This window comes from Lactobacillus sp. UMNPBX12 (assembly GCF_002553955.1).
GTDB classification, from domain to species: domain Bacteria; phylum Bacillota; class Bacilli; order Lactobacillales; family Lactobacillaceae; genus Lactobacillus; species Lactobacillus crispatus.
Map to the genome: position 1 here is coordinate 57,672 of NZ_PCYY01000001.1, position 115,343 is coordinate 173,014.

117 protein-coding genes, 2 tRNA genes, 4 pseudogenes and 1 riboswitch (1 of these 124 only partly in view) are annotated in these 115,343 nt (G+C 37.6%); of the genes and pseudogenes, 46 read left to right on the forward strand and 77 right to left on the reverse strand.

The window, feature by feature from the left end; genetic code table 11:
* The 4 genes from CP363_RS00270 to pcp all read left to right on the forward strand — a co-directional run.
* Positions 1 to 647, forward strand: partial view of a DUF6612 family protein gene (locus tag CP363_RS00270; protein ID WP_013085736.1) — the 3' portion only. It extends 109 nt beyond the left edge of the window; 647 of the gene's 756 nt are visible here — the last part of the coding sequence; its start codon lies off the left edge, out of view; the stop codon is at positions 645 to 647.
* A gap of 84 nt (positions 648 to 731) precedes the next feature.
* The gene (locus CP363_RS00275) at positions 732 to 1,538 is read left to right on the forward strand and encodes a hypothetical protein (RefSeq protein ID WP_013085735.1); all 807 of its coding nucleotides are present in this window, start codon (positions 732 to 734) and stop codon (positions 1,536 to 1,538) included.
* A 7-nt stretch (positions 1,539 to 1,545) separates the two neighbouring features.
* Positions 1,546 to 2,511 (forward strand): Gfo/Idh/MocA family protein, encoded by a 966-nt coding sequence (locus CP363_RS00280; protein ID WP_013085734.1) that lies wholly within the window; start codon positions 1,546 to 1,548, stop codon positions 2,509 to 2,511.
* Between the two features lie 33 nt (positions 2,512 to 2,544).
* The gene (pcp, locus tag CP363_RS00285) at positions 2,545 to 3,192 is read left to right on the forward strand and encodes a pyroglutamyl-peptidase I (RefSeq protein WP_065989873.1); all 648 of its coding nucleotides are present in this window, start codon (positions 2,545 to 2,547) and stop codon (positions 3,190 to 3,192) included.
* 44 nt (positions 3,193 to 3,236) lie between these two features.
* Here the strand turns inward: pcp and CP363_RS00290 are convergent, their stop codons facing one another.
* From CP363_RS00290 to CP363_RS00300, 3 genes are all read right to left on the reverse strand, one after another.
* Positions 3,237 to 5,075: a monovalent cation:proton antiporter family protein gene (locus tag CP363_RS00290; protein WP_065989875.1), complete on the reverse strand. Its 1,839-nt coding sequence runs from the start codon at positions 5,073 to 5,075 to the stop codon at positions 3,237 to 3,239.
* An 88-nt stretch (positions 5,076 to 5,163) separates the two neighbouring features.
* Complete coding sequence (locus tag CP363_RS00295; RefSeq protein WP_013085731.1) at positions 5,164 to 6,252, reverse strand: SLAP domain-containing protein; 1,089 nt, start codon at positions 6,250 to 6,252, stop codon at positions 5,164 to 5,166.
* 19 nt (positions 6,253 to 6,271) lie between these two features.
* Complete coding sequence (locus CP363_RS00300) at positions 6,272 to 7,498, reverse strand: glucosaminidase domain-containing protein (RefSeq protein ID WP_098035676.1); 1,227 nt, start codon at positions 7,496 to 7,498, stop codon at positions 6,272 to 6,274.
* 173 nt (positions 7,499 to 7,671) lie between these two features.
* Between CP363_RS00300 and CP363_RS10695 the strand changes: the two genes are divergently transcribed.
* The gene (locus CP363_RS10695; RefSeq protein ID WP_158227353.1) at positions 7,672 to 7,830 is read left to right on the forward strand and encodes a hypothetical protein; all 159 of its coding nucleotides are present in this window, start codon (positions 7,672 to 7,674) and stop codon (positions 7,828 to 7,830) included.
* A 187-nt stretch (positions 7,831 to 8,017) separates the two neighbouring features.
* Here CP363_RS10695 and CP363_RS10870 read toward each other — a convergent pair.
* The 7 genes and pseudogenes from CP363_RS10870 to CP363_RS00335 all read right to left on the reverse strand — a co-directional run.
* A pseudogene (locus CP363_RS10870) lies at positions 8,018 to 8,296 on the reverse strand (IS3 family transposase); the annotation flags it as partial.
* Positions 8,297 to 8,360: 64 nt separating this feature from the next.
* Positions 8,361 to 8,981, reverse strand: coding sequence for a CadD family cadmium resistance transporter (locus CP363_RS00310; RefSeq protein ID WP_098035677.1), 621 nt, complete (start codon positions 8,979 to 8,981; stop codon positions 8,361 to 8,363).
* A 542-nt stretch (positions 8,982 to 9,523) separates the two neighbouring features.
* Positions 9,524 to 9,655, reverse strand: coding sequence for a hypothetical protein (locus CP363_RS11105; protein ID WP_255404458.1), 132 nt, complete (start codon positions 9,653 to 9,655; stop codon positions 9,524 to 9,526).
* A gap of 183 nt (positions 9,656 to 9,838) precedes the next feature.
* Complete coding sequence (locus CP363_RS00320; RefSeq protein ID WP_081776575.1) at positions 9,839 to 10,015, reverse strand: DUF2933 domain-containing protein; 177 nt, start codon at positions 10,013 to 10,015, stop codon at positions 9,839 to 9,841.
* A 52-nt stretch (positions 10,016 to 10,067) separates the two neighbouring features.
* Positions 10,068 to 12,221 carry a heavy metal translocating P-type ATPase gene (locus CP363_RS00325; protein ID WP_089147960.1) on the reverse strand — a complete coding sequence of 718 codons (2,154 nt, stop codon included), beginning with the start codon at positions 12,219 to 12,221 and terminating at the stop codon, positions 10,068 to 10,070.
* Positions 12,222 to 12,354: 133 nt separating this feature from the next.
* On the reverse strand, positions 12,355 to 12,786 hold the full coding sequence (locus CP363_RS00330) for a CopY/TcrY family copper transport repressor (protein WP_009559259.1): 432 nt from the start codon (positions 12,784 to 12,786) through the stop codon (positions 12,355 to 12,357).
* A 363-nt stretch (positions 12,787 to 13,149) separates the two neighbouring features.
* Positions 13,150 to 13,431: a hypothetical protein gene (locus CP363_RS00335; RefSeq protein WP_098035678.1), complete on the reverse strand. Its 282-nt coding sequence runs from the start codon at positions 13,429 to 13,431 to the stop codon at positions 13,150 to 13,152.
* Between the two features lie 33 nt (positions 13,432 to 13,464).
* Between CP363_RS00335 and CP363_RS00340 the strand changes: the two are divergent.
* A pseudogene (locus tag CP363_RS00340) lies at positions 13,465 to 13,647 on the forward strand (ISLre2 family transposase); the annotation flags it as partial.
* Between the two features lie 690 nt (positions 13,648 to 14,337).
* On the opposite strand, the pseudogene CP363_RS00345 reads toward CP363_RS00340, so the two are convergent.
* A pseudogene (locus CP363_RS00345) lies at positions 14,338 to 14,673 on the reverse strand (RNA-guided endonuclease InsQ/TnpB family protein); the annotation flags it as partial.
* A 283-nt stretch (positions 14,674 to 14,956) separates the two neighbouring features.
* Here CP363_RS00345 and CP363_RS00350 point away from each other — a divergent pair.
* Positions 14,957 to 16,339: an SLAP domain-containing protein gene (locus tag CP363_RS00350; RefSeq protein ID WP_089151211.1), complete on the forward strand. Its 1,383-nt coding sequence runs from the start codon at positions 14,957 to 14,959 to the stop codon at positions 16,337 to 16,339.
* Positions 16,340 to 16,524: 185 nt separating this feature from the next.
* Positions 16,525 to 18,018, forward strand: coding sequence for an ATP-binding protein (locus tag CP363_RS00355; protein WP_098035680.1), 1,494 nt, complete (start codon positions 16,525 to 16,527; stop codon positions 18,016 to 18,018).
* 156 nt (positions 18,019 to 18,174) lie between these two features.
* Here the strand turns inward: CP363_RS00355 and CP363_RS00360 are convergent, their stop codons facing one another.
* Entirely contained in the window at positions 18,175 to 18,582 is a 408-nt protein-coding gene (locus CP363_RS00360; protein ID WP_233187119.1) for a hypothetical protein, read from the reverse strand.
* Between the two features lie 187 nt (positions 18,583 to 18,769).
* Between CP363_RS00360 and CP363_RS10705 the strand changes: the two genes are divergently transcribed.
* Entirely contained in the window at positions 18,770 to 18,934 is a 165-nt protein-coding gene (locus CP363_RS10705) for a hypothetical protein (RefSeq protein WP_155515509.1), read from the forward strand.
* Positions 18,935 to 19,123: 189 nt separating this feature from the next.
* On the opposite strand, the gene CP363_RS00365 is transcribed toward CP363_RS10705, so the two are convergent.
* Positions 19,124 to 19,615 carry a sigma-70 family RNA polymerase sigma factor gene (locus CP363_RS00365; protein ID WP_098035681.1) on the reverse strand — a complete coding sequence of 164 codons (492 nt, stop codon included), beginning with the start codon at positions 19,613 to 19,615 and terminating at the stop codon, positions 19,124 to 19,126.
* A gap of 212 nt (positions 19,616 to 19,827) precedes the next feature.
* Positions 19,828 to 20,697, reverse strand: coding sequence for a hypothetical protein (locus CP363_RS00370; RefSeq protein ID WP_089142953.1), 870 nt, complete (start codon positions 20,695 to 20,697; stop codon positions 19,828 to 19,830).
* Between the two features lie 192 nt (positions 20,698 to 20,889).
* Here CP363_RS00370 and CP363_RS00375 point away from each other — a divergent pair, with 192 nt between their 5' ends.
* Positions 20,890 to 21,783, forward strand: coding sequence for an Rpn family recombination-promoting nuclease/putative transposase (locus tag CP363_RS00375; protein WP_098035682.1), 894 nt, complete (start codon positions 20,890 to 20,892; stop codon positions 21,781 to 21,783).
* Between the two features lie 837 nt (positions 21,784 to 22,620).
* On the opposite strand, the gene CP363_RS00380 is transcribed toward CP363_RS00375, so the two are convergent.
* The 3 genes from CP363_RS00380 to CP363_RS00390 form a co-directional block, all read right to left on the reverse strand.
* The gene (locus CP363_RS00380; protein ID WP_098035683.1) at positions 22,621 to 23,970 is read right to left on the reverse strand and encodes an SLAP domain-containing protein; all 1,350 of its coding nucleotides are present in this window, start codon (positions 23,968 to 23,970) and stop codon (positions 22,621 to 22,623) included.
* Between the two features lie 526 nt (positions 23,971 to 24,496).
* Complete coding sequence (locus CP363_RS00385; protein ID WP_005724048.1) at positions 24,497 to 24,769, reverse strand: DUF2922 domain-containing protein; 273 nt, start codon at positions 24,767 to 24,769, stop codon at positions 24,497 to 24,499.
* 34 nt (positions 24,770 to 24,803) lie between these two features.
* Positions 24,804 to 25,019 (reverse strand): hypothetical protein, encoded by a 216-nt coding sequence (locus CP363_RS00390; protein ID WP_005718397.1) that lies wholly within the window; start codon positions 25,017 to 25,019, stop codon positions 24,804 to 24,806.
* A gap of 150 nt (positions 25,020 to 25,169) precedes the next feature.
* On the opposite strand from CP363_RS00390, the gene CP363_RS00395 reads away from it, so the two are divergent.
* The 3 genes from CP363_RS00395 (at position 25,170) to CP363_RS00405 (ending at position 26,327) form a co-directional block, all read left to right on the forward strand.
* The gene (locus CP363_RS00395) at positions 25,170 to 25,586 is read left to right on the forward strand and encodes a hypothetical protein (RefSeq protein ID WP_089142948.1); all 417 of its coding nucleotides are present in this window, start codon (positions 25,170 to 25,172) and stop codon (positions 25,584 to 25,586) included.
* A gap of 104 nt (positions 25,587 to 25,690) precedes the next feature.
* The gene (locus CP363_RS00400) at positions 25,691 to 25,966 is read left to right on the forward strand and encodes a hypothetical protein (protein WP_013085715.1); all 276 of its coding nucleotides are present in this window, start codon (positions 25,691 to 25,693) and stop codon (positions 25,964 to 25,966) included.
* Positions 25,953 to 26,327 carry a type II toxin-antitoxin system PemK/MazF family toxin gene (locus tag CP363_RS00405; protein WP_023488853.1) on the forward strand — a complete coding sequence of 125 codons (375 nt, stop codon included), beginning with the start codon at positions 25,953 to 25,955 and terminating at the stop codon, positions 26,325 to 26,327. Before CP363_RS00400 ends, CP363_RS00405 begins: the two co-directional genes overlap by 14 nt.
* Before the next feature lie 144 nt (positions 26,328 to 26,471).
* On the opposite strand, the gene CP363_RS00410 is transcribed toward CP363_RS00405, so the two are convergent.
* Together CP363_RS00410 and CP363_RS00415 are read right to left on the reverse strand one after the other, a co-directional pair.
* Positions 26,472 to 26,678: a hypothetical protein gene (locus CP363_RS00410; protein ID WP_013085713.1), complete on the reverse strand. Its 207-nt coding sequence runs from the start codon at positions 26,676 to 26,678 to the stop codon at positions 26,472 to 26,474.
* 67 nt (positions 26,679 to 26,745) lie between these two features.
* A complete protein-coding gene (locus CP363_RS00415) occupies positions 26,746 to 27,825 on the reverse strand; it encodes an NB-ARC domain-containing protein (RefSeq protein ID WP_005721691.1) in 1,080 nt (359 codons plus the stop codon).
* 191 nt (positions 27,826 to 28,016) lie between these two features.
* Here CP363_RS00415 and CP363_RS00420 point away from each other — a divergent pair, with 191 nt between their 5' ends.
* Together CP363_RS00420 and CP363_RS00425 are read left to right on the forward strand one after the other, a co-directional pair.
* The gene (locus CP363_RS00420; RefSeq protein WP_089150198.1) at positions 28,017 to 28,451 is read left to right on the forward strand and encodes a hypothetical protein; all 435 of its coding nucleotides are present in this window, start codon (positions 28,017 to 28,019) and stop codon (positions 28,449 to 28,451) included.
* A gap of 221 nt (positions 28,452 to 28,672) precedes the next feature.
* Positions 28,673 to 30,694, forward strand: coding sequence for a KUP/HAK/KT family potassium transporter (locus CP363_RS00425; RefSeq protein WP_057726953.1), 2,022 nt, complete (start codon positions 28,673 to 28,675; stop codon positions 30,692 to 30,694).
* A 168-nt stretch (positions 30,695 to 30,862) separates the two neighbouring features.
* Here the strand turns inward: CP363_RS00425 and CP363_RS00430 are convergent, their stop codons facing one another.
* The 10 genes from CP363_RS00430 to CP363_RS00475 form a co-directional block, all read right to left on the reverse strand.
* Positions 30,863 to 32,809 (reverse strand): M13 family metallopeptidase, encoded by a 1,947-nt coding sequence (locus CP363_RS00430; RefSeq protein WP_054832988.1) that lies wholly within the window; start codon positions 32,807 to 32,809, stop codon positions 30,863 to 30,865.
* An 80-nt stretch (positions 32,810 to 32,889) separates the two neighbouring features.
* Complete coding sequence (locus CP363_RS00435) at positions 32,890 to 34,107, reverse strand: MFS transporter (RefSeq protein ID WP_013085707.1); 1,218 nt, start codon at positions 34,105 to 34,107, stop codon at positions 32,890 to 32,892.
* 116 nt (positions 34,108 to 34,223) lie between these two features.
* Positions 34,224 to 35,420, reverse strand: coding sequence for a DUF438 domain-containing protein (locus CP363_RS00440; RefSeq protein WP_005718386.1), 1,197 nt, complete (start codon positions 35,418 to 35,420; stop codon positions 34,224 to 34,226).
* Positions 35,413 to 35,991: an iron-sulfur cluster assembly protein gene (locus CP363_RS00445; RefSeq protein ID WP_005721695.1), complete on the reverse strand. Its 579-nt coding sequence runs from the start codon at positions 35,989 to 35,991 to the stop codon at positions 35,413 to 35,415. Before CP363_RS00445 ends, CP363_RS00440 begins: the two co-directional genes overlap by 8 nt.
* Before the next feature lie 51 nt (positions 35,992 to 36,042).
* The gene (gene nrdG, locus CP363_RS00450) at positions 36,043 to 36,756 is read right to left on the reverse strand and encodes an anaerobic ribonucleoside-triphosphate reductase activating protein (RefSeq protein WP_005718384.1); all 714 of its coding nucleotides are present in this window, start codon (positions 36,754 to 36,756) and stop codon (positions 36,043 to 36,045) included.
* Entirely contained in the window at positions 36,756 to 38,963 is a 2,208-nt protein-coding gene (gene nrdD / locus CP363_RS00455; RefSeq protein WP_005718383.1) for an anaerobic ribonucleoside-triphosphate reductase, read from the reverse strand. The genes nrdG and nrdD overlap by 1 nt, the downstream gene beginning before the upstream one ends.
* A 174-nt stretch (positions 38,964 to 39,137) precedes the next feature.
* Positions 39,138 to 40,421: a hypothetical protein gene (locus CP363_RS00460; protein WP_005718381.1), complete on the reverse strand. Its 1,284-nt coding sequence runs from the start codon at positions 40,419 to 40,421 to the stop codon at positions 39,138 to 39,140.
* 21 nt (positions 40,422 to 40,442) lie between these two features.
* Complete coding sequence (asnB, locus tag CP363_RS00465; RefSeq protein ID WP_098035684.1) at positions 40,443 to 42,392, reverse strand: asparagine synthase (glutamine-hydrolyzing); 1,950 nt, start codon at positions 42,390 to 42,392, stop codon at positions 40,443 to 40,445.
* A 127-nt stretch (positions 42,393 to 42,519) separates the two neighbouring features.
* Positions 42,520 to 43,917 (reverse strand): metallophosphoesterase, encoded by a 1,398-nt coding sequence (locus tag CP363_RS00470; RefSeq protein ID WP_098035685.1) that lies wholly within the window; start codon positions 43,915 to 43,917, stop codon positions 42,520 to 42,522.
* 56 nt (positions 43,918 to 43,973) lie between these two features.
* A complete protein-coding gene (locus CP363_RS00475) occupies positions 43,974 to 44,459 on the reverse strand; it encodes a hypothetical protein (RefSeq protein WP_089142945.1) in 486 nt (161 codons plus the stop codon).
* A 158-nt stretch (positions 44,460 to 44,617) separates the two neighbouring features.
* Between CP363_RS00475 and CP363_RS00480 the strand changes: the two genes are divergently transcribed.
* Positions 44,618 to 45,187: a DNA-3-methyladenine glycosylase I gene (locus tag CP363_RS00480; protein WP_005727464.1), complete on the forward strand. Its 570-nt coding sequence runs from the start codon at positions 44,618 to 44,620 to the stop codon at positions 45,185 to 45,187.
* Positions 45,188 to 45,241: 54 nt separating this feature from the next.
* Here the strand turns inward: CP363_RS00480 and phnE (CP363_RS00485) are convergent, their stop codons facing one another.
* From phnE (CP363_RS00485) to CP363_RS00510, 6 genes are all read right to left on the reverse strand, one after another.
* Entirely contained in the window at positions 45,242 to 46,054 is an 813-nt protein-coding gene (gene phnE, locus CP363_RS00485) for a phosphonate ABC transporter, permease protein PhnE (RefSeq protein ID WP_013085700.1), read from the reverse strand.
* Complete coding sequence (gene phnE, locus CP363_RS00490; protein WP_023487961.1) at positions 46,054 to 46,851, reverse strand: phosphonate ABC transporter, permease protein PhnE; 798 nt, start codon at positions 46,849 to 46,851, stop codon at positions 46,054 to 46,056. The genes phnE (CP363_RS00485) and phnE (CP363_RS00490) overlap by 1 nt, the downstream gene beginning before the upstream one ends.
* Positions 46,851 to 47,624 carry a phosphonate ABC transporter ATP-binding protein gene (gene phnC, locus CP363_RS00495; RefSeq protein ID WP_005727467.1) on the reverse strand — a complete coding sequence of 258 codons (774 nt, stop codon included), beginning with the start codon at positions 47,622 to 47,624 and terminating at the stop codon, positions 46,851 to 46,853. Before phnC ends, phnE (CP363_RS00490) begins: the two co-directional genes overlap by 1 nt.
* Before the next feature lie 28 nt (positions 47,625 to 47,652).
* Positions 47,653 to 48,582: a phosphate/phosphite/phosphonate ABC transporter substrate-binding protein gene (locus CP363_RS00500; protein ID WP_098035686.1), complete on the reverse strand. Its 930-nt coding sequence runs from the start codon at positions 48,580 to 48,582 to the stop codon at positions 47,653 to 47,655.
* Between the two features lie 87 nt (positions 48,583 to 48,669).
* Positions 48,670 to 48,810, reverse strand: coding sequence for a hypothetical protein (locus tag CP363_RS10765; protein WP_089145672.1), 141 nt, complete (start codon positions 48,808 to 48,810; stop codon positions 48,670 to 48,672).
* A 121-nt stretch (positions 48,811 to 48,931) separates the two neighbouring features.
* A complete protein-coding gene (locus tag CP363_RS00510) occupies positions 48,932 to 49,426 on the reverse strand; it encodes a universal stress protein (RefSeq protein WP_005727469.1) in 495 nt (164 codons plus the stop codon).
* Positions 49,427 to 49,575: 149 nt separating this feature from the next.
* On the opposite strand from CP363_RS00510, the gene CP363_RS00515 reads away from it, so the two are divergent.
* The gene (locus CP363_RS00515; protein ID WP_057726812.1) at positions 49,576 to 50,379 is read left to right on the forward strand and encodes a tyrosine-protein phosphatase; all 804 of its coding nucleotides are present in this window, start codon (positions 49,576 to 49,578) and stop codon (positions 50,377 to 50,379) included.
* 17 nt (positions 50,380 to 50,396) lie between these two features.
* Here the strand turns inward: CP363_RS00515 and CP363_RS00520 are convergent, their stop codons facing one another.
* A complete protein-coding gene (locus tag CP363_RS00520; protein WP_089146816.1) occupies positions 50,397 to 50,894 on the reverse strand; it encodes a PTS sugar transporter subunit IIA in 498 nt (165 codons plus the stop codon).
* Between the two features lie 114 nt (positions 50,895 to 51,008).
* Here CP363_RS00520 and CP363_RS00525 point away from each other — a divergent pair, with 114 nt between their 5' ends.
* Positions 51,009 to 51,485 (forward strand): nucleoside 2-deoxyribosyltransferase, encoded by a 477-nt coding sequence (locus tag CP363_RS00525; protein ID WP_005721703.1) that lies wholly within the window; start codon positions 51,009 to 51,011, stop codon positions 51,483 to 51,485.
* A 130-nt stretch (positions 51,486 to 51,615) separates the two neighbouring features.
* On the opposite strand, the gene CP363_RS00530 is transcribed toward CP363_RS00525, so the two are convergent.
* The 4 genes from CP363_RS00530 to CP363_RS00545 form a co-directional block, all read right to left on the reverse strand.
* Positions 51,616 to 51,807 carry a hypothetical protein gene (locus CP363_RS00530; protein ID WP_098035687.1) on the reverse strand — a complete coding sequence of 64 codons (192 nt, stop codon included), beginning with the start codon at positions 51,805 to 51,807 and terminating at the stop codon, positions 51,616 to 51,618.
* Between the two features lie 48 nt (positions 51,808 to 51,855).
* A complete protein-coding gene (locus tag CP363_RS00535; RefSeq protein WP_098035688.1) occupies positions 51,856 to 53,253 on the reverse strand; it encodes an ATP-binding protein in 1,398 nt (465 codons plus the stop codon).
* A gap of 171 nt (positions 53,254 to 53,424) precedes the next feature.
* Positions 53,425 to 53,778 carry a type II toxin-antitoxin system YafQ family toxin gene (locus CP363_RS00540; RefSeq protein WP_013085691.1) on the reverse strand — a complete coding sequence of 118 codons (354 nt, stop codon included), beginning with the start codon at positions 53,776 to 53,778 and terminating at the stop codon, positions 53,425 to 53,427.
* Position 53,779: 1 nt separating this feature from the next.
* The gene (locus tag CP363_RS00545) at positions 53,780 to 54,076 is read right to left on the reverse strand and encodes a type II toxin-antitoxin system RelB/DinJ family antitoxin (protein ID WP_013085690.1); all 297 of its coding nucleotides are present in this window, start codon (positions 54,074 to 54,076) and stop codon (positions 53,780 to 53,782) included.
* A gap of 634 nt (positions 54,077 to 54,710) precedes the next feature.
* On the opposite strand from CP363_RS00545, the gene CP363_RS10770 reads away from it, so the two are divergent.
* Entirely contained in the window at positions 54,711 to 54,878 is a 168-nt protein-coding gene (locus tag CP363_RS10770; RefSeq protein ID WP_179210800.1) for a hypothetical protein, read from the forward strand.
* A 956-nt stretch (positions 54,879 to 55,834) separates the two neighbouring features.
* On the opposite strand, the gene nagA is transcribed toward CP363_RS10770, so the two are convergent.
* Positions 55,835 to 56,989 carry an N-acetylglucosamine-6-phosphate deacetylase gene (nagA, locus tag CP363_RS00550; protein ID WP_098035689.1) on the reverse strand — a complete coding sequence of 385 codons (1,155 nt, stop codon included), beginning with the start codon at positions 56,987 to 56,989 and terminating at the stop codon, positions 55,835 to 55,837.
* Positions 56,990 to 57,142: 153 nt separating this feature from the next.
* On the opposite strand from nagA, the gene CP363_RS00555 reads away from it, so the two are divergent.
* Positions 57,143 to 60,151, forward strand: coding sequence for a TIM-barrel domain-containing protein (locus tag CP363_RS00555; RefSeq protein WP_065990530.1), 3,009 nt, complete (start codon positions 57,143 to 57,145; stop codon positions 60,149 to 60,151).
* Between the two features lie 353 nt (positions 60,152 to 60,504).
* On the opposite strand, the gene CP363_RS00560 is transcribed toward CP363_RS00555, so the two are convergent.
* The 6 genes from CP363_RS00560 to CP363_RS00585 form a co-directional block, all read right to left on the reverse strand.
* Complete coding sequence (locus CP363_RS00560) at positions 60,505 to 60,756, reverse strand: tRNA-modifying protein (protein ID WP_233187120.1); 252 nt, start codon at positions 60,754 to 60,756, stop codon at positions 60,505 to 60,507.
* Complete coding sequence (locus tag CP363_RS00565) at positions 60,746 to 61,579, reverse strand: alpha/beta hydrolase (RefSeq protein WP_089142978.1); 834 nt, start codon at positions 61,577 to 61,579, stop codon at positions 60,746 to 60,748. Before CP363_RS00565 ends, CP363_RS00560 begins: the two co-directional genes overlap by 11 nt.
* Entirely contained in the window at positions 61,551 to 62,336 is a 786-nt protein-coding gene (locus CP363_RS00570; protein ID WP_057726930.1) for a YibE/F family protein, read from the reverse strand. Before CP363_RS00570 ends, CP363_RS00565 begins: the two co-directional genes overlap by 29 nt.
* A complete protein-coding gene (locus CP363_RS00575) occupies positions 62,333 to 63,466 on the reverse strand; it encodes a YibE/F family protein (RefSeq protein ID WP_098035691.1) in 1,134 nt (377 codons plus the stop codon). Before CP363_RS00575 ends, CP363_RS00570 begins: the two co-directional genes overlap by 4 nt.
* Positions 63,467 to 63,556: 90 nt before the next feature.
* Positions 63,557 to 64,300: a MerR family transcriptional regulator gene (locus tag CP363_RS00580; RefSeq protein ID WP_089142977.1), complete on the reverse strand. Its 744-nt coding sequence runs from the start codon at positions 64,298 to 64,300 to the stop codon at positions 63,557 to 63,559.
* A gap of 26 nt (positions 64,301 to 64,326) precedes the next feature.
* On the reverse strand, positions 64,327 to 65,409 hold the full coding sequence (locus CP363_RS00585; protein WP_089142976.1) for a D-alanine--D-alanine ligase family protein: 1,083 nt from the start codon (positions 65,407 to 65,409) through the stop codon (positions 64,327 to 64,329).
* Positions 65,410 to 65,561: 152 nt separating this feature from the next.
* On the opposite strand from CP363_RS00585, the gene CP363_RS00590 reads away from it, so the two are divergent.
* Positions 65,562 to 66,812, forward strand: a complete 1,251-nt coding sequence (locus tag CP363_RS00590) for a CAP domain-containing protein (protein ID WP_023487950.1) — start codon at positions 65,562 to 65,564, stop codon at positions 66,810 to 66,812.
* A 35-nt stretch (positions 66,813 to 66,847) separates the two neighbouring features.
* Here CP363_RS00590 and CP363_RS00595 read toward each other — a convergent pair whose 3' ends face one another.
* From CP363_RS00595 to CP363_RS00630, 8 genes are all read right to left on the reverse strand, one after another.
* A complete protein-coding gene (locus CP363_RS00595) occupies positions 66,848 to 67,585 on the reverse strand; it encodes an amino acid ABC transporter ATP-binding protein (RefSeq protein WP_005725595.1) in 738 nt (245 codons plus the stop codon).
* Complete coding sequence (locus tag CP363_RS00600) at positions 67,578 to 69,062, reverse strand: ABC transporter substrate-binding protein/permease (protein ID WP_005718334.1); 1,485 nt, start codon at positions 69,060 to 69,062, stop codon at positions 67,578 to 67,580. The genes CP363_RS00595 and CP363_RS00600 overlap by 8 nt, the downstream gene beginning before the upstream one ends.
* Positions 69,063 to 69,188: 126 nt before the next feature.
* The gene (locus CP363_RS00605) at positions 69,189 to 70,013 is read right to left on the reverse strand and encodes a hypothetical protein (RefSeq protein WP_005718333.1); all 825 of its coding nucleotides are present in this window, start codon (positions 70,011 to 70,013) and stop codon (positions 69,189 to 69,191) included.
* Positions 70,014 to 70,025: 12 nt separating this feature from the next.
* Positions 70,026 to 70,709 carry a TetR/AcrR family transcriptional regulator gene (locus CP363_RS00610; RefSeq protein ID WP_065990542.1) on the reverse strand — a complete coding sequence of 228 codons (684 nt, stop codon included), beginning with the start codon at positions 70,707 to 70,709 and terminating at the stop codon, positions 70,026 to 70,028.
* 164 nt (positions 70,710 to 70,873) lie between these two features.
* Positions 70,874 to 71,860 (reverse strand): ribose-phosphate pyrophosphokinase, encoded by a 987-nt coding sequence (locus tag CP363_RS00615; RefSeq protein ID WP_089145627.1) that lies wholly within the window; start codon positions 71,858 to 71,860, stop codon positions 70,874 to 70,876.
* A gap of 96 nt (positions 71,861 to 71,956) precedes the next feature.
* Positions 71,957 to 72,370 (reverse strand): hypothetical protein, encoded by a 414-nt coding sequence (locus tag CP363_RS00620; RefSeq protein WP_023487948.1) that lies wholly within the window; start codon positions 72,368 to 72,370, stop codon positions 71,957 to 71,959.
* Between the two features lies 1 nt (position 72,371).
* A complete protein-coding gene (locus CP363_RS00625; protein ID WP_023487947.1) occupies positions 72,372 to 73,028 on the reverse strand; it encodes an alpha/beta fold hydrolase in 657 nt (218 codons plus the stop codon).
* 8 nt (positions 73,029 to 73,036) lie between these two features.
* Positions 73,037 to 73,849 (reverse strand): glycosyltransferase family A protein, encoded by an 813-nt coding sequence (locus CP363_RS00630; RefSeq protein ID WP_005724029.1) that lies wholly within the window; start codon positions 73,847 to 73,849, stop codon positions 73,037 to 73,039.
* Positions 73,850 to 74,009: 160 nt separating this feature from the next.
* On the opposite strand from CP363_RS00630, the gene CP363_RS00635 reads away from it, so the two are divergent.
* Positions 74,010 to 74,963 (forward strand): DUF1002 domain-containing protein, encoded by a 954-nt coding sequence (locus CP363_RS00635; RefSeq protein WP_005718327.1) that lies wholly within the window; start codon positions 74,010 to 74,012, stop codon positions 74,961 to 74,963.
* Positions 74,964 to 74,990: 27 nt separating this feature from the next.
* On the opposite strand, the gene CP363_RS00640 is transcribed toward CP363_RS00635, so the two are convergent.
* Positions 74,991 to 75,761, reverse strand: coding sequence for a ribonuclease H family protein (locus CP363_RS00640; protein ID WP_005721709.1), 771 nt, complete (start codon positions 75,759 to 75,761; stop codon positions 74,991 to 74,993).
* A 95-nt stretch (positions 75,762 to 75,856) separates the two neighbouring features.
* On the opposite strand from CP363_RS00640, the gene CP363_RS00645 reads away from it, so the two are divergent.
* Both CP363_RS00645 and cls read left to right on the forward strand, forming a co-directional pair.
* Positions 75,857 to 76,783, forward strand: coding sequence for an alpha/beta hydrolase (locus tag CP363_RS00645; RefSeq protein ID WP_098035692.1), 927 nt, complete (start codon positions 75,857 to 75,859; stop codon positions 76,781 to 76,783).
* Positions 76,784 to 76,802: 19 nt separating this feature from the next.
* Positions 76,803 to 78,260, forward strand: coding sequence for a cardiolipin synthase (cls, locus tag CP363_RS00650; protein ID WP_005726568.1), 1,458 nt, complete (start codon positions 76,803 to 76,805; stop codon positions 78,258 to 78,260).
* On the opposite strand, the gene CP363_RS00655 is transcribed toward cls, so the two are convergent.
* On the reverse strand, positions 78,261 to 78,746 hold the full coding sequence (locus CP363_RS00655) for a hypothetical protein (protein WP_005726566.1): 486 nt from the start codon (positions 78,744 to 78,746) through the stop codon (positions 78,261 to 78,263).
* A gap of 89 nt (positions 78,747 to 78,835) precedes the next feature.
* Here CP363_RS00655 and CP363_RS00660 point away from each other — a divergent pair, with 89 nt between their 5' ends.
* Genes CP363_RS00660 through CP363_RS00670 form a run of 3 tightly spaced genes read left to right on the forward strand, consistent with a single transcriptional unit; the run spans position 78,836 to position 80,880 of the window.
* Positions 78,836 to 79,534 carry an NAD-dependent protein deacylase gene (locus CP363_RS00660; protein ID WP_013085665.1) on the forward strand — a complete coding sequence of 233 codons (699 nt, stop codon included), beginning with the start codon at positions 78,836 to 78,838 and terminating at the stop codon, positions 79,532 to 79,534.
* A gap of 52 nt (positions 79,535 to 79,586) precedes the next feature.
* On the forward strand, positions 79,587 to 80,105 hold the full coding sequence (locus CP363_RS00665; protein ID WP_013085664.1) for a methylated-DNA--[protein]-cysteine S-methyltransferase: 519 nt from the start codon (positions 79,587 to 79,589) through the stop codon (positions 80,103 to 80,105).
* Positions 80,092 to 80,880 (forward strand): TerC family protein, encoded by a 789-nt coding sequence (locus tag CP363_RS00670; RefSeq protein WP_013085663.1) that lies wholly within the window; start codon positions 80,092 to 80,094, stop codon positions 80,878 to 80,880. Before CP363_RS00665 ends, CP363_RS00670 begins: the two co-directional genes overlap by 14 nt.
* Here the strand turns inward: CP363_RS00670 and CP363_RS00675 are convergent.
* Positions 80,877 to 81,242 (reverse strand): DUF488 domain-containing protein, encoded by a 366-nt coding sequence (locus CP363_RS00675; RefSeq protein ID WP_013085662.1) that lies wholly within the window; start codon positions 81,240 to 81,242, stop codon positions 80,877 to 80,879. The two genes, CP363_RS00670 and CP363_RS00675, sit on opposite strands and share 4 nt — an antisense overlap.
* A 32-nt stretch (positions 81,243 to 81,274) precedes the next feature.
* Between CP363_RS00675 and CP363_RS00680 the strand changes: the two genes are divergently transcribed.
* The 4 genes from CP363_RS00680 (at position 81,275) to CP363_RS00695 (ending at position 85,160) form a co-directional block, all read left to right on the forward strand.
* Complete coding sequence (locus CP363_RS00680; protein ID WP_098035693.1) at positions 81,275 to 81,907, forward strand: DNA-3-methyladenine glycosylase; 633 nt, start codon at positions 81,275 to 81,277, stop codon at positions 81,905 to 81,907.
* Positions 81,908 to 81,955: 48 nt separating this feature from the next.
* A riboswitch (Lysine riboswitch) is annotated at positions 81,956 to 82,129 on the forward strand.
* A gap of 110 nt (positions 82,130 to 82,239) precedes the next feature.
* A complete protein-coding gene (locus CP363_RS00685) occupies positions 82,240 to 83,853 on the forward strand; it encodes an ABC transporter substrate-binding protein/permease (RefSeq protein WP_005720493.1) in 1,614 nt (537 codons plus the stop codon).
* A complete protein-coding gene (locus CP363_RS00690; RefSeq protein ID WP_089142969.1) occupies positions 83,853 to 84,608 on the forward strand; it encodes an amino acid ABC transporter ATP-binding protein in 756 nt (251 codons plus the stop codon). The genes CP363_RS00685 and CP363_RS00690 overlap by 1 nt, the downstream gene beginning before the upstream one ends.
* A gap of 81 nt (positions 84,609 to 84,689) precedes the next feature.
* Positions 84,690 to 85,160, forward strand: coding sequence for a DUF805 domain-containing protein (locus tag CP363_RS00695; protein WP_158227354.1), 471 nt, complete (start codon positions 84,690 to 84,692; stop codon positions 85,158 to 85,160).
* A 69-nt stretch (positions 85,161 to 85,229) separates the two neighbouring features.
* On the opposite strand, the gene CP363_RS00700 is transcribed toward CP363_RS00695, so the two are convergent.
* The 9 genes and pseudogenes from CP363_RS00700 to CP363_RS00745 form a co-directional block, all read right to left on the reverse strand.
* A complete protein-coding gene (locus CP363_RS00700) occupies positions 85,230 to 86,144 on the reverse strand; it encodes an HNH endonuclease (protein ID WP_098035694.1) in 915 nt (304 codons plus the stop codon).
* Positions 86,145 to 86,789, reverse strand: coding sequence for a YfbR-like 5'-deoxynucleotidase (locus CP363_RS00705; protein ID WP_013085657.1), 645 nt, complete (start codon positions 86,787 to 86,789; stop codon positions 86,145 to 86,147). It lies immediately after the preceding gene.
* Positions 86,790 to 86,874: 85 nt separating this feature from the next.
* Positions 86,875 to 87,977: pseudogene (locus CP363_RS00710) on the reverse strand (glycosyl hydrolase family 8).
* 8 nt (positions 87,978 to 87,985) lie between these two features.
* Entirely contained in the window at positions 87,986 to 89,293 is a 1,308-nt protein-coding gene (locus tag CP363_RS00715; RefSeq protein ID WP_089146805.1) for a glycosyltransferase, read from the reverse strand.
* A gap of 134 nt (positions 89,294 to 89,427) precedes the next feature.
* Positions 89,428 to 89,820 (reverse strand): hypothetical protein, encoded by a 393-nt coding sequence (locus CP363_RS00725; protein WP_089145357.1) that lies wholly within the window; start codon positions 89,818 to 89,820, stop codon positions 89,428 to 89,430.
* Positions 89,789 to 90,301, reverse strand: a complete 513-nt coding sequence (locus CP363_RS00730) for a hypothetical protein (RefSeq protein WP_098035695.1) — start codon at positions 90,299 to 90,301, stop codon at positions 89,789 to 89,791. Before CP363_RS00730 ends, CP363_RS00725 begins: the two co-directional genes overlap by 32 nt.
* Positions 90,302 to 90,459: 158 nt before the next feature.
* Positions 90,460 to 90,600 carry a hypothetical protein gene (locus CP363_RS00735; RefSeq protein WP_003548644.1) on the reverse strand — a complete coding sequence of 47 codons (141 nt, stop codon included), beginning with the start codon at positions 90,598 to 90,600 and terminating at the stop codon, positions 90,460 to 90,462.
* Positions 90,601 to 90,671: 71 nt separating this feature from the next.
* The gene (locus CP363_RS00740) at positions 90,672 to 92,450 is read right to left on the reverse strand and encodes a glycerophosphoryl diester phosphodiesterase membrane domain-containing protein (protein WP_098035696.1); all 1,779 of its coding nucleotides are present in this window, start codon (positions 92,448 to 92,450) and stop codon (positions 90,672 to 90,674) included.
* Between the two features lie 92 nt (positions 92,451 to 92,542).
* Positions 92,543 to 92,947 carry an iron-sulfur cluster biosynthesis family protein gene (locus tag CP363_RS00745; RefSeq protein WP_098035697.1) on the reverse strand — a complete coding sequence of 135 codons (405 nt, stop codon included), beginning with the start codon at positions 92,945 to 92,947 and terminating at the stop codon, positions 92,543 to 92,545.
* A 199-nt stretch (positions 92,948 to 93,146) separates the two neighbouring features.
* On the opposite strand from CP363_RS00745, the gene CP363_RS00750 reads away from it, so the two are divergent.
* The 3 genes from CP363_RS00750 (at position 93,147) to htpX (ending at position 95,825) form a co-directional block, all read left to right on the forward strand.
* Positions 93,147 to 94,253 carry an SLC13 family permease gene (locus tag CP363_RS00750; RefSeq protein WP_013085650.1) on the forward strand — a complete coding sequence of 369 codons (1,107 nt, stop codon included), beginning with the start codon at positions 93,147 to 93,149 and terminating at the stop codon, positions 94,251 to 94,253.
* Between the two features lie 96 nt (positions 94,254 to 94,349).
* Complete coding sequence (locus CP363_RS00755; protein ID WP_013085649.1) at positions 94,350 to 94,910, forward strand: LemA family protein; 561 nt, start codon at positions 94,350 to 94,352, stop codon at positions 94,908 to 94,910.
* Positions 94,911 to 94,928: 18 nt separating this feature from the next.
* A complete protein-coding gene (gene htpX / locus CP363_RS00760) occupies positions 94,929 to 95,825 on the forward strand; it encodes a zinc metalloprotease HtpX (protein ID WP_023487933.1) in 897 nt (298 codons plus the stop codon).
* A 34-nt stretch (positions 95,826 to 95,859) separates the two neighbouring features.
* Here htpX and CP363_RS00765 read toward each other — a convergent pair whose 3' ends face one another.
* Complete coding sequence (locus CP363_RS00765) at positions 95,860 to 96,801, reverse strand: AraC family transcriptional regulator (protein WP_005721723.1); 942 nt, start codon at positions 96,799 to 96,801, stop codon at positions 95,860 to 95,862.
* 156 nt (positions 96,802 to 96,957) lie between these two features.
* On the opposite strand from CP363_RS00765, the gene CP363_RS00770 reads away from it, so the two are divergent.
* From CP363_RS00770 to CP363_RS00780, 3 genes are read left to right on the forward strand one after another with little or no spacing between them, the layout of a single operon-like run.
* Entirely contained in the window at positions 96,958 to 98,310 is a 1,353-nt protein-coding gene (locus CP363_RS00770; protein WP_098035698.1) for an ATP-binding cassette domain-containing protein, read from the forward strand.
* Between the two features lie 4 nt (positions 98,311 to 98,314).
* A complete protein-coding gene (locus CP363_RS00775; RefSeq protein WP_098035699.1) occupies positions 98,315 to 98,968 on the forward strand; it encodes an energy-coupling factor transporter transmembrane protein EcfT in 654 nt (217 codons plus the stop codon).
* An 8-nt stretch (positions 98,969 to 98,976) separates the two neighbouring features.
* On the forward strand, positions 98,977 to 99,858 hold the full coding sequence (locus CP363_RS00780; RefSeq protein ID WP_089146801.1) for a prolyl aminopeptidase: 882 nt from the start codon (positions 98,977 to 98,979) through the stop codon (positions 99,856 to 99,858).
* A 23-nt stretch (positions 99,859 to 99,881) separates the two neighbouring features.
* On the opposite strand, the gene CP363_RS10875 is transcribed toward CP363_RS00780, so the two are convergent.
* The 8 genes from CP363_RS10875 to yycF all read right to left on the reverse strand — a co-directional run bounded on the left by CP363_RS10875 (position 99,882) and on the right by yycF (position 108,876).
* The gene (locus CP363_RS10875) at positions 99,882 to 100,418 is read right to left on the reverse strand and encodes a C39 family peptidase (RefSeq protein WP_233186925.1); all 537 of its coding nucleotides are present in this window, start codon (positions 100,416 to 100,418) and stop codon (positions 99,882 to 99,884) included.
* A gap of 499 nt (positions 100,419 to 100,917) precedes the next feature.
* Entirely contained in the window at positions 100,918 to 101,397 is a 480-nt protein-coding gene (rlmH, locus tag CP363_RS00790; protein WP_005720466.1) for a 23S rRNA (pseudouridine(1915)-N(3))-methyltransferase RlmH, read from the reverse strand.
* Between the two features lie 517 nt (positions 101,398 to 101,914).
* Complete coding sequence (locus CP363_RS00795; protein WP_098035700.1) at positions 101,915 to 103,177, reverse strand: S1C family serine protease; 1,263 nt, start codon at positions 103,175 to 103,177, stop codon at positions 101,915 to 101,917.
* 79 nt (positions 103,178 to 103,256) lie between these two features.
* On the reverse strand, positions 103,257 to 104,054 hold the full coding sequence (locus CP363_RS00800) for an MBL fold metallo-hydrolase (protein ID WP_089150907.1): 798 nt from the start codon (positions 104,052 to 104,054) through the stop codon (positions 103,257 to 103,259).
* 12 nt (positions 104,055 to 104,066) lie between these two features.
* Positions 104,067 to 104,891 carry a two-component system regulatory protein YycI gene (locus CP363_RS00805; protein ID WP_005720462.1) on the reverse strand — a complete coding sequence of 275 codons (825 nt, stop codon included), beginning with the start codon at positions 104,889 to 104,891 and terminating at the stop codon, positions 104,067 to 104,069.
* Between the two features lie 2 nt (positions 104,892 to 104,893).
* The gene (locus tag CP363_RS00810; protein WP_089142959.1) at positions 104,894 to 106,255 is read right to left on the reverse strand and encodes a YycH family regulatory protein; all 1,362 of its coding nucleotides are present in this window, start codon (positions 106,253 to 106,255) and stop codon (positions 104,894 to 104,896) included.
* Complete coding sequence (gene walK / locus CP363_RS00815) at positions 106,236 to 108,089, reverse strand: cell wall metabolism sensor histidine kinase WalK (RefSeq protein WP_005720460.1); 1,854 nt, start codon at positions 108,087 to 108,089, stop codon at positions 106,236 to 106,238. Before walK ends, CP363_RS00810 begins: the two co-directional genes overlap by 20 nt.
* A gap of 70 nt (positions 108,090 to 108,159) precedes the next feature.
* Positions 108,160 to 108,876: a response regulator YycF gene (gene yycF, locus CP363_RS00820; RefSeq protein ID WP_005720459.1), complete on the reverse strand. Its 717-nt coding sequence runs from the start codon at positions 108,874 to 108,876 to the stop codon at positions 108,160 to 108,162.
* A 137-nt stretch (positions 108,877 to 109,013) separates the two neighbouring features.
* On the opposite strand from yycF, the gene CP363_RS00825 reads away from it, so the two are divergent.
* The 9 genes from CP363_RS00825 (at position 109,014) to CP363_RS00865 (ending at position 114,537) form a co-directional block, all read left to right on the forward strand.
* Positions 109,014 to 109,086 (forward strand) — tRNA-Lys (locus CP363_RS00825).
* A gap of 118 nt (positions 109,087 to 109,204) precedes the next feature.
* The gene (locus CP363_RS00830) at positions 109,205 to 109,426 is read left to right on the forward strand and encodes a hypothetical protein (RefSeq protein ID WP_005720458.1); all 222 of its coding nucleotides are present in this window, start codon (positions 109,205 to 109,207) and stop codon (positions 109,424 to 109,426) included.
* A gap of 132 nt (positions 109,427 to 109,558) precedes the next feature.
* A tRNA-Lys gene (locus tag CP363_RS00835) sits at positions 109,559 to 109,631 on the forward strand.
* 179 nt (positions 109,632 to 109,810) lie between these two features.
* Complete coding sequence (locus CP363_RS00840; protein ID WP_013085640.1) at positions 109,811 to 110,572, forward strand: 1-acyl-sn-glycerol-3-phosphate acyltransferase; 762 nt, start codon at positions 109,811 to 109,813, stop codon at positions 110,570 to 110,572.
* 16 nt (positions 110,573 to 110,588) lie between these two features.
* Positions 110,589 to 111,425, forward strand: a complete 837-nt coding sequence (locus tag CP363_RS00845; protein ID WP_065991057.1) for a glycosyltransferase — start codon at positions 110,589 to 110,591, stop codon at positions 111,423 to 111,425.
* A gap of 17 nt (positions 111,426 to 111,442) precedes the next feature.
* Positions 111,443 to 112,396, forward strand: coding sequence for a glycosyltransferase family 8 protein (locus tag CP363_RS00850; protein WP_089145364.1), 954 nt, complete (start codon positions 111,443 to 111,445; stop codon positions 112,394 to 112,396).
* Positions 112,397 to 112,409: 13 nt separating this feature from the next.
* Positions 112,410 to 113,357, forward strand: a complete 948-nt coding sequence (locus CP363_RS00855) for a glycosyltransferase family 8 protein (protein ID WP_089145365.1) — start codon at positions 112,410 to 112,412, stop codon at positions 113,355 to 113,357.
* Positions 113,354 to 114,223 carry a lysophospholipid acyltransferase family protein gene (locus CP363_RS00860; RefSeq protein WP_013085637.1) on the forward strand — a complete coding sequence of 290 codons (870 nt, stop codon included), beginning with the start codon at positions 113,354 to 113,356 and terminating at the stop codon, positions 114,221 to 114,223. Before CP363_RS00855 ends, CP363_RS00860 begins: the two co-directional genes overlap by 4 nt.
* A gap of 92 nt (positions 114,224 to 114,315) precedes the next feature.
* On the forward strand, positions 114,316 to 114,537 hold the full coding sequence (locus CP363_RS00865) for a cytochrome b5 domain-containing protein (protein ID WP_005726080.1): 222 nt from the start codon (positions 114,316 to 114,318) through the stop codon (positions 114,535 to 114,537).
* Positions 114,538 to 114,755: 218 nt separating this feature from the next.
* Here CP363_RS00865 and CP363_RS00870 read toward each other — a convergent pair whose 3' ends face one another.
* On the reverse strand, positions 114,756 to 115,190 hold the full coding sequence (locus tag CP363_RS00870; RefSeq protein ID WP_005723985.1) for a GNAT family N-acetyltransferase: 435 nt from the start codon (positions 115,188 to 115,190) through the stop codon (positions 114,756 to 114,758).
* Positions 115,191 to 115,343 lie beyond the last annotated feature (153 nt).

Here is a 115,343-nt window from a genome sequence, read left to right on the forward strand (position 1 = left end):
AAACTATTTTAACCAAGGCAGAAAAAGATAATTTTAATTCAATGCACGCTTCTTGGAATGAATCAGCTAATCAAAAAACGCAACAAAAAGCTGAAGCACAATACACTAAAAAGCCAACTGTCATTTATGCCAATGTTTCTAGCAATTCTAACCACTATCAAATGTGGATTGAAGGCAAAAACAATTACATCAAAATGAAGGGTACCAACTCACAACACTGGTTCAAGACTAAATTATCTAAAACTAGTGCTTACGGCGCCATCACCGATAGCTTAAACGGCAGCTTGCTCATGCCTTTTATCCCTACTGCTAAATCCTTTAAGGTAAAGCAAAACGGCAAAGATTACCTGCTCATTTATAAAGGAAACAACAAGAAAATTTGGAATGCCATTATTTCTGACTCGGCTTTCACTGCTTTAATCGGGATTGATCTTGATAATGTGAAGCCGATCAAAAATGACATCCAAATTAACGTTGATCAAAACTATCATATCAAAAAGGTTAATATTGACTCGACCTACAAAGACGACGGTCAAAAGAAGAACTTCACCATGCAAATTGATCAAATTAACCAAGTTAAAAAGTTAACTGTACCCGCTTCAGTTAAGAAGTCAGCCGTTGATTTAGGCAAGCTTAATACAAAATAAAATTAAAGAATAATCTGCTTCGTCAATAAGAAGCAGATTTTTTAGTTATAATAGAATTAATTGAAACATACAGGAGAAATGCAAATGAAATTAAAGAAAACAATTATCGGCTTATCCTTCGCCGCCCTCTTTTTATTAGGGGGCTGTAGTAAACAAGAAAAGAAAGCTGCGCCAGCTTTAACCAAGACTCAAGTGGTGCAAAAGATGAAGAAAGGCTTTCAATCTGGACAAGTTATTCAATCAGTTACCTTGGGAACAGATACTTCAAGTCAAGTAGCTTTAGCCAATACTACCTTTGGTGGGAAAAACACGGTTTACCATATCACTAACCAAACAACCAATAAAGGTAAAACCAGTTCCAATGAAGAATGGGTTAACCTCAATAATGTTTACATCAATGGGCAAAGCACTTGGTATAAGGCTGATCTTGAAAAACTTACTGGCCACAATTACGCTGAATTAACTGATGCAATTATGAATAATCACATGATTACCAACCCAAGTGATCAGTTAGTTTCAGCTTATAAGATGAAGAAAAGCAAAAAAGATGGTGTTTATACTTACACTTTAACTGCTAAAAGTACTGATCAAGCTTTAATGAAAAAGGCGGCAGCACCAATTTTTAACACTACTGCACAAAGCACCAATCAAGCTAAGGTTTTCAAGCAAATTCAAAAATTGGGCAAATACCAATCAATGAATGTAAAGGCTGTTGTTAAGGATGATAAACTATCCACCTTTAATGTCTTTGTTAACTTAAAACTAGGCAAATTAATGCACGTTAAGGTTGGTCAAAGTTACGGCAACTTCGGCAGCCACGACTTCTTGAAAGTCCCAACTTCCGCAACCAACGCCAAAGATTTGCCAACTACTAATACTAAAAAGAAGTAGGTCAAAAATGAAATTAGGAATTATCGGCAGCGGCATGATCGTCCACGATTTTTTAACAACCGCTGACCAAATAAAAAACATGACGATTACGGCCATTTCATCAACTAAACGTAGTGAAAAAATTGCGCAAGATTTAGCCCAGCAATATCACATTGCCCGCACTTACACCGACAATGATGAATTGCTAGCCGACCCTGGAGTTGACACAGTTTATGTGGCTGTACCCAACTTTCTTCATTACGAAGTTGCTAAAGCTGCGCTTGAACATGGCAAAAATGTCATCTGTGAAAAACCTTTTGTCCAAAGCACTGCCGAAGCTGAAGAACTAAAAAAGCTCGCTGACGAAAAAGACTTAATCATTGCTGAAGCCATTACTAACCTTTATTTAGAGAACTTCAAACAGATTAAAGCAGAAATCGCTAAGATCGCCCCAATCCACATCATTAATCTGAATTATACGCAATATTCCAGCCGTTATGATGCCTTCTTGACTGGTAAAATTGCCCCAGTTTTTGACCCTAAAAAAGATGGTGGCGCCTTGATGGATTTGAATATCTACAATATTCACTTAGTAGCTGCGTTGTTTGGCTTGCCTGATCAAGTTCAATATTATGCAAATATGCAAAAAGGCGTTGATACTTCTGGGATTCTTCATCTTTCTTACCCTGATAAGCAAGCATCCCTCACTGCGGCCAAAGATAGCTACGTAACACCACGTTCCTTTATTGAAGGTGAAAAAGGCAGCATCTACTTTGACGGTTCAACGGGAACGCTCGATAATTTCACAGTTGAGATGCGCAATGAAAAGCCTAAGCGTTACAGCTTAAACAAATATCCTCACCGTATGGCGGCTGAGTTTAATGCCTTTGCTCAAATGATCAACCAACATGATACCCAAAAAGCTGACTTAGCTTTCGTGAATACTTTAGAGACAATGCAAATTTTGACCAAAGCAAGAAATTCAATGATTTAACTATTCTCAAAATTTTCTAAATGGAGACAAACAATGAAAATTCTAGTAACTGGTTTTGATCCTTTTGGCAGCGATAAGATTAATCCTGCCATTGAGGCAGTCAAAAAATTGCCTGATACCATCAAGGGAGCAAAAATTATTAAATTAGAAATCCCTACAGTTTTTAATAAATCAGCCCAAGTCGTGCATCAAGCAATCGTAAAAGAGCAACCTGACTACGTACTCAATGTTGGTCAAGCTGGCGGTCGGTCCGCCCTAACTCCTGAGCGTGTAGCCATCAACATTAACGATGGCCGCATCCCTGATAATGATGGCTATCAACCACTAGATGAACCGATTCAACCAGATGGGGACACCGCCTACTTCACACAACTGCCGATCAAGGCCATGGCCAAGGCAATTCGGGCGGCAGGTTTACCAGCAATAGTTTCTAACACAGCTGGCACCTATGTCTGCAACCATATTTTTTACCAAGTGCAGTACATGCGCACAAAAGAATTTCCTAAGCTTAAAGCTGGCTTCATTCATATTCCATTTTTGCCAGAACAGGTTATCACCAGGCCAAATCAGCCTTCGATGGCACTAGCTGATATTGTTAAAGGCCTAACCGCAGCAATTGGCGCAATTGTTGAGCGTGATGGTCAAAGTGATATAAAAGCCGTAGAAGGACAAAATCATTAAGATAGTAAAAAACTAGCTGCAAAATTTGCAACTAGTTTTTTTGGTTAATTTTGATGACTCAATAATTTCTTTACTTGATCCGCATCCTTAAAGGCCCCGGAAAAGATCAAAATATCATTTGGTTCAATTACAGTCCAACCATGCGGAATCAACCATTCATTGCCACGGCGAATTCGACTAACCGTGATCTTGTCAACAAATTCCAAATCACTAAGTGGTCGCCCAGTATAACGCGTATTCTTCACCTTTACTGAGTACAAAACGTTATTGGTATCAGTCATAATCTTGTAGACCGTTGGTGATTCAATCAAGGCCCGCATTAAAGCTGAACGCACATTAGTAAAGTTAAATACTTCCACGCCTGCTTCTTGACAGTGCGATAAAGTATCACTGTCTACTTCATTCATCCGCGCAATTGCCCGTTTAACACCTAAGTCTTTGGCATATTCTGCCATGCGTGCATTTTCTTGATCATGATGCCCTGCTGCGACAAAAATATCACAATCAAAGGCGCTGCTATGTTCTAGACTTTGATTATCCAAATTATTGAGCAAAGTTAAGCCTTTAACTCGGCTATCATAAGTCTCGTATTGGTCCTTTTGATCAGTAAACATCTTGATTGAGTACCAATTATCATGTAAATCATGAGCAACTGGTACCGTAAAGGCATTGGCACCCACGATAGTAACTGTTTCTTTGATCCGATCTTCTGGTGATAAAACAAAGTTAGAATTAAAGACAATTGGACTAACAATGCAGACAATTACTGCTGCTAAGATAAAGACGTCAGATTGAGTCGAAGTAATTGCATGCAATTTACGCGCAACTTGCAAGGTTGGCAAAACAATCGTAATCGTCGTTGCCGTTAAAAAACCACCAGCAAAAGCATTCTTTTTCTCAAAATAACGCATATAGATTAAGACTACTGGAGCTTTAGCCAAGAACAAGAAGATAACCAAAACTGGCAACAGCATCAATGATGATGGATGAGCAAATAATGACTTTAAGTTCAAGCCCACCCCAGTCATAATGAAGAAAATTGGAATAAAGAAACCATAACCAATGGAAGTTAACTTATCTTTAGTAGCTTCACTAGGCTCTAACAACTTCATAACCATTCCGGCTAAGAATGCACCTAAGATGTTTTCGGCACCAACTCGTTCGGCTACTGTAACTAAAGCAAAAATTAAGAAGAAGGCCAAGCGAATATCCAATTGGGTCGTAGCCTTGGTTACTTTGCTAAACCAAAGATATGGCTGCTTGAAACGACGCAAAAGAAAGATTGCCGCTACAAAAAGTAGGATAATCAGCCATAATTGCTCTGCGTTGCCCCCATTAACTGAAGCATAAATCGTTAACAAAAGCAGCGGAATTACTTCACCTAACACGGCAGTCAGTAAGACCGTCTGTCCGATCGGCCGCCCAAGGATATCTTTTTCTTTCAAGGTAGCAATAACAACCCCTAAAGCAACAGTCATAAAAATAATCGCTGCTAAAACAATATTGCTAAATAAGCTAATTAGCTTCAAAACATAAGCTAAAATAAAGGCCATAATCACAATGCCGGCAAAAGCAGTTAAAGCAGTAGGCAAAGGATCAACTGTTTTTCCTGCTTGTGACTTAGCTTTCGGATTATTTTTCCGTTGCAAGAGATCGAAGTTAATTTCCATCCCTGATAAAAACATCAGCAAAGTTACGCCGAGGTTCGATAAAAACGTCAAATCATGTGTCGAAACCACAATGTTAAAGCCGCTCGAACCGACAATAATTCCCACAATAATTTCCGCAATTGCGGTTGGCACGGTACTAATTTTAAAACGCGCCATAAAAATTGGAATCACGAGCGCCAATAAGACGACTAAAAATAGTGATAATTGCGCCATATACTCTCCCCTTTTCACATTCAACACAAGAATTATACAAAAAATACGCCTTAATTCCCATTAATTGTGGTTTAAGACGTATCTTTTTCTATCTAATATCGCTTGCTAATACATATTGCGTAGCATTCAAAGCATAATACTTTTGATTGTTAATGGTGATCTTACTACCGTAAGTCATCACTCGGCTGCCTTTTCTGACCAAATTATCTTTTTGAATTCGGCCTAAGCGTGTCCGCAAGTAAGTATTCTTCTTTGCAGTTCTAACTGTCGCGTCAATATTAGTAGCTACTACATATTGATTCTTACCAATCTGGTAGTATTTCTTATTATTGATCAACTTGTAACCTAAAACAGTTACTGGACTACCAGCTAACTTCAAGGTCTTGGTCTTCTTGCCGTTCTTGTCGTAAACATAAGCATCATGGCCTAAAGTTACTGCGCCTTGAACTTCTGCTGATACTTCGTCCTTAATCTTGTTTGGATCTTTACTGTTAGTATTTTCATTCTTCTTTTGTAAGTCGTAGTAATACTTTATTAAAGAATAAAATTGATCCATATCATAACCCCATTTGGCAAAGTAACCATCAGGGTCAACGTGATCAGTCCCACCTAAAAAGGTGCTAACTGCCTTGTGCGACCAAATTGTACCATCACCATCATCGCAAGCATTATCTGGCTTTAGATCATAGCGGTGCAACAACTTAGCAATATAAATTGCATCATTATTAACTGACTTAGCAAAGGCATCACGACTGCTTTCTTCACATAGTTCTATTTGAATAAAGCGGTTATTAGCTTGTTGCCCTGCACCCCAAGTACCAACGTTAGGAGAACACATTTGGATAATTTGCTTGCTATCAACAAAAGCATTTACGTAAGCATTAATCTTATTCCATTCACGGTTAAAGTAAATTGCTTCATCGTGAGCAGTCGCACCAGGATCATCAGTTTCATGAACTACAATCCCTTCTGGTTTGCCATTTTGATACTCAACACCAGGGAATTCATTGTACTTTATCCCCTCTAGTTTGAGCATCTTGTATAAATAAGTAACCCCACTATATTGGTACTTCTTAGCCAAACTGTTAATTGAAGCGGCGTCGACTTGGTTAGTTGACATTACACCAATTACGCCGAAAAATGCAATTAAGGCAATCAAAAATTTGCGTACTTTCACAATGAAATTCTTTCCTTAACTACATGAAGTTTGATTTCTTAATGTATTGACGAATACCTACTCGATAGTATTTCTTACCATTAATTGTTACTGCACTACCATAAGTGGCAATTTGGCTATTCTTCTTGTGCTTCAAATTGTTATCGCGATTGCCATATTGATTGTAAACATAAGCATTCTTCTTCAAGAATCTGAGGCTACCATCAATATTACCAGCTGCAATGTATTCATTTTCACCGACACGGTAGTAGGTCTTACCCTTGATGGTCTTGGTACCATAAGTATTGATCCACTTACCACCGTTTTCATCACTGGTCTTGTACATCTTGCCCTTTAGCTTCTTACCGTTTTGGTCATAAACATAGGCATTATGCATCAAGTTCTTAGAAACGGGCTTCACATTCTTAGGTGCTTGAGTTACAGGTTCCTTAGTTGCGGAACTGCTCTTATCCAAAACTGAGCCATTAACCCAACCACGACCATCAATGTACATTCTGCTTGAACCATCGTGGAAAGTAATGGTCTTAGTAACAACAACCTTTTCGCCGGCCTTAACCGAACCAATTGCCTTAGCAACAGATGGAGCAGTTGGCCAATTATAAGTTGAACTATCCTTACCAGCAGTATAAGTTCTCGTAGTATTAATAGTTACAGGATCATATTTGGTCAAATTCAAACTAGTAATATGACTATTCAAAGCCCTATCATACTTAGAATCGGTAGCGTAAGTCCCAGTCAAAGCCTTGGTAGCTGATGCATAAGTTGAAGCATTCTCAATCCAAGTACCCTTGTAACGCAATGGATCCCAAGAAACACCATTTCTCAACTTGCTTCCATTATCTTCAAATGATTGTTCAAAAGATGGATACTTTCTAAATGCGGCAGTAATATAGTAACTCTTACCGTTCTTGTCTTCTTCTCTAGTCTTGGTAGTATAAGTTTCACCAGTCCAAGAACTATCAGCCTTCATCCCAAAAAGGTTGTTGGCATTCACGGCTAACCCTGATTTACCCCAGCCTGACTCAGTTATTGCTTGGGCAATCATCACTGATGGCAAAGTTCCATATTTTTTGGCTGCTTTAACTGCTTGCTTAGCAGCTTTATTTAAAAATGCAGTTTGATCAGCGGTAGCGGCAGAAACTCGTTGGCTTGAGGCCTGATTCATCATCGTAGTGTTTACTGCTGGCACAGCTACAGAAGTAAGCATAGCGGCAGCAGCAAAACTGGTCAAAAGTCTCTTCTTCATAAAACGTGTCCTCCTTAATGTAACACCTCCATTGTATCCAGCAAATCAGGTCTAGACAAGCGTTTCAACAGATTTATTGTAAAAAAGTAACATTTGTAATATTTTACAGATAAGCTTCAAATATTCCAAAAGAGTCTACTTTACAACGTTCTGTTTACAATGATGTAGTTGGAATGCTCTTTAGTACAGTTGAACTTCGTCATGCCCAAATCATGTTGACTTATAACTCTATTGATCACCCAGAAACTACTTACTTTGGTTTTTCAGTTTCATGGCAAGAACGTAACAAGGATGATCGCCAAGAACACTCTGATCACTTTATTGCTTACTAATGAGTAAAAGATATTAAAAAATCTAGTTAGTTTTTTGCTAACTAGATTTTTTGTGTTTCTGTGACCTTATTTGATTAATTATTAATAGCTTTAATAAACTTGTTCTTAGAATTGCAATCTCAGCATCCCTATATTAGATATTTACGATTTATGCGAGTTAAAGTACAAATTTTATAATTTCTATAAAAAGACGGGCTGTTTTTGCAAGTCCTAAGTCTAGAGAAACCTGTCTAAGTGCTTCACCGCCTAGCAGAACTCTATCAATGGCAGCAAGCTTGAAATCAGCAGTATATTTCTGTTGAGGGCGATCCAGAATATCTTCACCATGTTTTTGAATCAAGCCCACCAAATACTGGATTCCTCCACGCCCCATCCCATATTTCCGGCTAAGGTAGGTGCCTCTTCTGTAATCATTTACCCATTCGTGGTAGATAGCAAGTTTGATTTCTTTAGTGTATTTAGTCATGAAAATAACCCCCGAAATTAGAACACTAATTTCGGGGGTCATATCATTTAAGGGGCTTTTTTATCTATAAAATAAAGTTTAGAAAAGTCTCTATCGTGCCACTTTCATACATGATGTATAGTCCAAGTGGAATGAATACTAAGGGCACAATGATTCGCGTGTATTTTTCAATTGTTTCGGATATTAACGGAATAGAGGATAGCACCTGACTAAGCTTGCAAAAGATAATTACGCCGATTGCAAACACAAGCAACGCCACGAGGGTCTGTGCCCAATCTAACGAAGCAAAATAAGGTATATAGATACTTAAATTATCTCCGCCAGACGCAATTGTCAGCAATGTAACTGTCCAAAACAGTTGATTTGCCTTACTTTGTTCTAATCTTTCAATAATTTCTTCCTCTTCTTCTTCCTCACCTTCTCCAACAATTGCAAAGCGAATCCCTAAATAGATAGGGATTAAACCAAGCAATCCAACCATCCATGCTTCAGGCACGAAATTGACGACATAAGCAGCAACTAAACTCACCCCTACAAGTAAGCCCGTGCCTAGATATTGCCCAGCATAAATATGCCATTTCTGTTTATTCTGTGATAGCTGTGCAAATAAAATAATCAAAACAATTAAATAATCTATACTGGTGGAAATATAAACACCAATAGCAGATATGATTGTCTGTCCCATAAAAACCTCCTGTATTAGTCAGTAATAAATCAGCAGATTTTAGGGGAGCACAGACACATTAATTTAGCTATCGCTAGTGGGTAATGCCGGACGTAAGAACGCATTTTATCCTCCTCAAAACGTAGTTACAAAATAGTTTCTAACTGGAATTCGGTGATTACTTCCAAGTAAGTATAACTAACTATACTTTACAAGTAAAAGTGTGGGCTCTACGAGGTAGTAGCGTTCTCCCTTCCTACTGGGAGAACTGCTATTTTTCTGCGCCTATTATCCGGCTAGAAAAACCTCCGACGGGCTATTGCATAGCGAGCGCATCTCATGCAGAACTCTACCCGAGCGGGGCAGGCTAGTGTTAGCTTAACCACAAGAAAATGAATTAACTATTTAGAATGCATTTTTTTCAAGAGAAAAAAGACCAAACTACCAGCTGGTCTTTCTCCTCTATTTTTTTGAAATACACTTTATTAAAACAGTCATATGTGTCGTAAATATGGAGAAGCCAGCATATATAAAAAAGAGTGCCATGTGACACTCTTTTTGAGCTATTTAATATCAACAACACCGACAAATTCAACATCATCAATTGCAGTTAAGTAAAAACTATCAATTGGTCCAAGTATTGCAAGTTGACCATTTTTGATTGTACATTCTTGATCTGGTGTGGTCAGTTTCACCGTCCCTTTTAAGGGAATGAGAACTATATTTCCAGGTACAGGGTGAAATTCTCCGTTGTTTGTCACTGTATTTTTCTTTAGTATACGATGACCAACCCGTCTTTGACCATTTTCGTAAAGGTGTTCATGGACCTCATCACCGCGACTACCAGTTAATATTTTTATATAATATATACCCCCAAGTTAATTGACTTTTTTACGTGGCTTTTCAGTATTATTGGAATTTTGTTGAGTGTTGTTTCCACAGCAGCCCATACTACCAGAGCCACCGTGCATACCCTTGTGCATACCCTTGTGCATAAATAGCATCATGAGTGGGTGTGCTAGAAGAAAAAGGGCTATCAGAATCCATTGTGACATAGTTTCACTTCCTTTTGCTTTGTTTCTATAATAAGTTTTTGTCATCACTTAATTACACGTTTTTAATCTTTTTACCAGTCAATCCCATCGCATTAATTGCCACGATAATTGACGACATCGCCATGGCCACAGCACCAACGGCTGGGTCTAGAGTGATTCCCATAAATGACAACACACCGGCAGCGAGTGGAATTGCGACAATATTGTAGCCTGCTCCCCACCAGAGATTTTGAACCATTTTCCGATTTGTGATTTTAGCCAAATCAAGAAAATGTAAAATATCGCTGGGTTCTGATTTAACCAACACAACATCAGCGGAATCAATGGCAACATCGGTTCCGGCACCAATTGCAATTCCAATATCGGCCGCGGAAAGACTTGGTGCATCATTTACGCCGTCACCAACCATGATGACGTGATTGCCCTTTGCTTGATAATCAGCAATAATCTTTTGCTTATCATCTGGTAATAGGCCTGCATGGAATTCAGTCAATCCTAGTAAGTTAGCAACGTGTTCCGCGGCTTTTGGATTATCGCCAGTGAGCATTACGGGGGTAATTCCTCGCCTCTGAAGACCACTAATTAATTCCATAGCACTCGCTTTGATGGTGTCGCCTTCAGCAACCATTCCTTGAACTTGGGTGCCCTGCAATAGGAAGCTGACGGAATTACCCTTAGCAGCCCATTTATCAGCAGCGGCTTTGTCAAACCTGATCCCTTGCTTCGTTAAATAGTTACCATTAACAATCATATAGTCAGTGCCATCAATATTACCGGAAATACCAACACCCGGAATATTTTGAGACTTTTCAGCCGCAACGACTTCAATGTCCTTCGCTTGGGCTTCAGCAATGATTGCTTGGGCCAGCGGATGAGTCGAATTATTTTCAAGGGCGGCCAGTCGGCTTAATAACGTTGTTTCGTCAATCCCATTATTTGGAATCAATGCATTCACCGTAAATTTACCTTCTGTTAACGTGCCAGTTTTATCCAAGAGAACGTGGCTAACATGTTGACTTGCTTCAATGGCTTGACGATTTCGAACTAATAGCCCATTTTGAGCGCCAATCGTAGTAGAACGAGAAACCACTAATGGAATCGCTAATCCTAATGCATGTGGGCAAGCAATCACGAAGACGGTCACCATGATCGTCATTGCAGTCGCCAATCCCTGGGGTAACCAGGCAAAGAAAGCAATAATCCCAACACTAAGTGCCGCGTAAAATAGATACTTGGCAACTAAATCAGCTTTATCTTCTGCTTTAGATTTAGCTTGCTGGGCATTTCGAACCATTTTCATTACTTGAGAAAGATAGCCGGAGTCACCAGTACCACTAATTTTAACCGTTAGCGTCCCGTTATTGTTGATTGTACCACCAATGACCTTATCGCCAACGTTCTTGGTAACGGCAGCAGATTCACCGGTTACCAGTGCTTCATTCACGGTCGACTCCCCAGCCGTAATAACACCATCGGCTGGAATACTCTCACCTGAACGCACTTGGAAAGCTTGACCAACTTTTAAATCAGATACTGGCACTTCTTTTGTTTCACCATTATCTGTAACTAGATGAGCCGTCTTAGGCAACAGAGCCGCCATCTTTTGTAATGCATTCCCAGCCCCCATCAATGCATTCATTTCAATCCAGTGTCCTAGAAGCATAATTAAAATCAGGGTTGCAAGTTCGAACGAAAAATCCATTACAGGATTTGCCGGGTTCAAGAAGTTGTTGGCAATAAATGCGTACAAACTGTAGAAATACGAAACGGAAATTCCAAGGGTTACTAGCGTCATCATTTCAGGAGATTTATTCTGAATTTCCGCTTTAGCCCCCTTTAAAAAGGGCATTCCGCCATAAAAGTAAAGTGCCGTATCAAACAAAACGATGATAATGCCAACAATTAGCGGTGAACTGAAACTAAGGATGGAAACGTTTAAACCCATGATTGGTGCTAACAATAAAACTGGAATCGCTAAGACAACGGAGACCCAAAATTTAACTTTCAAATTCCCCATATGCATCATTGAGCCACCGTGCATCATCATGTCGGTCCCAGCCATATCCATATCACCGTGATTCATGTTCATTTGGCTGTGATCCGTTTCGGTCATATCGTGATCCATATGACTCATATTTGATTCATTATTTTCCATATTCTTAGCACTCATGTTTTTCATGTTCATATGTTCCTCTTTATTTTCCATGATTATCGACCCTCCTAAAAATAAGTGTGCGTAGCAAAGCGGTTAGAAGCCTAAATATAAGTTCCTTGTGTGGAAATCCCCGGGCTCGGGATTTTTGTGCAGCAATCCTAAAAGTAAACAGAACACCACAGTCTTAACACGTTTGATCACCTGGCAAGCAGTTACACTGAACTTCCTCGGGCGCTGTTTTGGCCTTTTCAGCTAGAATCGCCTGTAAGTTCGCAATATCCGCCCGTGAGAGTTCCCTTGACTGAATAACGCCGGCAATTGTTGAACCAGCCCGCATCGCACACATATGGTCAAACAAATCATCTGCCGCTGCCGCCATTGATTCCTTCTCGCCAACAACCGGCTTATACGTGAATGGTCGACTGCCGCCATGCTGCGCAACCGCCTGTTTTTGAATCAACCTGTGAAGTAGCGTTTTGGTTGTTGAAGCTGACCAGCCTTCTAATTCGTTCATAGCATCAATTAGTTCACGACTAGTCGCATGTCCCATTGTCCAAATTACTTTCATAACCATCCATTCAGAATCGGTGATGGTTACATTCTTTGCATCCTTCAATTGGCTTCCTCCATTAATTGAATTCTAAGTTTACGTTTGTAACCTCCTAACACTTATTAGTTTACAATTGTAGTCACAATAATGCAACCTTTCTGCCAGAAAATACTAGGAATTTTTCACTATAATGAATACTTGCTAGAAAATAGTTCTTTATATCAAGAACTTAAAAGATATTACCGTGGGAAAGATTAACATATTTTGTATTCAAGAGTTGAAAGTAGTAACCCGCCTTAGAAATGCTGATCTTTCAAGTTATGAGCCAATTATCCTCGCAAGCTTTATAGATACTAACACATTTTATAGCATCTAAATCAACACAAAACAATAAAAAAGTTACTAATAAATGTAACTTTTTCATTGTGCTTATGCAATTTTTTCAACATTATTCATAATTTCAACACATAATGCTTGTATCAGCATTTCAACTTCAAAGCTACGTTTAGCAAGCTCAGTAGCAAAATAAGTATGTACGTTTTTAGCTAATAACAGTAACTTGACTACGGTTAAAGCAAGTTTATCATCAATACTTTCAGCATCAAGTTCTGTTTGAGTAGCATAATAATGTGCATCTGCTACACTTTTCTGTAGTTCTTCATTGTTTTCATCCAGTATTCTTACAAGGAAGTAGCTAATAGCTTCGTGCATTTCAAAAAGTGCTGTCACAGCTTAGAGCAATGACTCAATAGTGACTTTGAGACAGGTAAGTTGATCAGCAAGAAATTACAGGCAGCAGCTAGAGATAGCTTAAAGCGGCGTCATGAAACGCACATTGGAATTCAACATGGAGCGTTAACAACAGAAGTTGCTGGCGGAAGTTATTTAAGTAAATTCAATCGAATGTTAAACCACATAAATTATTAAGGAATTAAGGTCAGACTAATGGTTTTTAGGCTACCGCAAAAACATTTACACTTACACCAAATTTTAATTGATTGCAGTTTTTGGTTTTATTTCATATAATAATAAAAGAAAAGGAGCTAGCAAGTGCAAGTTGCTAACCCCAATCGTAACTCAGGTGACGGTTCGTGCTAACCCTTGTGGTTAGCTTTTTTTATTATCGCATAAGCTTTTGCTAGATTGATGACAAATTTGCCAACTGCGCCTAGCGTTATACTTATTGCAATAGACCAAGCTATCACGCGGCTTTCGCACTCTCCAGTCTTATCCAATTTGGCATGACTCATCACCTCCGTAACATCAGGATTTGTGAGGGGTGTGGAGTCAGCACTAAGTTACTAAGCTTTCGCGGTAGCTAACCGTTGCTGAAAGCCTGCTTTAATTCTACTGAATAATTCATGAATATGTCAATTTTACTATGATAGTAGTACAAGTAATAATACATGCATTTTTATCTGTACATGTATCAATAGTCAACTACCCTAGACTGAAGTCTTGGGCTTGGTGGCTTGTTAGCTTGCACCAACCAGAACACCAACTTGCTTAGATACGGATTTGACTTACCAGCAATAATCTTTTGACTATTGCCGATAGAGGTCGTCTAATTACCAAAGCCTTTTGAGTCCGCGAGTTGCTAGCGGACTGCAGCCTAGCTTAGGCTGCTTTTTTTATTTTAGGATTTTGCCACTTGCCTAATCCTTTTTCTAAGATGTTCACGGCGGCATTCCAATCACGAATATGGTGCGTTCGACAGATTGGGCAAGTCCACTCTCGATCCTTAAGGGTTAATTTCTTATAACCGTTTTGGCCCATAATACTGCCACATTGATGGCATCTTTGGGTGGTGTACTTAGGATCAATTGTTAGAAATTCTTTGCCATATAGATCTGCCTTATAAGCCAGCATGTTCAGGAAACTACGCCAGCCAACATCTGAAATAGCTTGAGATAAGGCATGATTCTTTAACAGGTTTCTGCTTCTTAGTTCTTTTTTCATCCCAAAAATCACGCAGCGGACAAAACCCACCCACCTACCCCTAGCAAATAAGAGGACAAAAACCACCCTTTCATCGCTTGGCAAAAATCGAGTACACAATATACGTACTTCAGGCGTGTCGCCTGTACGCATGCTGATCCTTCAGCAATGACTACTACCTCATGAGAGTTATAAACTCATGGATCTTGCTTTGAAGAATTTTGTACATTATAGGCTCCCTACATGCTGAACCTATGGCCTATTACATTTTTTTATATTTCAAGGAGGAAAAGACCACATGAAGAAAAATTTAAGAATTGTTAGCGCTGCTGCTGCTGCTTTATTAGCTGTTGCTCCAGTTGCTGCTTCAGCTGTTTCTGTTAATGCTGCTGACTCTACTGCAACTACTACTGCTAACACTTCAGCAACTACTAACAGCAATGTATCACTTAACTTGAACGGTGCAGGTAACACTGCTACTAACGCTCAAAATACTGTAAATGTATCATCATCATTCAGCTTAAACGCACCAGTTAAGGAAGGTAATACCGTAACTGCTAATGCTACTTTTGGTGGTGAATTAACTGCTAACCTTAATGGTACTAGCGTATCATTAAACGTAGCTAATGCTGCTAAGCAAGCTACTATCGTTGGTTCAGATAACAAGGTTGTTTACAGCTGGGATGCAACTAATAACAAGGCTCAAAACGACTTAAACACTGTAACCGCTAGTCAAACATACACTTTAACTCTTAAGGGTGTTGGCTTTAGCTTTGGTAACAGTATGGCCGGCAAGACTGTAAGCTTCAACCTTCCTAAGGGTGCAACTCTTAAGCAAGGTGATAAGACTGTAACTGAATTGAAGTTAGACCAATTTGGTAATGCAACTGATTTGACTTACACTCAATCACTTACTGCTTATGACCAATCAAATACTAACGCTGTATTCTTCATTAACAAGAACAGTGGTACTACTGAAACCAAAGGCTTGTACATGGATCTTGCACAAAACGGTAAGATGAATGTAACTAACCTTCTTAATAAATTGGAAGACCAATACAACGCTGTTCAATACAGTGACAAGAAGTTCAATCCAGTAAATATTACTACTGATGCAGAAGCTGTTAAGGCTGAACTTAAGAAGCAAAACATTACTGTTGACAATGCTGGTAACTTTGAAGCACCTGATACCTTCACTGTAACTTTGAATGCTAAGTCAAATGTTAACGGCAAGACTGCTTCATTACCTGTAACTGTTTCAGTTCCAAACGGTAAGAAGACTACTGTTGCTAGCCAAAGCAAGATGATTATGCACAACGCTTACTACTACAAGGAAGATGGTACTACCCGTGCTAACAACGACAAGGCTAAGCGTTACGAATCAGTAACTGTTGCTATGTCAACTAAGAAGATTGGCGACAAGAACTTCTACGAAGTAATTAAGGACGGCAAGGCTACTGGTATGTACATCAACGCCGACAACATCGACGGTACTAAGCGTACTTTGAAGCACAACGCATACGTTTACGCAACTTCAAAGAAGCGTGCTAACAAGGTTGTTCTTAAGAAGGGTGAAGAAGTAACTACTTACGGTGGTACTTACACATTCAAGAACGGCAAGCAATACTACAAGATCGGCAACGATACTAAGAAGACTTACGTAAAGGCTTCAAACTTTTAATTAAGTCTATGTAGTAGATAAAGATAAAACGAGGCATTCGCCTCGTTTTTCTTTTGCTCTAGTTTTCATTATTCTTACACTTCATTTGTAGTCACACATATTAGTTAAGGCGAACAGTAAGTAGCTAATCTACTGTATTTTCCATGATATAATTAAGCAAGTATATAATACGAGGAAGTGTATTAATGAAACTAGATGACATTAAAAATATGGAAGCTACTTATCTTGATTACAAGGAATCATTAGAAACTACTAAACCTGTAAGCTGGCTTAAATCTGTTGTAGCTTTTGCAAATACAAAAGGCGGACACATTATCTTTGGCGTGACTGATGAAGAGCATAAGTTTATCGGAATAGATAATTTACAACAAACTTCTTCTAAAATCTCTGAACTTATTTCTACCCGAGTTTCACCTTGGCCTAGATTTACATTAGCTCCTATTGATAGTGAATATTCAGATAAGAAATGCATTGATCTAGAAGTCGCTCCTGGTCCAGATTATCCATATTATTATATCAATACGCAAGAACATGCTATTTTTATGCGGCATGGAGATCGTTCAGAAAAAGCAACACCGATAGAGCAAAATAATTTACTGCTAAAAGGAATGAACAAAACATTTGATGCACTTCCGACTAGCTATAAATTACCAGATGTAAGTTTCACCTTATTAGCTGCTACCTTTAAGAAAGAAACTGGTGAAGACTTTGATATTTCACGCGATTTAATTTCGATGGGATTTGTAACACAAGATAATATCGTGACTAACGCAGGGCTATTACTGTGTGATCAAGGTTATTTACGCCAGTCTAAGATTGTCTGTACTCGGTGGAAAGGAATCGAAAAAGGCAGTGTTGATGGAGATGCCTTAGATGATGAAGAATTTACAGATGCAAGTTTGATTACTCTGCTATCTAATGCAGAAGCATTTATTAGAACCAATTCTAAGAATCCTTGGACAATTCGTGGAATGCGACGAGAAGAAAATAGCGACTATCCATTCAAGGCTGTTCGAGAAGTTTTAGTTAATGCATTAATTCACCGTGATTATCAGATTCAGGGTTCTGAAGTACATGTTGATATGTTTGATGATCGGATGGAAATTGTGTCGCCTGGTGGCATGATTAATGGGAGTAGAATTCAGGATCTTAATCTAAAGCATGTTCCTTCTATGAGAAGAAATGAAATTATCTCTGACATTTTTGGTAGATTACATTACATGGATCGCCGTGGTAGTGGTATCCAACGAATTTTGAGTGCATATACCGATTTTGTAGAGCAGCCTATCTTCTATTCAGATGATACAGTATTTTTAGCAACTTTGCCCAACAGAGGAATTGCTACGCCAAAGAGTCCACTTCAGAGTGAGAAGAGTCCACTTCAGAGTGAGAAGAGTCCACTTCAGAGTGAGAAGAGTCCACTTCAGAATAAAGAAAGCAATATAATAAAAAAATGGAATGAAAAAGGTATAAATAAAATCTTTAGAGGACAAACCACTAAAAAATTATTAGAATTTTATATGAGATATAGCTCTAAGTATTCGTTTAATCGAAATTTACTTGCTAATTTTTTAGAGATAGCACCAAATTCTGCATCGAAAATTATTCAAAAATGTAGAGAGATTGGAATTATGCGAATGGAAAAACGCGGAGTTTACTTCTTTACTGATTTAGGTTGATAAATGCAAAATAATGTTAAAGATATCAAATAAATCACTATAATTATATTTTCAAAACGATACATCAAAACAAATAGAGTATCGTTTTTTCTTTTGCTCTAAAAAAGGCGTCGCTGTTGCGACACCTTGGAAGATAATTCTGCTGTGAACTATTGATTATTGTTTACTATAAACTTCATGTACTAGTTTGATAATTTTATCGTGGCTAAGCATATCGCCATAATTATTTGTGAGTTCTTGTAGGACTGTATCTTTAGTTCCATCCATTCGCTTAATAGTTAGGACTAGCTTTTTAGCATCTTCTACTTTTGCTTTTTTAGCAACCTCATTCATTTCGTATTCTAGCTTGTCCATGTCTTCGACCCACTTTCCGCTGTTCACGTAATGGTCGACATCCTTTTGCAAGCTGGCGATATAGCCTTCCGGATGGTTGATGATTCCGTTCATGTAATCTAGGAAATCAACCATCTTTTGGTTTAGATCATGATTATTGCCCTTGGAATTGAAAACCTTAACGTGCGTACCAGTCTTGAATTCTCGGATATCGACTTTTAGTTTAAACATATTTTACTTCATTTGATTCCATTACAGCACGTAATTTATCTAAAAGTTCCGTGATATCGTGAAAAATAGTAACTTTTCTTTCTTAATTGTTATATAAAGTTGCATATTACTTTTATTTTGATTTTGTTATAATTTTATTCGGTGCTTGTACCTCCTAATGTCCAGTCCATTAAAGGAGGTGAGTATAATGCGGGACATTCTTAATATAACTATTACGGCTGTAATTGCGCCGATTGTGGTGAGCGTTTCCGTTCATGCACTTAACGAAGCCTATGACGATTGGCTAGAGAGTCATCGCTGCAAGAAGCGAAAGCATAAGCGCAATAAAAGAAGACAGCACAGGCACCGATAGTTAGCTATGAGAAGGCTTTTGTAGTGCTTTCAATAATTTAGCGAAAATAAAAACCATTGCTCAACCGGAATTCGAGTAATGGTTTTTGTTTGCACTTTTTTGAATATAATGCAGTTTTCTTAATATAACCTACACCTAGTATAACATAATTTTTTTCTCTGTATAGTCTAGCACCTGGTTCATTGTTTACTATTGTTCCATTACAGCACGTAATTTACCTAATAACTGCTTCTTTAATCGTTTCAACGTAATGCGTGGCACGCCACATTCTTCGACTAATTGCGTGATCGTCTTCTTCTTAAGCAAATGTTCAAACAGAATTACTTGTTCAAGCTGACTAAGCTTCTTAGCTTCATTCTTTAATGCAACAAGGTTGTTCCAAGCTGCAGCTTCACCAAGGTTATAGACTTCGTCGATGGTCGTATTGTGCTCGCACACTCGTTGCTCGCGGCGTAAGGCATCGACTGTTTGCCAGAGTACTTTCTTGAAACTTAATTTATCAATCTCGGTGCGCGGCTTTTGTCCATCTAGCTTGCGCAACATCTCGGCATACAAAATTACACCTTCTTGCAACAGATCTTCATAGAGATGATAGTCCGGTCGAACATGTGCCGCCTTTAAGGCACCACCAACTAACTTACGATTTTTCCATGCTTCTTCGAAATATTTTTGACTTGTCATTGTGACACTCTCCTAAATGATGTCACAAGCGCTTGTGCACTATTAGATTAGCAAGATTGAATCCGCAGAAAAACTTAGTGGTGAGATGCTCTAATCCCAAGTGTCGCATGTGTTTGTTAATTTCTACGATAAGCAAAGCCAAGTCAGATAGTACCTGACGAAGAACAGATGATAGTCAAAAAAGTGCAAAAAAATACAGCTCATGAGAGCTGTTAACGATTATATCTGATCTTAATAATCTGCTTAGTAAAAAAGCGGTGTTCACGGTGCAAATAATCTAATGGCTTAAATTCTTTCACAATTGTAAGTAGATGCAAGTTTAAAACATGATTATAGAATTTGTCAGCTAGCTTTTTGAAACTATCAACAGCATACAAGTCCAGTTGCACATAATAGTTGGAATTATGCAGGATTGAGTCAGAATTAATGACTGTTACACGAAGATTATTTTCTTGTAGCATGTGTTCATAATACAAGCTAGAATAGTAGTGATTATGAAACAAATATTGACCGATGATCTTTGAGAGGTTCGGCTTAGGTGAATCAAAGGCAAAATTATAGACCAAGCCGTTTTCATCAAGTGCAATACTGTTGAAAATAGCTTGATCATGGCGTTTGACGTGGAAGTCTTTAATCCAGTGCAAGCAAATCCAGTCCGTGAAGAAGTTTCCACTAAATGCATGCATTGAAAAATAAAGCACATTGTACATGACAATCCCTTGATAGATATCAACTCCAGCCTCGCGAGCTAGCATTCTCTGCCAAATCATATCGCAATGTACGGCATGCCGCATCAATCCTTGCATCATGGCATGTGTTGACTTCTGACTAAGCACAATTCCACGATTCAGGTCGAAGGCTACTGCCTTATATTTGCCTAAGATAGGATTTTGCTTGAACTCATAGACTGCCAATGTGTTCTTATTGAGTCGATATTTATTGTCATACGTAATGTACTGCGCTAGTTGCGCGTCATTCTCAATTCTCCATTTGGTAAGATCTTTGGACCAATTACGATATTTTATGTCAGTGGGCAAGCTAATAATCCCCAAGTTACGTTGCTTGTAGGCTGACACATCCATCACACTCCCTATGTTTGAATATATCTATATTGTTTTAAATATTGAATAGTATTATACAGGATGAAGCATTGATTGTATAGCTAGAAATTATTATGCTGAAAAAACAATTTTATAAAAAATTTTGCCGATTTTTTGCGTAATAAACAATAGAGGGTAAATTTTATCCTACTGTTTTTTAGAAAGAGGTGCGCAATGAAAAATACGCACAATAACAGGCAATGGTTTGGTTTTTCAGAAGACAAAGTTTTTGGTGAAATCATGTCCAATCCAGCTTTTTGCAGACATGTTTTGCAAGGAATTCTGCCGGAGATCCCAATTAAGAAGATCTTTCCGCCTAAGAAGCAAGAAGTAATCATCGATCCTGAGCATCGCGATCAAAAAGATGTCCGACTCGATATTTTTGTTGAGGATATTAACGGCAACCTTTACAATATTGAGATGCAGCGGTCAGACGATGACGATATTGCTCGTCGCATGCGCTATTATGCTTCGAAAAACGATCAAAGGTATACTCTCCACCAGGGCTATACTTACAATGATTTGAAAAATGTCTTCATTATTTTTCTTTGCACGTTCAAAACTAAGCAAAAAGTTGCAATCAAGTCTACATACCAAACTATTAATGTAGACAATCATGCAGATATATTGCAGGATGGCTTGACTAAAATTATAATTAACTCAAACGGAGTTCCTGATGGAACCGAGACTGAAACATTACTTAATTTAGTCAAACTCATGAAAGATTTACCGGTACATGGCGATAAACTCTTTGATAAGGCACAAAAACGCATCGAATCAATGAATGCCGATCCAGAATGGAGGGATACTATTATGGACTTTGAAACTAGAATGCTTGAACGCGAGCAAGTTGGTGAAAAGAAAGGCCGTATGGAAGGCGAGAAGAAAGGCAGAAAAGAAGGCGAAAAGAAAGGCCTGCAGCAAGGTCTTAAAACGGGTGCACTTACCTTAGTCGCTTCTTTGAAAGATGTTGGCTGCACTAGCCCACAAATCCTGCAGCAATTAAAGCAAAAGTATGGCAACGTATTCTCTGATAAGCAGTTAGAAGAATTTCTGAAACAGAGCTAAGTTGTAACAACAATATTTTCCAAGATGTCACATAAGCGGCATCTTTTTTGAGCCAATACATTAATTTAAACGTAAATACTGCAAACAAACCATGAATATAGAAAAATATAGAAAAATATGCTAACATGTTCATATAAAGATGAAACAACTTGCATGTGCGAGAATTAAGACACAAAAAAATCGCTACTCTAATCGGACAAATGAGTAACGATTTTTTGTTTCACCAAATTTTATAGCATTAAAACTAAATGTATTGGCTGAGGGTATCGCAACAGCGGTGCCCTTTTTTAGAGCCAAAAAGCGGTATTTATATGATTGATTGCTAATCAAGGCAATTAGAAAAAACTGATGATCATTGAGATCATCAGTAAAAGGTGCAGATTAGGTGAGAAAAAAAGGAAAATTAATTAGATTTACTTTTACTGAACATCTTTCGTATAAGATTGGGCATTGCTTCAGCTTGAGCTATTAATCCGATATACCATATAAAATAATAGCTTTCCTTTGAAAAAGACTGTTAAGCTACACAATACACAGCCTAACAGTCCAACAAAATTATAAAAGTCACAATAAGAGGACGGACAGGACCATATCGCCTGTCAAGACTAACGATCAGATATAAAGCCTCTGTCGGGCACCATAGCGCCTCACAACTATAGCGAAAAAACACAGCATTATATCAGCCTGATTTGATTTTTTCTATGAAAAATTATAACAATATTATACCTAAATTCAATTATTTTTATTCAAACGTTAGTCAAAATCGTACTTATTTTTTTAGAGTAAAAGAAAAACGAGGCAATTGCCTCGTTTTCCTTATCTACTACATCGACTTAATTAAAAGTTTGCAACCTTTACGTAAGTCTTGTCAGTATTGTTACCGATCTTGTAGTATTGCTTGCCGTTCTTGAAGGTGTAAGCACCACCGTAGGTAACTACTTCAGTACCCTTCTTAAGAACAACCTTGTTAGCACGCTTCTTTGAAGACTTGTAAACGTATGCGTTATGCTTCAAAGTACGCTTAGTACCATCAATGTTGGCAGCGTTGATGAACTTACCAGTAGCCTTACCGTTTTCGATTACTTCGTAGTAAGCCTTGCCGTTGATAGTAGTAGTATTCATAGCAACAGTTGCTGAGTTGTAACGAGTTACCTTGTCAGAACCAACACGCTTGCCGTTCTTGTCATAGAAGAATGCGTTGTGCATAACAGTCTTGCTTTGGCTTGGTACAGTCATGTCCTTACCGTTTGGTACGTTAACAGTTACAGCTAAAGTACTTGCGGCGTCATTCTTGTTTACCATAGCCTTGTAGTTAACTGTGAATGACTTAGGAGCAACGAACCAGCCTTGACCATCAACATCAATACCTTCAGCCTTCAATTGACTTGCAACTTCTGAAGCAGTAGTGTAGCTGAAGCGTTGTTGAGCAGTGTTATCCATTGAACGAGCCTTGTAGCTTTGGCTAATCTTTTCTACAACTTGAGCAACGTTCATCTTACCAGCATCTGAGCCTGAGTAAAGAGTAACATTACCGTTTGATACAGTCTTACCATTGTCAGTGCTGTACCATTCAACAACAGCTGGGTTAGCAAAGTTCTTAGCAGTTACAGACATAACTACTGTCTTCAAGGTAATAGTACCGTTCTTGTCTAACTTAACTCTGTGTGATTGTGCCATAGCGTTAGTATCTTTGCTATCAGCTAATTGAGATGCATCAGCAACGTTAAACATATCACCAGCAGGTGTCTTTAGAGTTACTTCCTTGTTAGCATTTTGTGAACCAAAGTTCAAACCAACATTAGTCATGTGAACTTGGTATTGTGTACCAGCATCGCTGGCAATAACTTGGTTCAAGTTAGTAACCTTAGTTAATTGGTTCTTTTCATCTTTCCAAAGTTCAACAGTTGAAGCATTTGGAGTGAAGTTAGAGGTAGCAGTAGTACCGTCAACAGTAGCAGTAAATGATACTGAGATAGCTGCATTAACATCGTTACCTACAGCAGTGTTTAATGAAATATTAGGTTTAATATTTACAACAGCATTATCACTAAGGGTAACTTGGCCGATGCTAGTAACAGTTGAGATGTTGCTTGTAGCAGCGTTAACAGAAACAGCTGAAGCAGCAACTGGAGCAACAGCTAATAAAGCAGCAGCAGCAGCGCTAACAATTCTTAAATTTTTCTTCATGTGGTCTTTTCCTCCTTGAAATATAAAAAAATGTAATAGGCCATAGGTTCAGCATGTAGGGAGCCTATAATGTACAAAATTCTTCAAAGCAAGATCCATGAGTTTATAACTCTCATGAGGTAGTAGTCATTGCTGAAGGATCAGCATGCGTACAGGCGACACGCCTGAAGCACGTCCTATTACTTACCACGATTCATATTGTACTAACCTCACCAAAAAATAGCAAGTTAAATTGACTAGATTCTTGCTTTTGTAATAATTCACCTATTCCCTATCCCAATACCATTCACACAAATCTAAAATAACAAAATGCCGTAATCCTAGACACAACAAGAAAAAGCGAGCATGCGCCCGCTTTACTGTTTCTTTACTTTTTCTTAAATTTTACAACGATGTAACAAAATCAATTGAAAAAGTAATATTACTATACGATTTCTGTTAAAGGTCTAAGTGTGAACTCTACATCTTGCGATATTTTCTCCTGAGCCTTTTGACCAAGCTAATTAGTTGGTCAAGCAAGTCCAGATTAGTCTTGCTTAGCTGCAGGCTCAACTGCAGATTCTGCTGAATCATTAAAGATATCAGTAACAGTGCGTTCAATGTATGCAGCTGATTGAGGAGTGTGATAATATGCAACACCGTCTTTCTCGAATGCATCGGCTTCCGCAATCGTGTTCATCGCACCGCGTACTTGATCCGCAGTTAGATTATCGACTGCATCCCCCAATGTAATACTAATTTTCTTCTTTTCTCCGTTCAAGAAAGTTAACTTCATAGTCTTAGTAGTTTTAGCCATCATTTTTTCTCCTTATTTCCTAAATATGTTCGTTAATTTATTCAGCTGCTGGTACAAGACGTGACTTCTGCACTAAGTATGCTTCATCAAGTGAGTCTTCTTGCAAACTAGCAATTGCTTGACCCACCTTTTGCAACTCATCTGCCTTAGCGCCAGTCTTCACGTTCTTCAAATTGCGGGTCTTTTGACCATTCTTGTACTTCTTATTGCCAAATACATATTGGATTGATTGTTCAGTTAATTCGTAATTCATGTTCTTCCTACCTCTTAATAATTAGTTAAAATTGAGTATTTTGTAATCAACCTGCCGGCCAGATGTCTTACACTATAACTAACGATTCAAAGTCACCAATTGGCTCAAATTCGTTAATATTTTTTCTAAGATAAGGGAGAGTTTATTATTATGAAGAAATTAGTCTTTTGGGGTGTTATTGCTGCAATGTTCATCTTAGGTGGAGGTGGCGCCGGTGCTTACATTAGCCATGCCAACACTCAAACGCACAATAATACTTCCTATAATAATTCCAATAAAAAGAACGCTGATCCTGACCAGCAAAAATCTAATAATTCTGATGCAGATTCTAACAAAGATAATTCTAGTCAGGATGATTCTGCAAAATCCTCATCTGATAAGGATAAAGAGCAGTCCAAGAAGTCCAGCTCATCAAACAAGAAGTCAGATGATCAATCAAGTTCTTCATCTTCTTCAAGCGATCACCAGCAGGAACAATCATCCAGCAGCCAATCCAGCGCAGCTTCCTCAAGCAGCAGTCAATCATCTGCCGCAAGTTCCAGCTCTGCTGCTGATGATAACAAGTAAGCAAACGAAAAAGGAGCCAATTTGTGGCTCCTTTTGTTTGTGCTCACTGTATTCACAGTATATACTTAAATAATAAAATATTTTTAGCATAAGGAAGGCTTATTATGATAGTCAAGGCTAGAAAACAAGGAAATTCAATAGTGCTTACCATTCCAAGTACTATCAAAGTTCCACTTAATACAGAATTCTCTGTTGATGTAAATAAAAACGGTGATATTGTATACAAAAGAATTGCTAAAAACAATTATGATTTATGGTCAGACCCCGCTTATGACGATTATGATTATGATACTGAAATAAAGCGAGAATACCAAGAATTAGGATACAATCCTAGAGAAGTCAAACCTGTCGGAAAGGAACTAGCAAATGAGAAGGATTGATGTCCATCAAGGTGACATAATAATGATCGATGCTGAACCACATGCTGGTCACGAAATGGGTGGACATGATCCTGAAAAAGGAAATATTCGTAGACGCTATTTAGTAGTGAGCAGACATGCTTACACTAAAAAGTCTGGATTAGTAATAGGACTAGCAATTACTCATAACCATATTACAGATGATCCATTTAGATTCTATGTGCTAGATTATGCTAGTCACACAAATGGAGATGCATTATTATTTCAAATGCTATCGTATGATTTCATTGCCCGTCATGGAAAAATAATCGGCCACATAAAAGAATCAACAGAATTCGATAATTTACTCCAACAAGTAAGAAATATTTTTTCAAAAGAATAATTACTTAAATTATCATCCATCAACCAATCCAGCGCGGCTTCCTCAAGCAACGATCAATCATCTGCCGCAAGTTCTAGCTCCGCTGATGACGAGAAGTAAAAAATAGCCGTTACTCACATTGAGTAGCGGCTATTTTCATTAGACCTAGGCTTCTTTCATCATTTGTTCAATTTGATCCCGGGAAACAGAATCATGGTAGTCTTCTGTCAGATCCTCCAAAGTTTTGGAATCTGATACACCATAGCTTCGGTTACGACGAATGATCTTCTTAATTGCATTCACTGTTGCACTTAAAATTCCTTTTTCTTCACCGTATTCACGCTCTTCAGCTAGCTTAGTCTCATAGTCCATAATAGTATCCCTCCAAATTGGATCTGCGTTCATTTCTGTGATTTTCTGTCGAATTTTTTCAATAATTCTAGCCCCAATTAAGTTCATCATACTTTGCTTGAATGAAATCTCTAAACAAAGGTAAGGTAAAACCGACCTTTCCCCTAATTATTGGCTTAATTAGATCATATTTAATTAATTTTGCACGATAGCTATTAACATACTGCTTACTTTTTTGCATAGTCCTAATAATTGAACTAATACTATTATCTTGCGCCATAGCGTACAAAAATTGAAAATCCACATCCGTTAATTCATGAGCAATTACATCATACGCTTGGTTGAAAAGTACATCACGGAATCTAAGTTTAGTATATTCCAAAGCTTTTTCAAACGTCATCTTTTGACTCAAATTTTCATACATCAAATCTCCGATCAATTGAAATGCATAAGCATAGCCTTTTGACATATCTGCCAAAATTTCTGCTTGCTTAGCTGTTATGTCTAATACATCCATGTAAGTTCTGGCAATTGACGACGCAAATAGTTTAGAGACGTGAAACCTATCCGCCCGAACCAAGAAGGTTAAATTATGTGTGCCTGATAGTTCCGCCACTTCACTTAATAGTCCGGTCATAATCACTGAAACTTGATAGTTATTTAGGCTCCAGTCGTTGAATTCCTCAGCCAATTTTTGAATTGTGGGTGTATTTGACACTTCATCAATACAAAATGCAACACGAATCCCCACTTTGTTCAAAGCTTTAAGAATCTTGTTAATTTCTACTTTATAATATATTTCATCATGCTTTTCATTTGCTTCAGTGAAATCTACTGATACAAAAGGAACTTTAATAGAAATTGATGGCGTCCATTTTTTGATTTTATCTAGCATAGGCACTAGCTTGATATACATCATTCGAAAAAGATCATCAGAATTGTGCAAAGTGACTACCATAGTATCTTTATATTTTTTTAGTTCTTTACCCACTTTGTTCATAAAAACTGTTTTTCCTGAACCTCGTACCCCTGTAATAAAGAGAGAATAAGTTGGATGTTTCTTGAGACGATGGGCTCTTTGAGCAAATTTAACTGCATCATCATTAAAATCAAGATATAGCTCTGGGATCCCGCCAAATTCAGCATCAAAAGGATTTTCATTATACATATTTTCCCTCATTTTACTTCATTTTACTTTTTACATTTATATTTTACTTCATTTTACTCCATTTTACTAATCAAAACTGACTTCTATACTTTTGCATCTCTCAACCACTTCTATTTGCTTTTATTTGTAGAAGTCTGTAAAATTATTATTGACTTTGTATCTATTTATTTATAAATAAAGGGGTAACAACTTTGACTGAAGAAGAAAAGAACGCTCAAGCTCAAGCTAATAAAGAAAATGAAGAAAACGACGACCTTAAAGTCGTAATGCCAGAAGCTAACAGGACTACTATGCCACAGGAAGAATTCAAAGAACAACCTGATTACTTAAAGGTCTTCGCTAACTTCTACATCGCTGAATTCGATGAAGACGATCTTGAAGTTATCAACCTTTACGATGAAAATCACAACATGGTTGATATCAATCGCTATGTTTTAAACAACATCCACTTCCCACGCAAGAAGTTGGTTGATCATGTGTTACAATACCACGACTACAACTTTAAGGACTTGCTTAAGACCATGGAAGAAAAGACTGGTGTTAAGCCAGAAGAAATGCTTACTTATGAAGCATGGGAAAAATGGGACGAAGACCAACGTACTAAGATTCCTTCATCACTTTCATAATTTATATCAAAAAGGCTCCCTGTATGGGAGCTTTTTTACTGCATATTTTTTATTATAATGCACTAACTTTATCATCACCAAATTCTAGATTCAATTTCTGACAAATCTCACTTGCATTGTCCAGCGAAATAGACGAAAATAGGTACAACAAGGGAAAATGTCATCGTGGCATTTTCTTTTTTTATTAAAACTACAATTTTGTTGTGGGAGATAACGAGATGATGAATAATAAAGCTAAACGCATGAGCGCGGCTGGCTTACTGATCGCCATCGGTATTGTTTACGGCGATATCGGTACTAGTCCGCTTTATGTTATGAAATCAATTGTCGAAGGCAATGGCGGCATTGGTAATGTAAATCGTGACTTTATCATTGGATCAATTTCATTGGTTCTTTGGACTGTAACGCTACTAACTACCTTACAAACCGTAATTATTGCCCTCAAGGCAACTAACCACGGAGAAGGTGGGATTTTTGCCTTATACACATTGGTTAGAAAACGAGCTAAATGGCTGGTTCTACCAGCGCTAATTGGTGGAGCCGCTATTTTGGCCGATGGTACTTTAACTCCAGCAGTTACAGTTACAACTGCGATTGAAGGACTGAAAGGACTGAACTTTGGCGGCAATGTACCCGTTTCTACTCAAAACATGGTTATTGCCATCACTGTAGTCATTCTGCTAGTTCTGTTTTCTATCCAAAAAATGGGAACTAGTATCATTGGTAAAGCCTTCGGCCCAATCATGTTCCTTTGGTTCACTTTTTTGGGCGTAATGGGTGTAATGAACATGGCTGGTGACTGGTCAATCTTGCAAGCAATCAATCCCATCTACGCTATTAGGTTATTAGTTAGTCCATATAACAAGGCAGGTCTCTTTATTTTAGGATCAATCTTCCTGGCTACTACTGGTGCTGAGGCCCTATATTCAGATGTTGGTCACGTTGGTAAAAGCAATATTATTGGTTCTTGGCCATTTGTTTTTGTTTGCTTGTCACTCAACTACTTTGGTCAAGGCGTTTGGATTTTGAACAACCCAACTTACCGTCCTGCAGACGGCGGTGTGCTCAATCCATTCTTTGAAATGATCCCAGCTAACATCAGATTGTTTGCCATCATTTTGGCTACTATTGCTGCTGTTATTGCTTCTCAGGCCCTAATTACTGGTTCATTCACTTTAGTTGCAGAAGCTTCAGGCTTGAAGTTCTTGCCAAGAATGAACATCAACTACCCATCTAACGAAAAAGGACAAATTTATATTCCTTCCATTAACAAGGGTATCTGTGTTGCTACTATCGCAATCGTCTTATACTTCCAAACTTCAGCTCACATGGAAGCAGCTTATGGTCTGTCCATTACAATTTCAATGTTAATGACTACCATCCTGCTTTATGAATGGTTAGTAATGAAGAAAGTCAACACTGTTTGGAACTGGATCTTCTTGATCTTCTTCGGTGTCCTTGACATCATGTTTATGATTTCAAGTTTGACTAAATTTACTCATGGTGGTTACGTTTCACTCTTCATCGCTGGTGCTATCGGCTTCGTAATGTATGTTTGGTATTACGGCAACAAGGTTCGTGACAAGCGTGAAGCTCGCAATGCTTACGTTCGCTTAGATGAATATACCGACATGTTAACGAACTTAAGTCACGATGAAAATTACCCAACTTATGCTACCAACTTGGTTTACATGGCCAACGTTAAGTACAACAAGTTTATCAAACGTGAAATCCTGTACTCAATTTTGGATAAAAGACCTAAACGAGCAAAGGCTTACTGGTTTGTCACTGTCAATGTTACTAACGAGCCATTTACCGCTGAATATGCTGTTAACACTTACGGTACTAAGAACGTGATTAACATTCAGCTTTATCTTGGATTCAAGAAGCAGACCAGTGTGAACGTCTACATTCGTCAGATTGTTCACGACTTGATTGCTGACGGAACGATCGAGGCACAACCACAGGAATACACCACTACCCCAGGACGGGACGTTGGTGACTTTGCCTTCGTAATTGTTCAAGACGTAATTAGTCCGCAAACGCAATTAGTAGGATATGAAAAATGGTTAGTCGAAGCTCGTGTTCGTTTGCAGAACCTTTCTTCCAATCCTGCTTCCTGGTTCGGATTGGAATACGCTGACACAATCATCGAGCGGATTCCATTAATCCTTGGTCGACCAAATCCATCCTATATTAAACGGATTAAACCAAAAGATTATTCCAACGCTAAAACAAAATAACCATCAAAAAAAGACTCCGAACAGGAGCCTTTTTTAGTGCAAAAAATTTATTAATGGGTAATAAGTTATAAAGGGCTGCAGTGTAGTAGCAGCACTGTAGTCATTCTTATTATAGAAGCTTATATGTAATTTAGCTAATTTTTCATACTCGATATTAAGAAAAGTTACTTACCAAATTACTACTCTCTTTTCAGGAGCAAGCCACATACCATCATTTTCAGTCACATCAAAAGCCTTATAGAATTCTTCTTGGCATTGTGATTGAACGTTGGCACGCTCTGGACCGGGTGCATGAACATCAATAGATACTTGTGTCTTGATTGACTCTGGCAATTGTTTAGTTGCCCAAACGCGAGCAAAGTTTTCAAACAACTCTTGCATTGCCTTCTTATCAGCACCTTCACCCTTATTAGCTTCAACAGCAGCAGTTAAACCACCTTGGTCGGCAATATTTTCAGACACGATTTGCTTACCGTTCAAGGTTACAGGGCCATATTCAATACCATCAAACAAGTCGATTTCAGCTTGCGTTCTCTTCTTGAATTCAGCAAAATCTTCATCAGTCCACCAATTCTTCATGTTACCAAACTCATCGAATTGAGCACCGTTATTGTCAAAGGCATGAGAAACTTCGTGTGCAATAACAACGCCGATTCCACCATAATTAGTAGCACGACTTTGTTTCAAGTCATAGAATGGTTTTTGCAAAATTGCAGCTGGGAAAGTTAAATCATTTCTTTGTGGGTCGTAACATGCATTAACCATATCACCTGGCATCAACCATACCGTACGGTCAACATCTTGGTACAATTTCTCAAGATTGTACTTAATTTGTTCCCGACCAAATTGCACTTCATTTTCATAAAGGCTAGCAGTTGGATCAACTTGTAAACGGTCATAGATTTCTTCAATCTTGTCTGGATAACCGATCTTTAAGATCAAAGCGCGCAACTTAACGATTGCCTTATCCTTAGTTGCTTGAGAAAGCCATGAATTTTCACGAATTCTCTTTTCATAAACATCAAGCATCTTGTGAATCATATCAGTCACGTCTGCTTTAGCTTCTGCGCCAAAGTAAGTTTGACCATAGTAGACACCTACTACTTCGCCGAAGTCACCATTAGTAATATGATATGCCTGCTTAACGCCACTTGAAAGCTCAGGTTGGCCTGACAAAGCTTGACTAAATGGAAAGGCAGCTTCACGGAAATCTTGTGACAAGCTGTAAGCTACGCCATTAATAAACTTAACCAGCATCCAAGCCTTAATTTCAGCAAAGTTTTCTTCATTCAACAATTCTTCCGCGTGATCTAAGTAACGTGGTTCAGTTGAAATTACCCGTTCTGGCTTCTTGGTAAATAATCCGCCCAAGAAGTAATCCATCTTGAAGGAATCGAATTTTGCTTCAAAGTCAGTCAATGAAACTGGATTATAAGTTGCTGGATAATCAGCCCATTCTTCAGTTGACTTAACTACCTTAGCAATCTTAGCGTCATACTTAATTGCCAAGCCAGCGTAATCTTCTGCGTCCTTTTCATCAAGTCCGGCCATTGTTAACAACTTAATAGATTGCTTTTTCAAAACATCCAATAACTTCTCAGCAGCTGGAGTCTTGTAAGTAGTCGTATCTGGCAAGAAAGTACTTGGACCACCAAAATTCAATGAGTGAATCTTAGTATTCTTCATATCTGCTTCAACACTGAAAGCAAATGGAACGGCAAAACCATTCTTGTAAAAATCTGCTGCCTTCAAGTTAAAGTCAGCGAAGTTGCGCAAGTCTAAAATTTCGTGCAAATCTGCCTGAATAGGTGCGGCACCATCCGCATTTCGCTTGTCAAAGTTTTTAGCAACCTTGTAAAGCTCAACTGCCTTCTTGAAGTTAGGCACAGTAGGCAGTTCCTTCTTACCAGCAGCAAAATCTGCAAAATCTTGCATCAAGTTCTTTTCAATATTAAGATCGATCCCATCAAATGAACTGGTTCTTGAACGATCAGATGGAATTTTAGCCTTTTCCAACCATTCTGAGTTAACAGCCAAATATAAATTATCTTGTAGACGCGCTGAAGTATTAGCCTTAGTAATGTCACCAGCACCGCCGCGTACGTTAAAATACATTAAATTACCTCCCTAGTGGAAAAATTTTTCATATAAAGACATGATAGCATTATAAAAAAATTAACGCTATCATGTTGTTTTTATTTTACAAATAATTTTAGTTTTTTCTGTAGTTTCGCATGCATTGGAATAAGCATGACTAAAAGCAAAAAGATACCAATTGCAGCAACAGCAAAGAATTGAATATAGCCGAAATCTTCAATGATTAAACCACCAAATAACGGCCCTAGAGCTCGACCAATTGACGATGCAGACAAGGTTAAGCCTTGATACTTGCCCTTGCTAGAATCGGGCGACAGATCATTTACATAAGTTGGTATCGACGGCATTGCGGTTGCTTCACCTAAAGTTAAGATAACCATGGATAAGGCGAAATGTGCAAAATCTTTGGCAAAAATCAAAGTAACAAAAGAAATTGCAAACATCAAAGTGCCAAATAAAATTTGTCTAAATAAGCTCTTAAAGATAGTAAAACGACTTAAGATAGCTTGCACGATGACAATAATTCCGGCATTGATGGTCCATAACAAACTATACAGATGAAAAGGAATGCCCAAAGAAACCATGTATACAGACAAGTTTGATTCCCAGTTCATGTACATCAACCAAATTACAGCGATCGTAACAAAAAAGCCAATTGACATAATCAGATTGTATTTAGGCATCGGCTCAAAGGCCTGCTTCTTTGATTCGCCCTTGTTAGCCAAACGCTCCTTGTGGAACTGAATCATTGGCCGATAATTAATAATTGCGTTAACGCAAACGCCAACGAATAAAAGACCAGCAATGACAAATAATAAAGTCACTGAATAATCATAAAGATAACCTACTGCTAATGTCCCACAAACGACCCCAACATTTTGAGCAAAATAGATCATATTGAAGACATAACGACCTGGCTTAGATTTAATACTAGTAGCAATCGAGTTAATCAATGCTCCATTCCAGCCGCCCAAAAAGCCAGTTAAAGTCATCCAGAGCCAATATAACGGCCAACTATGATTCAAAGCCATGCCAAATAAGACAGCCGCATCTAAAGCAGCCCCCACAATCAGCAAGACATATGGATCCATATGGTCATAGCACCAGCCTGAAATAAATGACCCAATCATATTTGCAACACAGTTGAACAGCAAAACGACACCCACTAAAGCTAGTGAAACGCCAAGATGGTCGTGCAGGTAAACTGAAGTCAATGGCCAAATGAAGCTGGAACCCAGCCACGTTAGTAATTGGCCTAGAAGAAGCCAATGCAATTTGATTTCATCAGCTGGTTGTTTTCCATGTGCTGTGCGCATTTTCTCTCTTCCCTTCTTTTTAATCATTCTCTCAATCTAGTCTAGCAAGAATTGTGATTTTTTGCACGAGGGCAAAAGAAAAAGCTGCATCCCTTACTAGAACACAGCCCAACAAGTTAAATTTTTTTCTTTTCTTCAGTCCAGCTTCTAATTTCCGTCACATCTTGTGCTACCTCAAGACAACCCAGATACTTTCCATTTTTATCACGTACTGCATAATAGCGTAGGTATAAGCAGCGCTTCATCTTGTGTGGAGTAAAGTGAAACTCATACTTGTCAACTTCACCTGAATGAAATTGCGCAAAAATCTTTTTAATTAACGGTCTACTTTTAGCAGTATGACACGAGAATACGTCATTGCCAATAGCATTGCGCGAGTGCGGATAAATCTCAGCACCGCCGCCAAAATAAGCTACCTTATCGTGTTCATCAATAAAGGTCAATGCAAATGGCAACATATCCAAAATTGCATTTAACTGCTCTAAATTTAACCTTCCTTCTTCAAAATTAATGAGGAAGGATGAAAGATTGCTAACAGAAATAGGCCCTGCTTCTTTTTTGGCTTCCTTTGGCTTCCAATTCATTGGCTTGCGAATCAGGGTATAGCCAATCTGACTCTCTTCGCGTTTAACGTTGTACCAATCATCTTGATCAGCTACCTCGTCTATCATCGGAATCATAATGCTCTCCTCTTTAAAGATCATCTCAAGCACTTCATGACTCGCCTTTTTAATTGCCTCAGCCAACTGATCTTTATCTGGATGCTCCTCACCAGCAATCTTGCTTGCATCCCCAATTAAATCGCGAATATCATCATCAACGCCCCACATCACTTCGGGCGGAGCTGTAATGCCATATTTATTCATTAATGGAAAAAGCGAGGTCTCCTTACGTCGGTAATGCTTATCGATTGTTGCCAAATCACTCAATTCTTTTCTGATTTTATCCAGTGTATCTTGACCTGCTTGATACTTTTTCAAATCTGGCAAGAGTGCGTCATTAACCAATGATTTCAGTACCATATTTTCCAGCTTAATCGTATGCACCGGGTGCCCCGGAGTAGCAAAATCAGGATTTACCGCATTCTCCTTGATATTACCCTTAAAGACATCGGCATGCACATTACACAGGTATTGAATCTCTGCTGGGTTTAACCCCTGCTTGATTAATTCGCGCTCTGCCGCTGTGATTTCGGCCACATCAACCTGATCGAATTCTTCTTGAAACATCTTCTTTGCGGTCGCAAAATCGCCGCCGTTTTGAATATAATGCAAAATTTTCAGGATTGCGTCCTGTCTTTTTTTATCAGTCATTGATTACCTTGTATCCTTTATCTTCAAATGCTTTTTTCACTTTAGCCAAATCAAGTTTCATTGCCTGGGCTCCCAATGGAATGGTCATCACACGCCCCACCGTTTTAAGCAATCCAGGAATTTTAATTCTAGTAAAACCACAATCGTACATAATTTGAACAAAGTCAGGGTATTCATCTGCCATTTTCTTGATCGGTACTGAAAAGTCGATAATCTTCTCTTTGGTGGCTTTCTCCTGCTTAATTTGATCATCATGGTTAGTTACACCTAATTGCTTTTTAGCTGCACTAGAAAGACGCTCTGTCGTCCAGACGGGATACCAGACCAACTTAATGTCACAAGACTTAATTCCAGCAACTGAAAGAACAGCTTTTTGAATATGTTGTTCCAAATAATCAGATAAAGGGCAACCCATAATTGTCAAAGTCATCTTAATGGTTGCCTTATCTCCTTCGATATCGATGCCATAAATCAGACCAAGATTTACTACATCAACTTGTAATTCTGGATCAATCACTTGGGTCAAGGCCGTCATGATTTGATCAACTTGTTTAATATTTTTTTCTTCCATTTTTTCACCTAGCAAAAAAGTCCAGAAAATCATTCCGGACTTTAGTTTATCTTATTTTTGCAATTTATCCCAGATGACAACCTTGCCTGCCTTCATCGACTTTGGCACATCAATAATTCGTTGGTTACTAGAACCTCTGAATTGCAGGGTTAAATCCTTTAAATCATTCATAAAGCGGCCATCAACTAGAATATCTATCTTAGACAACATTTCCTTTTTATCAGGTGTTTCTTTTTGCAATTCATCCCAAGTATATCCAGACCAGGACCAGATGTCCTTACTGTGGCCAAATTCTTTTCGAATTCGGTTAATAATTCTTAAACAAACCCAAGTATTCAAGAATGGCTCTCCACCTAGTAAGGTTAATCCCTGCACGTATGGCTGGCCCAAGTCTTTAATAATGCGGTCTTCCAATTCTTGCGTATATGGAAAACCATAATTAAAGTTTTGGGCTGCTAAATTATAGCAACCAGGGCAATCGAACAAACAGCCTGAAACATAAAGACTACATCTAACGCCTTCACCATCAACAAAGTTAAATGGCTTATAATCCGCAATTTTATGTTTAGAATAATCCTCAGTCTTCCACTCTTGTGGTTTTGGATTTTTCGGCTTGCGGTGCATTCTTTTTAACTCACGTTGGTGATCTAACTGTGGCTTATATTGGTCAGGATCCACAAACATGGTATCCCCACCCATATTAACCTTGATCAAATTACTCCGGATATCTGGTCCTTCTTGAGTGTTTTTATCTTTTTCAGGCATTAGTACTCACCGTTTTTTACTTCTTCTTCGGTAGCTAAACTATCTTCCATGCCAAAGTCCATATGCTTAACCCGGTGCACGATTTCTTCATGACGACCGTGAACCATTGGCCGCTTCAATGGGTTGCCCAAGTAGCCACAAGTTCGCTTGACACAATCACAAGTAGCAGGATCATGATTACCACACTTAGGACATTCAAAACCCTTGGCAGTAGACTTGAATTCACCAGCAAAACCGCACTTATAACATTTATCAATTGGCGTATTAGTTCCTAGATAGCCTACCTTGTCATAAGCCCAATCCCAAACTGCCTCAAGGGCTGCTGGATTTTGCTTCAAGTTAGGGTACTCACAATAATGGATAAAACCACCTGCAGCATAATATGGATATGGTGCTTCAAAAGTCAACTTTTCAAATGGGGTTGGGTGCTTACGAACATCATAGTGGAACGAATTAGTGTAGTATTCCTTATCAGTGATGTCCTTCACCTTGCCAAACTTTGCCGTATCGAGCCGGCAGAAGCGATCAGTTAGACTTTCACTAGGAGTTGAGTACAAACTGTAATGCCAATGATATGGGTCCTCTTTTTCCCACTTAGCACACAAGTCATGCATTTTCTTCACGATCTCAATTGTAAAATCATGTGCTTCTTCATTGTGTTCCCAATCAGGACCATAAAAGACTGTCCCTACTTCGTACAAACCGATGTAGCCTAACGAAATCGTAGCTCGACCATTTTTGAAAAGCTCGTTAACATCATCACCTGGCTTAAGTCGTTTACCAAAGACGCCATATTGATACATAATTGGCGCATTTTCGGGCTTAGCTTGAATTGCACGTCTACCCTTAAAGGCTAAAGCTTGGTGGCAAGTCCGCATTCTAGTATTGAAGATTTCCCAGAATAACTTCTTATCGCCATGACTCTCCATGGCAATTCTTGGCAAGTTAACAGTTACAACACCCAAGTTCATTCTGCCCGAGTTAACTTCCTTACCATTTTCATCCTTCCAGCCTTGTAAGAATGAACGACAGCCCATTGGAGCCTTGAAAGAACCTGTAATTTTCTTGATCGTATCATACATTAAAACGTCTGGATACATCCGCTTAGTTGAACATTGAATAGCCAGTTGTTTAACATCGTAGTTAGGGTCCCCTGGATGTAAGTTCAAGCCCTTCTTAATGGTGAAAACTAATTTAGGGAAAATTGCGGTTCTGCGTTCTCTACCCAATCCTTTAATTCTGATACGCAAGATATCTTTTTGAATTTCTTTTTCAATCCAAGAAGTACCTAAACCAAAACCTAAAGTAGTAAATGGCGTTTGCCCTTGGCTAGAGAACATGGTATTAATCTCATATTCCAAGCCTTGCATGGCATCGTAAATGTCCTTCTTAGTTTGACTCTTAGCATATTCTTCCAGCTTTTCAGGATCATCAATGAACTTGCCAGCATCCTTTAAATGCTTTTGGTAGTTTTTCTCTGCAAAAGGAGCCAACACTTCATCAGCTCGATCAAAAGAACAGCCACCATATTGACTAGAAGCTACATTAGTAATAATTTGCGTAACTTGATGTGTAGCCACATTGATTGAGTTAGGACTAGTCATATAGGCATTTCCAATCTTGAAGCCATTAGTTAGCATATCCTTAAAGTCAATCAAACAGCAGTTAGTCATTGGTGAAAGTGGTGTGTAATCCAAGTCATGCCAGTGAATATCACCGCGCAAGTGGGCTTTAGCAATGTGCTCAGGCATCATGGTCAAACCAACTGTTTTACCAACGGTCCCGGCAGTTAAATCACGTTGAGTACTGAAGACCTCACTATCTTTGTTGGCATTCTCGTTAACAATCGTTGGGTCACCATTAACCATTCGCTTTAACCGTGCACGAGTATCGGTTTGTTTAATCCATTCCTCTTCATCGTGCTTGCGGTATTGCACATAAGCTTTAGCTTCATCCAAATAACCCAACTCATTTAGGCTATCTCTAAAAGCAACTGCTACATCTTGTGCATTTACTTCATCAGCAGCATCTAGTTTAGCCACAATTTTTTCAATTACAGCAGGTGCTACATTATCTAAATCTAGGTTATGCAAAACCATGTTGAGTTTAAAAATTGCGAACGGATACTTTGACCCATCACGTTTAACGAAAGTTTTAGGCGTATTAAATTTTGTTACATTTTGTTGGTTAAATTCTTCTTTTAGCATTTCAATCACTCCAAATATCGTGTCTTTATCATAGCGCAAAACACAACATCTTGTATTATGTTCAAATATAGATGAATATATCTTGTATTAACCAAAAGACCATTAAATTAGGAAATGATTCAGCTAAAATTTTTTTAGAAAAAAAGAGAGGCATTTTTTACCTCTCAATTTAAACTATTTGTTTAATTTTTTATTTTCTTCGTCAAAGATCTTACCCTTATTAACTTCATAGTAAGTCTTGTAACGTTTGAAGTAGTTATGGAACATGTACTTCATCAATAACCAGCGCTTGAAGTTTCTATCCTTGTCATAAAAGACAGTAGTACCATAGCGGCCCTCACGAATAAGTTCGTCAGCAGTCGTCTTATAGTCGTTGTCATAAGCATAATTATTGAAGATCTTCTTAGGCACGCCTAACCAAAGCTTGTATTTAGATTCAAGCTTATTACCATAAACTGTTTCCTTATCTTTCAAGGCATCTTCAACATAGTCATCAATGTACCATTTAGCCAAGTTGTAACCATTCAAAGTTACGTAGAAGCTAGAACGTCCCTGACGTAAGTTGATTTCGAAGAACTTGAATTCACCATCACGTGGATCATATTTGATATCAAAGTTGGCCATACCAGTGTAGTTCAACTTTTCAAGGAATTGTTGTACTTCTTCGTACAATTTTTCATTGTACTCAGGCAAAATCGCCATGTAATTACCAATTGATTGTGGAGTTGGGTCTTCCAATAATGGGTGCCCTAAACACATCATTTTTACTTGGTGGTTCTTATCAACATAAGCATTCAAGGTCCGCATGTTAGAATCATCACCAGGAATAAAGTCTTGCAAAATAAGGTCAGCGTTGTAGCCATGAGTATAAATCTTAGTTACGATATCCTTAAATTCAGCCTTATCTTGAATGGCAAAAGTCTTCTTCCGACCTTCAAATTGACACTTCAACCATGAAACTGGATCTTCCGGCTTTAATTCCACTGGGAAATCAAATGGGACATCCTCGTACTTACCTGACTTGTAGTCATCCATCGTAATGATCTTAGTCTTAGGGTAAGGCAAGCCATATTCTTCCGCAATTTCATAAAAGCCTTCCTTAGAGATTAATTTTTCAAGTAAGTCATATTTTATGTAAGGAACGATAAAGACCTTTTTCAATTCATCTTGGTGCTTAGAAAGCAACTCAGCATAGCCATCACCACAAGCAATCAAGATAACTGGCTCCTCGTGATTCTTGTATTCTTCCATCTTTTTGTGCATCACGTCCATAAAAGTAGGATCACTACTAAAGCCATGATGCAATTCAACGTCCACAATGCTTGAATAACGAGTAGCAGCAAGTTGAACGTCAGCTAAGGCCTTCACTTTAATGCCATATGCTTCATTAAATGAACGTGCCATACCATACACGTTGATATCACTACCGAGTAAGATCGGCGTAAATTTTTTACTCATCCTCAAAAAATCTCCCTAGAATTATAGTAATTTACCCTGTGAAATTAGCTTAGCAACTTCAGGTTGCACGTGTTGATATTTCTTAACTGTGTTTTCGTAATCAACAAAGAACAACTTGTACCAAACAAGGAAGGTGTAGATAGTCCAGATTTGACGTCTATGTGAGCCATCACCTTCATAGTTGTCGTCAAGTAACTTGATAATCTTCTTTTGGTCAAAAATATCGTTGACAAATTCTTCTTCAAAAAGAGCATGAACTTGTTTGTAAAAACGTGGTTCCTTCAACCATTGCTTAATTGGAGTTGGGAAGCCAAGCTTAGGTCTCTTAGCCCACTCATCAGGCAATACCTTCTCTGAAGCCTTACGAAGTGCGTACTTGGTATCATGACGGTTAACCAAGTACTTGGTTGGGATTGAGTTAGCTAATTCTGCGATCTTCTTATCAAGATATGGAACACGAACTTCAAGTGAGTGAGCCATTGAAATCTTATCGGCCTTTTGTTCAATATCGTTAATCATGAAGTGGTGCAAATCGATGTATTGCATTTGCTTAACGTTATCGATGCCCTTAACCTTCTTGAAGTCCTTTTGGTAAATGCCGTTAACAGTCAACTTATTGCGGTAAGTTGGTTGCAAAATGCTGTTGGCATCCTTTGAGGTAAAGATAGTTGGGTAATCCATATCGTAAATTACTGATTGACCAACGTAGAATTCACTTGGTTCAGCCAAGTTGGTGTACATGTGAACTTTACCTGGGAAATTAGGCATCTTCTTAATCTTGTGGGCCAACTTAATTTGCTTCTTCTTAGGAAGTTTCTTAAGTTCGCTAGTGAAGATCTTAATGATATCGTTATGAGTGTGCATCCCGTAGTTAACGTAGCCAGCAAACAATTCGTCGGCACCTTCACCAGAAAGTGCAACAGTAACGTGCTTACGAGCTAACTTACACAAGTACCAAAGTGGGATGATTGATGGGTTGGCATCTGGTTCATCCATGTGGTATTGCATTTCTGGAAAATCACGCATAGCTTCGTCGGCATCAACCTTGTCACTGTAGAACTTCCAGTGGTTGATGTCAGCTAATGCCTTAGCCTTTGAAGCTTCATCGTAAGTTGAGTCATCAAAACTTACTGAGAAAACATCGTCTGGGTTAAGCAAAGTAGTCAAGTATGAAGAGTCAATACCTTCTGACAAGAATGCACCCACCTTAACATCAGCGTTTCTATACAAATCAACCGTTTCTTTCAAATCTTCGTTGATCTTTTGCAAAGTTTCTTCAAAGGAAAGGCTATTTTCTTTATATTCAGCATCCCAGTATTGGTGGGTCTTCATCTCGCCATCTTTATATTCGAACCAATGACCGGCTGGAAAACGGTAAACGCCCTTAAAGAAGGTTTCTTCTAGGTCATTGTATTGGTTCATCAAATATGGCTTAACTGCTTCAACGTTTAATTCGCGCTTAAACTTTGGAAATTCCAAGAAACTCTTAAGTTCTGAACCAACAAGCAAGTGTCCATTTTGGTTACTGTAGTACATTGGCTTAATCCCAAAGAAGTCACGGGCACCATAAAGGGTCTTATTGTTGTCATCCCAAATAAGGAAGGCAAACATCCCGCGAACACGTTTAAGTAAGCCATCCATGCCCCATTCTTCATAGCCGTGCAATAATACTTCAGTATCGGCCTTAGTAGAAAAGACGTGACCTGCCTTAATTAATTCTTCTCTTAATGGTTTAAAGTTATAAATTTCCCCATTAAAAATAATTGCTCGAGTTTTATCTTCGTTATAAATAGGTTGACTGCCCCCACGAAGGTCAATAATTGACAATCTTCTAAAGCCAAGGGCAACTTCATCGTTAGTATAATAACCGTCAGAATTAGGTCCACGGTGTTTAATTGCAGCCATCATTTTACCAATGACAGCTTGTTTTTCATTTATCTTTGGATCATAAAACGCGACAATTCCGCACATAATTTAAATTCCCCTAAGTCAATTCTCTAAATCTTAATATTTGCTATAATATTCACTATTTTTTACTTTAACTTTTTTATTATAAGCTAAACACTTGTAATAGCCAAATACCTTTACTATTCCTTAACTAAATGAAATACACCCGGCGTCTAGAAGCTGCACCATAGCCAAAGGATTGAATGCGGTGTCGTTTTAAATCGACGTTCACAATATAACCCGCAAATTCATTATTTTGATCAATTCTTCGGTCTAAGTTTTTGTTGTATTTAGTTGTTAGCGAATGATTTGGCCCCATCAAGGCAGAACAGTTAAACAAAATATATTGAATCCCGTTGATCCGATACTGGTCTTCACGATGCCGATGTCCGCAGAAGTAGGCAATAATTCTCGCATTCTTGATATTGGTAAAATCAAAATCATTTGATAAACGAAATTCTGTTGGAACACCATTGCTAGCGTGCATTCGACCTTTTTCACGTTGATTAAAGGCAACTAGCAGTTCGTGCAAAGAGCGGCCATTATACTTAAGTGCATTAGACCCCTTTCGATTAATCGGGTTGGCATGGGACATGAAGATGATCTTTTTGTTGGAAGAATTAGCCAAAATTTCGATAATTTCCTCAATTTGATCTTCACGCACAGCCAATACAATCTTATTGTCATAGCGCTTTTGCCCGCGGTTATTTAATTCATATGGAACATCTGACGTATTAACTGAAATCACCCGCACGTCATCTAAATCAAAGTATGCTACCCCGTGCTGGCGCGAAACATAATGAATTCCTCGTTGCCGGTACATATCGGGCCACATAATATTTTCGAATTCATTTTCTGGAAATGAGGCTTTTAAATCATGATGTTCATCAAACTTATCATTTTCATCATGATTACCCTTGATACTCAAGTATGGCACCTGATCCGACTTAAAAGACTTGTTCAGCTTGACCAATTCACTTTCACTGACCAGACCAGCATCGGAGCCATCGATCCAGTCACCTAAGTGGACTTTTAAATCTAGCAAGCCAGATTGATCTAAATAAGAAAATTCTTGCACATGTTGCAGCCCATTAAAGCCATAAAAATCGCTGCTATCTTTATCTTTAAAGTGAGTATCTGTAATTACACCGATATTGACCGAATTAGTGCCTGGGCGAATATGCTTTTTCACTTCCGTAGTGAAATTATCCAAGTAATTTTCCACCCAATAACGGCGCCCTGTCTTCTTATTATGAAAGGCACGAAAATGACCTAGTTTCGCATTATACTTGCGTAAATATTCCGGTGCTAATTTCGTTGTACTCTCTGGACTAAGTGCTTGTCGCAACACGCCGTCTTCGTCTTGATAAACGGTTAAAACATAGTCCTTACCATGCGGCGTACCATCAACGGCACCAACATGATATTCTCCAACAGTAGTATATTTTTGCATCGGATCAAGCAATTCACTATCTTTATCCATTGCAGAGCGTTTTTTGGCGCCAACGATTCGATCAACTATTCCCTTTATGTGTTTAAACAAATTCATCTTTTCGCCTCAAAAAAGCAAAAAAAGCCGGCCGCTTACCAGCCGACTCAAATAATTTATGCGTTGTGTGCTAAAGAATATGCGGCAAGTCCAATTGATAATACAGCATCTTTAGACAATACTTCTTGCAAGTCCTTAGCTGCAATTGCTTGAACCGCACCAATAACTTTCAAGCTGTAAACAATTTCACGATAATCAGTAGTTGGATCGTATAAATCATCTTCATATGGATTCTCATGATTGTAGGTCAAGTTGATCTCGTCCTTATCAACAAAACCATCAACATGGTTAGTTAAAATGCGATCATGCAAATCAGTCAACTTACTGTCCATCTTGATCAAAGTTAGTTTGTGATCGCTTTCAGCTTCATAATATTGTTCTTCAGTCATGTCGAAGTAATCCTTGATTGGGTTATTTAAAACGCCCAAGTTATCGATTACTTTGTAAACAGCTTCAGCGCCAAAGTCTTGTTCGCCATTTAAAATTTTATCTTGTGATAAGGCTAAATCATCAGCCAACATCATGGTATCTAATTTTTCCATAGGATCCTCCTCGAAATTCACACCTAATTATAGCAAAAAAAGCTGTTAAAACCCTTATTTCGCACATAAAAATATAATTTCTCAAAAAATAATCGCATTTTTTTGCGTAATAAATAATAGAGGGGTAAAACATTACTTACATAGAAAGAGAGAAAAATATGAATCAAGAAATTATTCGCTGTCCATGGGGCGATACAAAAGACGAAGCAGTACAGGAGTATCACGATCATGAATGGTGCAAACTTAATCTAGATGAGTCACATTTGTATGAAATGCTTGTGCTCGAACTTTTCCAATCAGGTTTAAGCTGGTCCACAGTTTTGCATAAACGCGACAATTTTAAAGCTGCATTCAAAAATTGGCAGATCTCTGAAGTCGCAAAGATGACCGATAAAGATATCGAGTCATTAATGCAAAACAAGGGCATTATCCGTAATCGAATGAAAATTAATGCTGCTGTTAAAAATGCTCGGGCATTTTTGGCAATTGAACAAAAATATTGTTCAGTCGCCAAATATTTACAAAATTTTGTACCTACTCCAATTGTGCATGATATTGCCAGCTTTGATGACGTTCCCGCTTCTAATGACCTATCGCAGAAGATATCCAAACAAATGAAAAAAGATGGTTTTTCCTTTGTGGGACCTGTAGTCATTTATTCCTACTTGCAGGGAATCGGATTAATTAATGATCATCTTAATCAATGCCAATTTAAATTTCACGGCTAACAAAAAAGCGAGGACTTTTCGTCTTCGCTTTCTTTAATATTCAAATTTTGGGAATTAGACTAACTTCTTTCTGATCCAACCAGAAATCCAGTCGATGATCACCACCATAATGATGATCCCTAGCAAAATGATACCAACACGGTCCCATTGACGATATTGCAAAGCAATAATCAATGGATAACCGATACCACCGGCACCTACCAAACCAAGGATAGATGCAGAACGAATGGAAACATCAAAACGATAAAGCGTATTTGAAATAAGTGCTGGCATCAAGTTAGGCAAAGTTGAGAACATGACCACATGAAACTTAGAACCACCGGCTGCAACAACAGCTTCATTTGGTCCGTCATCCAAGTTTTCAATTGCCTCTGAAAACAGCTTGGCAAGCATCCCCACCGAGTGGAAACCCAATGCCAAAACACCGGCTGCAGAGCCTGGACCCACAGCTTTAATGAACATCAAGGCTAAAACAATTTCTGGGAAAGAACGGATAATTGCCAAAACAATTTTACCAATTCTTGAAGTGTACCAGTGCTTATGCTTAGTGTGTGCTGCCCAAAAGGCAAATGGCAATGAAATAATTGCAGAAATAAATGTACCTAAGAATGCGATACAAATAGTTTGCCATAATTGCGAGATCAGATCTTCACCAGAGCCATTGTAAACGTATTTCCAATCCGGATGGAAAATCCCTGAGAAAATCGCTCCTGCAATCTGGCCAGCAGTTGCCTTGATCCCACCAAAGTTAATGCCAGTGAATGACCAAACAATAATGATGATTGTCACGATCGCAATCAGCCAATGCACTACTTGCTTCTTACGGTCAACGGGTTTAGCAGGTAATTTTTTCATAGTAGTATCCATTATCTCATTAACGCCTCCCGTGACTTAGATGAAACATAGTCGATTAAGACAACAACTACGATAATAACGATGATGATCGTACCAGTTTGAGCATAGTTGAAGACCTGCAAAGTCTGTTGCAAGTTCAAACCAATACCACCGGCACCGATATAACCAAGGACTGTTGATGCTCTGACATTGATTTCGAATGCATATAAAACATATGAAATGAAGTAAGTCATGATTTGTGGCAAAACTGCTTGGTGAATAATTTGTAATTTATTAGCACCTACTGCAGTTAAAGCTTCAATTGGACCTGGATCAATAGTTTCAATTGCTTCGTAGAACAGCTTAACAACCACACCAAAGGTGAAAACTGCCAAAGCCATGACACCGGCAACAGGACCGATACCAACAATAGCTACGAAAATCGCACCCAAAAGCAAGTCAGGAATAGTTCTGATGATGTTCATGATAAAACGAAGCACACCAGTCACTGCCTTGTTTTTAACAATATTACGTGCAATTAATAATGAATAAATAAATGCGATTACTGACCCAATGACGGTTCCCAAAACAGCCATTTTAATCGTTTCAATCAACTTAGGCCAAATAACACTCATATAGCCCCAATCTGGGTGAGACATTTGCACAAAAATATCCGCAAATTGATCCCAGTTTTGGAATAAAACAGAAATGTGCGTATTGGTTACATCAATTGAAATGAACAAGCCAGCGACCATGATGATGGTCCAAACCAAATTCATAATCTTGAATTTACGCTTAGGCAAATTCATTGCATCTTTTGTTTTAGGCATTATTCTGCCTCCTCGCTGCCGTCGCCACCATTATAAATATCAGTGAAGACAGACTTAGGAGTATCCTTCATCTTACCATCATAAACAACTTGACCAGCGCGAATACCAATTACACGTTCACCAAATTGTTGAGCCAATTCGATACTGTGCAAGTTGGCAACAACAGTCATGCCGTATTTTTCGTTCAACATCTTTAAGTCATTCATGACTCTGACTGATGTTTGTGGGTCAAGTGATGCAGTTGGTTCATCGGCCAAAATAATTTTAGGATTTTGCATCAAAACACGAGCAATCGCAACACGTTGTTGTTGACCACCAGATAACTCATCGGCACGAGCATAAACCTTGTCAGCCAAGTCAACTTTTTGCAAAGCCTCATAGGCCTTTTGTTTATCTTCTTTGCTAAATAAATTAAACGTGGTCTTCCAAGTTGGGTAATAAGCAACGCGGCCAACTAATACATTACGTAAAACGCTGGAACGCTTAACTAAGTTAAAGCTCTGGAAAATCATTCCGATATCACGGCGCAAGTTACGCAAGTTCTTACCTTTTGCCTGAGTAATTGACTTGCCGTCAATCAAAATATCGCCCGAACTGATATTGTGTAAACGATTGATGGAGCGAAGCAGAGTTGATTTACCTGCACCTGATAGACCAACTACTACAACGAATTCGCCCTTATTAATTGTTAAATTGATGTCCTTTAAACCGACAGTCCCATTGTCATAGATCTTAGAAACATCTTTTAATTGGATCATTGGCTTATCTGCCATTTAATCGCAGCTCCCTTAATTTGAATTATTATTTCTTAGTGGATTCAACCATCTTGTCATACTTACGAACAATGTTGAAGTCACTGTCCTTAGCGTAATCATAGCCTTCGTGGCTGTAGACACTTTCAATAACCTTACGGCCTTCCTTAGACTTACCAACAGCGATAAATGCCTTAGCAAGCTTCTTGCGGAATGACTTAGACATGCTTGGAATTACTGAAATAGTATCGTTTGGAATTGGCTTAGTGAAGTAAATTGGAACAACTTGACTCATAATCTTTGGGTTGTCCTTCAAAACAGTGTTACGTGCATCTTCAAAGACAAATGCTGCATCGGTGTCACCGTTCAATACGTTCAAAACAGCTTGGTCATGACCAGTTACAGTAACTAACTTAGAGTCCTTGGTTACATCCAAGCCCTTTTCCTTAAGTTCAGCAACTGGGAAAACGTAACCTGCAGATGAAGTTGGGTTTTGAACTGAGATTGACTTACCCTTCAAGTCCTTCCATGACTTAATCTTTGAACCCTTCTTAACAAGGATTTCGGCACGATAGTTCTTAACTAAATCCTTAGTTGCCTTACCGCCTGGTTGTTTAACGCCCCAACGTTCAGCTTGCAAAAGCAAATCAGCAGCGCCTTGCTTGTGAGCCAATACATAACCATCTGGTGGAAGGAAACCAACATCAACCTTCTTTGACTTCATAGCTTCTACAACAGTGTTGTAGTCAGTTGACATTGAAACGTGAACAGGAATACCTAATCTCTTTGAAAGCATCTTTTCAAGAGGCTTAGCACGAGCTTGCAACTTAGTTGCAGCTTGACTTGGTACAAATTGAATAGTTAATGACTTAGGAGTGTAGTTTTCCTTTGAACTACTGCTCTTACTTGAACATGCAGTTGCAACAACTGCAACAAGCATTGCCACAACGGCTACCAAGATTTTACGAAATCTTTTCATTGATTCCTCCATAAAACACAAAATAAACAAAAACAAACTTGACGCTAAAAAAGGCTTAATTACGAGTCGCTCAAAGACGACCAATAATTAAGCCTTTTTAAGAACGTTATTATTAAATAAACGAACAGAAAAAACATCTTCACGGGAGGAAGACTTTGCCACAGTAAGAAAAACGTTTTCAATTCTTTTAGCTTGTGCAAGCAATTTATCCCACTCTCCTTCAGTCATTCCACGTTCATTTTATAAAATGATACCAAAAGCATTCGTATTCTATCAAGCTTTTTGACTAATTTTTATAAAAAAAACGTTAAATGAGTATATTCACATCTAACGTCCATTCTTATAGGAATTAGTTCTTCTTCATTGTTGGTTTAACTGGGTTGTTAGCCATATCTGTCTTAACAATCAAAACATCAGCCAACGCATGTTGGTTAACATATTCAGTAACTGAACCCATAAGCATTCTTTCAACGGCATTCAAACCAGTTGCACCCATTACGATCAAATTGTTATGGTGGTCCTTAATGAAGTCGTAAGAAATAATCCGCTTAGGACTGCCATAACGAATGTGATAATCAACATCGTCAAAACCGAAGTTATCGTGAGCCCATTTCTTCAAACTCTTCAAGTATTCTTCAGAATCTTGAGTCATTTGGTAAATGGTATCTCCTGAAATCAAAGTGTCTTGCATTTCACCCATAAATTGACGCGTATCGATTACGTTCAATACATCAACATGAGCACCATCACGCAAACCAACTTTTACAGCCTTGTCAAAGGCTCTTTCAGCTGATTCTGAGCCATCAACTGGAACTAAAATGCTTTCTTTTCTTTTATCTGTCACGTTAATTCATCTCCTATAAATTGCACTAGTACTTACTCTTTATTTTAGCATAATTTTGAAAGCCGTTACTTTTTAATTGATTGTTTGCTTGAAGATTTGTTGCTAAAATAATATTCATGACATTCATTAACAGAAAGGGGAGAATTTTTTTGACTAAAAAATTAACTAATCAATTAATCGGCGTAACTAGTGGACGCAACTTCCGTGAACTTGGAGGTTATGAAACTTTATCCGGTAAAAAAATCAAGATGCACAAGTTGCTCAGAACCGGTAACTTAGCTGATCTTTCACCATTTGATAAGCAGTTTTTAACTGATTACGGCGTTAAATATGACGTGGACTTCAGAAGTAAAGAAGAAGTTGATAATCAACCCGATCGCGTGCCAGATGGTGTTGAATATATCTATGATCCCGTCTTCAGTGAGGACTTAACCAATTCATCCAAGAGTATCACTGACTTAGATACACAAGCACACGACGACGCTGATTTTGGCTTCAATCACATGCATTATGCTTACGAAGACATGATCGAAAGTGAACCTGCACAAAAGGCATATCGCAAGTTCTTCGATGTCTTGCTTGAAAATACGGTGGATAGCGAAAGTGTTATTTTCCACTGTACTGCAGGCAAGGATAGAACCGGCTTCGGTGCATTACTTGCATTATCTGCTCTTGGCGTACCACTAAATACGATTAAGAAAGACTATCTTTTAACCAACATCACTACCAAGGATTTCGTCGACAGTATGGTTGAACATGCCCGTCAAAATGGTAAAAATGAAAATGTGCTGCAATCGATTCGTGACATTCAGAGTGTCCGCAGTGAATACCTTGACCATGCTGTTAAAGTACTAAACGATGAATATGGCGGTATTAATAACTACCTACGCGATGTAATGAAGCTCTCAAGTGCAGACATCATGAAGTTGCGTAATATTTATCTTGAAGATTAGAAAAAGAAGGCTAAAAACTAGTCTTCTTTTTTCTTGCTAAATTTTTGCTCTAAAAAGGCATAAATCGCGCTAGGATCAGTAAAATTAAAAACTTCGCGCAATTCGTTGGCTGGCGTATTAGCCAAAAAATCCATCACTTGAGCTAATAATGTAGCTTGCCCATCTGGGTCATTATCTAAAAGCATGAATAAAAATTTAACTTCAATTGCTTGGCTAGGATTAATCATATTATGAAAAGTGACTGGCGTTTTCAGCGCAACCGGAGCAATCAGTCTCGTGTTAACAAACTCGCCCTCGGTGTGCGGAATCGCAATATTAGGAATATTTTTACCTAGTGTTGCAGTATCCAATCCCGTTGGAAAATTATGCTCTCTTTCGACAATATGGTTTAAAAAGTTTCCCTTAACATAGCCACTTTCGCGTAAATGCTCGTAAACTTCTTTAAAAACCAAATCTTGCTTAGTTTGATTAGAAATAAATACTGCATCAGGTGCAAAAAGATTTTGATTAGTCATTGGATTTTTCCTTCCTAATGTGGAATTAACATTTTCACCATAAGTTAACAAGACGTTTTTTTCAACCCAAAAGATGGTAAAGTTAAGGTAAATCATTTTTAAAGGGAGAAAAATATGGCAAAGACAAAAACTTTATACTTTGGTGCCGGTTGGTTCAACGAAAAGCAAAATAAGGCTTACAAAGAAGCAATGGAAGCTCTAAAGCAAAATCCTACCGTTGACTTAGAAAACAGCTATGTACCACTTGATAATCAATATAAGGGTATCCGCGTTGATGAACATCCTGAATACTTGCACGACATTGAATGGGCATCAGCTACCTACCATAACGACTTAGTAGGGATTAAGTCCAGCGACATCATGCTTGGCGTTTACTTGCCTGAAGAAGAAGATGTTGGTCTGGGAATGGAACTTGGCTATGCCCTTTCAAAAGGCAAGTATATCTTGTTGGTAATTCCTGATGAAGATTACGGTAAGCCAATCAACTTAATGAGCTGGGGTGTTTGCGATAACGCAATTAAGATCAGTGAATTAAAAGACTTCGACTTCAACCGCCCTCGTTACAACTTCTACGACGGCGCAGTTTATTAAAAAAATTAAGCAGACATACTAATATAGCTAAGCATAACTAAAACGACATCGCTAATTATCTAGCGGTGCCGTTTCTTTTTTCAGATTACCTAAATTCATCAAAAAAGATTCCAAGAACCTTTTCTAACTTTTAATCCTCAATTCTTTCTCTACCTTTTGGTCTTTGTTCTAATGGATCATATCCCAAATCTTCAATCTGCAATCTTTTTTCTTTAGCAGACATTTTTGATACTTCGTCCCAAAAATTAGTTTTTTCTTTTTTCATTTCAAGATTGCCATTAGGCTTTAGAATTAACACCACATTATCGCCTTTTTTAAACACCAGTACTTACTCCGATCACAACAGATAAAAATAATAGGAAAAATGATATTACATTTCATCAAAACTAATCAACTTGCACCCCACTTGTTCTGCCAGCTCCGTACATGAATCCGTAAAGCCTGACTTTGAAAACAAATAGTAATGCCTTTTAGCCACGCTAATCAAATTACTCAAATTAATTAATTTTTCCAAGACACTTCTAGGTATAGGCTCGTTTTTCCACTTACATTCACCGAAATATCCAACTAGATTATCTGCAGTCAGCCCCACTACATCTAATTCGACTTGCTTTTTCTCTTGCGGATCATTGCCCCACCAATTACCTAGATAAATAAACGGCATAGGGATAACTTCATCATCCTCATCATGATCCCACATGTAATTTTGAGCCAATTTTTCGAATTCCGGTCCCATGAAATTGTGTAAATCTTGTTTGATTACTTTCATTACCAATGAAGTTTGTCCTCGATCAATGGAACTCATATATTTACCCAAATATGTATACCAGAATCTAAACAAGCCATCTGCAATTTGATAGATTGTTTTACGTGATTTAGGCTTAGCCTGATCAGTTACCGGCACTTTGCGCTCAATAATGCCTAACTCAATTAAATTAGTAACGTTGCTAGTAACCAACGGCGTCGATAAATGAGCCTTAGTTGCAATATCATTAATCCTAGATGCCCCGCCTGCAATTGCATTAATAATTGAATTATAATTGGCTGGATCACGCAATTCTTGCTTCAATAAATTATTAGGTTCTTGAAAAAGTGGCGCGTTTACGTCCATAAAGTTTTCTTCAATATTTTCCCAAACATCTTTATCTTCTGACATATATGACAAATATAATGGAACGCCACCAGTAATCGTATTTAGAATAAAGGCCTCTTCTTTATCCATGTGTGGGAAATATTCTTGTGTCTCATGTAACGTAAATGGCTGTAATTTAAACTGAGCAGTTCTTCTGCCATACAAAGGACTCTTATAAGACAAAACCTGCTCTTCCATAAATGACATTGAAGAACCACATAGAATCAGAAATAAATTTGTTTGTTTAAATTCATGATCAATATAAGACTGTAGCATTGAACTAATTGCATGGACTGCATTAGCTAAGTATGGATATTCATCAATAACTAATACTATTCTTTCTTTTTGAGCCAATCGAGCAATTTCTCGAAAACAATTTTCAAAATTACCATAGTTTACACTGCTCAGACTATCTGGATCTTTAAAATGTTCGATTGCAGAAGAAAAGCGTTCAAGATTATAGAATTCATTTTCTTCTAGCCCGGTAAAGTAAATAGTTGGCTTATTTCTAACAAATTCGTTAATTAATGCTGTTTTTCCAATTTGTCTACGACCATAGATCGCTGCAAATTGAAATTTATCAGTTTGATACATTTTCTCTAATTTTGTAAGTTCTTTTTTTCGTCCAATAAACATTTGGTCACCATCTTCTAAATTATACTTTACTAAATTATAACTTACTAAATCGTAATTTACTAAAATATAATTTAGAATTTACAAATTAAAGTCAAAATTAAATGACCCTTCGCATACTTCATTCCAGCGAAGGGTCATTTCTTTGTTACGTATAAAAATTGCAACGATTGCTTACTTTAGCTTTCCCTTTCTAAGCTCATCGTGAGTAGTAATTGTCGTAAATCTAATCGTCTTCTTCGAATCGACTTTATAATAAACGACTAACAAATCATTTAAAATATGATATTCATTAAAACCAATCCACGGTTCATCTGTTAGTTTATGATCATAGTAAGGACCATTAGGATCGTTGATATTATCAAAATCATCTTTATTACTAGGTAGTTTTCCATCACGCTGAAGCAAAATCATAGTATATTTAAGTGTTTCTGTAGCGTCAGTTGCTTCATCATCGCTTAAATCAAAAATTTTCTTCAAATTAGCAAATCTTTTATCAAAAAGCTTAGTTGTCTTAATTTTATACATATTAAACCCCTAAGTTTTTGAAATATTCATCTAGATTATCTACTGTATTATCATCATCAGGAATTAACCCATTAACAATAGCTAACTCTTTAACCATCGCTTTTTTGCTTTCTTCATCAAAGCTTTTATTCTTATCTGGTACTACTTTTAAGCTAAACGGAACAGCTTGTTCCCTAGCTACACGAGTTACAAAAACATTAAGTAAAGCTGACGAGGTCAATCCCATTTTCTCAGCTGCCTGATTAAAAAGACTTTTAGTTTTTGCATCGACTTTAAAATTAATTGAAGCTGTTGTCATAATTATCCTCCTTATATATCTAATATACGCATAATATGTATTCATATTATATAAAGTGACAGCCTAGTAGGCAACAATAATGCTAAATACCAAACCTTTCTCAGCCAAAATTAAATGACCCTTCGCATACTTCATTCCAGCGAAGGGTCATTTCTTATTAATATTTATCATGTATGAAAGTCTTTCTTAATCCTAATCCAAGTGATTCATCAACTAGTTATTATTCTATGCCTACTAATAATTTCACGGCCTCTTATGTACATTAATATCACTTGACGATTATTGAACTACATTTTGTTTTCAATTTACGATGCCCAGTGGTATCACAAACCTTTCTATATATCTGACTTTCTACTCTCAAGTGCCCATCGGAACTCACCTGTCTCCTTTTACTTAAACTTATTTAAATATTTTTTATTTCTTAATTTCTTTACACTCATAATATAGCACATTTATTTTGAAATTGAAAGCGATTACATAAAATAATTATTTTATATTTTAGCAATACTTTCAAGTCATATTAAATAAACTCAATCTAATGAAAAACAAAAAGGCACCTAATGATTCCTTTTGCTATAATATTTTTTGGCGTTTGTGCCTTCCAATATCAAATCTTGCATTGGGAGGTGAACATATGCTAGATTTGTTTCTTCTTTTGTGGAGCTCGGTCTTAGCGCCACTTTTGGTGAATGCAGTTTCTTATGTCTTAAAGAAATTGTTTGATCAGCGGCTAGACAATGATCATAGCAAAAGGCGTAAAAATACTAGATTAGGCTTTAAAAGACATCACAAACGTCGCTAGCCTCAGCTAAAGCATTTAGCATATTTGATCTAAACTTTGGTGAAACAAAAAATCGTTACTCATTTGTCGACTTAGAGTAGCGATTTTTTTGTGTCTTAATCTCTCGCATATGCAAGATGTTTCTTCTTCTGTATTATTATACTACCATGATTTCTTATTTTTTTCTATAATTTAGTGGTATTTGTAAGTGTCAGTATTTCCGCAATACTTTCAACTTTCCAAAAGAAACATTATCTTCCCGTATGATTCTTGCAATTGTTGACTAAGTTGTATGTGCACTTTTAGCTAATCCTGTTTGTATTAGTCCTGCTTTTTTCCTGCTTCTAACGAAGTATATGCAGTTTCCAATTTATCCTTTTCTGATTATTTTACATGCTCTTTGAATGTTAGTACTTACTTTACTTCTTAAAACGTCATCCACCTGTAACCAATGCACTTAACTTTTTTGCTATAAAATTTGGTTGAACGAAAAAAATCGTTACTCATTTGTCCGATTAGAGTAGCGACTTTTTTGCATCTTGTTTTTCTTGCGTATGCAAGTTGTTCTTTTATCTATAGCTGTATAATATCATGCTTTTCTACTTTTAGCTAGCATAGAAATTGATGATTTATTTTTATTAGGTCTGTATGAACTTCAAAAAGTCAATAAGACATATTCTGAAAAACTATGCAGCTAACACGTAGCTTTTTCAGGTAGAAAAATCCCGCCTACTTTAGTAGACGAGATCCATGAAATAATATTAATATTCCTCTTCAGTAAGGGTACAAACTATTTAATTAAAAATCGTTACTTAAAAAGTACTAGTAATTGACTGATTCCCATCTGGCATAGTAAATTCCTCCTCGTATGTATAATACCTACTTTACTATTATTAATTGTATACTATTTGCCAAAATTTAGGGGTCAAAAAATAGCCCTCAATCTAATGAGGACTATTTAAAACTAGACTAACAAATTAAGCCTTATAACGTGATTCACCATTCAAGTAAGTTTCACTTAAGGTCAAATCTGGATTCAAAATCAAGAAGTCGGCATCCTTATCTGGTGCGATTGTACCGCAATTGTCCAAGATATGGGCACTCTTAGCAGGAACATAACTAGCCATCATCACTGCCTTTTCTGGAGTAACGATATTCCAGTCAACTACATTCTTAACGGCTTGCTTCAATTGCAAGATAGATCCAGCCAAATTGTCGCCGTCCTTAAGACGAGCCATGCCATCTTTTACATAGACTGGCAATTCACCCAACATGTAGTCGCCATCTGGCATCATGCCAGCTTCCATACAATCAGTGATCAAGGCAATGTGTTCTGGACCAACGGCATTAATCAAAGTCTTAGCCATACATGGTTGCACATGGTGGCCATCACAGATTAATTCATCGGTCACATTATTAAGTGCCATTGCCGCATTAGAAATTGATGGCGTATGGTGGCTTGGATCAGGCATCCCGTTAAAGGTATGAGTAAACATGGTTGCACCTGCTTCAATGCCTGCGACCGCTTCTTCAAAACTAGCGCTTGAGTGACCCAAAACAACTACTATGCCTTCTTTAACAGCTTCACGAATAAATTCTTTGGAGCCTTTTCTTTCAGGAGCCATTGAGATCTTCTTCAGCATCCCGTTAGAAGCGTCCAGCCACTTGTTAAATTCATTAATATCGGGATCCATCATGTACTTAGGATTTTCAGCTCCAGCATGTTCTTCCGTGAAGAATGGTCCTTCAAAGTGAATCCCTTGAATCTTTGCCCCTTCTTCTCGTCCTTGATGGTCCGCAAACATCTTACAAATTCTAGTTAAGGTATCGCTTGCGGCAGTGATCGTTGTTGGCATCCATGAAGTAACCCCAGCACTAAGCAAGCCCTTAGAGATCTTATTGATGCCTTCCCAGTCACTCTTCATTACATCTTCTCGCAATGAGCCGTGAATGTGGGTGTCAACTAATCCTGGTGCAACCCATTTGCCAGCATAATCGACAATCTCACCTTCTGGCTTTTTGCTTTCTGGATAGAAAAAGCCAAACTTGCCATTATCTTGAACTTCAAGATAGCCGCCGTTTTCTGTTCTGTTTTCTAAGAAAAATTTATCTGCATGAATGTAATAAGTCATAAATATCTTCTTTCTTTATATGTCTAAATCGTAATTGTTAATTTAATTATATCTAACAAAATTGGTAAATACCAGTTTTAGTACAATTGCTTAAGAAGTTTTTTGATTTTTAGTTATAATATAAGGTAGCAAGTTTAAATAGGAAGAATAAATATGACACAAAACCAAATAGAAAGACATCAACTAGGCCAACTTATCGGTGCCAACAAACGTGATCATTATTATGAACTTCACTACTCCACCGGCGATATTGCTCGTCTTTATATTTTAGCTGACGGGATCTTCAGATATTTTCTCGATCCAGCTAAGAAGTTTGACGAGAATCACTCATCTTTTGTTGACCTGTCTCAATTCAACAATGACTATTTTGAAAAATCACAGCCTAAGGCAACCAGCGATTCCTTAATCATTAAGTCTGGCAATTATCAACTTATTTTCCAACAAAAGCCAGCCGTAATGAGCATCTTTGACGAGACGCTGCACCGCAATCGTTTGGTTCAGCTGAGTCCACTTGAATTAGGCAATGATCAAACTACCGAAATTTTGAAGCAACACAAGAATGAATTTTACTTTGGTGGCGGGATGCAGAACGGCTACTTCAGTCATAAAGGTGAAATCATTTCAATCAAGCGCGACAAGATTACCGGTAAAGGCGGCGTTTTGACCCAAGTGCCATTCTTCTGGGCTAACTCCGGCTTTGGTGAATTGCGCAATACTGAGAGTGCTGGCAATTATGACTTTGGTAAAAGCAATCCGGATGCCACTATCTTGAAGCACGACACCAACATGTTTGATACCTTTTATCTATTAGGTAATTCACCCAAAAATATTTTGGCAAAGTATTACATGTTAACGGGTAAGCCACTGATGCCACCTAAATATGCACTAGGATTAGGTCATGTTGGCAACTTTTTAACTACCTTATGGCAACCTGGTGAAGCTAAGGAACGTAATGCTGTCATGTTTGAAGACGGTAATTATTACACCAGAACTAACAAGCCAGAAGATGCTAGTGGCAAAGGTTCCTTGAACGGCGAAGAAGAATATCAATTCTCAGCACGGGCAATGGTTGATCGCTACCAGAAGCAGCATTTTAAATTAAGTTGGATCGTGCCTAACTATGATGTGCAAGAAATCAACGAAGAAGCCATGGCTAGCTTCAGTGAATACGCCGCTATACATGACGTTAGCGCTGGTCTTTGGAGTCAAAACAACACACCGAAGGCTTCACCTGATACCACCTTTATTCAAACGGACACAACCGATCCAAAAGTATTGAAAAATGATGCGCTAATTTTACGCAACAATTTGAAGCGTAAGCGGCCATTGATTTTCTCTAATACTGGTATTGCTGGTAGTCAAAATAGAACAATGCTAGCCTTTGGTGACATTGGCGGCAACTGGGAAAACATTCCAACACAAGTTGCTGGCTTTTTGGGGGCTAGCCTTTCGGGCCAGCCTTTAGTTGGTAGCGCCGTTGACGGTACCGCTGGCGGTGGTAATGCTCAAATTGCCATTCGTGATTTTGAATGGAAGGCATTTACCCCAATCCTGTTCAACTTAGACGATCAAGGTAAATTTAGTAAGACCCCATTTGCTTACAATAGTAAGATGACGCAAATCAATCGCGCCTATTTAAAACTACGTGAGCAATTGCAGACTTACTTATATACCCTAATCTACCGCGCTCAAGTCGGTGAGCCAATCTTGCGGCCATTATTCTTGGAATTTCCACATGAACAAGTCAACTACACCCCACAGGTGGGCCATGAATTTATGTTAGGGCCTAACTTGTTGATTTCGCCAATTGTTAACGGTCGCGAAGATGGTAATGGAAATTCAAGAAAAGACAACCTTTACTTGCCTAACCACAGAACAATGTGGGTTGACTTATTTGATGGCAAAAAGTACTTGGGCGGACGCGTTTATAATAAGCAGTCTTACCCATCCTGGCATTTACCAGTATTTGTACGAGGCGGAGCTATTTTTGACCTCGGCGAACGCAACTATGTCCTCTACCCTCAAGGCAAGAGTAAAATGGTTACTTACGATGATAATGGCTACAACGACTATTCAAGAAACCATGTAGCTACACAAATCACGAGTGATTTAGAAGCAAGCAAATTGACGATCACCATCGACCCAACTCAAGGCGATTTCAATACTTTCCAAACGGAAAGCACTACCAACTTGAACATCATGTGTGACGGTTATCCTGATGGTTTGACTGTTAAAATCAACGACAAGGAAATTCCAATGCAAGAGTACGGTACCGTTGATACATTTGCCCATGCTAAGGAGGGCTTCTTCTTTAACACAAATTACAGCTGGATGCCTGAGTTTGATCAATACCAAGAAAAGAAGCAAACTGCTCTACAAATTAAGTTAGCTAAACGCGATATTACCGATTCTAAGATTGAGATTACGATCAGAAACTTCAGATATGGCAATGAAACTTTGGTTCACGCTATTACGGATTCACTGTTGCGTTCACCAAAACAACCAATGGTTGATCCAGACAAGATTAGCTCTCATTCATTAACAGTAGTTTGGCCGCAATTAACCGACCAAGTTCAAATCGAAGTTAACGGCATTTTACATGATGGCATTGATGGTAATTCATTTACTTTCCATGAACTAGTGCCAAATACCCGCTACACCCTGCGTTTGCGTTATGTAGCTGGCAACAAAGTTTCAGAATGGTCAGATCCGTTTGGCGCAATTACCAAGCCCGATCCAATGAACTATGCAATTAATGACATTCATGTCACGAGCAGTCTAGCTAGTCCTAAGGATCACCCAATTGATTACTTGACTGATCTAAAATTAGCCAGTGAATGGGAAACTATTGATGGTGTTAGTGAAGACAAGCCACTTGAATTAACCTTTACGTTTAATCATTTGGAACACTTGAGTCGAATGGTCTGGGTACCTAGAAAGATTGATCACCAAGGCGATCCTGTTGAAGTTAGTGTCGAGCTTTCAAGCGATGGCGTTAACTTTAAGCCATACGGCGATCACTTGACTTGGAAGTCTGATAGCAAGAATAAGGTTGTTGGCTTAAGAAATGTCGATGCCAAAGCTATTAGATTAAAGGTTTACAAGTCATCTGGACCATTTGTAGCTGCTAAGGAAGTTATTTTCTTTAGAGATAAAAAGTAAATGATTCTAATAAAAAAGAGTTCTCGTGCGAGAACTCTTTTTTTCTACGTAAAGTCAAGCATAATAAGGTGTTTGGCTTTACGTAGAAAAAACCTCCAAAACTTAGTAGTAAAACGTATTTACTTAAGAAATCAGATCTAATTTTCTAAACTCGACATCTAAGTCTCCACATTCTTCGAAGAGACTATTGAAAACTTAAGTAAAACTGCCAGTTTATTATGCGACATCAAGTGTCTAAAGACCTCAGGGCATATCGTTTTACTACTACTTTAATTCTACAAAAGAATAAAAATAGTGAATCAATTATCCCGTCGGATAACTAATTCACTATTTAGCTTAGAATGTTTATTATCTTATTTTCCACTTTTCTTCATGCGATGCTTCTTAATCAATGACGAAATCCATCCGCTAAGAAAAAATAGAGAAATCAGCACAAATTGTGCATCAATCGAATAAGCAAATAGCTTAAAGTTAAGAACCAGCGTAATGATTAGCCACACGCAGTACACCGCTTCAAAAGGCATAATCATTCGGTCAATTTTTCTATTCTTGACGATAGTGTGATAGATATTGTCATTAGGGTTAGAAGATTTTTTATGCTTCACATAATTCGCCCCACTCACTCTTTAGCCATTCCATTGCCAAGTTGAACCAGTGCGCCGCATGCGGATTATCCTGCCAATCTTGACCCTTAGTTTCCACATTGTGACGAGCCAATGAAAAGCCGTGGTAGCCATGATTAAACAAATGAGCTTCTGCTGAAACCTTATTCTTATTCAAAGCACCAATATATTCAATCGAATTTCCGATCAAAACCACCGGATCATCCCATGCCTGGAAAATAAATGTATCGGGCGTTTCACGTGTAACACCTAATGCACTATCCAAAATATCTTCCTCTACAGGCATTTTTGCTTTTTGATCTTCTGGAATCGGAAAACCAATCTTTTTAATATCAATCAGCGGATAGCCTAAGATTGTCTTATTAGGTAAAACATCAGTCTTATCAAAATCATACTTTGTCTGATAATTTTTATTTAAAGCCATGTTATTAGCTACACTGACCACATGACCACCAGCAGAAAAGCCAACTGTTAAAATCTTATCTTTATCTAACTGATACTCATCAGCGTGGTCTCTGAAATATTTCACAGTACTTAGAACATCTAACCCCGCATCAGGGTAAATTTTGTCTGGATCTTGCACTAAGTTATATTCCATCACAACACTATTAAAGCCCTGATTATTGAATGCTAATGCTATTGGTTCGCCTTCTCTTTTTGATAAGTGATTAAAGCTGCCACCTGGTACTACAATAGCTAGCGGGCGCTTTTGCTCAACCAATTCAGGATTAGGCTCTAGTACATACGTATGAACTTGATATTCACGATTATTAAAGTTAGCCAGCGTCAGATTTTCTACTCTCATGTTTTGGTCCTTTCTTGCTCATTCCTCTTGATAGCATAAATGATGATAGTGGCACTGTTAATATAACCCCAATCAAAGAATACATGATAATTAACGCTTCATTTACAAAAAGTTTTTCGTTTAAGACCTCGCCAATCGTGTAATGCAAGCGGAAATACCATAAGAATAATGATAAAAAACTACCGAACATCCCAAATAAAATCGTGTTCATTGCTGTACCCAAAACATCATTACCAATAGCCGTACCAGAAGCCATCAACTCTTCTTCACCGATAGCAGGATTATGCTTTTTGATTTCTAGCAAACCTGAACTCATCGCTACCGCGGCTTCCGCGATTGCACCCAAAGTTGAGAAAATCGCCACTGTCACGGCAATCATCGGATAACTCAAGCCCGGCATCTGCGACAAGCCAACCAATAACTCTCCTGCCTCTGGTCCTAGTCCTGCAGCTTGAGCCAGGTATTGACAACCCAAAATAAAGAGGCTAATAATCAAACACACTAAGAAGGAAGAATAAAATGAATTCTTTGCTACCGTATAGTCATGAGTGCCTAAAAAGATAATCGTAACTAGCTTTAAAGGAATAAAAATCAGCGTCAAAATTGCAATGTTAATTCCCCATGATATTAGCATCGCCACTAAGATCAATAGAATCGTATTAATTAGTACACTAAAAAAACTACGAATTCCAGTTTCACCACCGACGATTGTCATTAAAATCGCTAAGACAACGATCAATGCAAATAATGTACTCATTTATTCTCACCTTCTTTTTTAAACAAACTCTTCCAATCGCGTTTTTTCAAGAAGAACAAACTGCATCCTATCGCAAAAATAACCGTCAGAACAATTCCGATTGCCGAAATCACACTTTGCGTTGCCCCCAGCGACAGAGTAAAGCCAAAAGTTGAAGCTAAAGTATTATTATCACGCAAGTACAAAATAGTTTCTGGCAGCGCACCGGCAATAAAAATTAAGACCAAGACATTAATCAACGGTCCCATAATTTCTTGCCCCATCGTTCGACCACTATGAATCAACTGTCTTATCGTAATATTATTTTTAGTTTGAATTAATTCATACAAACTAGAAATAATATCGGTCGCCTCATCCATTACTGCACCTAGAATTCCAATCAAAGTCTGAGCTAAAAACAAGCCTCGTGGATCTTGCGTTGCATAGTCACCGGTCTCATATTTCATTTCCGATTCACCCGTTAACCTCATGATCACGTAGCACAAGGCAAAAGAAACAAATACTCCTAGCAGCGTTGCCAACCAAGTCGCCAACATTTTTTTATTCAAGCCCTGCACAATGAGCAAGCTAAAGAATGAAAAGACGATATCAGCTAAGCCAAACAGCAAAATAATGTGGGCGCCATTCAAATGCACATCCCAAATGATAATCAAATAAAAGATCAGCCACGAAATTACCATTGACACAACCAGCGAGAGTGAGTGCTTCCCTACTGCAGCCACCATCAATGCTAAAGTGATTGTCACTACCAAAACTAACACCCAATCACGCTTAGGATTAACGATCGCTGGATCACCCTTCTTGATATTGACAAAAATTCTCTGACCTGCACGATACTTTTGCGTCGTCAATTGCGAAGGATAATACACGTTTTTAGTCGTGTAAGTTTCGCCCTTGTGCTTACCCGATAAAACTTTTAAGTGCAAAATTTGTTGGCGAGTTTCATCCGCATTTTTATACACATCTTCACTTTTTTCAATCAAAGTATCCTTGATCTTGCTATCGGTAATCACGGCAACGTCGTCCTTGTGGTAAATATCAGTGGCAAAATAGGACAAGACCGTCAATAATGCTCCTACAATTGCCACGATAACTGCTATCGTATAGCGCTTTTTCCATTTAAATTTCATTACTTCTACTTCCTATTAATTGTTATACGCCTACTGTAAAACAAAAGCTGGCCTTTTGTTAGGTCAGCTCTTGATTCTTAATCAATTTGTTTAAAACTTAAAGATTTTTTGCCACCAGTGTTCCTTTTGGTCCGTTAATTGCATATCTTCTAGCGTACGGTGAACATTTGAAGTAGCCCGCTTCTTGGCATTTTCCTTTGCCTTAGACATAATCTCGTCATGCATTTGTTCTTGACTCTTATTCATGTCTTTTTTAACTTCAGCGCGCTTTTCTTCTTCACTCTTCGGTTTAGGTTCATCCGCACTCACAATTCCAGAAATATCTGGCAAAGCCGCAAACTTATCTAAATCATCTTGTGGTGCAGCTAATTGCTTTTGTGCTTCAATTAAATCTTGATTTTGCTTTTGAATGACATTCAATTGCTTCTGCAAAGAATTAATTGCCTCATTTTGATTAGAAATTGTCTTTTGCAAAGTGTTAAGCAACTTAACCACCTGCTCAGTATCCATTACATCGGTACTGTTATAAGCGGGCTTAGGAGCTGGTTCTTTAGTTTCAGGTTTCTTTTCACTAACAGCATAGATTTGACGAGCGGCTTCTTGCAAAGTTAAGCCACTATTTTTAGATAAACGGTGAAAAGCCTTTAAGTCATCAATATCTTTTTGATGATACAGACGAGCCTTTTGCTTAGTCCGAGCAAAATAGTCGATCTTGCCGGTCACCTTCTCCACGATTAAAGAATACTTTCTTAACGTGGCAACACTAATTCCTAATTCTTGTGCAGCTGCCTTAGGTGCAGCCAATTCTTCAAAATCATGCTTGTTAGTCGTCATTAAAATCTACCTCTATATTTTTGGCGTTAGTCATGCTTGTGAAGCAAAGTCTTTTTATGATCAAAACGGTCCATTCCTGCTTCAATTAAGCGAGTAATCAATTCGCTGTAAGGAACACCTGCTTCTTCAAATAGCTTAGGATACATACTAATATTAGTAAAGCCTGGCAAAGCATTAACTTCAGTCAAGACCACCTTGCCACCTGGAGTAAGCATTGAGTCAATTCTTGACATGCCGCTGCTTTCGGTAACTTCATAAACTTTACGGGCATTGCTTCTTACAGTATCGATAATTTCTTGTGGTAAATCTGCTGGAATTTGCAACTTAGAAGTTGAATTGTCATTATATTTATTCTCATAAGTATAGAATGAGCCTTTAGCATTGGTAATTTGTCCAACACCTGCTACAATCGGCTTGTCGTTACCCAAAACGGCAGTTTCAACTTCAGTACCAGGAACGGTTTCTTCAACTAAGACTTTATCGTCATATTTGAATGCTTCCTTTAAAGCGGCAGCATATTCATCGGCATTAGTTACATGACTAACCCCAACTGATGAGCCTTGGTTAGATGGCTTAACAAACATGTCGCGGCCTAATTTTTCGGCTACTTTTTCATAGTCAAGCTTATCGTTATTCTTATCGTTGTATTCAAAACGCTTAATTGAAATCCAATCAGCGACTGGAACACCAACTCTTTGAGCTAAAATCTTAGTAAATTCCTTATCCATGGTAACAGCAGCACCTAAGACGTCGTCACCAACAAATGGCTTATCCATCAAGCGGAACAAACCTTGTAAAACACCGTCTTCGCCTAAGTTACCGTGAACAATTGGGAAGAAAACATCGATTTCTGGCAAGTTTTCTAATTCAATTAAGTTAGAAATGTTGTTAACCTTATGTGGGTTCTTAACTTGGTATGAAGGATCATCTAAAACCTTGAAGCTTTCTTCTTCATTAGCAAAGTAGCCTTCATTAGTGATCCAAATTGGGTGCACATCAAACTTATCTTTGTCGATTGCCTTATAGATGTTATGGCCTGAAACAATTGATACTTCATATTCTGATGAATTACCACCAAAAATCAAACCAACTTGTAATTTTTTAGTCATTATTTTATACCTCTTTTAAATGTTCCAATCTTTAATTATACGCAAAGAATACCAGAAAAGCGCAAAATAGTGGAATATTTTTCACTAAAGCCTTTTCATTGGTTATAGTTTATAATGAAAGGTATACTGACAACCATAGAAGGGAGTCTAAAATGCTTCTACGGAAATTTTCTATTGCCGCTGCCGCAACTTTATTTATCCCTCTCGCCGGACAAGTTACACACGCAGCGACATTCACAACACAAGAAGTTAACGAAGTTCATAATTTTCAAAAGGAATATGCGAACCTTGATAAAACTAGTTATAGTGCCGCAAATATTTATGCTAAAAAGCCAAATCTAAGCAAAAAATTTAAGGTAGGTCGCTTAGATCCAAAATACATTAAAACGCAAACAGATTATATCAATTACTATCGATCATTGTTCAGTCTGCCCGCTATCTCGACTACTGATACACTTAATAAAAACGCGCAGATTACGGCTGCTGTAATGGCCGCAATTAATGCTAACCCATTCATTAACCAACATGGTTTACCTAGTGAAACTAAGCCAAGCAATATCTCCAAATTTGTTTGGAAGCTAGCTAAAGACACTTCTGAAACTTCAAATTTAAACTTTAATGTTTCACAGCAAACCGCTGGGGATGTGATCACTGACTTAATTACTGACCATTATAATTTAACTGGTTCAGATACCGGTCACCGAGCTTGGCTACTTTCAAGTCGTTTAACCACTACAGGCATTGGGGCAGCTTATGGTACAAATGGCTACCGCTATTCCGTTCAAAAAGTACTAAACATTAATGATACTTTTCGTCCTGCTAGTCAGCCGGTAGTTGCTTATCCTAGCATGCGTCTTTTCCCTATTGAATTGCTTCAAGGGAAAAATATCATGTGGTCGCTCTATTTATCAGATAGAACCATTAAAAATAAGCCAACAATTACTATCACTGATTTAGATACTAAAGTTGTTACTACTGCAGCTCATGTTAAGAATTACAGCTCCTGTGGCTACGGCAATTTTAGAACGATCCTAACTTATTCACCCGCAAATACTAACCTAGTTGCAGGACATGAATATGAAGTTGACGTTAAAGGCGTGCAGAAGTACAGATTCAAGCTATTTAAGCAAGATAGTACTAATGACACTACAAATTATCAAGTTCAGCAGGATACAACCAACACGCCGACCAATCAAGCAACCACTAATTTAAATAGCGAAACAGATGTGCAATCACCAATTTTACTTCAAAACAAGATTTTACGTGCTGTCATCATTCCAAAAGCCACTGCTTTGCCTAATAATCAAAACACCTTTTTTAATGCATTAATTCAAAAAGGATGGCATCAAAATTTTTTCGTAAGACAGTACGTATTATCAAACCCCATCATTACAGATGAGTAAATTAAAAGGCCCAAGCAATGCTTGAGCCTTTTTGATTATAAAACTTTAGATAAGAAATCTTTTGCACGTTCACTAGTAGGGTGTTCAAACACTTCCTGTGGCGTGCCTTTTTCTTGTAAATAGCCATCAGCCATAAACCAGACCTCATCGGCTACTTCTCTAGCAAATCCCATTTCGTGAGTTACAATCACCATTGTCATTCCCGAATTAGCTAAATCTTGCATTGTTTTCAAAACTTCGCCAACCATTTCAGGATCAAGAGCACTTGTAGGCTCATCAAATAGCATTACTTCCGGATCCATTGCTAGGGCTCTAGCGATCGCCACCCGCTGCTGTTGACCACCTGATAAACTAGCTGGAAATTGTTTTGCACGATCGGCCAAGCCCACCTTTTCAAGTAAGGCTAGTCCAGTCTTCTCAGCTTGAGCTTCACTAACACCCTTGACTTTCATCGGTGCCAACTTAATATTTTCAATTACATTCATATTAGGAAAAAGGTTAAAGTTCTGAAAAACCATTCCCATCTTTTCCCGCAATTGATCAAGTTCCTTACCATCCTTTAGACTAGCCAAGTCTGTTCCATCAAAAACAATTTTACCAGTCGTAGGACGCTCTAATACATTCAGGCAACGCAAGAAAGTACTCTTACCTGACCCAGATGGCCCGATAATACAGATAACCTGGCCCTTATCTACTTCCGCAGAAATATCTTTCAGAACCTCATTTTTGCCGAAAGTTTTCTTCAAATGTTGGATATCGATCATTTTAGTCATTGTGTTTCATCCGTCTTTCGAAATAATTAAGCAATCTAGTTAAAGTAAATGTCATGATAAAGTAAATAATCATGGCAATGAATAAAGGTAAAACACCACGGTAAGTCGAAGTCTGAATCAATTCCGTTTGGTACATTAATTCAGTTACCCCAATAACTGAAACCAATGAACTGTCCTTCAGCAGGGTAATAAATTCGTTTCCTAATGCCGGCCAAATATTTTTCAAAGCTTGAGGAATAATTACATAGCGGTAAGCCTTAGCTTGAGAAAGACCTAATGATCTAGCCGCCTCAGTCTGTCCTTTAGCTACTGAAGCAATACCAGAACGAATGTCTTCTGCAACGTAAGCACCAGAGTTCAACCCAATTGCGATAATCCCCGCTACAACAGCTGACAGGTTAGAAATTAATGCTCCAACACCAAAGTAAACAAATAAAATTTGCACCATTTGTGGCGTACCACGAATGAATTCGATATAGCAAACTGCAATCCAGTGCAGCAATTTATTCTTGGACAAACGCATTAAGGCTAAGAGCATCCCTAAGATGATCCCGATTAACACTGAGAAAATCGTGATCACGATGGTATAGCCAACTCCCTTAATAAAGTAAGGAATATATTTAGTCATCGTGTTCGTCTTCTGCGCTGTCTTCATATACTTAGCTGCTTCAGGCAAGTATTTCTTATTAATCAAATCTTTTTGTTCAACGCGATTAATAGTCTTGTTCACAGCAGCTACTAAGTCATTTTGTCCTTTAGCAATTGCTACTGCGTTACCAGCTTGTTGTTCACGCAAGTCACTTCTCACAGCCATCAAGCTATTGTCGTTTTGTTGGTAGGCCTTAGCAGTCATTTCTTCCATGACAATGCCAGAGATCTTATTAGATTTTAATGCCAGAACTAAGTTGTTGATTTTACCTAAGCCTTTAACCTTAGACTGTTTCATTTGCTTTTGAATCAAAGAATACTGAATACTACCAGTTTGCGCACCGACAGTTTTACCAGCAAAATCTTTAATTTTTTTGTATTTGGCCTGATCGCGTTTGTTAATTAAGAAATATTCGCCACTTGGCTTGTAATAAATCTTAGAAAAATCAACGCTCTTCTTTCTCTCGGGATTAGGTGTCATAGCCGAAATAACCATGTCTACCTTGCCTGTCTCTAGCGCTACCAAAAGTGAATCAAAGCTCATGTTTTTAATAACTAGCTTTGCATGTAAATCCTTGGCAATATCTTTTGCCAACTCGATATCAACCCCCACATATTTGGTATTGCCATTTTCACTGGTAGTAAACTCCAGTGGCGGATAATCCGCTGAAGTGCCCACTACTAATTCTTTCGACTGCTTAATTTTTTTCATCACTGAGCCAGTCTCAACCTCCTTATTGGCTGCATTAACAGGCTGATTAAACAAAAAAAGAGTCGAAAGCATAGTAATGAAAGCAAGAAAAGTCTTTATAATTTTAGCTTTTTTCATAAACTCGCCCAATTCTTTTAAAATATAAACATATGAAATTTGTTAATTATTTTTTAATTATAAAGAAAGATGATTCTTTGTGCAAACAAAAAACGTAATCATTCTACAGATTACGTTTTCTCATTCTTATTTAGCAGCTGTAATTTGCCATGGTATCGCACAAATGATGTAAATAATTACCCCAGCAATTACATATTCCAAAAAGACGCTACTGCCAATCTCAAGCAAAAAGCCAAATTCGATATTATCGACATTAAAGATTACTGGCACAAGTGCTAACAAGCCTGAAATCAAAATTAGCCAAAAACCTGCCCACATGCCAGCAGCCATCGTATCATGAATCACCATTCGAATTGTAGCCCGCGACTTCATATCGTTGAGTAGCGAAACCATTGTAATAATGGTAACAATAATTATTATCAAATTAACGATAAACAATAAACCAGCAATATTTGCTCCTAAAGTGATCACACTTAAATTGAAGGCTTTAATAATCGCGTAAGGTGCATTAGTTCCCTGCTTTTTCAGTTTACGGTTAACTTCCTGTGCCCCACTTGACGAGCCTTTAGCAATTCCTTGATCGATATCGCTTAAAATCTGATTAGCCAGTGGCAAACTAGTAACCTTAAACCAATGAATACCCAAAGAATAATCAATAATATGGTCGGCAATTGGTTGAGTTTGCGTATCCGATAGTAAGTTTGAATTATCTTCACTATCTGCATTAATCAAATCAGCTAGGCTATCATAATTTTTATTCACTTGGCGAACAACTACTGCCCTATTATAGCTAGTCCTAATCTGTTTTTTCATAAAGATTGGATTTAAAAAAGTAGCTGTAATCAATGACAATGCAGCAATCAAAAAGATGACGAAAGCCAACAAACGTTTATATTGGTTATTTTGCTCATAACCCATTCGTCGCAAATCAGCTCTTTTGCCTTCAACCATGGCGACTCCCCTTTAGCTGAAAATTTCCTTGCCTTCATCGAACATTGTATCAATTGCTCGGTGAACAACTTCCATATCAGCAGTTTCAATAATTTCATGTCCTTCTTTTAAGGCTTGATCAATTTCTTCAGAAGAACAATGCAAGAAACTGAACATCAACGCACTAGTTGCATAGTTAGCAAGAGCTTCGGCCGTTAAATGGTGCTTTTGGCGATCATGATATAGACGGCCAATACCACTAGTTACAAACGCAATTCCTGTCTCAAGTTCGCTTTCGTCAACGTTAATGTCATCAAATAAATGATTTTCCTTAATCCATTCATTAAGCATGATTCCCCAATTATCTAGGGTAGCATTGCTAACAAAAGCTTCAGAAATAATACGGTCCAAGCCCTCATCGTGCATCCCCAAGATAGCAATCGTATAAATAAATGCCTTAGTTCTAGCATAAGGAAGATTGCTATTAGCCATGTCATAATTATTAACTTGTTGACCTAAAGTATTAAAAAGATTGCGGATAATGTCGTTAGTTAACTTAGCCTTATGAGGATAGTATGACTGCAGTAAGGATTTTGAAATGCCTGATTTTTCTGCAATCATTTGCAAAGAAACATTATCCATTCCATTTTCTCTGATCAGATGGAAAGTATTACCTAGAATAACTCTCCGTCTCTTCATGTTTTTCCGTCGTGCCATAGTCTATTCCTCTAACTTTCTCTTTTTCTTTCTATACAACACACATCAATTATATCAATCATTACTATTTAGACATAGTTTTATAACTTATCTACCCGATAATTTGAATAAAAAATAATCCTCATAGTGAGGATCATTTTTTATTCAAATTATCAATAAGAATTTTACTTTAAACGGTTTTGTTCGTCAAAGATTTGGTGGATTGAACGATCATTGTATACATAATCGATACCACGAGCAAGCAATTGGTCTACGGAAATTCTGACCATTCTGTCTGGGTAGCGCTTGTGCTTAATGGTATCAGTAACTACGATTTGCTCAATTGGTAATTCATTAAGTACTCCAGTAGCATTCTTAGAAAGAAGTGCGTGGGTTGCGGCAACGTAAACTTTCTTAGCACCAGCTGCCAAAACTGACTTAGTTGATGAAGAAATACGTGAACCTGTATCAATCAAATCATCAATGATGATACATTTTTTGTCCTTAACATCACCAATCATGTCGTGAACCTCAGTATCATAGCGAGCACCTCTTTGATCAACAATTGCAATCGGTGCATTGAAGTATTGACCAAAGTTACGAGCAAGCTTGGCGCCTGAGTGATCAGGTGAGACTACAACGATATCATCATCTTCCTTGGTAGCAATTCCGTTATCTAAGAAGTATTGACCAAGAAGTGGAATGGCATGTAAGTGATCAACAGGGATATTGTAGAAACCTTGAATTTGTGAGGCATGTAGATCAACAGTAATTAAACGATCCATGCCAGTCAATTGAAGCAAGTTAGCCACTAACTTAGCGGTAATTGGTTCACGTGAACGAGTCTTGGTATCTGAACGTGAATATGCCAAGTATGGTACAACCACGTTAATTACATGAGCTGATGCACGTTGAAGTGCGTCCAAAACAATTTCAAGTTCCATAAAGTTTTCGTTAACTGGATCTTGGATAGATTGAATTACGAAAACATCACAACCTCTGACAGATTCACCAATGTTAACTTGGATTTCACCATCGCTAAAGTGGTGAACCGCAGTTTCGATCAATGGTTGGTGTAAAATTGCCGCAATTTTTTCATTTAATGCAGTGTTACCACCTAAGCCAATAACTTTCATTGGGTGCAATAATTGATGAAGTTCTTCCTTGTTCATTATTTACCTCTTCTGAATAAAAATCGTATACACCACCATTATATACAAAAAGGCACCTCTATTGAAGAGATGTCTTTTTTGGATGAAGAAATTTATTTACTTTTGTTTTGGATAAACAAGCAAGATTAGCCCTACAATTAAAGCTAATTCAGGCACTAATAAGTTAGCAAAGTTCAAGCTTGCATTATGAATGAAATATACTAAGCACACTGCAGCTACCATTAATGCAATTGCCAAATCTTGTAGATTGATTTTTCTAGTCGATCTAGCAATTACACTAACGATTAACATGATTATGCCTAACACAATCAATATGCCAGCTACAAACATCAATACTGATGAAGTATCAAAATTGCGATAAACCGGAATTGCGCCTAAAAGTAAGACAATCCCAAAAGTGACAAAAACTAACCCACCATTAAACAGATTAAATGCTTCTGCTCCATTATTAAGCCTAGCAATAATCGCAATTATTGCAATTACTACATTAATTACTAAAATTACCCACATTCTACTTACAAAATCCTTTAATCAAATCCAGCAGTTTTAAACTGCGCACTGCATAACTATCATGCGTCTGCCGTGGCATAATCACCAACCGCGCATTGGGCATAAATTGGCTATACCAACGTACATGCTCAACCTTAACCCAGTCTTTTTCACCTACTACACAAAGAGTTGGCGTAGTAATCTTCTTCAAGTCATCTACTGAGATAAAGGACTCAGTCAACTCTACGCGGCTGTCACGATCAAGTCTCAAAAAGCGATGAAATCCTTCCGTTAAGTAGTGATATGGTCTAATGCCTGCACCATTAACGAAAACGCCAGCTACAATCATCTTCTTAAAGATCGTTGGATGTTTTCTAGCTAGCATCATAGCTACTAAGCCACCAGCATCAAAACCAAAGCAGTAGCATCCCTCAATGCCGGTCTGTTTAATAAAGGTGTAAACGTCTTCTACTTCTGTTTTATAGTGTTCGGCAATATCGCCTTCGCTTAAACCGTGTCCCCGCATATCGAGCACATAGACAGTGTAATAAAGGGAAAGCGGAGCCACAATTTTATCAAACATACCGCCATCTAAGTGATGTCCATGTAGTAAAAGCAAAGGCTCACCTTTACCTAACTTATGATAATAAATTTCGACTCCATTAACTTTTTCTTTCATGTTTTCCTCTATTCACTATCACGCAAGGCCTGCTGTCGCTCTAACTTCTTACGCATCTTTTCTTCCTCGCGGTCTTTCATCATTGTACTGATAATTTTGCTCCAAACCCGGTAATTTCCCCGGAAATTATCCGCAACTTTTTTAATATTAGGCTGGTGAATAATACTGCCCTTTCTCTGCCAGTAGTGGTAATACGGCTTTTGCGTGTAATAGACGCCTTTAGCCACAGAAATATATTTAACGTTAAAAATCTGATCTTCCAGTAGTGAAATATCCCTATCAAACTTCAAATGATATTTCTTAATAATGGCAGTTTTATAGGCCTTGTTCCAGCTATATCCTTTCATTGGTGAGCTAAAGACATTAGTCAACTTCAAATAAGTTTCACCGCGCGTTAAATAGCCACCTTCTGGTCGACCAACAACGCGTTGCTTTTTGTCAGGATAATCCATCCAATAGCCACATGATACTAAGCTGACATCTGGATGACTTTCAAAAGCATGAATAAAAAAGGATGTGTAGCCTGGATCCACCCAATCATCACCATCATGAAAGGTGACATATGGTGTGTCGAGATACTGCATCCCAACATTACGTGCATCGGATGGGCCGCCATTTTTCTTTTTAATTATTTTAAAATATGGAAAACGATTGGCATAGCTTTCGGCTACCTCAACCGAATTATCTGTTGAGCCATCATCTACTACAAGCAATTTGAAGCTCTTGTCAACTTGATTAAGCAGAGCATCAAAAGCACGTGGCAAGTATTGCGCCGTGTTATAAACAGGCATGATGATGGTTAACTTAGGCACTTGTAACATATTGTCCCCCTTTGTTGCTCTTTATTATACCATCTTCAATAATAAGGTCGAAATTAAGAAAGTTTTACGTGTTGTTTAATTCACTTTTGAAAAATATTTAGTATAATGTTCCGTATTACAAGAATAAATATTCGATCAAAAAGGAAGAAAAGAAGAAAAAATGAAGAAATTTATCACACTACTCACAGCAATGTTATTAAGCGTGGTCGCGATGATCTCATTTACTAAGCCAGTATTAGCAGATGATGATACACCTGTAGTTACCTTAGGTACATCATTAACTGATGCGCAAAAGCAAGGCACATTAAAGACCTTAACCGCCCCACTAAACGGTGGTAATTATCAAACAATTACTGTTACCGGCTCAGATCTGGTTAAATACTTAAATCCCTCTGGTGATAATTTCACCACTTCATCCGGTGTTTGGTCCAGTGCGATGATCCAAAAGACCAGCTCAGGCAGCGGAATCAACGTTAAAATTTTAGACTACGATGGTAAAAATAATATCACGACTATTACTGCCAACCAGTACAAAAACGCAGCCCTGACCGCCGGCATCAGCGATGCCAACATTTATGTTACTAGCGCTATTCCAATTGATGGTTCAGGGGCATTAGCTGGAGTTTATGCTGCCTATGCTAAAAATGGCAATGCATTAAATCAAAAGCAAGTTAATGCCGCTCAAGATGAAATGAATACCTTGTCTGGGATTACCCAAGATAATAAAAACAAAAAAGGTTATTCAGATGCTCAATTGAACAATGCGGTTGCCGGTGCCAAGAATGAGATGGCTAAACAAGGGCAAAACATTACCGACAGTCAAATTCGCGACATTGTCAACAATCAAATTAATATTAACCACTTAGGTGACACCATCAACAACAATCAAAAAAATCAAATTGTCAATCTTCTAATTGAAATTCGTGATTCAGGGGCATTGAAGGACGGTAACTTCAAGCAACAGGCTTCGAAATTATCCAGTCAGATTCAAAATGGAGCTAAAAATATCTTCAATAAATTTAATACCCAAGAAAACCGCAACTGGTTACAAAATTTGTGGGATCAAATCGTTAAGTTCTTTAGTGGTTTGTTCGGCGGTGTTATTTTAAATTAAAAAAGGCTACAGTGTAGCCTTTTTTTCTTACATTTTTTGATCCATATAACGGTTCAATTCATGATCGACAAATTCATTACCGCGATTATTAGCGTGACCTTTCGTCCATTCAAACGTACTATCAGGAAATTCCTTTAATAACCGATCTAATTCCTGCCATTCCGCCACATTAGCCAATGGTCCAGAAGAACGTCTCCAACCACGTTTTTTCCAGCCTTGTAGCCAATGCTTATTAATCGCATTCAACACATACTGCGAATCAAGAACAAATAATAGATGTTTATCGTTAAAACCAAGCTCAAGCAGCTTTTTTAGTGCATTAATCAATGCTGTCTGCTCCATCTTATTGTTAGTAGCACCATATTCACCACCGGAGCCATGAACTTTCTGGTCATCCCATTCAATTAAATAAGCCCAGGCTGCTTTATCGGTCTTTTTAACGTGACCGCCCTTATAAACACCAGTATTGCGCGTGCCACCATCAGTATAAGTCACCGCAAAGAAGTCAGCAGGATTGCTATTAACATGGTTATACTGCTTCGCCTTTTTTCGCGGTGCTTTTTTTATTTCTTGACTCTTTTGTTGCACCCTTTTTACGGCGTTTTGTAAATTATCTTCACCTTTTTGCAGGACATCGCTCTGAGTTTGGGCATTCCAATCTAAGTAATCTGTAGCATCGGTAATTTGTTCAAATGACTTATATTCAGCGCCAGAGAAGCCATCAACTTGTTCTTTGGCTGCATCCCAAGTCCGATATATTCCCGGAGTACGTCCTTTTTTGACTGCATAAAACTTCATTTCTACCTCTAAAATTCCAAAATCTTTACCCAATGGTAAAATATACTTATTGCATAACTTTTATTATAGGAAAAAAGAAAGAGAAGGTGGTAAAAATGTTTTTCAACACAAAAAAATATGCTGAAGAAGTTGAAAAAGATCATAAACATGACCTCCAAGAAGAACCTAGCATGTTTAACATGATTTCTTTGGGGCTGATGGCCACCTTCGCTCCCACGCGAATTTTCCTCAAATTACACAAGCGCCATATTGAAAATAAGGCAAACATTGAAAAAAGCGATCTAAAACAAGTACCCATTATTTATTTCCATGGCTTTCGCGGCGGTGATTATACCACTCGCGTGATGGTGAAACACGCTACTCATGACAAGGGCAATCCCAAGTTTTTAAAGGTAACCGTTGATTTATTAGGAAATTTCAAATTAGAAGGAACTTGGACTAGTGACAAGCATCCTATCGTGCAGGTTGCTTTTCGCCAGCGAATAGTCGGTATCTATGGCATCGACTATTATCTCAACTTCGTCCTGCCCTTTTTAGCTAAAAGATATGGTTTTAAAAACTATATTGCAGTCGCTCATTCATTAGCCTGTCCATGTATTATTCGCACGGAAATGAAGCACTACCGCAGCAAAACGTTCCCACATTTAAAAAAATGTGCCTTTATCGCTGGTCCTTTTGACGGGGTCACTTACTTGGGCGATATCCCCAACGTCAACTATTTGACCGAAAGTGGTCGGCCTAGTGTCATGAACCCGCACTACCTTTATTTGTTTTTTAATCGGCGCAAATTCAATCCTGATATCTCGGTCTTGAATATTTATGGCAACGTTTTAGATAACACAAATACTGATAAATTCATCTCTGTTGTTTCCGCAAAAAGCATTCGCTATATCCTTGCCCCAAAGGCACATTTTTATCAAGAAGTAGAAGTACGCGGTAAAGATGACGCCGAACATAGTTGGATGCATGACAATCCGTTTGTAATCGATATTATTGACAAGTTTCTTAAATTAAAAAAGTAGTTTAATTTTGGAGGAGTTTATGATCTGGTGGCATGACTTTGTTAGAATCATTATCATTACCAACACAATCTTAGCCTTCTACGTTGTCTTCCACCGTAGAAGATCCGTTTCAACCACTTGGGCTTGGTTAATCATCCTGTTAGTATTACCAGTAGTCGGGATCACTCTTTATGCCTTCTTTGGTCGGGGTATTTCCCAGGAAAATATTTTTGCCATCAATAAGCAAAAACACATTGGCTTGAGAAATGTTCAAAAATCGATTGCTAAAGCACCTAAAAATACTAGTCCTTCTGACACTTCAAAGGCTGGTAATATAGCAATTAACTTTTTTAACCACCAACAAGAAGCTCCCCTAACTAAAAATAATCAGGTCAAGCTCTATACCGAAGGTGAAACCTTCTTTCATGACATGCTTAAGGACATGGTACGAGCTAAGGAAATAATCAATGTTGAGTTCTACACTTTTTATAGCGACAATATCGGCAATCGTGTTTTGCAACTATTGATTAAAAAAGCAAAACAAGGAGTTAAAGTACGCGTAATTTATGATGCCTGGGGTTCAATGGGAGCTACTAAAGCATGGTTCGATCAATTGCGGGCAGCTGGCGGGGAAGTTTTGCCTTTTGTCACTTCACGCAACATGATCACCCGTTACCGCATTAACTACCACTTGCACCGCAAGATTGTTGTCATCGACGGGCGAATTTCTTGGACTGGCGGTTTTAATATTGGTGATCAATATTTAGGCAAAAAAAAGAAGTTTGGTCATTGGCGTGATAGTCAGGTAAGAATTGTTGGTTCTGCCTCTCTGCTTTTGCAAGAGCGTTTCGTCATGGACTGGAACGCCTCTATCACTAATAATCAACAGCTCATCCGTTTCAATTCCACTCTATTTCCTGATCTTGATGAAAAAAACATCCACGAAGGCGACGTTGCAACGCAAATCATTTCAGATGGGCCTGATCGTTATGCACCATATATGCGTAACGGTATGATGCGGCTAATGCTTTTGGCACGCAAACGGTTATGGATTCAAACACCATACTTAATCCCTGATGATGCCGTTTTTGCTACGTGGCAAACAATTGCCTCATCGGGTGTTGACGTACGAATTATGATCCCATGTAAGCCAGACCACCCCTTTATTTATCGCGCCACACAGTGGTATGCCAACGAATTAACTCGCTTGGGTGTCAAAATTTATATCTACGAAGATGGCTTTTTACATGCCAAAACGACGATTGTCGACGACCATTTTTCTTCAGTTGGTTCAATGAATCAAGATTTCCGTTCTTACAACTTAAACTTTGAAGATAATGCCGTTTTTTATGATAAAAAGTTCAACCAGAAAATGGTGGCAGCTTTTGAAGAAGATATGAAACACTCGCATTTACTAACTAAGGAAGAAATAAAAAAGCAAAGTCGCGCATTGCGGACTTTGCAGGCATTCTCGCGAATGCTTTCTCCAATTTTGTAATTACATCATTGATTGAACTTCGACAGGAATTTCTCGACCAGCATATTCTTGTAATTGCTTAATTACGCTATTAACTTCATTATTAAAGCGCATCATATAAGCCTTACCATCGCTAGTTCGAAAAATCGCCATCACTAATGGCTTCTCTTGGTTGGGGATCTGGATTAAAGTAACGCTGGCTAAATCATCATACTTAACTGTACGCTTGAAGTAGCCTGAAACGACCATCCGCTTTTTACTAAATCCTGAAAAACCATCGACAATACTAATTAAGATAAAAAGAGCCAAGAAGACGCTCAGGCCTGGATCACCTTTTTCAATGTAATTCCATGTAAAGCCCAGCCAGATAAAAATTAGCGCCCAAACAACTGAGGAGATACGATAGCGACCACGAAAATCAACTTTAGCTTGCCAATACCAACTATAACAAGCATAAACTACTAATAAAATATCAATTGCTACATAAAAATACGTCATATATTTCATAAAAATCCCCTCAATTTAGTTATTTTACTCATTATAACAAAACAATGATTTATAATTAAAGTAATGACTTTCACGGAGGGTGACATTATATGATGGATTTAGCAGAATTACAAACAGATATTAATAATGCCCAACATATTGTATTCTTAACTGGAGCTGGTGTTTCTACCCATTCAGGTATCCCTGACTACCGCTCTAAAAACGGAATCTATGATGGCGTGCAAGAAAGTCCCGAAACTATTCTGAGCGATAGTACGCTATTCAATCGACCTGAATTTTTCCATGAATTTGTCATGAACAACATGTACTTTCCTACTGCTAAACCAAACTTAATCCATGAAAAAATCGCCCATTTTTGTAATGAAAAAGGTAATTTAATTACCCAAAATATCGATACTTTGGATACTAAGGCTGGCAATCAACATGTAACAGAATTTCATGGCAATTTATATAATATTTATTGTACTAAATGTCATCAACGTGTTTCTTATGAAGAATATGCTAAAAGCTATTTACACAAAGATTGTGGCGGAATTATTCGCCCCGGTATTGTGTTATACGGCGAAAGCATTGATCCGAAAGTATTAAACCAGTCCGTTGAAATAATGCAAAAATCAGACTTGATCATCATTTGTGGAACGAGTTTTGTAGTTTATCCTTTTGCCCAGCTCTTGGCTTATCGCAAAGAAGACGCCAAAATTTACTCTATCAACAAGACAGAAATTCCTACCCCTGGTGTCACGCAAATAATTGGGGATGCATTAACAGCATTCCAGAATTTGAATTAACTTTCCTAGTTTGTTATTCTTAGACTAATTATTTTTAATAAAGGTGTTACACATGACAGAGTTTTTTTACTATGATTACGTTACAATTGAGCCATGGACCTACTTTTTAACAGCTTCAGAAGCCGGCCTAACTTACGTCGGACTTAAAGGAGATGAAACTGTTTCACCTATTTTTAGCTTCTACCCTCACCGCATGTTGGTGCGGGACCCTAAAAAGATGGCACCTTATATCAAACAATTAAAGGAATATTTTGCTGGTATCAGAAAGAATTTTGATGTTCCTATTGATATTTCGGAATTCGGCACTGAATTTCAACGAAAGGTATTAGCCGTTGTCCAGCATATTCCTTATGGTGTGACGTTAACTTATGGTGACGTCGCCAATTCACTAGCCGAAGCCACATCTTCTCGCTCAGTTGCACACGCCGTAGCATTAAACCCTGTTTTGATTTTTATTCCTGACCAAAGAGTTATTTTATCCAACAATAAAGTTGGGACTTATCGTCTGGGACAAAAAGAAAAAATCAGATTAATTAAATTAGAAAAGAAGCAGTTACATGTCAATTCTTAAACTATATGCACCCTTTTTTGACGGCAATAACTGGTTACATGTCCTAACCAGTGGCAAAGACTGGATGATCATTCTGACTTTAATCTTGATGGAATGCTTGTTATCAGTCGACAATGCTGTCGTTTTGGCCGCACAGACACAGGTGCTACCTAATAAAGCTGAACAACGCAAGTCCTTGGTTTATGGCTTGTGGGGTGCTTATTTATTCCGCTTTATTGTTATCGGAATCGGGACTTATCTGATCAACTTTTGGGAGATTAAATTAGCTGGTAGTATTTATCTTTTTTACCTAGCCTTTAAATTCTTCTATGATCAACGCCACCCTAAACAAGCTGCCGAACATGAGAAAGAAAAAGAAGAGCGCGAAGCAGCTCACCACAAAGGCAAAAAGAAAAAGAGACATGTACTATCTCTTTTCTGGCGTACGGTTATTTCAATTGAATCAATGGATATCGTCTTTTCAATTGATTCTGTTTTAGCTGCTTTAGCCGTGTCTGATAATCCCGTTGTTGTTTTAATCGGTGGCATGATCGGTATTCTCTGTATGAGAGGAGTTGCCGAAATTATCATTAAATTAATGGATATTATTCCAGAATTGCAGCCAATGGCTTACTTATTGATAGGAATCATCGCTTTAAAATTGCTGCTAGCTCTGCCACCATTGAGATTTGAGTTGCCAAACACCGTTTTTGCAATTATTGTCTTTGCGATCTTAATTTTGACAATTCTCTTCCACTTTTGGAAAGTTAAAAAACACGGTCACAAACATATTTAACTGTTTAGCGTATTTAATACATATTCTTTGAGTACAACTGCTTGGTTGTGCTCTTTATTTTTGGCACCAAATAAGAAAAGAACATCTTCTTTAGCCAAATGCTTCTTTACATCTTGCAAAAATTCCGCTGTATAATCATTATGATTAAGTTCTTCAATATACTTTTGCTTAAACTCAGGGAATTTTTCATCTTCATGATTAAACCACTGACGCAATTCCTTACTAGGGCCAATTTGTTTATCCCATTCAGCTAAATCGGCCTTAACTTTGCTCATTCCCCGTGGCCATAAACGGTCAACTAAAATCCGATAACCAGCAGGTTGCTCATGGTCATAAATTCGAACTAATTTAATTTCTGTCATTATTTTTTATCTCTTTTCTAGAAAGGTCAAAAATGAATTATTCAACTTATTTTTCTACTAACACTACCGATTATATTGCAAAAGACCTAATTGGGCGAATGCTTACTTTTGATAATGGTCAAGAAAAATTAGGCGGCTATATCGTGGAAGCAGAAGCATATATGGGTAAAAAGGATCGCGCTGCACATTCTTATGGCGGTCGTCGTAGCCCAGCGAATGAAGGACTTTACGGCAAAGGCGGAACGATCTATATCTACGCGCAACGTCAATATTTCTTCTTTGATGTTGCCACTAGGGTTCAGAATGAACCACAGGGGGTTTTAATCCGTGCAATCGATCCCACTTTAGGAATTGAGACCATGATCAAGAACCGTCATGGTAAAGATGGCTTTCTTTTGACTAATGGTCCCGCAAAAATGATGCAAGCTTTTGGTATTCATGATAAAAATTGGAATTTGCACTTTTTATCAGACTCCCCTTTCGCCATTGATCTTGATGATCGTCATAAAAAAATTCCCCAGGAAATAATTGCTGCAGCGCGTGTTGGTATCAATCAATCTGATCCCGTTTGGGCTAACAAAAAATTACGTTTTTATGTAGCAGGAAATCCTTATGTTTCTGATATGAAAAAGAGAAATTATGAAACTAATAATGGTTGGGCTTGACAAATTTAACTTTTTCTTCTAGTATTCTTCATTAGTTAAATATTTTTCCAATGCAATAGAGGTTGCGACAATCACAAGTTAAGTTTGAGTTCGCGAAAACAATGATAGTTAACTTAGGGTTGCCGCCGAAATAGATTTAATATTCGCGTGTTAATCTGTTGGGCTATAGAAGAATATTCTATAGACTGTCCTGGTTAGTCCCCAGGGAGCGCTATAAGATTTGGTTTAAACACTGATGATTATGACCCTCGCAATTCTTTGGAAGAGCGAGGTTTTTGTTTACTCTTTATTGTGTTGGCTTTATGTTAAAACTATTTTTGGAGGTTTTATAATTGAAGTCAAGATTTAGATGGATGGCTGTAATAATGTCTGTCCTACTCAGTTTATTTATCGGTTTTTCTCTTAGTAGCAATCAGACTCAAGCTGCTAAGAAAGATTCTGGCACGTTAAAGATAGGTATGGAGGCAAACTATCCTCCATACAACTGGACTCAGCCAACCAAAGCTAATGGAGCTGTTCCAATTGATGGTTCTAACTCCTATGCTAATGGTTATGATGTTCAAATTGCCAAGATCATCGGTAAACGACTACACAAAAAAGTAATCGTAGAAAAGACTCAATGGGATGGCCTTTTACCAGCTTTAACTTCAGGTAAAATTGACTTAATTATTGCTGGTATGTCTCCTACTGCCGAAAGACGCAAGGCAATTAATTTCTCAGAACCTTATCGTAAAAGTACTTTCGTCGTAATTACTAATAAGGCAAGTAAATATTCTAATGCTAAGAAGTTGACTGATTTCAAAGGTGCCAAGTTAACCGCACAACAAGGAACTTTACACTACGATTTAATCAAGCAATTAAAAGGTGCTAAAAGAGAACCAGCTATGCGTGACTTTTCAGCCATGCGTCAAAGTTTAGCTTCTGGCACCATTGATGGTTATGTTGCTGAAGATATTGAATTTGAAAGTTACCACAACGTTAACCCTAACATTATTGCAGTTAACTTAAACAAAATGGCTGGCTTCAAAGTTGACCATGACGATTCCGTAACTAGTATCGGGGTTAAAAAGGGTAATACCAAGCTTTTAAATGAAGTTAACGCTACTTTAAGAACTATTTCTAATAAAAAGCGTGATCAATTAATGTCACAAGCCATCAAGGAACAACCTAAGGCTGGTAACGAAACTAAGAAAGAAAACTGGCTAGTTACTACTTGGAAGCAATATGGTGGCATGATTATGTCAGGTATTGGCATGACCTTGCTTTTAGCTTTAGTTGGTACCATTGTTGGTTTCTTTATCGGCTTGCTTGTAGGAATTATTCGTACCATTCCTACTCCAACTACTCGCGGCAAGCGTTGGACTTTGAACGTAGTTAAGTGGTTATTATCTGTTTATGTAGAAATCTTCCGCGGTACACCAATGATGGTTCAAGCAGCCGTAATCTACTATGGTATTGCCCAATTCTGGCACTTGAATTTAAATAGAACTGTAGCTGCTTTGATTATTGTGTCAATTAACACTGGTGCTTACTTAGCTGAGGTTATCCGTGGTGGTATTATTTCAACTCCAGAAGGTCAATTCGAAGCAGCTAGTGCACTTGGTATGACCCACAACCAAAGAATGTGGCATATCATCTTGCCTCAAGCTATTAGAAACTGTTTACCATCAATCACCAACGAATTTATCGTTAACATTAAGGATACTTCAGTATTGAGTATTATCTCAGTTTCAGAATTGTTCTTTGTTGGTACAACTATTGCCAGTCAATCATTCAAGTTCTTCCCAACTTACTTAATGATTTCTGCAATTTACTTGATCTTAACCTTTACTATTACTAGAATCTTCAACTTTATCGAAAAGAGACTTGAAGGTAACAAGAATTACAACTTGATGGCTAACCAAGTTCAAGTTGGTACTCCAAAAGATGCGGAGGCAAACAATTAATGACTGAATCAAACGAAGTAATTTTAAGCTTAAAGCACATGCAAAAGTCTTATGGAAATCACCAAGTATTAAAGGATATTTCCTTTGACATCAATAAAGGCGAAATCGTAACGATCATTGGTCCTTCTGGTGGTGGTAAGTCTACTACCCTTCGCTGCATCAACTTGCTCGAAGAACCTACTGGTGGCGAGATCGATTTCCACGGTGAAAACATTTTGGCACCTGGTTACAACCGTAATACCTTTAGATCCAAGGTCGGCATGGTATTCCAGCAATTTGATTTATTTGAGAACAAAAACGTCTTGGAAAACTGCATGATTGGCCAAGAATTGGTCCTCAAGCGTTCAAAAGACGAAGCACGTAAGATTGCTATGGAGAACCTTAAAAAGGTTGGTATGGATCCATTTATCAAGGCTAAACCACAACAATTATCTGGTGGTCAACAACAGCGTGTTGCTATTGCCCGTGCGATTTCAATGAATCCAGAAGTTTTATTGTTCGACGAACCAACTAGTGCCCTTGACCCAGAAATGGTTGGCGAAGTACTAGAAGTTATGCAAAAGCTCGCTACGACTGGTTTAACAATGGTGATTGTTACCCACGAAATGGGCTTTGCTAAGAGTATTTCTGACCGAGTATTGTTCATCAGTGATGGCGTGATTACTGAGCAAGGTTCACCTGAAGAAATATTTGATCATCCTAAGAACGAAAAGACGCAAAAGTTCTTGAGCAATTTTAGAAATAATGAATTTTAATCTTCTAAAATCAAATTAAAAATGATAAGCTTGGATTTAAATTCAAGCTTATTTTTTTACCAAAAAAGGAGGAGTACATATATGACTGCGTACTATAACCAAGAATATCATGAACCTGTCGATCCTGATCCAGTTCCCCAATCAAACTGGAAGCAAATCTTGAAAGAAACTTTTTTACGTCCATTTACTTGGAATGCTCGAACCAGTCGGAGAACTTACTGGATTGGTTTTGCCATTCTAGTCGTTTTAAGTCTAGTGCCTACTTGGTATCTCATAGTCACTACTAGTTTACAGCTAATGTTTGTTAACAGTAGTGTCCCAATGGAATATGACCCATCATTTTTCATAGCGATTGCCATAGTTATAATATTCGAAGTCTACTTTTTCCTTTGTGGGTTAGGTTTAGCAATCCGTCGGCTGCATGATATTAATAAAAGCGGCTACTGGTACTGGATTAACTTCATCCCTACCATTGGTTGGATTGTATTAGTCTACTTTTTAATTCAGCCAACAGTTAAGGAACCTGTAAGATGGGGTTCATATTTGCTTTAAGATCAAAAAACGCCATTTTTTGTAAATTCAAAGCCGCTATTTGCTTCAATTTACAAAAATGACGTTTTTTTAAATAATATCTTTCTTTTCCTTGATTCGAGCCAATTTCCAACCAGTATCAAAATAAGTCTTCCGGGTTAGACGCAAATCATCATAATCACTCTGCAGACTATCAATTGCATCCTGTAAGCTCTTGTTTTGTTTTCTAATTGCATTTAATTCAGGATCATTGATTACACCTTTAAGGTGTACTTGCGCAGCCAAATAGCGACGACGATGCTCAAATTCTTCCTTCAACGTACCAAGGGCATTCTCATATTTGACCAGTTTTTTATTAATATCTACAATCCCATTATTTAACTTAATAAAGAGCTGATAAGGCATATCTGACTTAATTCGGTTGCATTCAGCGCATGACAGAGTTAGATTATTCAAATCATTATTGTGGCTAAGCGATACTGGATCCTTATGATCTACGCTGCGGCCACGTCTGCCACAATATTGACAGCGATATTTATACTTAGCTCGAATACGTTCACGGTCGATAAAATCCACTTCATTTAATTGAAAATTGACTTCCAGACCTAACTTTTCTAAATTTTGGGCAAAAGTAACGCCTTGATCGGGCACATATCCCAGCTTGCCATCTTCACTTTTAATAATGGCAATGTTCAAATCACTCCGTTTAATCTGTGACCTAGCAATCTCGTTGCCATCGTAGTCTTGCAAAAAAGCCTCGTATCTTTTACGGTCCTTTTTATTTTTCACAATAAAACCTGATTGATCTTGTTTCTTTGCACCGACAAACGTGTAAAGCAAGCTTTGAGCAAAAGTTGCGACCGCATCATTTGCGTAATCTTCCGGATTCAGGTTGCGCGTGATACAAATGTCGCAAATACTGGTCAACTTAGGATTCATTAACCCCTCTTGCTTAAAATGCAAAGAGTCCATGCGCAGCCCGCATGAACTACATTGAAATTTCACCTAATCATCCCCTAACAATAGAATGCTAAAAGCTATTCGTTGCATCTTATCCTTTCCCGCGAAATCACCTTTAAAAAGATCTGGCAAAATTTTCTTAATAAAGTATTGTACGCAAACTAAATCGTCGAACTTCTTGATCGTTTCAAGACTTTCCTTGAACATTTGCATATAAACCGGGTTAGGATTACCTAATTCGATTTCTCCATAAGCTTCATATAACAAATCTAATTTATCACAGATTGATAAAATTTTACCCTCTAAAGTATCATCTTTGCCTTCTGAGAGACGTTTAGTATAAATTTCTTGAAATTCTTCTGGAATCTCATCCTTGATAAACTTGGTAGTCATGGTTTCCTCAACGTCGCCAATCATCTTTCTTAATTGAGGAGTTGCGTACTTAACCGGTGTCTTGATATCACCAATAAAGCGTTCAGTATAGTCGTGATTCAAGCTCTTTTCATAAAGTGCCTTCCAGTTAATCTTTTTGCCGCCGTGAACTTCTTCGATGTCACCCATCATTTGTGCTAATTCTGCGGTTCTAAAGCAGTGATCAGCTACTGAGTGGTGATGATACTTGAAGTAGCCCGGTGCTCGATCAATTGACTCTAAACTATTAAATCCTTGAATATATGCATTTAATCCCATTTTTTATCCTCCTCATTTTTCTTAAAATTTTTACTATGTTATCAAAGATTGATTTTCAATGCAAATAAAAAGAGGCCTTTGCCTCTTAAAATCTACGCGCCGGTGTCAGTATCGTTGCCATCGTCGTTAGTACTGCATCATAGTAATTATTTTTAGGTAATTTTTTAGCAAAAATATATTGCTGCGAAGCAAACAAATTATCATAGCCTTGATTGCGATTTTCATTCACCGCAATATAAATTGGCGCGCTAAAGCTAGCTGATTGATAATTATTGACCGGCTTGCCTTTTAAAGTATAGCCTGCTGTAATTGTATTTTGCTTGCTAAAAAATTTAAGCAATCTATGTAAAGTATTTTTCGCCAACTTTTCCTTACTAGTAGCAAGATTCATTGGCACTCGGCAAGCATTAGCATAATAATCACCATCATACTCACTAGCAGTAATTTTTCCTTTGACTGGTTTAGCATTTTTTGTTGTCAACCATGCAAAATCTGGCACTAAACCGCTCTTATGTTGATGACTTAACTGATTAAGCCGCTTAAGCATCGACTTTTTAATTACTAACCAGCGTGAATCATCACTTTCTTGATAAAATTTATCAAACATTGTAGGTAACACATCAGATGTTCGCAATAAATTATAATACTTCGACTTAGAATCTGCCCAGTTACCGACCGTTAACGCCTGTGTGGTCGGATTATATTCATAACACAAAATATCGGCAATTAATTTTTGCCCTTGCCGCTGATATGCTGGATTTTTCCATCTTTTAGCCGCTAAAAACAAAGCTTTAGCAATAAATAAGTCCCCATCAGTAGCGCTATTGCGTTCACTGCTCCATTTTCCATTTTTCTTTGTTTGCCGCCAAGCCATCAATTGCGTATTACGATCCCGGTGTTTTAAATAATACTGCACTAGCTTAGCAAAGTTGCTTTCTTTAACTGCTGGATCATGCGCCGCAATAAACATCCCATATCCTTGGCCTTCAGATAAAACCGTCACTTTTTCCTGCTTAGGCGTGGTATTAATATAGGCAAGATTCTCTTCTTCAACTACATAATTTTTATGCCAAGAATGTAGAAAAAATTACGCACCGCTGAATTATTATCTGCTCTGATATAGATCATAATACCGGTAAATGCAATCGTTACGAGTAAAAATCCTAGTAGCATCCATCTTTTTTTCATCTCATCACCTAATCCGCAAATCTCTTAGTCTTAACCCATTTAGTACTATCACGATGAAAAACGCGATCTAGCATTACTGAAGTAACCGCATGAATTGATACAATGATGAACAATTGCGAATAAGTAAAATATGATGCTAAGGCTAGCCAAATCTGTTCGTCAGTTGCCTGCCCATATTGCTTAGTCATCGCTAGGTTAATTTGCAAAATATAAAGCAAAACCATCAATAGCCAATTAAAGAGCAGAATTTGAGCTAATAAAATATTACTCCGCGAAATTGTAAATGGTATTACTACTGCAGGATTCCAAAAATGGACGATTAAGGCAATCAAATTAGAAAAAAAGATCAGATCTGATAAAACAATCGCCAAATTAAACCAGAAAAAAGTGCAGGAATAATAGACAGTCTCTAATTTAACCCGCCAGTTGCTTTTATCAAAAAGATGGCAAAAATTATTGATCACTACTTCATAGTTACCTTTAGCCCAACGCAAGCGCTGGAAATAATAATCTTTTAAGCGTTCTGGTTCTTGCTGGAAGGCTTCAGAATTATAGGCTAAGGCAATCAAACTACCTGAGCCCATAATTTTAAAAGAAATATCAGTATCTTCGGTCAAAGCGCCATTGCGCCAGCCGCCAATTGATCTGACATAATCAGTATTAATAATAAAGTTAGTCCCTGGAATACGACCAATCTTAAATAATTGCCAGATACCGCAGTGTTGAATTCGCTGGGTAACAACAATTTCCTGATTGATACACTTAGTTAAAAAATTCTGCCGCGCATTTCTCGTCTTATTGCGACCAAAAGCAGCCTTATATCTCACCGGATTTTCCAAAATCTTTTTAATTAAAAAATACAAAGCATTTTCTTCTGGCATGGCATCTGCATCATATACACCAAGGTATTCTCCTTGGGCAATCTTCAAAGCATCATTTAATACACCAGCTTTGCCACCACTACCTGTTCGTTCAATTACTTGAACATTGATTTCCCGTTCAGGATATTGCTTGATTATTTCCCGGGCAATTTTAGCAGTATCATCAGTACAATTATCAGCATAGATTAAAATTTGTAACTTATCAGCCGGATAATTCAAATTTAAAATTGCCTGCGTAGTTTTACTAATAACTAATTCTTCATTATGAGCTGGTACAACTAACGTAACTTTTGGGTAACGCTTAAGTGGCGTGATTTTAACTAAGAGCTTGCTGTGCTTTAACCAAAAGAAAACTGCACCACTTAAGGTAACTAGAGACATCAACAAAGAAAGCCAAATCGAGATTAACGTTAAAATTTGTAATGCTTCACTCATTTTTCGTCTTTTTTCCTTTTTTATTGATTACCGTATTTTCAACATTAAAGTAAATGACAAACGCACAAATAAACATAACTATGAAAGCAAGTAAAAAGATGCCTGAAATGCTTAAAGCTAAGAAATAAAACCAATTAGTCATTTGCTTCAGCCTTTAAATATTCAACAATTAAGTCAGTTTCCAATTCGCGGTCCAAATGTTTTACAATCACATTTGGATCTGTAAAACGATCCACGTTTGTTTCATCAATTCGCTGACTCGTCCATTTCAGGCCTCCGGGAAGATCATCTTGCACTTTTTTTAATTCCGCAATTGTCTCCTGATTAATCTGCTTGATAATGTCATCTCTTAATTCAGGCGAAATAATAAAAAAAGTGGCATCTCCTAAATAAAAGAGTTCCTCAGCTGCTAATCTTCTCTTTTTTAAGATATCAGCTAATTTTTCTAAATACTGTCCGTGCTCTTCTGGATGAAGTTGAGCAAACTGTTCGTGGTTAGCCCAACGCAACATTGATACATGATACATGCATCCATAAATGTAATTGTGGCCGTTCTTTAATATTACTAATTACTTTTGAATAAATTTTATTAGCAGTGTAACATGTATGCATTTTTAGAGTGCCATTGTAGCGTTTAAGGTAATTGCGAATATCTTGCCGATTTTTACTAATAAAACGCCAATCTAGGACATAATAGCGCAACACCGTTAAAAGCCCTGCCTCTATCGGAAAAGCTACCACTAAAAACCACTTTGCTTCTGTAGGAATTACAACATATCCCAGCACTAAAAAGCCCGCTGCAATCGTCGTTAACAAAATTATCAGCCAGCTAACCATTATATTAGGCAACAATAATCCCGTCATAATAGCTAAAATTAGAATTAAAAATAAGCCATTGACTATATTTGCCGAATATTCTTCCACTTGAAAAACAGCAATTACTGGAAAAAGTATTGCTGCAACGAGATCTAAATAGATCAAAATATTGTATTTATTATTCTTATTCATATATCTAACTATCTATATCCTATATATTATCTATAAAAACCTAAGTTAAATTATATTCAAAAATCTTTTTATGTCCATGTGCTAAATTAATTTTTTCAGTAAGCACAAAAAAAGCTAGAAGCGTCAGCTCCTAGCTTTTATTTCAATATTATTAAAGACTACTTGTTTTCGTCTTTTGCGGCCTTGTTCAAGAAAGCAACAACTGCTGCTACGTGAGCAACACGCTTCTTTGCGTTTCTCTTGTTCTTAGGTCTTTGGTTTGGTTCACAACCAGTGTTGTAATTTTCACCTTTACGCATATGCTATACTTCCTTTCAGATTTTCGAAAATCTAGTATAGTTTACCATGTCCAGCCCTTCAGATCAAGTCTTCATGCAGATTCAAAATTTTTCGGCAGATGCAGGACAACAATATAATTTAAGATTCGCGTAGCATAACTAGCATCCTTTTGGAAACTTTTAATTGCCTTTTTAGCTAAATCAACTCGATCAGTAATTAAGCCATCAACTTGTTGATACATCATCTTCTTCATTAATTTTTCGTCATTAACTGTCCAGGCATAAACAGGACGATCCTGCAAATGGGCTTGCCAAATAAAGTCTGAATTCAAGGTAGAATATTCCATTGAATATCCACTAGCAACACTTTGCGGATAAGTAAAATTATAAGGTTGAATGTAAAAGACAACCAAACGTGGATTAATTAAGTGCAGTCCTTCAACCACGCGATAGTCGAGTGATTGTACTTGATACGCATTTTTAAGAATCGTTTTGCCATATTTTTGATTAAAGCGCTGCAGCATTTTCTTCGAATCTTTAGCCGTCGTTTTAATTTCAATTAGCAATTTTTGATGCAGTCTTTTGGCTTCCTCAAGATATTGATCAAAGCTAACTAACTTAGCATGATAGCCGTCTTCTTTGGCAGTTAACTTTTCTAATTGCCGTAAAGTTAAATCATTCGGGGCTTTATTAACTCCCGTTAGCTTCAATAAATTCTCATCATGAATTACGATAAATTTTTTATCCTTAGTTTCATGAACATCAATTTCAACGTAGTCCGGCTTTTCTTTAGCCGTTTTTCTTAATGACTGTAACGTGTTTTGTACGCCATTTTTATCATCAACGCCGCGATGAGAAATAATTACTGGCGCTTTAGCATTTACACTAGTCAAATATAAATAATTGGTGGATATTGCATTAATCATTACTAGTACAAACACAACTAATGTACTTAGAATTATCTTTTTAGTTTTACCTGTTTGACTTATCTTTTCTTGCCTTAAGGCTTTCAAAATAATAGATAAGCCCAGTACACTAACATAGACTAACGCTACTTCACTAATAATTTGAACAAGCGAAAGATTGATAATGGCTACAATTAACGGACATTTCCCAGGTAATAAATCAACTAATAGCTGCAGGCAATACATTGCTAAATAGAAAATTGTCATGACTGCTGCAGATAAAACGGCTAAAACAATAATCCTCCAGCAAATCGTCCGCCAACGGTAGTGCGCCGTTAATCGCCAACTTCTTTTTACTGCTTGCGCCGACTTTAAGTGGTCAAAAACGATGATGGGTAAAACAAATACTAGCCTTGCACCAAGGATCAAAGCGGCTAAATAAAACGCAATCAAAACGGCTAACAAGATTGGCGTTCTCGTCAGATAATCCAAGATAAATTCTGAAATCTGCACTTTGCTTAAAAGTGGTGTTCTAAAGATGACATCGGCTAACGGTACTACCAATAAAAAATAGAGCATCAAAATAAAAAGCGTGCCTAAACGAATTTTTTTGATATTTTGCCAAGTTTGAATAAAACTATTTTTCCACGTAAAAACCTGATGCTTAATATCCCAAACGCCATGAAGTAAATAAGCTAATTGCGCATACAAGATTACTAATAAAAGCAGCAACTCAATTATCAAAATTAAAAAGGCAACCGTATGCGTCGTAATGATCGTCACTACATTTTGATAAGATACGAACGGAATAGCACTAGCCTGCAAAACAAAGGTTGTAATATAGCGAAAAAGTGGAATAACAATAAATTGATTAAATAAACTTAATCCTATAAAAAGTAGCAAATACCGCAGCCAATTTTGGCAAAATTCACGACTACCTGCTTTTATTTCTTTGACAAAAGTCATTGTTCTTCCCCCCTTCCATTGAAATCACTTTCTTAATTCTATACTAAAAAAGGACGAGGTCATTCCCTCGTCCCTATGATTAATTTTATTTTTTAACATTGACCGCCGTTTTTTAGATCATCAGCAGTAATTGCTTCAGGTTCATATTGGGTAATGGTCATCCCACCATCAATAATGCCGCTGTCTGAAGATAAACTCAAAGTTGAGTTGCGCGCATTTACCACTAGACCTGGTTCAAAGAAAGTTGTTTCCGGCTGAGCAGTATACAAGTCAAGACCAGCATTATTTTCGATTGAAATATTATACTTAGGATCTTTTTCAGCAAGGATTACAAACTGGAAGCTGTCGCCAATAGTACAAGTGCCGCCTTTTTTAGAATACTTGGTTGAACCATCATCTAAAGCCAAGATAACAATTTGGTGATCTGCATCCATCTTGCTTTTAATAATTTCTGCAGCATCTGGTTTAATATTGATTGAAATTGCATTCTCTGTCATTTTGTTTCCTCGTTTCAATCTAAATTTTATTAACTTACTTATTTAAGTATAGCACGACTAGTTCCAACTAACTAAAAATATGCTCGAAAATGCCGCTAATCTTGATATTTTTTTAATTTATCATTGCATGCAATCACAAAAAGGCTCAAAATGGTACATAGGGTTTTTAGACGATTGTAATACGTAAGGGGGACCTTTTATGACCGTCTTAAAGAATATTGCTAAAGATAGAATTTTACAGATTACTGTGATCATTACAGTAGTCAGTCTTTTTTTTGCCAGACCGCGGTTTTCTGATATTAATTTCCATACATTATGGTCCGTTGCCGCGATGTTAACGATTATCCAGATCTATGCATACTTGCACGTTCTGGACGTTTTGGCATACAAGCTTACAAGCATTGCCGACAACACACGTAAGCTGAACACGCTGTTTTCGTTGTTGGCTGTTATTTCAGGGATGTTTTTAGGTAATGACATTACTGCATTAACCTTGATCCCATTGTATTTAAATATTGCTAAACGTTATAAATTGCCGCAGATTTTACCTGTTACCTTAATCGGAATGGGCGCAAACATCGGAGCAGCGTTTACGCCTTGGGGCAATCCGCACAATATTTTCTTGGTCAGCCGTTTTAACGTTGGTCCACTAAAGTTTTTTGAATGGTCTGTGCCTTATTTAGTAGTTTCAATGTTAATCATGGGGTTAGTCTTTCTATTTATTCCTAAAGAAGAAATTCCTGTCCAAAAAACTGAGCCTATCAAAATTAGTTGGCGTCCGACACTGATAACTACTGCTGTATTTATTTTCTTCTTCTTTGGTGTTTTTAGGACCATTGATATTATTTGGCCAATGCTAACGTCGGTTGCATTAGCCCTTGCAATTAATCCTAGGATTATGCTCAAAATCGACTATGCCTTACTTCTTACCTTTACCGGCTTCTTCATCTTCATCAGCGATATCCAACAAATCCCTGTTATCGTAAATCTAATTCATGGCACCGTTTATTCTGAAATTTCAACTTACTTTGCTTCAATTATCTCTAGTCAAGTAATGAGCAATGTACCATCAACCATTTTAGTTGGTAAATTTACTACTTATGCTCAAGCATTATTCTTGGGTTCAAACATTGGTGGTTTTGGTTCCGCTATCGGTTCAATGGCTAATATGTTAGTTCTTAAGACTTTCAACCAACACGGTAGCGTAAGTAAGAAAAAGTTTTTCATTCAATGGACTATTATGCAATTTGCTGGTTTGATTATTTTAACTGCAGTTGGATTATTACTATTAATCTTCAGAATTTAATATTTTTTGTTAAGAATGTCGCTTTGGCATTCTTTTTCATTGCCCAAGAAATTCGAAAACGATAAAATTAAATAAATATTTATGGAGGAAAAAACTATGTCACCATTAATTTGGATCATTATCGCCATTATTGTTTTAATCGTGGCTATTTATATCGTAACTTATAACGGTTTGCAAAGAGCAAAAGTCTACGCCGAAGAAGCTTGGAGCCAAATTGACGTTCAACTTAAGCGTCGGAATGACTTAATCCCTAACTTGGTTGAAACCACCAAGGGCTATGCCAAGCATGAAAAATCAACTTTTGAGGAAGTAGCCAACTTGCGTAATCAATTGGTCAACGTGCCTCAAGGCAACCATGAAGAAGCAATGAAGCTTTCTAACCAAATTACCGATTCTTTGAAGTCAATTTTTGCCTTGGCTGAAGCCTACCCAGACTTGAAAGCTAACCAAAACTTCTTGAAACTACAAGAAGAATTGACTAACACAGAAAACAAGATCGCTTACTCTCGTCAACTTTATAATTCAACTGTAGCAACATATGATCAAAAGTTGCTTACTTTCCCATCAAATATTGTTGCCAAGTGGCACCACTTTACTAAGATTAACTACTTAGAAACTCCTAGTGAAGAAAAGAATGTGCCTCAAGTTAAGTTTTAATTTTAAGGAAGTTTAACCATGCTTTACCAACAAATTGCTCGTAATAAACGCAAAACGGCGTTAATTATGTTCATCTTTTTGGTGATCTTAGGCTTAGTTGGTGCGGGAATCGGTTATCTTTGGAGCAATAGTCCAACAATGGGCGTTATTATTGCTTTAATCGGTAGTTTAGTCTACTTATTCATCATGTGGCAAAATCCAGCCAACATGATTATGAGCTTGAATCACGCGCAAGAAATTCATGAAGCCGACAATCCGGAACTGTGGCATATCGTAGAAGATATGGCGATGGTGGCACAGGTTCCAATGCCACGGGTCTATATTATTCCTGATCCTAGTCCCAATGCTTTTGCAACTGGTCGGGACCCTGAACATAGTGCGGTGGCAGTTACTCAAGGAATTTTAGAATTACTTGATCGTGAAGAACTCGAAGGCGTCTTAGGGCATGAATTATCACACGTGAAAAACTACGATATTTTACTTTCAACAATTGCCGTGGTATTAGTTGGGGTCATTTCTTTTATCTCTAATATGGCGTCCAATTTTTGGTTCTGGGGCGGCGTGCGCAGTGATGACGACGATGACCGTGACAGTAATGCTTTAGCCATGATTTTTAAAGTGGTTGCCTTGGTCTTCGTTTTGATCTTAGGTCCACTTTCTGCATCCTTGGCCCAAATGGCTTTATCGCGTAACCGTGAATACCTAGCTGATGCATCTTCAGTTAAATTAACACGTAATCCGCAAGGCTTAATTTCTGCCTTACGCAAGATTGAAAATAGCCAACCAATGAAAGTAGCTGATAGTAGTAGTGCTGGATTATATATCGAAAATCCATTCCACAATCACGGTTTGACGCACTTGTTTGATACTCACCCACCAACAGCAGACCGCATTAAACGCTTAGAAAATATGTAAAAAATAATCTGGAACTTTCGTCCAGATTATTTTTTTACTTCAAATTTATATTTGCTTGTCTAAACAATTCTGCCCGCATCGCTGCTGGTGTTATGTGGTAGTATTGATTAAATTTCTTATAAAAGAAAGACTTACTCGAATATCCGACTCGACCAATAATCTCTCTAAGTGAAATATCAGGCTGAGCCAGCAATTCACGCGCTTCTTGCATTCTTCGATCATCCACGTGATCCACAAAACTCTTGCCAGTCTTAGCCTTAACCATATTAGAGAAATAATTAGGATTGAAGCCAAAGTATTTTGCAGCGTCAGATAAAGAGACATCGGCAAAATGAAGATCGATGTAATTATCTAAGGTCTTCTTTTCAAACTTAGTTTTATCCAAACTAGTCGGTGTTGCCATGCGCTGAGTTCTAATTGAAATAATCAACATAGTGGTCAACTCAGCCTGAATTAAAGCTTTAGTAAACAAATCATTATTCAAATAACCGCCAATAATATGTTGCATCACTTGAGAAGCACGAGTAATTTGATTATTTTTTAGCCAAAGAACATGTTCATTTTCTAAGCTATCAACGATTTGCTCAATAACTTTAACCTCACGTTCTCCCTTACAGCTAAAATCTTTAAAATACTTGCGATATAGAAATCCACGCTTAAACTTCAACTTTATCAGTACCGTATCAGGTTTTTGACTTAAAATCTCATACTTGCAACCTTCAGTCAGTAGCAAAACATTCCCAGACTTCATTTGAATGATCTTTTCACCACTCTTAATTGTCACAGTACCCTTAGCAATATATAAAATCGTTGAAACATCCATCCGATAGCGATGAATACCAGTATTATGATTTTCAAGGTAGATAGTAAACAGATCAAAATCTGGATTACCAGCTTCCAACTTTATTTCATTCTTATCTGTTGAATTTGACTTTAATACACTTGCCAGATATTGGTCCAAAGCAACAGCTGCCATATGTCCACCTTCCTTAAATTAAATAAAATATGGTAACACTATAATTACATTATAAATCAAAACTTTATTTAGTATTAAGTATTATTTATGATTTGTTCTACTTATAACAAACTTTACCTGTAGACAGTCCCCAAAGCATCTTGTACAATCAGACTTATGAAAGTAACCGTTAACAATCTTACTTTTTCTTATGAAAAAGAACCTATAATTGACCATCTAAATATTGAAATTCCCCATGGATTTTCTCTGTTAATTGGACCAACTGGCTGCGGTAAATCTACCTTGCTTAAAATTATTGCTGGTTTATACCCCAAATATGCAGGGAGACTGACAGGTACGGTGGAACTGCACGGACAAAAGGCGGCAATGATGTTTCAAAACGCGGCTGAGCAATTCACAATGCCAACTCCACGTGAAGAAATTGTCTTCGCTTTAGAAAATTTGCAATTAGATGAAGGTGAATATCAAGCACGACTGGATCAGGCAACGGCTTTCACCCAAATTGCCGATCTTCTTGATCAAAAGATTAATACCCTATCAGGTGGCCAACAGCAACGAGTTGCTTTAGCTGTCTTAATAGCTATGGATGTGGATTTGTTGCTATTGGATGAACCGTTTGCCAGTTGTGATCCTAAGGCACGTACTTTTTTGATTAAAAAATTAGCAATTTTAGCTCACAATGGAAAAACTATCATCTTAAGCGACCACGTTTTAGACGATTATGAACCTGTCTGCGACCATCTTTTTGAGTTTACAAATAATCAAGAAGTTATTGAATTAAATGCTAGCAAAAAAATAGCCTTATTTGAACAAAATAAAAAATTGCATGAGCGACATTATCATTTTGTCTTACCTAATAGTGAGCCTATTTTCACTTTAAAACAAGTCCAAATTAGACAAAACAAGCTTTTGCTTAAGCAAAATGAGCTAAATTTGCATTCTGGCACTACCCTAATTACTGGTGCTAATGGTGTTGGCAAGACGTCTTTATTTAAAGTAATGACCAAAATGATTCCGTATACTGGTAATTTTGCTTATTTAAATAAGGAAATCGCTCAAATCTCAGCTAGAAAATATTTAACACAAGTAGCTCAAATTTTTCAAAAAGCAAGCGACCAATTTTTAGCTGTGACTGTCAAAGATGAACTAGAATTAAGTAAAAAGGATAGAAATTTATTTTTTACTGAAAAAAAGCTCAATGAATGGTTAGAAAAATTAGGTTTAGCTGACCACTTAGACCAAGTAGTCTATTCTCTATCAGGCGGCCAACAGAAGAAATTACAAATTCTGCTAATGTTAATGACTAAACATCAAGTTTTATTGATTGATGAGCCGCTCAGTGGACTTGATCACAACTCGGTCAAACTTGTTTTAGAATTAATGCGAGAAAGCCAGCAAAAGCTTCACCAGACGTTTTTTATCATTAGCCATCAAATAGACGAGCTAGCTGAATTCTGCGATTACCGGCTAATTTTGGCGGATCAGCGCTTAAAATACGTAGAAAGATAAGGCCATGAATCCTAGTTTGAAATTTATTTTAGCGTTTATTATTTCCCTGGAAATATCTTTAAAGGCTAGTTTAGTTACTAATTTGTTAGTAATCACCTTCGCGCTAGTTTATTTAATTATTACTCGAATCAAAATCAAAGAGTTAATCTTGCTCATTATCTTGCCCTTTATTGCTGCTTTTACAATCTTTGCAACGCTCTTTTGGTTTTCACCAACACCAAATGCTTATTATGCTTGGAATTTGTCAACGCGTATCTATGTTTATACCTTGACGATTGCCTGCGTGACGCGCAATAACACCGCTACGGATTTTACCCGCTCATTAGAGCAGAACCTGCACTTACCCAGTAAATTTGCCTACGGCGTGCTGGCGGCGATTAACATTATTCCGCAGATGAAGATGGCGGTTAAACAGATCCGAACTAGCGCTATGATGCGAGGCATTTATCTCAGTTTTTGGTCGCCGGTCCTCTATTTTAAAGCAATTCTTGTTGCTTTAAATTCAGCTGACAATCTGGCCCAAGGAATGGAATCACATGGCTATGTCGAAGGGCAAAGAAGGTCGACGATCATCGCTATTCCTTTAACAGCTATAGATTGGGTAATCTTCTTTACCCTGCTAATTTTGGTTAATATCTCATTGTTTTTGTTCAAATAGGTGAAAAAATGGAAATTATCGAAGGAAAAATGCCTTTCATGGGCTATGAAACTTACTATCGTATTGTTGGTCGAAGAAGCGAAAAGACACCACTCGTATTGCTACATGGTGGTCCCGGCTCAAGTCATAATTATTTTGAGGTTTTGGACAAATTAGCCGAAATTGATAACCAACGGATTATCATGTACGACCAGTTAGGCTGCGGCAAGAGTAGCATCCCTGATGATCACCCTGAACTTTATACTAAAGAAACATGGGTTAAGGAACTCATGGCGTTGCGGGAGCACTTGGCTTTGCGCAAAATACATTTATTAGGACAAAGTTGGGGTGGGATGCTAGCGCTAATCTACATGTGTGATTATCATCCTGTTGGCATTCAAAGCTTGATCTTGTCTTCAACCTTGTCGTCTGCTTCCTTATGGAGCAAAGAATTACACCGGATGATTAAATACTTGCCAATTGAAGAACAGGCGGCAATTCATCGCGCCGAATTGACTAGCAATTTTAACGATCCTGATTACTTAAAAGCTAATGAGCACTTCATGAATCAACATGCAATTGACATGACGAAAACGTGGCCTGAATGCGTTATGCGAAAAAAATGTGGTGGTATTGTAGCTTATGAAACCGCCTGGGGACCAAATGAATATACGCCAGAGGGCAACTTGCACGATTACGAATACACAGAAAAACTAGGCAAAATAAAAATCCCAACTCTAATTACGAGTGGGACTGATGATTTATGTACACCTTATGTAGCTAAAACGATGCAGGATCATCTTGCTGGCAGTAAATGGCAGCTATTTGAAAACTGCGGTCACATGTCTTTTGTAGAAAAAACAGATGAATATGTTGAAATGCTGCGAAAGTGGCTTGATCAACATGACTAAAAAGTAAATATATTTACATAAAATTAATAACTCAACGCCCGATGAGCATCTAAAGCCCAATGCGTTGCAAAAATTTCTTGCTTGATCTTCCGCTTGGTTCCAGTCCAAGGATCGTTATAATAGATCGTTTTGCCATGGTAACCAGTCAAGGTAATGGCATGATTAGAGATACCGTCAAACATCCCTACCCAAGCGACCACCAAGTGCGAATTAATCAACTTATCCTTAATTGCGGGCAAACCACAATTAGTCATATTCTGGGCTTTACCGAGATAATGCTTCACTACTGGTTTCACCCCATTAGGAGCAACCCAATAGCCGAGCGGATATTTCTTGTAAGGCGAACCGATAAAGCCCTTGTACAACTTCCAAGCACAGTTATGCGTAGTGCGTTTTTTTGATGTACTGTAGATGTAGGCGTTACGCTTTAAAACGCGACCTTGACCACTAATATTGGTCACTTTAATATAAGCAGCCAACTTGTAGAATTTAGCGCCATTAATTGTTATGGGACTTTGATTTACAGTTACTGCACGATATGCGTAATACTTTTCACCCAATGACTTGCCATTTTCATCATAAAAAAAGCCGCCCCGAAGGACGGCTGTATTGAGTCTGGATCGGATTAATCAAAGAAACTATCAATCAGGTTCTTAAGGAACTTTTTAATAGCCCTCTTGAGCTCTTGAAGCACTTGCCATCACGATTCAGTGGTAGAAATACTACTACAAAGATAAAGTAATACTTCATGGGAGTCTACCTCCTTCCACACGAGTAAGGGCGCTACCCCTTCAGCGTTACCATTTATGTGTTAAAATTGAGATACTACAAAGATAAAGTACACTTCAGCGTGTGCGTGAGCTACTAGCTGGTAGCTCAAAAATTAGCAGGGCGATCGAAAGATCGTCTTTTTTGTTGCCAAGCATAATTTAACAAAATCTATTTTTAAATCATAAAAAACTAAAAAAGCACTGACCTGCCACAGTTTTTTTCAATATGCTTGTGAAATCTGCAAATATGCAAAAATAAAAAGCCCAATTTATGGGCTTTTTCTATATTCTACTTATGATAAGGACTACCTGAGTTAATCATAAATGCACGATAGATTTGTTCAATCAACACCACGCGCATCAACTGGTGTGGCATCGTCAATTTACCAAAACTAATCAAGTCATTTCCCCTCTTGTTTACAGCATCGCTAGTCCCTAAACTGCCACCAATGACAAACGTAATGTCTGAATGACCATAAGTTGCGAGATCCTGAATCTCTTTAGCGAACTCTTCGCTGCTGCGCTGCTTTCCTTTAATTGCAGTCACATACACGTACTCCTTATCTTTAATTTTGCTCAGGATTCGCTGACCTTCAATCTCTTTAACCTTCTCATCTTCAGCTGCACTGAATTTTTCCGGTGCTTTTTCATCAGGCACCTGTACAATGGATACCTTTGCAAAACGACTGAGTCGTTTCTCATACTCCGCAATTGCATCCCTAAAATACTTCTCTTTTAATTTTCCAACACATACAATTTTGATATTCATGCTTCTATTATAACAAGCATAGCTAATTTTCCATTCATAATTTTAATCTACCAGCACAATACTAACATCCCTTCCACACTATTTACCCAAACTTTTCCACAAAACTTCAAAGACCAATTTCAACATTTTGTGGTATTATTTTACTTATGCCCCAGAAGTTGTATTTAATAATTTTTCTAAAATTTCTTTATTCACATCGATTTTATGAAAGCCTTTTTTCACAAATTTTATCTCTTAAGGCTTGTTATACCTGCATGAACGCCTGTTTTCTCAAATAGAATTCACTAAATAAGGTCAAAATCATCATATTTTTCCACAAGTTAATAAACCTATATTTATCAAGTTATACACAATCCACAGAGTTATCCACACTTATCAACAGGCTGGTGTCTGTTTGACAACAAATAATTCCGAACAATTTGATGTTACACATTTAAAAAGTTAACAAAAAGGCTATATCTACGTTTAAACCGCGTGATATAGCCTTTTTTCTTTTAATTAACTTCTATTTTGATTTTTAGTTACCTTCAAGTTTTACCTTTAAGTTGACATCCTTACCATTTCTGTTCACGGTAACATTTACGGTATCACCGACTTTATGGCTGTATAAAATGCTGTGTAACGATGCCACATCATCAATCTTCTTGCCGTCAACCTTGGTAATAACGTCTCCGCTCTTCATTCCGGCATTAGCAGCTGAACTATTCTTGTTTACTGAGGCAATGTAAATACCACTCTTCAAAGTAGAATTTATCTTCAAGCGGCTTCTGTAGCCTTCTGGAATACCTTGAAGTGCGATTACCCTTACGCCAAGTTGTGGACGGGTAATCTTACCCTTCTTAACTAATTCGTTCACAATCGTAACTACTTCGTTTGATGGAATTGCAAAGCCCATTCCTTCGACAGAAGTACCATCACTTGATTGGGCTAACTTCATTGAGTTAATCCCGATCACTTGACCAGCTGAGTTAACCAAGGCACCACCTGAGTTACCTGGGTTAATTGCGGCATCAGTTTGAATAACCGTTTGTTGATTGCCTGATGAAGTAGAAATGGTTCTAGCCGGTGCTGAAATAATCCCTTGCGTTACCGTAGAAGCATATTCACTACCTAATGGTGAACCAACGGCAATGACAGTTTGACCAGCTTGTAAGCTCTTAGAATCGCCAAATTCGGCCGTCTTAGTCACATACTTAGCATCAATTGAAAGCACAGCTAAGTCAGTTGTACTATCCTTACCAACAACTTTAGCATTTACTGTCTTGCCATTAGCTAGCATTACCTGAACAGCATCACTGCCTGAGATAACGTGGTTGTTAGTAACGATATATCCCTTGCCATTAGATTTCATGTAGACTACACCTGAGCCTTCACTGTAAGTCTCAAGCTTGCCCTTGCTGCTTGATGAAGAGCTATCATCACTGTCATCATTACCGAATAAACTATTATAAAGTGAATTAGTACTATTAGAACTTGATTGGCGTTTTAAGTTAATAACTGAAACAACCGCTCCTTTTACATCATTATATGCAGTAGTCATTGTGCCACTAGTCTTAGCACTCTTTTCTGAAACTTTACTACTACTTGAAGATATACTAGTTTGAGCGGCACCATTATTAACTGATGCATTATTCATTTGATCAGCCGCGTAATATGAAACGCCTCCACCGATCAAGCCACCAACTACACCGACAATCGCTGCAGTGGCAATGATTTTACCATTAGTATTCTTTTTTCTAGGTTGTTGTAAATTGTTATTATTATTTTGATTTTCTACCATACTTGCTTCTCCCCTCATCTTGTTTACTAATCATACCGATTAAATTTGAATATTATATGAAAAAATGTTGTGAAAACTGCTAAATTTCAACTAATTTTGTAGGCTGATTAGGTTCTGTATCAATAATCTTAACATCATCATCCAAATTTGCATCCCCCTCAAGCAGCATTTCTTTTGCCGTTTCGTGAGCTAAATACTCCGTATTATTATGTTGGCTGCGATGCGCTAAAAAGATATGCTTTGTTTTAGGTGTGACTACATCAACTAATGCCTGGGCTGCTTCGTCATTAGATAAATGGCCTACATCCGACAAAATTCGCTGCTTCAGTGCCCAGGAATATGGTCCATCTCTGAGCATCATATTATCATAATTAAATTCCATCATATAGGCATCAGCATCTTCAATTGTCCCTTCAACTTCTTCTGATACATAACCTGTATCAGTTAAAAAAGCGACCCGCTTACCACCACTAGTAAACACATAATATTGCGGCTCAGCTGCATCATGACTAGTTGCAAAGGCTGTAATATCAACATCACCAAAAGTTTTAGTTTGGCCTGGTTCAATTGTATTAATTTGTTCAGCCGGTAATTTACCTATTTTTTGCGTATCCAATAAATACTGCCAAGTCCCACTATTGGCAAAAGCATCTATCTTAGGATAACGGCGCATCAACACGCCGAGTCCGCCACTATGATCGGTATGATCATGACTTAAAAAGGCCATATCAATCTCGTTAATATCAACTCCAACTTCGGCTAGCAAATCTTTAGTTTTCTTACCAGAAAGGCCAGCATCCATCAGGATTTTATGCTGGCCTGTAACGATTAAACTGGTATTGCCGGTCGAGCCGCTTGCTAAAACGGAAACCTTCAATTTTTATCCTTTCTATTTTTCTACATTATAGGTACTCGATTGTAGCATCTGTGCCGTATATGCATTAATACGTTTCATCGTGATATTTTTAGTTGTCTTATTTTCTACCCAAACCAGCCAAGTTGGCAACAAGATTGTGCTGCCACGTACTTCTGTCAATTTGGAGTAACCTAATTTTACCTGCGTTACGCGCGAATTATTAGTCAACTCACGATCAGTGTACATCGCACGCACAGCACGCCAAGCACTGATGGTTGACTGTAATTCACGCACTGGACTAGCTTGCCCCATATATGTTTCAGTAAAATTAATAATCTGATTATCTTTTACATTGATATTCAATTGGGCCGAGTTAGCATAAATTTCACCATAATCTGAGTTTTGCACAAAAACATAATTGTCTTCACTCGACATATCAGGTTCATACTTGAATTCTTTACCATAAGGAATATTTTTCGAATCATTCTTAAAATCTTCAATTTGTTCTAAAGCTTCCTTAGGTTTTTTACTCAAAAGGACTGCTTGTCTTGGTTCACCATAAAGCACATTATCGCTTTTAGAATAGCGGGCATTTACATTAGTCAGCGAGCTAACTTTGCCAGAAAGGTAGTCACGATTCTTGGTAGCTAAATAATAACCAGAATCTGGTGCATCCGAAATCTTATCGGGCAAATCAATATTGTCTGACTTCATTTCATTGCGGATGCTAGCAACGCTGCGAGTAGTGGTATCAGCGTTACTTAAATTAACGGGAGAACGGAGAATTTCGATTCCAAGATAAATATCAATTAAAAAGAAAACAACGAAAAATAGCCATTCGATTCGTTTATGGTCCATTTCTATTTTCCCCTTTCGTTAACAGTTAACTGATCAGCTTCACGGTAGGTAGATACGTCTTGCTTTTCCCATTCACCTAGGCTCTTCCATTCATCGTAGGCTTTGATATAGTACGTTGGGATCAAGTTAATCAAACTATGGTGACTTGAATCCTTTTCTTCAGCAAAACCAACGATAATTCGTTGAATATCTTCCTGCTTTAGGCCGTGATTGACTAATTCATCAACAACATCTTGGGTTGGTTTTAACCGCTTAGTTTGACCATCAAACGGAATTGGAATTTGGAAGTTTACACTATTAAAGGCCACATTAATCGAATCTGTTGAAAAGGTCGTCTTGACTTGCAAATCATGCTTATTTAAGAAAACAGGAATCCCTTCAATATAGTTTAGATAACTAACATTAGCACCATCTGCATCAAAGAAGCGTAAATCTTGCTCGGTTAAACCCAATTGGTGAACATAATAAACGCTATCTAATAAGCGGTTAGTAGTATTGGGGATCTTATTTTTTTCATAATGAGTATAAAGATAATTATGCTCACCTGAATTAGAATCTGGCACTCTTAAGCGAGTATAGTAGTTCAAAGAATACACCGTTTGACCATTCTTATTAGTCTTACTAGTAACGCCAGATGTACCTAATAAACGCGAAACAAAGTAAGAATACGATTGATGATTAGTCAAGTAACTATAAACTTTAGCATTCATTGTCTTGATGTAAAACGGTGAATAGCCTTCCTTTAAACGAACTAATCTAACTGGATACTTGCTCTTAGCATTACGTGCATATTTACGTAGTTTATCAAAATTTGCGCCAGCAATTTTTACTTGATAAATTTCATTAGTCTGATCATTTCCCAAATAAATCCAGTGATTTGACTGCGAGATAAAGAAGCGGTTAAACTCGCGGTTATCATTTGCGGCATTATTCAACTGGTTAAATAAGGAGAAAGTAATTTCATCTGGATAAACCAACTGCACATAGTTGGGATTGTTTAAATACTCTTCATATTTAGTTCTAGTATCAACTATTTTCTTAATTTTATTAGTGGCCTTGGCTTTTTTTATCTCTTTGGTAAATTCTAAAGTCAAATTATTTTTTGAATCATATAGCTGACACAAATTTCCATTAGCAAAACCATATGAAGTAGTTGGAATATATAAATCATATAATGACTTAAAATTGTGACTACGCGTTTGCTCTTTAGTGATATTATTTTGATTTTGCTGACCAATATTACTAAAGCGCTGATCACTAGTCATAATAAAGATCCAAAGCACAATTGAGAGGACAATGACGATCAGTGTAGCTAAGCCTAAGAAAAATTCACCGAATTTGAATTTAAACTTCATCCCAATCATCCTCCTCTGTCATCGGTTCATATGGCAAGGAAATATAGAAAGTAGACCCCTTGCCTTCGCTACTGTCAGCCCAAATTTTACCATGGTGAGCTTCCACAATTTCTTTAGCAATGGCCAAGCCCAAGCCGGTACCACCTTGGGCCCGGGAACGTGCCTTATCAACTCGGTAAAAGCGGTCAAAGATTTTACCCAGATCTTTTCTTGGAATACCCAAGCCCTGGTCAGAAATACTTAAGATAACATGATTTTGGTTTTGGGTCATTCTAACAGTAATTACACCGCCATCAGGTGAATACTTAATTGCATTGTTCATAATGTTATCAATTACCTGCATCATCTTATCGGTATCGATTTCCACCCATAAGGCTTGACTGCCTAATTCACGCTTAATTGTGTATTTCTTCTTTTCTTTATTTTTATCTGTTTTAACAATCATATCGAAACGGTTAAGAATATGGTTAACAAAATCGTTTAAGTTAACAAATTCTAGATCCATTTTTGAAACGCCACGGTCCATTCTAGACAAACTCAACAAGTCATTGATCATTCTAATCATCCGACTAGTTTCTTGTTGAGTAACTTCCAAAAACTTAGGAGCAATCTCTGGATTCTTCCAAGCACCCTCATTAAGAGCTTCAATATAAGCCTGCAAACTTGTTAAAGGTGTTCTCAATTCGTGTGAGACATTAGAAACAAACTGTCTTTGTGAATCTTCATTCTTTTGTTGCTCAGTTACATCGTGTAATACACAAACTGACCCTGATACAAAGCCAGTTACCCGCTTAATCAAAGAAAAACTAGCATGCAAAATAATTTCATCCCGCGTACCTGGATCAAGGGTAATAACGATCTCTTTTTGACTAGAAATCAAATCTTGTGACGAAGTATCTTCTAGTCCCAGTACTTCAGCAATCGGCTTATTGATAACCTCGTCTTCTTTTTTATTTAAAAAGTTTAGTGCCATATGATTAACCACACTGACGTTACCATGACGATCAGTGGCTAGAACTCCATCGCTCATGTGTGACAGAACACTATCTAGTCGCCGCCGTTCACTATCAGACTCTTCTTGTGAGCGTTCAATTCGTACGGACAGGGTATTAAATGCTTTAGCTAATTGCCCTAGTTCATCATTGGAATAAATTTTTACCTGACTTGAATAATCACCATCAGCAATATGCAATGCTTGTTTCTGCATTTCTTCGATCGGTTGCGTAATTGCCCGGGAAATAACCAATGACAAAAATGCACCTAATAAAGCCGCGATCAATGACGCAATCAAGAAAGTCAATGAAATTTGGCGCAAATTGTTAAAGACATCTTGCATACTAGCTTTAACATAGACAGCACCAACAGTATTGTTAGAGCCATTGCCACTAGTCAACGGCGATATTTGAATCATGTAATTGCCATGATCATCGACCACTTTATTAATTTGATGTCCAGTTGAAATAACCTGCTTCACATCAGTATTGTTAATCCGTTGACCGATCTTACTTTTATCATTTAAGTTAGAAACGGCACGAATCGTATCCTTATTATCGACAACAATAATTTCACTAATTGCATCATTATTGTAGTCATTAACAATTTGATTCAAGCGATCATTAGTATTTTTATTATCACTGGTCAACTGATTAGCTAACTGATTGCTGACGATAGTCTGAATCTGGATTGATGATTGGAAATTTTCAATGCTATTTTGCTCTAATTGACGGGTAAAATAAGCTCCAATAACTTCAATTGTTGCCAGTAGCATCAGCATGAACACAATTGCAATTTTAGTATTAATGGAATTAAATGTACTATTTAATCTTGCTTTGAATTTTTTCATTCTACTCATTCAATATCTAAAAAATATAAAAAAGAAAGCCACTACCATAACAGTTCTGTGGCTTTCTTTATTATTCTTCACTCGGCTGTTTTACATAATAGCCAACACCACGACGGGTAACTAAAATTTGAGGTTGGATTGGATTATCTTCAATCTTTTCTCTTAAACGGTGCACCGTTACGTCTACAGTCCGCACATCACCGAAGTAGTCATAACCCCAAACAGTCTGAAGCAGGTGTTCACGAGTCATAACTTGTCCCATATGTTGAGCTAAATAGTAAAGAAGTTCAAATTCACGGTGAGTAAGTTCAATCTTCTTACCATTTTTTTCTACAATATAGGCATCTGGCATAATGACCAAGTTACCGATCTTAATATTCTTATCGGTCTCTTCTTGGCTGGCAGCTTCTGCTTTTTTAACAATATCACGACGACGCAGGTTAGCCTTCACACGGGCAACTAATTCCCGGTTAGAAAACGGCTTGGTTACGTAGTCATCTGCACCCATTTCCAGTCCTAAGACTTTATCAATTTCAGTATCTTTAGCAGTTACCATGATGATTGGCATGTCATGCGTTTGACGAACTTCACGCGCAACTTCCAACCCATCTTTTTTGGGCAACATCAAATCCAGAATCATTAGATCCGGGTCGTATTCGTCAACTTTTTTAACAGCTTCTTCGCCATCATAGGCGGTGTCGACATCAAAGCCTTCCTTAGTTAAATTAAATTTGATAATATCAGAAATCGGCTTTTCATCGTCGACGACGAGAATCTTCTTTGGCATCGGGAATGCCTCCTTTGCCCTTACATTATACTGAATTTTGTAACATTAGCCAAAAATTTTTGTTTTTTTTTCAAAAAAAGCTTGCATTTTCTTATCAACAATAGCATAATAATATCTGTTGATTGATTCAACGACATGGGTGGCTAGCTCAGCTGGCAGAGCAACGGACTCTTAATCCGTGGGTCCAGGGTTCGATCCCCTGGCCACCCATAATATTTTTCGTAAGAGATAAGATGTTGATCTTATCTCTTTTTTTGTTTCTTAAATTGGATTTAGAAAGGGCTTTCTTGGTAAAATAAAATTAGAATTTGTACGAGGGGGCTTTACAATGAACGAAGCTGTATTTTTTAATCCAGGGGATGCCATCGCATCTTCACACGACTTTAAAGAAGCACGCCGCAGTGCTCAAATCATTAAGGCAGAACGTCCAACAGGGCGCCAAATTGTGATTGCCAAAAATGATCAAAGCGGTGTCTATGCTGTTTACTATGCAGATCACATGAAGCAGGATCAGCAAGGCACAGCCTATCATATTCAAGATAAACTTTAGTAAAAAAGCGGCCATTATGGGCGCTTTTTGCTAGCTTCAAATTATTTTTCAACTTTTTTCAAAAAAAGCTTGTCAAATTATAAAACTACTGGTAATATATTTAAATGTCGGCGGGAGCTGATGAACAAATATGGGTGGCTAGCTCAGCTGGCAGAGCAACGGACTCTTAATCCGTGGGTCCAGGGTTCGATCCCCTGGCCACCCATAATATGAAAGATGCACTGCAAGAAGGCGGTGCTTTTTTTATGCTATTTTACAGAAGATTCGTATTTTTCGATCATGAAATTACGAATCTTTTTTATTTTCTTTCAGCATTCCTCTCGTCTTAGGAATTATGCTTTTTTCCATGGTATCATAGGATACATAAGTATCATGGAGGGCAAGATGAAACGGATTTATTATTACCAAAAAACAACCGATGATGTAGTCGATAGTCACGATCAAAATTTCAGTCTACCCGATAATTACGTTATTCTACCTAATTCTCTTGGAGCTAGAATCTGGTCCACTACCGCTCGTCACTTAGCATGCGCTTTTGGTTGGGTGGTTTTCCGCTTCTTCGATCATGTAAAAGTCGTTGGTCAAGAAAAACTTAAGCAAGTCAATGGGGGCTATTTTATTTATGGCAACCATACTAGACCCATGGGGGATGTCTTTACCTCGCTCACAATTTTTCCAATCAAAAATTTTTATGCTATTGCTAATCAAGCTAACTGGGGCATCCCCTTCATTGGCAAATATCTTGTACGCTACGGCGGTCTGCCTGTTGGCAAAAATATGAAGCAATCGCTCAAACTAATTAAAGCCATTCAAACTGTGATTAAGGATAAAAAGGGCGAGATTCTCATCTACCCTGAAGCTCATGTCTGGCCCTATTACACGAAGATTCGCCCGTTCGATGCAACAAGCATGCACTTTCCAGTTAAATTAAATGCGCCTAGTTTCGTCATGACCAAAACCTACCATAAAAAGTGGCTTAGCAAGCGACCTAGTGCCGTTATTTACATTGATGGGCCCTTTTACCCGGATACAAATTTAAGCCGTAAGGAAGCTCAAAATAAGCTTCACGATGAAATTTGGCAGGTAATGAAGCAGCGTGCAAAAAATAGCGATTATGAATATTGTCAATATATTCAAAAGAAATAAAAAATAGGAGTTTATCATGAATATTCTTTTTTGTGGAGATGAAAATGCTCAAGATGGCGTTTTGATTTCCACCTTATCTTTAATCAAAAATTCTGGTGCTCAAGAATTGCATCTTTATATTTTAACGATGGAGGCACACAGTGATGAACGTAAATATCACCCTTTCTCACAACATGCGGCTGATTTTTTACGTTCTTTAGTAAAAAAAGCCAATCCTAACAGTACAGTTGAATTAATTGACTGCACCAAGTTATTTGAACAGGAACCGCCAACCGCTAACATGAATACTCGCTTCACGCCATATGCCATGTTGCGTTTATTTGCAGACCAATTGCCACAGATTCCTGATCGCATTCTTTATTTAGACGATGACATTGTCATTCGCGGTGATATTACAACTTTTTACAATGAGGATATTAACGGAATCGAATTAGTGGGCGTACTTGATTATTGGGGTCGCTTCTTCTTCCACAATCTTAAGACCAAGCGCGCATTTGATTATCTTAATTCTGGCGTTTTGTTGCTGAATATGAAGAAAATTAAGCAAACTGGTCTCTTTGCCGAGGTGCGGCATATGATGCAGGTTAAGCAAATGTTTTTGCCCGACCAATCAGCAATAAACAAGCTAGCTGTAGCCAAGCGAGTAGCACCACGCCGTTATAATGAGCAATATCATTTGCAAAAAAACACCAAAATTCAACATTTCACTACTAGCTTTAGGTTTTGGCCTTATTTCCATACTCAAACAGTTAAGCCATGGGATGTTGATCGCGTACACAGTGTACTTCATTTACATGAATATGATGATTTGCTTAACGAATATCTCAAATTACGAAATAATTTAAAAAAATAATTTAGGAGGATCTTATTTTGAAAACCATTCCTGTTTTTTACACAATTAGCGATAATTATACGCCATATGCATATGTTTCAATTAAATCATTAATTGACCATACTGACCCCAAGAAGGACTATACGATTACCCTTTTAGTCCAACAGATATCTGATGAGCACAAAAAGAGCTTAGAAGATCTTTCAACTGATAATATTCATGTTCAAATCTTTCATATCGACGATGACATGGTTAAGCCAATCCATAATACCAAGGAAAACTACTTACGTGCTCAATTCTTTACCATGTCAATTTTCTACCGGCTATTCATTCCAGAATTGTTCCCTCAATATGACAAGGCAGTTTATCTTGATGCAGATACTATTATCTGTACTGATATTGCTAAAATGTACGAAATTGATATCGCCGACAACATGTTTGCTTCATGTCCCGACTTATCAATTCGTTACATGCCACTTTTACAAAAGTACATTAAAGAATGTCAGGGAATTTTGCCTGCAGAAAAATACATCAATAATGGTGTAATTCTGTTTAATATGAAGGCCTTTAGAGACAAAAAGTTTGTTGATAAATTCTACTACTTAATGAATAAATATCATTTCGATAACGTTGACCCTGATCAAGCCTACATGAATGAAATTTGCGAAGATAAGATTTATCACCTACCTAAAGAATGGGATGCTATGCCAAATGAAAGCATTCCTGAAATTCAAGATCCTAAGATCGTGCATTACAATCTTTTCTTCAAACCATGGCATTTTGCTGATGTTCAATATGGTCATTATTTCTGGGATGTTGCTAAAACTACGCCGTATTACGATGAACTAAAGCAGCAATTAGACAACTTTACTGATGAAGACCGTCAAAAGGCCCGAGCTGACCTAGAATGGATGGCCAAAAAAGTTGACATGATTGTCAAAGAGCCAAATACTTGGGCTAAGGTTAAACAAACGGAATCAGTTAAAATCTAAGAAAGGCAATTTTATGACAATTCCTATTTTTTACAGTATCAGCGATGACTTTACCAAATACGCTGCTGTTTCTCTTAATTCTTTAGTCAAACATACAGATCCAAATAAGGATTATACTGTTTACTTTTTAAATCAAGATCTCTCATCAAAGCATCAAAAAGCTTTGTCTGATCTTAGCAGTTCAAACGTTCATGTGAAGTTTTTCCATATTGATAATCAACTTGTACAACCTATTCAAAATCGTAAGGAAAACTTTCTTCGCGCTGACTTTTTTACCATGTCGATTTTTTATCGCCTCTTAATTCCAGAACTTTTTCCCGAATATGATAAGGTGATCTATATTGATAGCGACACAATTGTAAACGACGATCTTGCTAAACTATACAACTCCGAATTGGGTGATAATTTATTTGCTGCTTGCACCGACTCCTCAATTCAATATGTAGACAAGATGATAAAATACATCAAAAATGTCCTGGCACTTGACCCCAAGAAATACATTAACTCTGGCATGCTCGTCATGAATGCTAGGGCCTTTCGCGCTGAACATTTTATTGACCATTTTATGACACTTTTAGAAAAGTATCATTTTGATTGCATTGCTCCTGATCAAGACTATTTAAATGAAATCGGGGAAGGTAGAATTTTGCACTTAAATCCTCGCTGGGATGCTATGCCAAATGAAAACACTGAACCTTTAACTAATCCTGGTCTGATTCACTATAATCTTTTCTTTAAGCCATGGCATTTTGCTAATGTCCAATATGCACAGTACTTCTGGGATAGTGCCAAACAAACGCAGTTTTTCGATGAATTAAAGAACGAACTCAATAATTATACTGATGACGAGCGTGCAGCAGACCGCGAAAAATTGGATCATATGCTTGCTAAGGAAGACAAAACTGAGCAAGATCCTAATAATTGGGCAAAAGTTAAGAAACGAGAGGCAGTAACACTATGATTTTTGGCGATAATCGTGAGGCAGTGATTAAAAATATAAAAAAAGCTGCTAATGAACGCAACTTCACAGCAAAAGTAGAAATCGGCGATCCCCAAATGTCCCTAGATCAGCGCCTTAAATTGGTCAATGATTATTGGAATAAGCGTAACACTTTTTCAAGTAAGCTTAATAATCGTATTGGACATCTCTTATTTGGTACTTTATCCAGAGCATTAGCTGGATCAACTGAATTTGTAGGTTTAGAGAACCTAAATAATTTACCTATTGGTGGCGCAATTTTAACTTCTAACCACTACAATCAGGTTGATTCTTTACCAATGAAGCTGCTCGCTAACAAGATGCACCATCAGCTTTCAATTGTAATTGAAGATACTAACCTAATGCTACCTGGATTTTTCCGCTATTTAATGAATTATGTTGGCACTATTCCACTAGTTCAGAGTCCTAGCTATATTGGAAATGAATTTCCTAAGCACCTCAGTGCAGCTTTAGCTAAAAATAATTGGGTTTTAATTTATCCAGAACAGGAGATGTGGTGGAATTATCGCAAGCCTCGTAAATTACAACGTGGTGCCTATTATTTTGCGGCTAAACAAAATGTACCGGTAATCTCCACTTTTGTCGAGATTAAGGATCTACCTAAAATCGAAAAGAAAGATCCTAATTTTTATGAGACCAAATATATTGTCCATGTTTTACCACCAATCTTCCCTGACGTTTCTCTAAACGCCAACGAAAACGCTCATAAGATGATGGAACTCGACTACCGACAAAAAGTTGCTGCCTACGAGAAAATTTATGGTAAAAAGCTTAATTATGACTTTCTAGATTGGGATATTGCTGGGTGGCGTGGTCATCTTTCATAAGAAAAGCATAAGACTCCTTCGTATCTCTTGCTATAAGGTGACACAGTGTTACCATTGATATATCAAGATCTTATTAGAAAGGAGCTTCTTATATGAGAAAATTTACTAAAGAAACTCTATCAAATTACAATGGTAAAAATGGACGTCCAGCTTATATTGCATTTAATGGTACTGTCTATGACGTAACTAATAATACCCACTGGCTTAATGGCGAAAATAATGGTATCCATGCTGGCTGTGATGTTAGTCTGGACCTCGCTCAATCTCCAGTTCTGGAATTGGCCCACATTAATCAAGTTGGTATTTATAACTAAAGATAAACTAAAAATTTGATCAAAATGATCCATAAAACAACGAGAGAATTGCTCGTTGTTTTTTTGTCTAACTCAGCATTTTATACGCTGAGTTAATTATTTGATTCAACTACAGTCTTTAATTACTGATGATTACATTTTTCTAATACGAGTGCTTATCTGACATCACACCAACTGATTGTTTGTATGAATTACTTGGTAACATGAATATTTTTGATCTATAAATCATAAGAGTACCAGTCAGGTTGTTGCTCTTTAAACCCCATTCTTGTAAACATTTTTTTGCTTTGAATATTAAAGTCATATATGTGAGCCTTCACTTGCGTCATTTTCTGAATTCTTGCAAGCTGCACCAATTTGTCGACACATTTTCTACCAAGATGCAAGTTTTGATATTCTTTGCAAATCACGATTGATATCTCACCGTCTTTTAGCAAAGTACAATCACCAATCAATTTCCCTTGATATTGAATATAGTAGCACCACCCATGCACTGACAAATATTCATACATTCGACGTAATTTAGTTAAATCATAAACGGTATCAATATTATCTACCTGCTTACAGATTTTAGGATCCTGGTACCATTTAAGAGTCTGCTTTTCATTCGGGAAATATGGCACTAACGTAAGTCTATCAGAATTTTTATCCATCTAAATATGTCCTTTTTTCTAAGTATTTAATGTCTGAAATTTAACATATACTTTTGAATATTTACCAGTCTAATAGAGAGACAAAGACAACAAGTTTATACATTTCATAACGCAAATAAAAAGCTATAACTTTTTTATTAGCTCTATAATTTT

What these genes read in the sequence shown, in the direction of transcription:
- cls (WP_005726568.1), top strand. Translation starts at nt 76,803, where the DNA reads ATGATCTGGTGGCATGACTTTGTTAGAATCATTATCATTACCAACACA.
- CP363_RS00670 (WP_013085663.1), top strand. Translation starts at nt 80,092, where the DNA reads ATGTCAATTCTTAAACTATATGCACCCTTTTTTGACGGCAATAACTGG.
- CP363_RS00735 (WP_003548644.1), bottom strand. Translation starts at nt 90,600, where the DNA reads ATGCGTAAAGGTGAAAATTACAACACTGGTTGTGAACCAAACCAAAGA.
- CP363_RS00630 (WP_005724029.1), bottom strand. Translation starts at nt 73,849, where the DNA reads ATGTTACAAGTGCCTAAGTTAACCATCATCATGCCTGTTTATAACACG.
- CP363_RS00470 (WP_098035685.1), bottom strand. Translation starts at nt 43,917, where the DNA reads ATGAATTTGTTTAAACACATAAAGGGAATAGTTGATCGAATCGTTGGC.
- CP363_RS00780 (WP_089146801.1), top strand. Translation starts at nt 98,977, where the DNA reads ATGGAAATTATCGAAGGAAAAATGCCTTTCATGGGCTATGAAACTTAC.
- phnE (WP_023487961.1), bottom strand. Translation starts at nt 46,851, where the DNA reads ATGCCTAAAACAAAAGATGCAATGAATTTGCCTAAGCGTAAATTCAAG.
- CP363_RS00410 (WP_013085713.1), bottom strand. Translation starts at nt 26,678, where the DNA reads ATGGACTATGAGACTAAGCTAGCTGAAGAGCGTGAATACGGTGAAGAA.
- CP363_RS00610 (WP_065990542.1), bottom strand. Translation starts at nt 70,709, where the DNA reads ATGGCACGACGGAAAAACATGAAGAGACGGAGAGTTATTCTAGGTAAT.
- CP363_RS00440 (WP_005718386.1), bottom strand. Translation starts at nt 35,420, where the DNA reads ATGACTGATAAAAAAAGACAGGACGCAATCCTGAAAATTTTGCATTAT.
- CP363_RS00625 (WP_023487947.1), bottom strand. Translation starts at nt 73,028, where the DNA reads ATGAAAGAAAAAGTTAATGGAGTCGAAATTTATTATCATAAGTTAGGT.
- CP363_RS00425 (WP_057726953.1), top strand. Translation starts at nt 28,673, where the DNA reads ATGAATAATAAAGCTAAACGCATGAGCGCGGCTGGCTTACTGATCGCC.
- CP363_RS00395 (WP_089142948.1), top strand. Translation starts at nt 25,170, where the DNA reads ATGAAGAAATTAGTCTTTTGGGGTGTTATTGCTGCAATGTTCATCTTA.
- CP363_RS00680 (WP_098035693.1), top strand. Translation starts at nt 81,275, where the DNA reads ATGAATTATTCAACTTATTTTTCTACTAACACTACCGATTATATTGCA.
- CP363_RS00360 (WP_233187119.1), bottom strand. Translation starts at nt 18,582, where the DNA reads ATGTTTAAACTAAAAGTCGATATCCGAGAATTCAAGACTGGTACGCAC.
- CP363_RS00290 (WP_065989875.1), bottom strand. Translation starts at nt 5,075, where the DNA reads ATGGCGCAATTATCACTATTTTTAGTCGTCTTATTGGCGCTCGTGATT.
- CP363_RS00725 (WP_089145357.1), bottom strand. Translation starts at nt 89,820, where the DNA reads ATGTATCATGTATCAATGTTGCGTTGGGCTAACCACGAACAGTTTGCT.
- walK (WP_005720460.1), bottom strand. Translation starts at nt 108,089, where the DNA reads ATGAAAAAATTCAAAGCAAGATTAAATAGTACATTTAATTCCATTAAT.
- CP363_RS00740 (WP_098035696.1), bottom strand. Translation starts at nt 92,450, where the DNA reads ATGACTTTTGTCAAAGAAATAAAAGCAGGTAGTCGTGAATTTTGCCAA.
- CP363_RS00765 (WP_005721723.1), bottom strand. Translation starts at nt 96,801, where the DNA reads ATGGCAGCTGTTGCTTTGGACCAATATCTGGCAAGTGTATTAAAGTCA.
- CP363_RS00275 (WP_013085735.1), top strand. Translation starts at nt 732, where the DNA reads ATGAAATTAAAGAAAACAATTATCGGCTTATCCTTCGCCGCCCTCTTT.
- CP363_RS00705 (WP_013085657.1), bottom strand. Translation starts at nt 86,789, where the DNA reads ATGGGATTAAATGCATATATTCAAGGATTTAATAGTTTAGAGTCAATT.
- CP363_RS00775 (WP_098035699.1), top strand. Translation starts at nt 98,315, where the DNA reads ATGAATCCTAGTTTGAAATTTATTTTAGCGTTTATTATTTCCCTGGAA.
- CP363_RS00355 (WP_098035680.1), top strand. Translation starts at nt 16,525, where the DNA reads ATGAAACTAGATGACATTAAAAATATGGAAGCTACTTATCTTGATTAC.
- CP363_RS00430 (WP_054832988.1), bottom strand. Translation starts at nt 32,809, where the DNA reads ATGTATTTTAACGTACGCGGCGGTGCTGGTGACATTACTAAGGCTAAT.
- phnE (WP_013085700.1), bottom strand. Translation starts at nt 46,054, where the DNA reads ATGGATACTACTATGAAAAAATTACCTGCTAAACCCGTTGACCGTAAG.
- CP363_RS00400 (WP_013085715.1), top strand. Translation starts at nt 25,691, where the DNA reads ATGATAGTCAAGGCTAGAAAACAAGGAAATTCAATAGTGCTTACCATT.
- CP363_RS00390 (WP_005718397.1), bottom strand. Translation starts at nt 25,019, where the DNA reads ATGAATTACGAATTAACTGAACAATCAATCCAATATGTATTTGGCAAT.
- CP363_RS00840 (WP_013085640.1), top strand. Translation starts at nt 109,811, where the DNA reads ATGAAACGGATTTATTATTACCAAAAAACAACCGATGATGTAGTCGAT.
- CP363_RS00300 (WP_098035676.1), bottom strand. Translation starts at nt 7,498, where the DNA reads ATGAAGAAGAGACTTTTGACCAGTTTTGCTGCTGCCGCTATGCTTACT.
- CP363_RS00645 (WP_098035692.1), top strand. Translation starts at nt 75,857, where the DNA reads ATGTTTTTCAACACAAAAAAATATGCTGAAGAAGTTGAAAAAGATCAT.
- asnB (WP_098035684.1), bottom strand. Translation starts at nt 42,392, where the DNA reads ATGTGCGGAATTGTCGCGTTTTATGATCCAAAGATAAATGAAAAACAA.
- CP363_RS00415 (WP_005721691.1), bottom strand. Translation starts at nt 27,825, where the DNA reads ATGTATAATGAAAATCCTTTTGATGCTGAATTTGGCGGGATCCCAGAG.
- CP363_RS00655 (WP_005726566.1), bottom strand. Translation starts at nt 78,746, where the DNA reads ATGAAATATATGACGTATTTTTATGTAGCAATTGATATTTTATTAGTA.
- CP363_RS00380 (WP_098035683.1), bottom strand. Translation starts at nt 23,970, where the DNA reads ATGAAGAAAAATTTAAGAATTGTTAGCGCTGCTGCTGCTGCTTTATTA.
- CP363_RS00690 (WP_089142969.1), top strand. Translation starts at nt 83,853, where the DNA reads ATGACTGAATCAAACGAAGTAATTTTAAGCTTAAAGCACATGCAAAAG.
- CP363_RS00320 (WP_081776575.1), bottom strand. Translation starts at nt 10,015, where the DNA reads ATGTCACAATGGATTCTGATAGCCCTTTTTCTTCTAGCACACCCACTC.
- htpX (WP_023487933.1), top strand. Translation starts at nt 94,929, where the DNA reads ATGCTTTACCAACAAATTGCTCGTAATAAACGCAAAACGGCGTTAATT.
- CP363_RS00675 (WP_013085662.1), bottom strand. Translation starts at nt 81,242, where the DNA reads ATGACAGAAATTAAATTAGTTCGAATTTATGACCATGAGCAACCTGCT.
- CP363_RS00615 (WP_089145627.1), bottom strand. Translation starts at nt 71,860, where the DNA reads ATGAACAAGGAAGAACTTCATCAATTATTGCACCCAATGAAAGTTATT.
- nrdG (WP_005718384.1), bottom strand. Translation starts at nt 36,756, where the DNA reads ATGCCTGAAAAAGATAAAAACACTCAAGAAGGACCAGATATCCGGAGT.
- CP363_RS00640 (WP_005721709.1), bottom strand. Translation starts at nt 75,761, where the DNA reads ATGAAGTTTTATGCAGTCAAAAAAGGACGTACTCCGGGAATATATCGG.
- CP363_RS00665 (WP_013085664.1), top strand. Translation starts at nt 79,587, where the DNA reads ATGACAGAGTTTTTTTACTATGATTACGTTACAATTGAGCCATGGACC.
- CP363_RS00350 (WP_089151211.1), top strand. Translation starts at nt 14,957, where the DNA reads ATGAAGAAAAATTTAAGAATTGTTAGCGCTGCTGCTGCTGCTTTATTA.
- CP363_RS00585 (WP_089142976.1), bottom strand. Translation starts at nt 65,409, where the DNA reads ATGACTAAAAAATTACAAGTTGGTTTGATTTTTGGTGGTAATTCATCA.
- CP363_RS00520 (WP_089146816.1), bottom strand. Translation starts at nt 50,894, where the DNA reads ATGACTAATCAAAATCTTTTTGCACCTGATGCAGTATTTATTTCTAAT.
- CP363_RS00635 (WP_005718327.1), top strand. Translation starts at nt 74,010, where the DNA reads ATGAAGAAATTTATCACACTACTCACAGCAATGTTATTAAGCGTGGTC.
- CP363_RS00475 (WP_089142945.1), bottom strand. Translation starts at nt 44,459, where the DNA reads ATGGAAAAATTAGATACCATGATGTTGGCTGATGATTTAGCCTTATCA.
- CP363_RS00870 (WP_005723985.1), bottom strand. Translation starts at nt 115,190, where the DNA reads ATGGATAAAAATTCTGATAGACTTACGTTAGTGCCATATTTCCCGAAT.
- CP363_RS00405 (WP_023488853.1), top strand. Translation starts at nt 25,953, where the DNA reads ATGAGAAGGATTGATGTCCATCAAGGTGACATAATAATGATCGATGCT.
- CP363_RS00570 (WP_057726930.1), bottom strand. Translation starts at nt 62,336, where the DNA reads ATGAGTACATTATTTGCATTGATCGTTGTCTTAGCGATTTTAATGACA.
- CP363_RS00500 (WP_098035686.1), bottom strand. Translation starts at nt 48,582, where the DNA reads ATGAAAAGATTTCGTAAAATCTTGGTAGCCGTTGTGGCAATGCTTGTT.
- phnC (WP_005727467.1), bottom strand. Translation starts at nt 47,624, where the DNA reads ATGGCAGATAAGCCAATGATCCAATTAAAAGATGTTTCTAAGATCTAT.
- CP363_RS00805 (WP_005720462.1), bottom strand. Translation starts at nt 104,891, where the DNA reads ATGGACCATAAACGAATCGAATGGCTATTTTTCGTTGTTTTCTTTTTA.
- CP363_RS00795 (WP_098035700.1), bottom strand. Translation starts at nt 103,177, where the DNA reads ATGGTAGAAAATCAAAATAATAATAACAATTTACAACAACCTAGAAAA.
- CP363_RS10765 (WP_089145672.1), bottom strand. Translation starts at nt 48,810, where the DNA reads ATGACTGAAGGAGAGTGGGATAAATTGCTTGCACAAGCTAAAAGAATT.
- CP363_RS00750 (WP_013085650.1), top strand. Translation starts at nt 93,147, where the DNA reads ATGACCGTCTTAAAGAATATTGCTAAAGATAGAATTTTACAGATTACT.
- CP363_RS00555 (WP_065990530.1), top strand. Translation starts at nt 57,143, where the DNA reads ATGACACAAAACCAAATAGAAAGACATCAACTAGGCCAACTTATCGGT.
- pcp (WP_065989873.1), top strand. Translation starts at nt 2,545, where the DNA reads ATGAAAATTCTAGTAACTGGTTTTGATCCTTTTGGCAGCGATAAGATT.
- CP363_RS00460 (WP_005718381.1), bottom strand. Translation starts at nt 40,421, where the DNA reads ATGAGTAAAAAATTTACGCCGATCTTACTCGGTAGTGATATCAACGTG.
- CP363_RS00715 (WP_089146805.1), bottom strand. Translation starts at nt 89,293, where the DNA reads ATGAGTGAAGCATTACAAATTTTAACGTTAATCTCGATTTGGCTTTCT.
- CP363_RS00525 (WP_005721703.1), top strand. Translation starts at nt 51,009, where the DNA reads ATGGCAAAGACAAAAACTTTATACTTTGGTGCCGGTTGGTTCAACGAA.
- CP363_RS10705 (WP_155515509.1), top strand. Translation starts at nt 18,770, where the DNA reads ATGCGGGACATTCTTAATATAACTATTACGGCTGTAATTGCGCCGATT.
- CP363_RS00535 (WP_098035688.1), bottom strand. Translation starts at nt 53,253, where the DNA reads ATGTTTATTGGACGAAAAAAAGAACTTACAAAATTAGAGAAAATGTAT.
- CP363_RS00310 (WP_098035677.1), bottom strand. Translation starts at nt 8,981, where the DNA reads ATGGGACAGACAATCATATCTGCTATTGGTGTTTATATTTCCACCAGT.
- CP363_RS00565 (WP_089142978.1), bottom strand. Translation starts at nt 61,579, where the DNA reads ATGAGAGTAGAAAATCTGACGCTGGCTAACTTTAATAATCGTGAATAT.
- CP363_RS00730 (WP_098035695.1), bottom strand. Translation starts at nt 90,301, where the DNA reads ATGAATAAGAATAATAAATACAATATTTTGATCTATTTAGATCTCGTT.
- CP363_RS00325 (WP_089147960.1), bottom strand. Translation starts at nt 12,221, where the DNA reads ATGGAAAATAAAGAGGAACATATGAACATGAAAAACATGAGTGCTAAG.
- CP363_RS00590 (WP_023487950.1), top strand. Translation starts at nt 65,562, where the DNA reads ATGCTTCTACGGAAATTTTCTATTGCCGCTGCCGCAACTTTATTTATC.
- CP363_RS00370 (WP_089142953.1), bottom strand. Translation starts at nt 20,697, where the DNA reads ATGGATGTGTCAGCCTACAAGCAACGTAACTTGGGGATTATTAGCTTG.
- CP363_RS00365 (WP_098035681.1), bottom strand. Translation starts at nt 19,615, where the DNA reads ATGACAAGTCAAAAATATTTCGAAGAAGCATGGAAAAATCGTAAGTTA.
- CP363_RS00855 (WP_089145365.1), top strand. Translation starts at nt 112,410, where the DNA reads ATGACAATTCCTATTTTTTACAGTATCAGCGATGACTTTACCAAATAC.
- CP363_RS00865 (WP_005726080.1), top strand. Translation starts at nt 114,316, where the DNA reads ATGAGAAAATTTACTAAAGAAACTCTATCAAATTACAATGGTAAAAAT.
- CP363_RS00580 (WP_089142977.1), bottom strand. Translation starts at nt 64,300, where the DNA reads ATGACGACTAACAAGCATGATTTTGAAGAATTGGCTGCACCTAAGGCA.
- nagA (WP_098035689.1), bottom strand. Translation starts at nt 56,989, where the DNA reads ATGACTTATTACATTCATGCAGATAAATTTTTCTTAGAAAACAGAACA.
- CP363_RS00595 (WP_005725595.1), bottom strand. Translation starts at nt 67,585, where the DNA reads ATGACTAAAATGATCGATATCCAACATTTGAAGAAAACTTTCGGCAAA.
- CP363_RS00480 (WP_005727464.1), top strand. Translation starts at nt 44,618, where the DNA reads ATGAATCAAGAAATTATTCGCTGTCCATGGGGCGATACAAAAGACGAA.
- nrdD (WP_005718383.1), bottom strand. Translation starts at nt 38,963, where the DNA reads ATGCTAAAAGAAGAATTTAACCAACAAAATGTAACAAAATTTAATACG.
- yycF (WP_005720459.1), bottom strand. Translation starts at nt 108,876, where the DNA reads ATGCCAAAGAAGATTCTCGTCGTCGACGATGAAAAGCCGATTTCTGAT.
- CP363_RS00830 (WP_005720458.1), top strand. Translation starts at nt 109,205, where the DNA reads ATGAACGAAGCTGTATTTTTTAATCCAGGGGATGCCATCGCATCTTCA.
- CP363_RS00695 (WP_158227354.1), top strand. Translation starts at nt 84,690, where the DNA reads ATGACTGCGTACTATAACCAAGAATATCATGAACCTGTCGATCCTGAT.
- CP363_RS00660 (WP_013085665.1), top strand. Translation starts at nt 78,836, where the DNA reads ATGATGGATTTAGCAGAATTACAAACAGATATTAATAATGCCCAACAT.
- CP363_RS00445 (WP_005721695.1), bottom strand. Translation starts at nt 35,991, where the DNA reads ATGGAAGAAAAAAATATTAAACAAGTTGATCAAATCATGACGGCCTTG.
- rlmH (WP_005720466.1), bottom strand. Translation starts at nt 101,397, where the DNA reads ATGAATATCAAAATTGTATGTGTTGGAAAATTAAAAGAGAAGTATTTT.
- CP363_RS00755 (WP_013085649.1), top strand. Translation starts at nt 94,350, where the DNA reads ATGTCACCATTAATTTGGATCATTATCGCCATTATTGTTTTAATCGTG.
- CP363_RS00810 (WP_089142959.1), bottom strand. Translation starts at nt 106,255, where the DNA reads ATGATTGGGATGAAGTTTAAATTCAAATTCGGTGAATTTTTCTTAGGC.
- CP363_RS00385 (WP_005724048.1), bottom strand. Translation starts at nt 24,769, where the DNA reads ATGATGGCTAAAACTACTAAGACTATGAAGTTAACTTTCTTGAACGGA.
- CP363_RS10695 (WP_158227353.1), top strand. Translation starts at nt 7,672, where the DNA reads ATGCTCTTTAGTACAGTTGAACTTCGTCATGCCCAAATCATGTTGACT.
- CP363_RS00375 (WP_098035682.1), top strand. Translation starts at nt 20,890, where the DNA reads ATGAAAAATACGCACAATAACAGGCAATGGTTTGGTTTTTCAGAAGAC.
- CP363_RS00335 (WP_098035678.1), bottom strand. Translation starts at nt 13,431, where the DNA reads ATGCACGAAGCTATTAGCTACTTCCTTGTAAGAATACTGGATGAAAAC.
- CP363_RS00600 (WP_005718334.1), bottom strand. Translation starts at nt 69,062, where the DNA reads ATGAAAAAAGCTAAAATTATAAAGACTTTTCTTGCTTTCATTACTATG.
- CP363_RS00435 (WP_013085707.1), bottom strand. Translation starts at nt 34,107, where the DNA reads ATGCGCACAGCACATGGAAAACAACCAGCTGATGAAATCAAATTGCAT.
- CP363_RS00545 (WP_013085690.1), bottom strand. Translation starts at nt 54,076, where the DNA reads ATGACAACAGCTTCAATTAATTTTAAAGTCGATGCAAAAACTAAAAGT.
- CP363_RS00845 (WP_065991057.1), top strand. Translation starts at nt 110,589, where the DNA reads ATGAATATTCTTTTTTGTGGAGATGAAAATGCTCAAGATGGCGTTTTG.
- CP363_RS10770 (WP_179210800.1), top strand. Translation starts at nt 54,711, where the DNA reads ATGCTAGATTTGTTTCTTCTTTTGTGGAGCTCGGTCTTAGCGCCACTT.
- CP363_RS00575 (WP_098035691.1), bottom strand. Translation starts at nt 63,466, where the DNA reads ATGAAATTTAAATGGAAAAAGCGCTATACGATAGCAGTTATCGTGGCA.
- CP363_RS00620 (WP_023487948.1), bottom strand. Translation starts at nt 72,370, where the DNA reads ATGTGGGTAATTTTAGTAATTAATGTAGTAATTGCAATAATTGCGATT.
- CP363_RS00540 (WP_013085691.1), bottom strand. Translation starts at nt 53,778, where the DNA reads ATGTATAAAATTAAGACAACTAAGCTTTTTGATAAAAGATTTGCTAAT.
- CP363_RS00770 (WP_098035698.1), top strand. Translation starts at nt 96,958, where the DNA reads ATGAAAGTAACCGTTAACAATCTTACTTTTTCTTATGAAAAAGAACCT.
- CP363_RS00280 (WP_013085734.1), top strand. Translation starts at nt 1,546, where the DNA reads ATGAAATTAGGAATTATCGGCAGCGGCATGATCGTCCACGATTTTTTA.
- CP363_RS00605 (WP_005718333.1), bottom strand. Translation starts at nt 70,013, where the DNA reads ATGGTTGAAGGCAAAAGAGCTGATTTGCGACGAATGGGTTATGAGCAA.
- CP363_RS00745 (WP_098035697.1), bottom strand. Translation starts at nt 92,947, where the DNA reads ATGACAGAGAATGCAATTTCAATCAATATTAAACCAGATGCTGCAGAA.
- CP363_RS00860 (WP_013085637.1), top strand. Translation starts at nt 113,354, where the DNA reads ATGATTTTTGGCGATAATCGTGAGGCAGTGATTAAAAATATAAAAAAA.